This is a genomic window from Phenylobacterium sp., assembly GCF_013822795.1.
Lineage (GTDB): Bacteria > Pseudomonadota > Alphaproteobacteria > Caulobacterales > Caulobacteraceae > Phenylobacterium.
On the sequence record NZ_PNLB01000012.1, the window covers coordinates 1 to 107779 of the forward strand.

Consider the following 107779-nt stretch of genomic DNA (forward strand, 5'->3'; position numbering starts at 1 on the left):
CGAAAGGGTGTGGGAAGGCAAGGGTTTGAGTCTCGCTGCGGCGACTCGGCGCCGGCCGGGATATAGTTGCTCGACCGGTTCGCAACGAGGCTCCGATGGCGTCCACGCCCGCACCGCCCGCCGCCGCCCCGCGCCGCCGCCGCCGCGTGCTCGGCGCCTTCGTCGCCCGCCCACGACTGCTGGCCGGCGTCGGAGCCGGCCTGCTGGTCTGGGGCGCCTGCCTGCTGATTCCCAACAACCTCAGTCTGGTCACCGCCGCGATCCTGGCCTGGGACGCCACCTGCCTGACCTTCATCACGCTGGCGATCTCGATGATGTGGGGCGCCGATCCGGCCCGCATGCGCGCCGTCGCCGCGACCCAGGACCAGGGCCAGGGCGTGATCCTGGCGCTCGCCGTGGCCGCCGCCGCGACCAGCATCTGGGTCATCGCCAAGGAGCTGTCCGCCGCCCAGGTCGACACCGGCCTCATCAAGGCGCTGCGGATCGGGCTGGTCTTCGCCACTGTCGCCGCTTCCTGGTTCATGGTGCAGATGGTCTTCGCCCTGCACTACGCGCACGAGTACTACGCCCCCGACGACGACACGCCGCGCGACGCCGGCGGCCTGCAGTTCCCTGGCGGCGAGCTGCCCGACTACTGGGACTTCCTGCACTTCTCGGTGGTCATCGGCGTCGCCTGCCAGACCGCGGACGTCTCCTTCACGTCCAAGGCCCTGCGCCGCATCGGCACCGTCCACGGCGTCGTCGCCTTCGTGTTCAACACCGTGGTGCTGGCCCTGACGATCAACCTGCTGGCGGGGCTGTTCTAGCTCAGGGCGCGGGCGCGCCGTCCTCGGCGATCTGCCCGGCGGCGGCCGGATCGGTCAGGATCACCCCGACCGAGGCGGCGATGATCAGGCCGATCGCCAGCCACTGCGAGGCCGCCAGCTGCTCGCTGAGAATCAGCAGGCCGGCCAGCGCGCCGGCCGCCGGCTCCAGGCTGAGCATCACCCCGAAGCTGCGCTTGGGGATGCCGCGCAGCGCGACCATCTCCAGCGAGTAGGGGATCGCGCTCGAGACGATCGCCACCACCAGCCCCAGGCCGAGCAGGGCAGGGTCGAACAGCGCCGCGCCGGCCTCGACCAGGCCGATCGGCACGATGATCAGCGCCGCGGTGCTCATGCCCAGCGCCACCGACTGTCCGGCCGGCAGGTGGCCGGTGCGCTTGCCGAGCACGATGTACAGCGCCCAGAACACCGCGGCGGCCGCGGCGTAGCCGACCCCGACCGGGTCCAGCGCGTGGGCCGCATCGCGTAGCGGCAGGAGCAGCAGCAGGCCCAGCGCCGCCAGCCCGATCCAGAGGAAGTGGATCGGCCGCCGCGAGTGGATCAACGCCAGGCTCAGCGGCCCGATGAACTCGATAGCGATGGCCAGCCCCAGCGGGATGGTGCGGATCGCCATGTAGAAGCAGAGGTTCATCAGCCCCAGCACCGTCCCGTAGAGGACGAGCCGGCCCACATCGTCGCGCGTCAGCGGCTGGCGCCAGGGCCGCCAGATCAGGCACAGCAGCAGCGCCGAGAATCCGACCCGATACGCGCTCGCCCCCTGCGCTCCGACCAGCGGGAACAGCTGCTTGGCGAACGAGGTGCCCACGCACAGCGAGATGATCGCGCCGATCAGCGCCGCATAGGGGATCAAGGCGCGCGACGCGCCGGCGTGGCCGGGGGACTGGGACATGGCGCGCAACCTAGCGGAAGGCGCCCCTCTTCGTCACGGCCGCGGCGTCCGCTTCAGGATCTGCAGCGCCATGACCACCGCCGGCACGATCAGGATCGCCGTCACCACGAAGGCCGCGCCGGGGTCGACGCGCGAGAACAGCTGGCCGGCCACGATCGGGCCGCCGATCCGCGCCAGCGCCATGTTCGACATGTTGAGGCCCAGGGTCTCGCCCTGCCGCTCGGGCGGCGTGGCCTGCGAGATCAGCGCCGTCAGACACGGAAAGCAGATCGACTGCCCGAAGCAGACGAACGCGAACCCGACCATGGCCACCGGCCAGTTGGGCGAGAAGAACTGGAAGATCATCCCGATCCACATGGCGCCGAGGCCGGCGGTGAGGACCAGCGCCTCGCCATGGCGGCGGACCAGCGTCCCGGTCACCACCGCCTGGCAGAACGCCCCCAGCACGCCGATGCCCATGAACGCGAAGCCGATCTCGCGCGGGCCCCAGTTGAAGCGGTGCTCGGTCCACAGGCCGTAGGTCGCCTCGATCCCGGCGAACCCCGAGATCACCACGAAGCTGATCAGCATCACCCGCAGGATGATCGGGTGCGCCAGCGAGACGCGCAGCACCGCCATGCGGTTGGGCTGCGGGCCCTTGCGCGGCTCAGGCTTGCTCTCGCGCACGAAGGCGAACACCGCCAGCGCCGACAGCAGGCCAAAGCCCGCGGCCGCGAACAGCGGGATCTGGAAGCCGAGGGTTCCCAGTTCCGGATGCGCCAGCAGGCCGCCCAGGGCGGGACCGACCATGAAGCCCAGCGAGAAGGCCGAGCCCATCAGTCCCATCTTGGCCGCGCGCTCCTCAGGTCGGGTGATGTCGGCCAGCGCGCCTTGCAGCGTCGAGATGTTGCCCGACAGGAAGCCGCCTACGAACCGCGCCAGGAAGGCCAGCCAGATGTTGGGGGCGAAGGCCAGCGCCACATAGGCCAGCGCCCCGGTGGCGATGGTGACCATCAGCACCGGCCGGCGACCGAGGCGGTCGGACATCCGGCCCCAGAACGGCTCGCCCAGGAACTGCCCGAACGAGTACGCCGAGAACAGGAGGGTGATCTGCCAGGCCGGGGCGTTCAGCGCCTTGCCGAAGAACGGCAGCAGCGGGATCACCAATCCAAAGCCGGCGATGTTCAGGAAGATCACCGACAGCAGGACGATCAGCGCCCGCCGGTCGCCCGCGGGCGCTGGCGGGGCCTGGGTCACGACTGTTCCGCCGGTTGGGGCTCCGCCGCCTCGGCTTGCTGCGCCGCCAGATGGGCCTTGGCCCGCCGGCCGGCCGACAGGGCCAGGAAGATCGCCGGCGCCACCACCAGCGCGCCGATGATGAAGGGCCCGTTCAGGACGTGCTCGAAGACGAAGCCGGCGGTGATCGGCCCGACCACGCGCGCGGCCGCGCCGCAGGCGTTGTTCAGCCCCAGGATCTGGCCCTGCTTATGCGGGTCGGCGGTGCGCGAGATAAGCGCTCCGACGTTCGGGAACGCCACCGATTGTCCCACGGCGGTGAAGCACATCAGGGCGATGGTCATCGGGCCGCCCGTGGAGATGGTCTGCAGCGAGGCGCCGATGACGGTCATGCCCATGCCGACCGCCAGCATCGGCCCCTCTCCGAACCGCTCGGACATCTGGCCGGTGACCAGCGTTTGGGTCAGGAACGCGGCGACGCCGACGAAGGCGAAGCAGACGCCGATGTCTCGCGGCTCCCAGCCGAACCGGGCGTTGGCCCACGGGCCGAACATCGACTCGATGCCGGTGAAGGCGAAGCCGACCAGGAAGGTCAGCAGCATCAGCCGGCCGATCACCGGATGGCTGACCGCCTCGCCGATCGCCGACCAGCGGCTGGGGCGATCGGTGATGCTGGTGTCGCGGATGCGGCTCTCGCGAATGAACAGCATGATCGCGATGACGCAGAGCAGCGCCAGGCCCGAGGCGATGAACAGCGGAATGCGGAAGCCGACGGGCCCGGCCCCGGTATGCACGAAGAGGCCGCCGACCGACGGGCCGACGATCAGGCCGACGTTCCAGGCTGCGCTCTGGTACGACATCTGCCGCGCGCGCTTTTCGGGCGGGGTGACGTCGGCCAGGTAGCCTTGCACGACCGCGCCGTTGCCGGCCGCCAGGCCGCCGACCAGGCGGATTGCGAACGCCGCCCAGATGTTGGGGGCGAAGGCCAGGGCCAGGTAGCAGAGGCAGTTGCCGGTGATCGTCGAGATCAGCAGCGGCTTGCGGCCGTACTTGTCTGACAGCCGGCCCCAGAACGGCTCGCCGAAGAAGGCGCCGACTGAATAGGCCGCGAAGATCATGCCGATCTGCCAGCCCGGCGCGTCGAACGACTTGGCGTAGAACGGCAGCAACGGAACGATGATCCCGAAGCCGAGCATATTGATGAAAATGACGGCGATCAGGGACGGCGCCGCCCAGCGGGACGGGGCCTTCCCGCGCGGCGCGGTGTCGGACATGTGAGCGCTGTTAAGACGACCTGCGTTACGCCGCAAGCCCGAGTTCGGGGCTTGGTTGTTCGGTCGCGGGGGTGCGGCTTCGAGGCCTCAGTATGGCGGCCCCCGCCCTCCATTCCTCAGCGCGCACGAACGCCTCAAGCCCAGCTGCCGCTACGGCATGATCGCACCCCGTGGGGCGCTGAAGTCGAGCGGTTCGTGCCGCTGGTCCGGCCTCGGCTCGGCGTTCGGGGCTGACCGATGGACGGTCGGGGCTTGTGGGAAGCGCCGGCATTTCTTATTGCTGGTCTTGCATCAAGAGTTGGGCGTCGCCCAACGCCAACCTGCTTTCCCGAGCAAGGTGGCGCTCCCCCGGGGAGGATGCGGCCGAGGCGGCAACCAAACGGGTGATCCCAGCTCCGTCCCGGCCGAATTGAAGTTTTTGAGGGCCGAGCCTTGCCGATCAAGATTCCCGACGCCTTGCCTGCACGCGCCACCCTGGAAGCCGAGGGCGTCATCGTCATGGCCGAGACGCAGGCGGCGCGACAGGACATCCGGCCGCTGCGCATCGGCCTGCTCAACCTGATGCCGGACAAGCCGAAGACCGAGATCCAGTTTGCGCGCCTGCTGGGCGCCACCCCGCTGCAGGTCGAGCTCTCGCTGGTCCAGCTGGCCAGCTACACGCCGCGCAACACGCCGCCGGAACACCTGGCCGCCTTCTATCGGACCTGGGACGAGGTCAAGCACGAGCGTTTCGACGGCTTCGTCGTAACCGGCGCCCCGGTCGAGACGCTGCCGTTCGAACAGGTCGACTACTGGGACGAGCTGCGGCGGATCTTCGATTGGTCGGAGAGCCACGTGCACAGCGGCCTCAACATCTGCTGGGCCGCCCAGGCCGCGCTGCGCCACTTCCACGGCGTCGGCAAGCACGTGCTGCCGGCCAAGCGCTCTGGCGTCTTCACTCACCGCCTGGTCGCGCCGGCCTCGCCCTACCTGCGGGGCATGTCCGACGAGGTCGACGTGCCGGTTTCGCGATGGACCGAGGTGCGGCGCGAGGAACTGCCGCAACACGTCGGGCTCAAGGTGCTGCTGGAATCCGACGAAGCCGGTCTCTGCCTTGTCGAGGATCCGGCCCGGCGCGGGCTGCACATGTTCAATCACCTGGAATATGACGCCGCCACGCTCGCCGACGAATTCGTCCGCGACCGGGCCAAGGACCCGGCCACCCCGCAGCCGCTGCACTATTTCCCTGGCGGCGACCCGGACCGCGCGCCAGGCAATCGCTGGCGCAGCCACGCCCACCTGCTGTTCGCCAACTGGATCAACGAGATCTACCGCACGACGCCCTACAACCTCGCCGACATCGGCGCCGAGGCGTACGTCTGACCGCTCACGCCAAGGCGCGCCTCACGGCGTGGGCTTCAGCGCGGCGAACGGGCCTTCGGCATGCACCGGCTCGCCGTCGACCAGGGTCAGCAGGCTGCGGGTAGCGGGCAGGGCGTCCAGCGAGACGCTGAGGATGTCCTGCGACAGCACCGCCAGGTCCGCCGCCATGCCGACCGCCAGCGCGCCCTTGGCCTCCTCTTCGCCCTCGGCATAGGCGCCGCCGGCGCTGTAGGCGACCAGCGCCTGCTCGCGCGACAGGGCCTCGCCCGGGGCGGTCGGGGCGATGGCGGCCAGCATCATGTTCAGGAACGGATTGGCCGCCGGTCCGCCGGCGTCCGAGCCCAGGGCCAGCGGCAGACCCGAGTCCACCAGCGAGCGCAGCGGCATGTTCGTCGGCGCACGCTCGCCCAGCCGCGCAACGAGCATCGGGGTTCCGCTGGCGTCGGGCATCGGGTCCAGGTGCAGCGGGTTTTGCACCATCACCAGGCCCAGCCGCCGGGCCTGCTCGAACCTGCCGGCGGGCAGGCCGTCGCCGTGCTCGATGCGAACCCGCCGCGCCGCCCAGGTCGCCGGCGGGGCCAGCGCCTCCATGGCGTCCATCAGCCGGACCAGCTCGGCGTCGCCGACCACGTGCAGCGCCGCCTGTTGGTCCGGATGCGCCAGCACCCCGGCCAGCAGTTCGCGCAGTTGGGCGTCGGTATAGTTCGAGCGTCCCGACCAGTCCGGACGGTCGGCATAGGGCGCGGACAGCCGCGCGTCGCGATCGATCGGCGTGGAATCGAGCACCCATTTGACGCCGGTCACCCGCACTCCGCCCGGCGCGGCCGGGGCGCTGGCGAACTGGTCCCAGGCGTCGCCGATCCGTCGCTCGGGCATGGCCCAGGCATAGAGCCGCCACTTGGTCGTCGGCCGGGCGATCGTCAGCGCCGCCAGCGCTCGGGGCAGGGCCTGGTTGTTCAGCATGACGTGGGTGGTGGTGACCCCCCAGCCGGCATAGAGCGCATCGGCCGCGCGGTATTTCTCCGCCAGGGCGCCCGGGGGGACTCCGGCGTCCCTGGCGCGCATCAGTCCCCACTCGGCGTTCTCGCGCAGGCGGCCGTCGGGCGCGCCGTCCGCCCGCCGTCCCAGCCATCCGCCGATCGGGTCGGCCGCAGTGTCGGCGACGCCGAGCGCCTTGAGGGCGGCGGAGTTCACCAGCGTGCCGTGGCCCCACCAGGCGCGCAGGGCGACCGGGTTGTTCGGTGCGACAGCGTCCAGCGCCGCGCGCCAGTCTCGGGTGTCGTTGGCCGTCAGCGGGCCGATGGTCACGTCGACCCAACCTGGACCCTGGGCGGCTCCGGCGGCCGCCGCCGCCAACGCCTCGTCCGGGGTCGGCCCGGGCCAGGGCAGGTTGGGCGTCGGCGCCTGCCGCGCGGAGGTGGCGGCCGGGATGTGGGCGTGAGCTTCGATCAGGCCCGGGGTGACCAGGCGACCGCCCAGGTCGACCGCGACCCTGCCGCCGGCCATGGCGCGGATCGTCGCGTCGTCTCCGACCGCGGCGATTTTCCCGTCGCGGATCGCCAGCGCCTGGGCGGGGGCTATTCCTGCGCCGGTGAACACCTTGCCGTTGACGAGGTAGAGGTCGCCGGCCTCGGCCGCGACAGGCGACAGCAGCACCGCCAGTACGCTCAGGCACGTGCGCATGACCGAATCCTCCTGGCGGCGCTTGCGATCGTGAGGCTCGGGCCGCCCCGAGCGCGCGTCAAGCTGTTGAGATCAAACGCAAACGACCGCCGCTCCAGGCCTTCGTTGGTTCGCCGCGGGGCCTCGCCTTGGCTAGGCCAGCCGGCCGATGGCGTAGAAGCGGTCCCGGCGCTGGCGGCGGAGGTCCTCGGCGCTGAGGCCGTCCAGCCCTCGAAGTTCGGCCTCGACGGCGTCGCCCACGGACCTGATCGTCGTTTCGGGGTCGGCGTGGCCGCCGCCCGATGGTTCGGCCACGATCCGATCGACGACGTTCAGCTTCAGCAGGTCCTGCGCGGTGATCTTCATGGCGCTGGCCGCCTCGCCGGGCGTGCGCGCGCCGCGCCACAGAATGGAGTTGGCGCCTTCCGGACTGATGACCGAGTACACCGAGTGCTCAAGCATCAGGACCTTGTTCGCGGCCGCCAGCGCCAGCGCGCCGCCGGAACCTCCTTCGCCCGTGATCACCGCGACGTTGGCGACCCCCAGCGAAAGTCCGCGTTCGATGCTGCGGGCGATGGCCTCAGCGACGCCCCGCTCTTCTGAGGCCGCGCCGGGATAGGCGCCGGCGGTGTCGGCGAAGCTGATCACCGGCAGGTTGAACCGTTCGGCCAGGTCCATCAGCCGTACCGCCTTGCGGTATCCCTCCGGGCGCGCCGCGCCGAAGTTGTGCTTCAGCCGCGTCGCGGTGTCGTGCCCCTTCTCGATGCCGACCGCCACGATCGGCCGTCCGCGGAAACGGCCCAGCCCGCCAATGACAGTCTGGTCGTCGCCGAAGCTGCGGTCGCCGCGAAGCTCGACGAACTCGTCGATGAGACCGGCCAGATAGTCGACGCAGTGCGGCCGCCCCGGATGCCGCGCCACCTGGGTCTTCTGCCAGGCGTTCAGGGACTTGAAGGTGTTCCGGCGCAGTTCGTCGGCCCGGGCCCGCATCGCCTCCAACTCGGCCTCCAGGCTCGCCGTGCCCAGCGTCTCGGCCAGCCTGGCGAGATCAGCGATCTTGGCCTCCAGCTCTGTGATCGGTCGTTCGAACTCTAGATGATTCAATTGCCGCCCCGCGATTTGCCGAGGCGAAGGCTAGGGGTGACGTGCGGCCTCTGTTACTCGACTTTCAGTGCTGGCGAAGGCCCCGGGAGGCGTCGATGAGCGTCGTTGAAAACACTCGCAAAATCCCGCGCCAGCGGCGGGCGCGCCTCTCCGTCGACATCGTCCTAGAGGCGGCGGCTCAAGTCTTGGAGGCGACCGGCGAGGCGGGTTTCAACACCAACGCCGTCGCGGAGCGGGCCGGCGTCAGCATCGGCACGCTCTATCGCTACTTCCCCGACAAGCGCTCGATCCTGCAGGCGCTCGCGCTCCGCGAAACCGAGGCGCACCGCCAGGCCGTGATGGATGTGCTGGAGGGCGGCAGCCCTGGCGTGGCGCGCGATCGCGCGATCATTCGCGCCTTCGTCCAGGCCTTCGCCGGGCGCAGCCGGGCGCGGCGGATCGCCGTGTCGGCCATGCTGGCCCACGCCGATCACAGCGAACTGGCGGCGAAGTTCGCGGCGGTGGAAGTCGGCATGACCGATGCCGAGGGCCGCCCGCTGAGTCCGGTCCAGGCCTTCGTGCTGGGCCGGGCGGTGCAGGGCGCGATGCGGGCCGCCGTGCTCGAAGGGGTCGACTTCCTGCAGAGCCAGGAATTCGAGGACGAGCTCGTGCGGCTGGGCCGCGCCTATCTGGGCTATACGGTCGCCAAGCGGGAGGAGAGCGCCTAGCCCCCGATCCGGCCACACGCAAACGGCCGCCCCGAAGGGCGGCCGTTCGTCGATCTGTCGGTGGTGATCGACCCTAGCGCGGGGCCAGGATCATGATCATCTGACGGCCTTCCATGCGCGGCTCGTACTCGACCTTGGCGACTTCGTCGAAGTCGGCCTTGACCTTCTGCAGCAGCTTCATGCCCAGCTCCGGGTGAGCCAGTTCGCGACCGCGGAAGCGCAGGGTGACCTTCACCTTGTCGCCTTCGTCGAAGAACCGGTGCATCGCCTTGGTCTTCACTTCGTAGTCGTGAATGTCGATGTTCGGACGGAGTTTGATCTCCTTGATCTCGACGACCTTCTGGCGCTTGCGAGCCTCGTTCTTCTTCTTCTGTTCCTGGAACTTGAACTTGCCGTAGTCCAGGATCTTGCAGACCGGCGGATCCGCATTGGGCACGATTTCGACCAGGTCGAGGCCAGCTTCCTCAGCGGCCTCCATGGCGCTCGACGTCGGCATCACGCCCTGCTTCTCGCCGTGCTGGTCGATAAGCAGAACCTTGGGGACGCGGATCTCATCATTGATGCGCGGTCCGTCTTTGACGGGCGGCGCCTGCATGGGGCGGCGAATAGGCTTTCGCTCCTAGAGCTGTTGAAACACGTGCGGCCGGCAGCGCGGGGGCTCCGGTCGGAGAGCCATATATGACGAAGGGGATGCCCCCAATCAAGCGGTGCTACTGCTGAGGCAGCAAAGCGTTCGCCGCCTGTAGGACCTCGGCCACAGAAAGATCGCTCAGGCTGCCCGACCGCAGCACCGTCACATGGCCGCGGGGAGCGGCCAGTTGCGGGTCCGAGGCGCTGGAGAACAGCACCACGGTCGGCGCGCCGGTCGCCGCCGCCAGATGCAGCGGGCCGGTGTCGTTGCCGACCACCAGCGCGGCCTTGGCGCCCAGCATGGCGACCTTGGCGAAATCGGTCCGGCCGGTCAGGTCGCGGACGTGACCGACCTCGCGCTGGATCTGGCGGGCCAGGGCGCTTTCCTGCGGGCCGCCGATGATCACGATGTCGTAGCCGCGCTCGGCCAGGATCTTGCCTAGCTGGCCGTAGCGCTCGGCCGACCAGCGCTTGTCCAGCCGGTGGGCCGAACCGCCCGGCACGAACAGCGCATAGGGCTTGGGCTTGACCCCGCCCGGCACCGGCCGCGTCTGGCTCGGCTTGGGCAGCACCCACGACAGGTCCGGTCCCGGGGCGCTGCCGGGTTCGGTCGGGGCGTCGGGCCAGATGCCGGCGTACTTCAGCTGGTCGGCGTGGCGCTCCAGCGTGTGCATGCGGTTGCGGTTGGGGTTCTTGTGCGGCAGCGAGCAGCCGGCGGCGATGCCCGACCACTCCGGCGGGAACGGCGTCAGCAGATGAAAGATCCGCGCCGATTGCGCCGAGGTCTGCAGGTCATAGACGCGGTCGTACTTGGCCGCCTTCAGCCGCTTGCGCAGGGCCAGCCATTCGCCCAGGCCCTCGGGCCGCCCGTCGGTCTCGACCGCGTTGAAGTACGGGCAGGCCTTGGCCAGGCTCTCGAACGGCGGCGTGGTCAGCAGGGTGATGTGCGCCCGCTTGTGGACCTGGCGGATCTTCTTCATCGCCGCCAGCGCCAGGACGAAGTCGCCCAGGGCCGAGAGCTTGATGACCAGGATTTTCTTGATCTCGCGCGACATCAGCCGTGGAATCCCGAACTGCGGGCCGCCAGTACGCGGGCGTAGGCGTCCAGCGTCGCCTCGCACATCGCGTCGACCGAATAGAGCCGGCGCGCGCGGTTCGCCGCCGCTTGGCCCATGGCCGCCAGCCGCGGGCCGCCCATCTCGATCGCCTTGCCCATCGCCGCGGCCCAGGCGTCGGGGTCGTCGACCTTGACCAGCCAGCCGGTCTCGCCCGACAGCACCGTCTCGGTGGTGCCGCCGTGGTCGGAGGCCAGCACCGGCTTGCCCATCACCTGCGGCTCGACCGCCGTGCGGCCGAACGATTCCGGCTTGGTGGTCGGCAGCATGGCGATGTCGCAGATCTGGTAGGCGGCCGGCATGTCGTCGCAATGGCCGACCAGCCGCACGTGTTCCGACAGGCCCGCCGCGACGATCGCCGCCTCGACTTCCTCGCGATAGCCGGTGCGGCCCTGATCGTCGCCGGCGAACAGGATCAGGAAGTTCTCGACGCCGCCCGCGCGCATGCGCTTGGCCGCCTCGATGATCAGCAGGTGGCCCTTGATCCGGGTCAGCCGGCCGGCCAGCAGCAGCTTCACGCGGCGGTCGCGGCTGTCGACGCCCCAGGCCTCGCGCAGCGTCTGCACGCGCTCGGGCGTCACCCAGCTGGGGTTGAAGCGCTCCAGGTCGATCCCGCGCGGGATCGAGACGATCTTGTCCGGGTCGAGCTTGTGCTCGGCCAGCACGTGGTCGCGGGTGTAGTCGGAATTGGCGATCACCAGGTCGCCGCGGGTCATCACCGCGTTGTACCAGCGCTTGACGCTGTTCTTGGCCCCGTAGACGCCGTGATAGGTCGCCACGAACGGCGTGCGCGTCGCCTGCGCCGCCCACAGCGCCGAGAACGCCGGCGCGCGGCTGCGGGCGTGCACGATCGACACCTTCTCCTTGCGGATCAGGTCGACCAGCCGCGCGGCGTTGCCCAGCATCACCAGCGGGTTCTTGGTCTGCACCGGCATCTGGGCCAGCCGTCCGCCGTCGGCTTCCAGCCGTGCGGCCATGCGCCCGCCACGGGTCGCGACCAGGGCCTTGCCCCCGGCGCGCACGACCGCGTCGGCCACGTCGATGGTGGTCTGTTCGGCCCCGCCGGTTTCGAGTTCCGGCACGACCTGCAGGAGAGTGAAGTCTGGGGGAAGCGTCACGGGGTTCTGCATAGCGCAAGCCTCGGTTTGGTAAACCCTCTGCGCGCGCTTAACGATGTCACATCCGCGCGTTATGACCGACCCATGGCTGAGACGAGCGGATTTCTGGAACGGCCCGACGGGGCGAAACTGGCCTGGCGGGCGGTCGCCGGCGCGGGCCCGACGGTGGTCTGGCTGGGCGGCTTCCGCTCCGACATGGCCGGGACCAAGGCGCAGGTGCTGGCCGACTGGGCGCTGGCCCGCGGCCGCGCCTATGTCCGGTTCGACTATTTCGGCCACGGCGATTCGCAGGGCGACTTCGCCAAGGGCACGATCACCCGCTGGCGCGACGACGCGCTGGCGGTGCTGGAAGCCCTGGTTGACGGTCCGGCCGTGCTGGTCGGCTCGTCGATGGGCGGCTGGATCTCCTGCCTGGTGGCCGGCGCGGTCCCCGAGCGGGTGGCGGCCATGGTGCTGATCGCCCCGGCCCCGGACTTCACCGAAAAGCTGATGGCCCCGGAGATGACTCCCGCCGCCCGCGAGCAGATGGCCGCGACCGGCGTCTGGCTGCGGCCGTCCGAGTACGGCGAGCCCTATCCCATCGCCCGCGAGCTGCTGGAGGACGGGGCCCGCTGGTCGATCCTGCCCGGCCCGGTGAACATCGACGTCCCCGTCCGCATCCTGCAGGGCGGGGCCGACCCGGACGTGCCCTGGCGCCATGCGTTGGAGCTCGCGCAGGCGATCCGCGGCGACGACGTGGTGTTCAGCCTGATCAAGGACGGCGACCACCGGCTGTCGCGACCGCAGGACCTGGCGCGCCTCACCGCCGCCCTCGACGAACTGATCGCCTAGCGCATGGCGCCGATCCCCAGCTTCTGGGAGGCGGCCAGGGTCTGGGCGCGCATCGGCTGCTTGAGCTTCGGCGGGCCGGCCGGCCAGATCGCCCTGATGCACAAGGTGCTGGTCGAGGAGCGCGGCTGGATCAGCGAGCGGCGGTTCCTGCACGCGCTCAACTACTGCATGCTGCTGCCGGGCCCCGAGGCCCAGCAGCTCGCCACCTATGTCGGCTGGCTGATGCACCGCACGGCCGGCGGGCTGCTGGCCGGGCTGCTGTTCGTGATCCCCGGCGCCCTGGTCATGCTCGGCCTCAGCATCGCCTACGCGCTGCTCGGCGCCTCGCCGCTGGCCGCGGCGCTGTTCCTGGGCGTGAAGTCGGCGGTGCTGGCGATCGTGATTGAGGCGGTGCTGCGGGTCGGCCGCCGGGCGCTGAAGACCCGCGCCGCCGTGCTGGTCGCCGTGGCCGCCTTCCTGGCGCTTTACGTCCTGCGCGTCCCGTTCCCGCTGGTCATCCTCGCCGCCGGACTGCTGGGTTGGTTCGCGCCGGCGCTGTTGGCGCCGCCAGCCCAGGGCCAGGACGCCCCTGAGACGCCCGACCTCGTCGACGCGGTGATCGCCGCGGGGCAGGGCGGGCACCTGACGCCCTCGCGCGGCCGCGCCTTGCGGGTGCTGGCGGTCTGGCTGCCGGTCTGGCTGGCCCCCGTCGTCGCGCTCTACCTGCTGACCGGCGAGGCCAGCGTCTGGACGCGGCTGGCCGGGTTCTTCTCGACAATGGGCGTGGTCACCTTCGGCGGCGCCTACGCCGTGCTGGCCTATGTCGCCCAGGCCGCCGTCGACGGCTTCGGCTGGCTCCAGCCCGGCGAGATGGCCGACGGCCTGGGCCTGGCCGAGACCACGCCCGGCCCGCTGATCCTGGTGCTGCAGTTCGTCGGCTTCCTGGCCGCCTACCGCCAGGCCGGCGGCCTCGATCCGCTGGCGGCCGGAACCCTCGGCGCCCTGCTGACCACCTGGGTCACCTTCGCGCCCTGCTTCCTTTGGATCTTCCTCGGCGCGCCCTATGTCGAGGCGCTGCGCGGTCACCGCGCCGCCGCCGCTGCGCTCGCCGCGATCACCGCCGCGGTGGTCGGCGTCATCGCCAACCTCGCCCTCTGGTTCGGCCTGCACCTGCTGTTTGGCCAGGTGACCAGCGGCCTTGGCCCCGACCTGCCGGTCCTGGCCAGCTTCGACTGGCGACCGGCCCTGCTCGCCGGGGCCGCCGCCCTCGCCATGCTGCGCTTCAAGGTCGGCCTGACCCCGACCCTGATCGCCTGCGCGCTCGGCGGGTTGGTTCTGGGATCGCTGTCGTAATTCTCCCCTGCTGGGGGAGGTGGATCGATGCGAAGCATCGAGACGGAGGGGGACTGCTGACTCCCCAGGCCCCTTCAGTCAGCCTTTCGGCTGACAGCTCCCCCAGAGGGGGAGCAACTAAGACGGACCCATCCCCGCCAAAATCGCCGCCAGGCCCTGGCGATAGGTCGGATAGGCCGGCCGCCAGCCCAGCTCGGCCTTGGCCCGCGCGTTCGAGACCCGCCGGTTCTCGCGATAGAACCGCTGCGCCTTGACCGGCAGGGCGTCGATGTCGAGCGCCAGCAGCGGCGGTTCGGGCAGGCCGAGCAGCGCCGCCGCATGGGCGATCACCGTGCTGTTGGCCGCCGGTTCGTCGTCGCAGAGATTGTAGATCCCGCCGGCCCGCGGCCGCGCGATCGAGGCCGCCAATCCCGCCGCCACGTCGTCGACATGCACCCGGCCGACCACATGCCCCGGCGCGTCGTAGCGCTTGGCCCGTCCGTCGCGCAGGCGCTCGAACGCCGAGCGCCCGGGGCCATAGACCCCCGGCAGCCGGTGGATGGTGATGGTCAGGCCCATGCCGCGCCCGACCTCCAGCCAGTCGCGCTCGGCCGCCACCCGCCGCGCGCCTTCCGGCGACTGCGCCGCCAGCCGGCCGCCTTCGAACGCCCAGCCGCCGCGCCGGTCGCCATAGACGCCGGTGGTCGAGAGATAGCCGATCCAGTCGGGAAAGGCGCCGGCCTTGGCCAGGGCCGGGACCAGCATCTGCAGCGCCGGACATCCCTCAGGTCCCGGAGGCGGCGTGACCAGCAGCGCCTGCACGTTCGCCAGGCGCTCGGCGATGGCGTCCTTGTCAGTGGCGGGAACCGCGTCGATCCCCTCAGCGCGCATCGGCTCGGCGTCGGCCACGTCGCGATAGGTGGCGCTGACCTCCCAGCCCTGCCCCTTCATCCGCCGGGCCAGCGCCCGGCCGACGAAGCCGTAGCCATAGATGAACAGGCGCACCGCGCGCGCCTACAGCAGCTCCCCGATCGCCTTGCGCGCGGCGTCGGCGAAGTCGGGGCGCTGCAGCGCAAAGGCGACATTGGCCCGCAGCAGGCCGATCTTGTCGCCGCAGTCAAAGGTGGTTCCGTCGTACTCCAGGGCGTGGAAGTCCTGGCCCTTCATCAGCTCGAGCATCGAGTCGGTCAGCTGGATCTCGCCGCCCGCGCCCTTGCCCTGGCGTTCCAGCAACGGGAAGATTTCAGGCTGCAGGATGTAGCGCCCGGAGATGATCAGGTTCGACGGCGCGGTCCCCTGCTTGGGTTTCTCGACCATGTCGGTCATCCGGTTCAGCCGGCCCTCGCGCCCGTTCAGGGCGACGATGCCGTACTTGTGGGTCTCGCTGTCGGGAACCGGTTCGACCACTACGATGTTGCCGCCGACCTGTTCATAGGCGGCGACCGCCTGGGCCAGGGCCGGGGTCTGGGCGGCCATCAGCATGTCGGGCAGGATCACCGCGAACGGCTCGTCGCCGATGATGTCGCGGGCGCACCAGACCGCGTGGCCCAGGCCCAGCGGCGCCATCTGGCGGATGAAGCTCATCGATCCTGGCGGCAGGATGTCCCGGCGCACCTCGGCCAGGACGTCGGTCTTGCCCTTGGCCTCCAGCGCCCCCTCGATCTCCGGGTTGCCGTCGAAATAGTCCTCGATCGCGCCCTGGCCGCGGCTGGTGATGAACACGAAGTGCTCGATCCCGGCGGCGCGCGCCTCCTCGACGACATAGGACAGGATCGGTCGGTCGAAGACGTTCAGCAGGTTCTTCGGCGTGGCCCGCGCCACGGGCAGCACCCGGGTTCCCAGTCCAGCCACCGGCAACACGGCCTTGCGCACACGTTTGGTCATCCAAGCTCTCCCGCATTCCCCCGTACGGGATGCTCGATAGGCGAGGCCGCAACATGCCAGCCGAAAGTGGACATCAGGTTTCGGCTAAGCTCTGGCCATCGCAGGATGGAAGAGCTTTTCAACCGATAGAGTTGCTTGAAAGCTAAGGTTTGTGAGTCGGCGTCTCAACCCAAGCTGAGCGGTGGGGCGCTATTTCAAAGGTGTTTCGTGATCGCGCGGCCGGAACTCACGAGGCCGTGAACGGTTCACGAGGCGCACTAGCAGTTCGAATGAAGGGCTTTCCATGAAACTTCGCACCTACACCGCGCTCGCTGCGGCTTCGGCGCTCGCCTTGACCCTGGCCGCTTGCGGCAAGAAGGCCGAGGAGGCGACTCCCGCCGCCGACACCGCCGTGAACGTCCCGGCCGACACCATGACCGCGGCCCCGCCGACCGACAGTATGGCTGCGACGCCGCCGGCGACCGGCTCGATGGCGACCACGCCCCCGGCCGACGCCATGACGGCGACCCCGCCGGCCACGGGCTCGATGGCCGCGACGCCGCCGCCGGCGACGGAAGTTCCGCCGGCCACGCCGCCGGCCAAGTAGGCCGCTACTCGACGGTCACCGACTTGGCCAGGTTGCGCGGCTGGTCGACATCCGCGCCCTTCTGGACGGCCACGTAATAGGCCAACAGCTGGATGGGCGCGGAGAAGACCAGCGGCGCGATCAGCGGGTCGCACTTGGGCGCGGTCACCACCACGCGCGCGCCCGCCGGGGCGCTGCGTTCGCCCTCCGGGTCGGTGATGAACACGACCTGTCCGCCTCGGGCCATGACCTCGCTCATGTTCGAGGCGGATTTCTCGAAATAGCTGTCGAAGGGCGCCAGGATCACGATCGGCGTCGCTTCGTCGACCAGCGCGATCGGTCCATGCTTCAGCTCGCCGGCGGCATAGCCCTCGGCGTGGATATAGCTGATTTCTTTCAGCTTCAGCGCGCCTTCCAGGGCCAGCGGGTACATCGGCCCGCGGCCCAGATAGAGCACGTCGCGGGCCTTCGAGACCTCGACCGCAATGGCCTTTACGGCGTCTTCCAGATTGATGGATTCGGCGATCAGCCGCGGCGCTTCCAGCAGCACCTTCACCAGCCGGTTCTCCTCGGCCTCGTCGATCTTGCCGCGCGCCCGGGCGGCGGCGACGGCCAGCGCGGTCAGCATGCTGACCTGGGCGGTGAAGGCCTTGGTCGAGGCGACCCCGATTTCCGGTCCGCAGTGGATCGGCCAGATCACGTCGGCCTCGCGGGCGATGGTCGACTCCACCGTGTTGACCAGGGCCGCGCTGGCCATGCCCTTGGCCTGGCAGTAGCGGAAGGCGGCCAGGGTGTCGGCGGTTTCGCCCGACTGCGAGATGGCGATGGCCAGCGATCCCGGCCGCAGGGCTGGCTCGCGATAGCGGAACTCCGAGGCGACCTCGACGTCGACCGGCAGGTCGGCCATCCGCTCGATCAGGTACTTGCCCAGCATGCCGGCGATATAGGCCGTGCCGCAGGCGACGATCTGGATGCGCTCCAGCTTGGAAAAATCGATATTCCCGGGGATCGCGGTGCGGGCGGTCAGGGTGTCCACATAGGCCGCGATGGTGCGTTGGACGCCTTCGGGCTGGTCGTGGATCTCCTTTTCCATGAAGTGGCGATAGTTGCCCTTCTCCATGACCGCCGCCGAGGCGGCGAGCGTCTTGATCGGCCGGTCGGCCGGCGCGCCGCTGGCGTCGAAGATCTTCGCGCCGGCGTGGTCGATGATCACGTAGTCGCCGTCGTCCAGATAGGCGACGCGGTTGGTGAACGGGCCCAGCGCCAAGCCGTCCGATCCGACGAACATCTCGCCGTCGCCATAGCCGACGGCCAGCGGCGGGCCGTTGCGGGCGCCCATGATCACGTCGCCATCGCCGGTCACCAGCACGGCCAGGGCGTAGGCGCCGCTCAGCCGGTCCAGGGTCGCCTTGAAGGCGGTGAGCGGCTCCAGGCCGCTGTTCAGGTACTCGTCGACCAGGTGAGCGACCACCTCGGTGTCGGTGTCGCTGGAGAACACGCGGCCCTTGGCCTGCAGTTCGGCTTTCAGCTCGGCGAAGTTCTCGATGATGCCGTTGTGCACCACGGCCACGCGGCCGGCGATGTGCGGGTGGGCGTTGCGCTCGGTCGGCGCGCCGTGGGTGGCCCAGCGGGTGTGGCCAATGCCGGCCTCGGCGATCAGCGGATCGCGTTCCAGCACCGCTTCCAGCTCGCGCAGCTTGCCGGGCGCGCGGCGGCGCTCCAGCACGCCGTTCACCTGCGCGGCGAGGCCGGCGCTGTCATAGCCGCGATACTCCAATCGCTTAAGGCTTTCGACCAGGCGCCCAGCCACCGGGGACTTGCCGACGATTCCGATGATGCCGCACATGCCGCCCTATTTCCTTTCGCCGCTCGAAAGCGTGATAATCCTGCGTCGCCTTTAGCATTCGCAAACGGCGCGTCGACTAAATCTGAGTTTCGCATCGTTTCGGGAATACGAATGTCCAAACGCGCCTATTTCGGCACCGACGGTATCCGCGGCCAGGCCAACAGCCATCCGATGACCGCCGAAGTGGCCCTGCGCGTCGGCCTCGCCGCCGCCAAGCTGTTCAAGTCCCAGGACGAGCGCCGGCATCTGGTGGTGATCGGCAAGGACACCCGGCTTTCCGGCTACATGGTCGAACCGGCCCTTGTCGCCGGCTTCGCCAGCGTCGGCATGGACGTGCGCCTGCTCGGCCCGATGCCGACCCCGGGCGTGGCGATGATGACCAGGTCCCTGCGCGCCGACCTCGGCGTGATGATCTCGGCCTCGCACAACCACTACACCGACAATGGCATCAAGCTGTTCGGCCCCGACGGCTACAAGCTCTCCGACGACCGCGAGCTGGAGATCGAGGCCCTGATGGGCCAGGACCTGCATGCCGGCCTGGCTCCGGCGACCGAGCTCGGCCGGGTCTCGCGCGTCGACGACAGCCAGGCCCGCTATGTCGAGATCGCCAAGGCGACCTTCCCGCGCCGCCTGTCGCTCGCCGGCCTGCGCATCGTCATCGATTGCGCCAACGGCGCGGCCTACAAGGTCGCCCCGGTGGTGCTCTACGAACTGGGCGCCGAGGTCATCAAGATCGGGGTCAGCCCCGACGGCACCAACATCAACGAGGACTGCGGCTCGACTCATCCCGAGGCGGTGGCCCGCGCGGTCAAGGAATTCCGCGCCGACATCGGCATCGCGCTCGACGGCGACGCCGACCGGTTGATCATCTGCGATGAAAAGGGCCACGTGGTCGATGGCGACCAGATCATGGCCCTGATCGCCGACTACTGGGCCAAGCGCGATCGCCTCAACGGCGGCGGCGTGGTCGCCACGGTGATGTCGAACCTCGGCCTCGAACGCTTCCTGGCCGCCCGCAACCTCACGCTCGAACGCACCAAGGTCGGCGACCGCTACGTCATGGCCCGCATGCGCGAGGGCGGCTTCAACCTCGGCGGCGAACAGTCGGGGCACATGATCATGTCCGACTTCTCGACCACGGGCGACGGCCTGCTGGCCGCGCTGCAGGTGCTGGCGGTGCTCAAGGACTCCGGCAAGCCGATGAGCGAACTGGCCCGCCAGTTTGAGCCGGTGCCGCAGATCCTCGAAAACGTCCGCTTCGCCGGCGGTAAGCCGCTGGAAAACGATCAAGTCAAAGGCGTCATCGCCGACGCCGAGGCGCGGCTCAACGGCACGGGCCGCCTCGTGGTCCGGGCCTCTGGCACCGAACCGCTGATCCGGGTCATGGCCGAGGGCGACGACGAGAAGCTGGTCAATGCGGTCGTCAAGGACATCGTCGGCGCGGTGAAGAAGGCGGCGGCTTGATGGGCGACCTGGCCGCCTTCATCCGCGGCCTGCCCAAGGCCGAGCTCCACCTGCATATCGAGGGCAGCCTCGAGCCCGAGCAGATGTTCGAACTCGCCCAGCGCAATGGCGTGAAGCTGCCCTTCGCCAACGTCGACGAGGTGCGCGCCGCCTACGCCTTCTCCAACCTGCAGGACTTCCTGGACATCTACTACCAGGGCGCCCAGGTGCTGCTGACCAAGGCCGACTTTCACGACCTGGCCATGGCCTATTTCCGCCGGGTCGCCGCCGACGGCGCGCGTCACGCCGAGATCTTCTTCGACCCGCAGACCCACACCGACCGCGGCGTTCCGTTCGGCGTGGTGATCGAGGGCCTGCTGGCGGGCATGGACGAGGCCGAGCAGACCCTTGGCGTCACCTCCAAGCTGATCCTCTGCTTCCTGCGCCATCTCAGTGAAGAGGCCGCCTTCGAGACCCTGGAGCACGCCAAGCCCCATCTCGACCGTATCGCCGGGGTCGGGCTCGACTCCTCCGAGGTCGGCCATCCGCCGGCCAAGTTCGCTCAGGTCTTCGCCGCCGCCCGCAAGCTCGGCCTCAAGGTCGTGGCTCATGCCGGCGAGGAGGGGCCCCCCGACTATGTCTACGAGGCGCTCGACCTGCTGGAGGTCGACCGCATCGACCACGGCAACCGCGCCCTGGAAGACGACGCCCTGACCGAGCGGCTGGCGCGCGAGGGCATGACCCTGACGGTCTGCCCGCTCTCCAATCTCAAGCTCTGCGTGGTCGGCGACCTGACCGCCCATCCGCTCAAGCGGATGCTGGACCTTGGCCTGCGCGCGACGATCAACTCCGACGACCCGGCCTATTTCGGCGGCTATCTCGGCCAGAACTGGCTCGAAACCGCAGAGGCCCTAGAACTGTCTCGCGAGGAACTGATCACGCTGGCGAAGAACAGCTTCACCGGCTCCTTCCTTGCCCCCGACGAAATCGCCCGCCACCTGGCCGAAATCGACGCCTACGTGGCCAAGGCCTGATCATCAGTGTCATCCCGGTTTCGGCGCAGCCGAAGACCGGGACCCATGAACACCCGATCGTCCAAGATGCGGCTCGGCCTGGCCAACTCGACTGGCGCGGCGCGAATGGATCCCGGACAGCCGCTTCGCAGCTTCCGGGATGACACCGTGGTTCAAGCCTCCAGCGCCAGCAGCGCGAAGGTCGCCAGCCAGTGCTCGCCCATATAGTCCCCGGCCACGTGCTCCAGCCCGGCGGCCAGGTGCTCATCGGCCGCCGCCAGCGCCACGCGCCGCGCCGGGTCGGTGAGGGCCAGCGACTTGGCGATCGAGCGCCAGCACCAGGCGCGGCTGAGGTTTAATCCGTCCAGGTGGGCGATCTTGCCGTCGCTGCGGTCGCTCACCGTGGCGGGGGTGAACAGGCTCGCCGGCCGCCGCTCGGCCGCTTCCGGCAGGAACCTGGAGAACCAGGCCCGGAAATCTGCCGATGGCAGCACGCGGCGCAGGCATTCGGCTTCCATCAATGTCGGCGACAGAAAGTCGTCGCCGCTCGGCTCCCAGGCGTTCGCGCCGGCGTCGCCCAGGTACCAGCCGCGGGCCGTGGTCTCGACCAGCCGGACCAGCTCATGGTCGCCGACCTCGTTCGCGTATTCGTGCGCCAGGGTGAGCGCAAACGCTGTGCTGTAATGGGTTCCGGTGCGGATCGGGTAGGTCGCCTTGGGCAGGAAGGCCTTGAACCGATCGGCGAACGCCTGGGCCAGCGGGCGCAGGTTGGCGGCCCACGGCTGGCCCTCGATGCGCTCCAATTCGGCGCTCAACATCAGCAGCCAGGCCCAGCCATAGGGCCGTTCGAACCCGGCGCTGGTCGGCCGCTGCAGGTAGGCGAGCTCGCCGGCGACCTTGTCGGGGGTCAGCATCTCGTTGAACAGATTGGCGATTTCGAGACCGGCAGGTTCTATCGGCAGGCGCCGGTAGAGCCTGGCCAGCAGCCAGTAGCCGTGTACGCACGAGTGCCAGTCGAAGCTGCCGTGGAAGATCGGATGCAGCTCGCGCGGCGGCTTTACGTCCTCGTCGCCGGCCAGCACCTGGTCGAGCTTGAACGGGTAGGGGCGGCGCACATGGCCCAGCGCCAGCCGCGCGAACTTGAGGCCAAGGTCTTGATTCAGCTCAGAAACGGAAGACGAGGGCATACATCAGCGCCGTGTTGGCCAGCAGGAGAATGAGGGCGGTCGGGAGTTGGGCGCGGATCACGCCGTTGCGGTCCTTCAGCTCCAGCAGCGCCGCCGGGACGATGTTGAAGTTGGCGGCCATCGGCGTCATCAGCGTCCCGCAGAAGCCAGAGAGCATCCCGATCGCGCCCATGATCGCCGGATCGCCGCCAAACCTTTGAACGATAAGCGGAAGTCCGATGCCCGCCGTCATCACCGGGAACGCCGCAAAGGCGTTGCCCATGACCATCGTGAAGATCGCCATCCCGAAAGTATAGGCCGCCACCGCCGCCAGCCGGCTTCCGTCCGGCAGCCATTGGCCGGCCAACTGGCCGATCACCGCCCCGACGCCGGCGGCGGCGAACACCGCGCCCAGCGCCGCCAGCATCTGCGGCAACACCGCGGCCCAGCCGACCGTGTCGAGCAGCCGGCGGCCTTCCTGTAAAGGCGTTGCGGGCCGGGCGCGCAGCATCGGCATGGCGATCGCCAGGGCGACGAACACGCCAAGGATCAACGAGACCAAGGTCGCCTGCTTGGGATCGACCAGCCCCGCCAGCTCCGGGCGCTTGAAAAGGAAGGTCCCGGCCAGCGCCGTGGCCGGGATCGCCAGGGCGGGCAGGAACAGGCGGTTTCCCAGCCGCGCGGCGCTCTCGGCCCGCTCGGCCGGGCTGCTGGTCGCCGGCTCCCCGCGGCCCAGGCCGCCGAAGCCGGCCACGGCGACCATGGCGATGACGATCAAGCCGTTGGCGAAGTCCGGGATGTGCGATCCGAACAGGAAGCTCGCCGCGAACAGGCCCCAGAAGGCGGTGTTCTTCCAGCGCTTGGGATTGCTGGCGTCGCGGGCGCTGAGCACGGCGATCGCGGCGAAGAACGCGCCGCCGATGACGTAGAGGACCTCCAGCCCGATCATGGCCGCGCCTCGGCCAGGGTGCGCGCCAGCCGGCGGTCCAGCAGCATCAGCCGCGTCCCGTGGACCAACAGCGCCACGATCGCCGTGGGAATGGCGCAGACCGAGAGTTGCAAGGGCTCGACGATGATTCCGTTCTGCTCGAGGAAGCCCTTGATCAGCAGGATGGAGGCGATGGCGATGAAGATGTCCTCGCCGAAGAACAGCGCGACGTTGTCGGCCGCCGCGGCGTGGGCGCGAATGGTTTGGCGCATGCCGTCGGGCAGGGGGCCGTGGTGGGTCTCGGCCGCGGCCTCGGCCATCGGGGCGATCAGCGGGCGCACCATCTGCGCATGGCCGCCCAGCGAGGTCAGCCCCAGCGCCGCCGTCGCTTGGCGCAGGATGAAATACAGCAGCAGCAGGCGCCCGACCGTGGCCGCCTTCACCTGACCGATCAGGCTCTTGGCGCGTTCCTGCAGGCCGGCTCGCTCCAGCAGGCCGATGACCGGCAGCACGACCCAGACCACTGAGACGTAACGGTTTTCCTTGAACGCCTTGCCGAAGGTCTCGATCACCTCGACCGGCCCCATGCCGCCGGCGAGCCCGGTCACCAACGCCGCGACCGTCACGACGAGCAGCGGATTGAGTCGGGCCATGAACCCGATCACGACGACGGCGATGCCGATCAGCGGAAGCAATGCCTGCGGGCTCCCCGGGGCGGCGCGAACAGCGCGGCGATCGCCAACTCTAGCGATCTCGGCGCGTCGCGTAATCGCAGGAACAGCCTAGGTCGGCTGAGTTATCCACAGTGAAGATCGGCGCGGCCGCGAGCTCTGTTCTTGCGCCTATTTGTCGCGTTGATCCGCGGGTCTTTGCAGATCGGTTAATTCGTGTCAGCCTCTTCCGGTCCCCACCGCTCGACCGGCGGGGAACAAAAGAAAAGTCTGGGAGCGAAACATGCCACGACCCGTCGCCTTTGGAGGCGCATCGCGGGGAGCTGCTCGGGGCCTGACCTCGATCGCCTGCCTCGCCTTTGTCGGAATGCTTGCCATCGCCTTCTGGGCCGGCGCCCTCTGGATCGGCAATACCCTGATCCACCTGCTGGCCGGCTGATACGAAAAAGGCGGCGCCCGTAAGAGCGCCGCCTTTCGCTTGCTGAGGGCGCAGATCCTCTAGGCGCGACCGATCGAGGCGTACTTGATGCCGCGTCCGCGCACGTCGTCCGGGCGATAGATGTTGCGCAGATCGATCAGCGCCGGGGTCTTCATGACCTCCTTCACGCGGTCGAGATCCAGCGCCCGGAACTGATCCCACTCGGTGATGATCACCAGCGCGTCGGCGCCGGCCGCCGCCTCATAGGAATCCGATTTGAACTCGACGCCGGGCAGCATGTGCTTGGCCTCGTGCGCGCCTTCCGGATCGTAGGCCTGAACCTTGGCGCCCAGGGCCTGCAGGGCCGGGATGATGTCGAGGCTCGGCGCGTCGCGCATGTCGTCGGTGTTCGGCTTGAAGGTCAGGCCCAGGACCCCGACGGTCTTGCCCGTCAGATCGCCGGCCATGGTCTCGGCGACCTTCGCCGCCATGGCCTTCTTGCGTGCGTCGTTGACCGCGACGGTGGTCTCGATCAGCCGGGTCGGCGCGCCGGCGGCGGCAGCCGTGCGCACGAGGGCCAGGGTGTCTTTCGGGAAGCAGGAGCCGCCGTAGCCGGGGCCGGCGTGGAGGAACTTGCTGCCGATCCGCTTGTCGAGGCCGATGCCGCGGGCGACCTGCTGGACGTCGGCGCCTACCGCCTCGCAGAGGTCGGCCATCTCGTTGATGAAGGTGATCTTCATGGCGAGGAAGGCGTTGGCCGCGTACTTGATCAACTCGCTGGTCCGCCGGCCGGTGAACAGGATCGGCGTCTCGTTGAGGAACAGCGGGCGGTAGAGTTCGGTCATCACCGGGCGGGCGCGCTCGTCCTCCATGCCCACGACCACGCGGTCGGGGCGCTTGAAGTCCTCGATGGCCGCGCCCTCGCGCAGGAACTCCGGGTTCGAGACCACGGCGAACTGGGCGTCGGGGCGCTTGGCCTTCACGATGCGCTCGATCTCGTCGCCGGTGCCGACCGGCACGGTCGACTTGGTGACGATGACGGTGAAGCCGTCCAGCAGGCCGGCGATCTCCTCGGCGGCGGCGTGGACGTAGGACATGTCGGCGTGGCCGTCGCCGTGGCGCGAGGGCGTGCCGACGGCGATGAACACCGCGTCGGCCTTCTTCACCGCCTCGGCGGCGTCGGTGTCGAAGAACAGGCGGCCGGCCTGTACGTTCTTGGCGACTAGGACGTCGAGGCCCGGCTCATAGATCGGGATGCCGCCGGCGCGCAGGCGCTCGATCTTGCTGGCGTCCTTGTCGATGCAGGTCACGGTGTGACCGAAGTCGGCGAAACAGGCCCCGCTCACCAGGCCCACATAGCCGGTGCCGATCATCGTGACGTGCATGGGTTATCCTTGAGATCCGTTCCCGCCCCATTTTTCACCACGCCGCGAGCGCCCCCGCAATCGCACGTCGATCCAGAATGAGACAATGGCTTTTGAGTAAGCAAGCTGCGCGCCAGGGGCGCTAGACTTCCTGATTATAGGCGCCGACCTGAGGACGTCTGGCCAGGCGCGGCTTTACTTCCTGCCGGAAGAGCGCGCGCATGTCGTCCTCCGATTGGGTGCTTTCCACCACGACAACGATTTCCGGCTTGTTGGACGAGGCCCGGACCAGCACCCAGGAACCGTCCTCCAGCGCCACGCGCACGCCGTTGACGGTGATCACCTCGACGATCTTGCGACCGAGGATCGTGCCGCCGGCCGCGGCCAGGGCTTCGTATTCGGCGACCACGTCGTCGACGACGCCGTACTTCTCCTCGTCGGCGCAGTGCGGCGACATGGTCAGGGAGGTCCAGGCGACGGGGAGGGCGGTCTTCAGCTCCGAGAGCTTCTTGCCCGGATTGCGGTCCAGCATCGCCAGGATCGCGGCCGCCGCGGTCAGGCCGCAGTCGTAGCCGTTGCCGAGCGGGGCGTTGAAGAAGAAGTGGCCGCTTTTCTCGAAGCCGGCCAGGGCGCCGATTTCGGCGGTCTTGCGCTTGATGTAGCTGTGGCCGGTCTTCCAGTAGACGGTGGTCGCGCCGTTGGCCTTCAGCACCGGGTCGGTGGCGAACAGGCCGGTCGACTTCACATCGACCACGAAAGTCGCGTCCTTGTGCAGGCCCGACAGGTCGCGCGCCAGCATCAGGCCGATCTTGTCGGCGAAGATCTCCTCGCCGGTGTCGTCGACCACGCCGCAGCGGTCGCCGTCGCCGTCGAAGCCCAGCGCCAGGTCCGCGCCATGCTCTTTGACGGCCTTGGCCATCTCCTTGAGCATCTCGTGGTCTTCGGGGTTGGGGTTGTAGCGCGGGAAGTTCCAGTCGAGGTCGCAGTCCATCTCGATGACCTCGACGCCCATGTTGCGCAGGGCCTGCGGGGCGAAGGCGCCGGCCGTGCCGTTGCCGCAGGCGCAGACCACCTTCAGCGGGCGCTTGATCTGCGCGCGCTTCGAGACGTCGTCGATGAAGGTTTGGGCGAAGCCTTGGACGTGGGTCAGCGAGCCGCCGGGGCGGGTCTTGCCCTCGCCGCCCAGGACGATCTCCTTCAGGCGGCCCATCTCGACCGGGCCGAAGGTCAACGGCCGTTGGGCGCCCATCTTCACGCCGGTCCAGCCGTTCTCATTGTGGCTGGCCGTGACCATGGCCACGCAAGGCGCGTCGAGCGCGAACTGCGCGAAATAGGCGGTCGGCGACAGCGCCAGCCCGATGTCCACGACTTCGCAGCCGGCGGCGACCAGGCCCACCGTCAGGGCTTGCTTGATCGACAGCGAGTAGGACCGGTAGTCGTGCCCGACCACGATCTTGGTCTGGCCGAGTTCGTGGATGTAGGTCCCAAGACCCAGCCCCAGCGCCTCGATCCCCAGCAGGTTGATCTCCGGTCCGAACAGCCAGCGCGCGTCGTATTCGCGGAAGCCCGTCGCCTTCACCAGCGGGGTGACTTCGTATTCGAACGTATTGGGCGTGAGATCGGCGCGCGGGACGGGCAGCATCGTAACTCCGTTATCTCTGTTTCGTGGTTCTTAAAGGCCCGCAGACCTTAAGACCATGCGAACGCGAACCTTCGACGGCCGTTTCGTGACGATCCGTCAGACCCCGGCGCGAACCAGGTCGTGGACCCGCAGGATACCGACCGGCCGGCCCTCCTCGACCACGAACAGAACGGTGACCATCGGCAGCGGGTCGCTCATCAGGGCCAGGGCCTCGGCGGCCAGCATCTGCGGCGGCGCGGTCTTCTTCGGACCGGCGGTCATCACCTCGCCGGCGGTGTGGGTCAGCAGGCCGTCGAGATGCCGGCGCAGGTCGCCGTCGGTGATCACGCCCTTCAGCGCCCCGGTCTCGTCGGTCACCCCGATGATCCCAAAGGCCTTCTCGGTCATGACCAGCAGCGCCTCGGACATCGGCGTCGCCTCGCCGACCAGCGGCAGCTCGTCCTTGCCGTGCATCAGGTCACCGACCGTGCGCAGCATCGCGCCCAGCTTGCCGCCTGGGTGAAAGATCTTGAAGTCCTTTGCGCTGAACCCGCGGCGCTCCAGCAGCGACACGGCCAGGGCGTCGCCGATGGCGATCTGCAGGGTTGTCGAGGTGGTCGGCGCCTTGACCTCGGAGGTGACCTCGGTGGTGTCGGCCAGCAGCAGCGCCACGTCCGCCGCCTGGCCCAGCGGGCTGTCGGCGAACGCGGTCAGCGCGATCAGCGGGATGTGGAAGCGCCGAGAGTAGGCGATGACGTCGGCCAGCTCCTGGTTCTGGCCGGACTTCGACAGCGCCAGGATCACATCGCCCTCGGCGATCATGCCCAGGTCGCCGTGGCTCGCCTCGTTGGCGTGCACGAAGAAGGCCGGAGCGCCGGTCGAGGCGAAGGTCGCGGCGATCTTCTTGGCCACGTGACCCGACTTGCCGATGCCGGTGCAGATCACCCGGCCCTTGGCGGCGTAGAGCAGGTCGACGGCCTTCTCGAAGGCCTCGCCCAGGGTGTCGGCCTGCAGGCGCAGGGCGTCAGCCTCGGCCGTAAGCACCCGCCGCCCCACGGCGACGGCGTCAAATTTGGTCATTTGGGCGGCGTCCGTCATTTCGTGGGGCTGAGCTTCTGGGTCTGGATGTCGGCGACCGCCTCGCGCGCGGCCTTGATCCGCTGCTCGGAGGCTTCGGTTTCACGCGCCATCGCCGCCTTGGCCTTGGCGGTCTGCTGCACAGGCGTGTGGCCGAAGGGGCCAGGCGAGCGGGCGCCCAGGCCCTGCGGCCAGACGGCGCCCAGCGCCACAAGGGCGAGCGCCAGGATCGCGGCGAGGGGGTAGAACAGGCGATCGGACATGGGTGCTCATATAGACAGCGCCGCCCCCGACGGCCAGCGGACCTTGACGCTGGGGGCGCCGGGCCTTAGCCCGCTGGCAACCCGCAGATGGAGCGCCGCGCCTTGCCCACCTTGATCCTTCTTCGCCACGGTCAGAGCCAATGGAACCTTGAGGACCGCTTCACCGGCTGGGTGGACGTGGACCTGACCGCCGAGGGTGAAGCCCAGGCCAAGAAGGGCGGCGAACTGATCAAGGCCGCCGGGCTGCAGATCGACCGGGCCTATACCTCGGTCCTGACCCGCGCCATCCGCACCCTGTGGCTGGCGCTGACCGCCGCCGGCCAGGTATTCGTGCCCGAGACCAAGGACTGGCGCCTGAACGAGCGCCACTACGGCGGCCTGACCGGCCTCAACAAGACGCAGACGGCTGCCAAGCATGGCGAGGACCAGGTCAAGGTGTGGCGCCGTTCGTACGATGTGCCGCCGCCGCCGCTGGCCCCGGGCGGCGAGTTCGATTTCTCCGCGGACCGCCGCTACGCCGGCGCGACCCTGCCCGATACCGAGAGCCTGAAGACCACGCTCGATCGGGTGCAGCCCTACTGGGACGCCGAGATCGCTCCGCACCTGAAGGCCGGGGAGACCCTGCTGGTTGCGGCGCATGGCAACTCTCTACGCGCGATTGTGAAGTTGCTGTTCGGCCTGTCGGACGAAGGCATCATTGCTGTGGAAATTCCCACCGGAAATCCGCTGCTGATCGAGCTCGACGCTAACCTTAAGCCGACCTCCGCGCGCTATCTCGACGAGGCCCGCGCCACGGCCCTGCCGCCGGTCGCATGACCACGGACGCCGACCTTGCCCATATGCGCCGCGCCATCGCTTTGGCGCGGACGCACGTCGGTCTGACCGGGGAAAATCCCAGCGTCGGCTGCGTGCTGGTCAAGGACGGCGTCGTCGTCGGCGAAGGGGTCACCGCCCAGGGCGGCCGGCCCCATGCCGAGGAGCAGGCTATTGAAAAGGCAGGTGAAAGCGCGCGCGGCGCGATCGCCTATGTGACCTTGGAGCCGTGCGGCGCGCGCTCCTCGGGCGCGGCGTCCTGTTCGCAGCGACTGGTCGCCGCGGGCGTCGCCGAGGTGGTGGTCGCCTGTGAAGACGCCTCGCCCTTCGCCTCCGGACAAGGGGCGGCGCGGCTGGCGGCGGCGGGCGTGCCGGTGCGCCTGGGTCTGCTCGCCGACGAGGCCGCGGGCCTCTACGAAACCTACCAACCGCCGGGCAATTAACCACCGCGAGCTAACCAGCGGAAAGAGCGTGTTAATTACGCGCGCCTAGGATCGAACCCGAAAGTTAGTGGGGTTTCAGATGTCCGCCCAGAGCGCTCCAGCTCAGGAGTTGCGCAGGCTCGATCAGCACGAGCTCGACGCCGTCTGCGCCAAGCATGACCGCCTTTGGACCTCGAAGCCGGGCGGCGCGCGGGCTGTGTTCGCGTGGAAGGATCTCTCGGGCCTCGACCTGCGCGGCAAGAACCTTTGCGACGCCGACCTGACCGGCGCGGTGCTCGCCAATTGCCAGATGCAGGGCGTTCGTCTCGACCACGCCAACCTGTTCGGCGCCGACCTCCAGAACGCCAACATGACCGACGCTTCGCTGCGCCGGGCCGACCTGCGCGGCGCATGCCTGCGCGGCGCCAACCTGACCGGGGCCGACATGTTCGAGGCGGACCTGCGCGAGGGCTCGATCGCGGTCGGGGATCGCGACAAGGGCCTGCGGGTGCTGGAACACATCAACCGGGTCGGCGAGGCGTCCGGCGCCATTCTGGCCGGGGCCAATCTTGAGCGCTCGCGCCTGTCGGGCGTGATGGCGATCAAGGCCGACTTCAGCGACGCGATCCTCAAGGACGCCAAGTTGGTGCGCGCCAACCTCAAGCAGGCCAACATGTCCGGCGCCAACATGGCCGGCTGCGACCTCTCCGGCGCGGATCTGGCCGGCGCGGACATGCGCGACGTCATCCTGGTCGGCGCCAAGACCTTCGCCTGGAACGTTTCCCAGGCCGACATGCGCGGCGTGCTGACCGACGATCCGGTCGGCAAGTCGGTGCAGGACCTGCCGTACAAGACCATGATCCGCGACCACGCCAAGTGGTGCGAGACCGGCGGCGCCGAGGGCACGCCCAGTGTCTTCGACAACGCGGACCTGCGGGCGCTGGAAACCATTCGCGGCTTCAACCTGACCGCCCTGTCGGCCAAGGGCGCGGTGTTCTACGGCCTCGATATGGAAGGCGTGCAGCTGCAGGGCGCCCAACTCGACGGCGCCGACCTGCGCAACTGCAACCTCCGCCGCGCGGACCTGCGCGGGGCCCGCCTGATCGGGGCCAAGCTGTCGGGCGCGGACCTGCGCGACGCCCAGATGGGGCCGCTGCTGCTGGGCGCCGATCGCACCTTGCCGAGCAACTTGACCGGGGCGACGTTGAAGAACGCCGATCTGGCGCGCGCCGATTGCCGTCACGCCATCTTCGTCGACGCCGACCTCAGCCGCGCCAACTTCACCAGCGCCATGGTGCGCAACGCCAACCTGACCAACGCCCAGAAGTGGGGCGCGCGCGGCCTCGAAGACGTGATCTGAGGCCCTTGGGCTGACGCCCGGGCAAGGGACTATCGTCGGCGTCCGCCAAGGAGGCCGCCATGCACACTGTCAGCGTCGAAGTCCGCGGCCGCACCGCGGTCGTCACCATTGAGCGGCCGGAGCGCCGCAACGCCGTCGACGGGGCCACCGCCCAAGCCCTTTATGACGCCTTCAAAGCCTTCGACGCCGACGAGGCGCTGGACGTCGCGGTGCTGCAGGGTCGCGGCGGGGCGTTCTGCGCCGGCGCCGACCTCAAGGGCGTCAGCGAAGGGCGCGGCAATCCCGTGCACCGTGAGGGCGATCTGGGGCCGATGGGCTGCACGCGTCTGGCGCTCTCCAAGCCGGTGATCGCCGCCATCGAGGGTCACGCCGTCGCCGGCGGATTGGAGGTCGCGGCCTGGTGTGATCTGCGAGTCGCGGCCGAGGATGCGGTGTTCGGGGTGTTCTGCCGCCGCTTCGGCGTGCCGCTGATCGACCTGGGCACCGTGCGGCTGCCGCGGCTGATCGGCCATTCACGGGCCATGGACCTGATCCTGACCGGCCGGCCGGTCAGCGCACGGGAAGCTTTGGAGATCGGGCTGGCCAACCGTCTGGCCCCGAGCGGCGGCGCGCTCGACGCGGCGCTGGAACTGGCTGCGCAGATCGGCGCCTTCCCACAGACCTGCCTGCGCAACGACCGCGCCTCGGCCATCGCGCAATGGTCGATGGATTGGGACGCCGCGACCCGCTTTGAAATCGAGCTGGGCCGCGCCACCCTGGCCAGCGGCGAGGCTCGCGAGGGGGCCGCCCGCTTCACCTCCGGCCAGGGACGACACGGAAAGTTCTAAGACCAAAAGAAAGGGCGGCGCCTTGCGGAGCCGCCCTGCACAGTCTGGGAGGGGAGTGGGGCGGCGCAGGTCGCTGCGCCGCCCCGGAGGGCTGGAAGCCGCCTCGGGGGGGAGGTTAGGCGGCCTTCTCGCCTTCGATCAGATTGGCCTCGGGCGACGTCGAAATCGCGATCGTGCGGGGCTTCAGAGCCTCGGGAAGTTCACGCTTCAGCGAGATGGACAGCAGGCCGTCGGCAAGCTTGGCCTCGGTGACCACCACGTAGTCGGCAAGCTGGAATCGGCGCTCGAAGTTGCGCTCGGCCAGGCCGCGATGGAGGAACCGGCGCTGGTCGTCGTTGGCGGCCTTGCGGCCCTGGACGGTCAGGAGGTTTTCCTTGACCTCGATGTTCAGTTCTTCCGGACGGAAGCCGGCGACCGCGATCTCGACGCGGTAGGCGTTCTCGTCGGTGCGCTCGATGTTGTAGGGCGGATAGCCGGCGGCGGCGTCGGCGCTGGCGGTTTCCAGCAGCGAGGCCAGGCGGTCAAACCCGACGACAGAGCGATAGAGGGGGGAGAAGTCGATCGTACGCATGTGAAAGTACCTTCTTGACTTAAGCAAGGTTGCGTGGACCGGACTGCGTGCGAGCCAAGATCGGCCTCGCCCTGTGTCCGGGAGGCCCGGATGCCCAGCGCCTTCGATTGTCTAGGTGGGAGGCGATTTCCCCCGTTCAAGACCTGCCCGGCGCAACAATTATGCGAAGGTTCGCCAGGTAGTGCTGAAGCCGGCTTGCCAGCGCTGCGAGCGTCTCTAGGCTTCGCCGCGTCCAGGAAACAACCAGAAGGCTCGATGCAGATGTCCCCCCGAATGTTCGCGCTCGCCACCGCCGCGGCGATCGCCGTCTTCGCCCAGCCGGCCGCCGCCTCAGCTGAAGACGCAGCGTTGAAGGCCGCCATCGCCGGGCCGCAGCGCGGCGCCGACCATGTGGCCCGCGATCCGGCGCGCCATCCCTACGAGAGCCTCGAATTCTGGGGCGTGAAGCCCAAGGCGACGGTCATCGAGATCTCGCCCGGCTCGGGCTACTGGACCGAGATCCTGGCGCCCTACGCGAAGGCCACCGGGGGCGCCTATGTCGCCGGCGTCGCCGACCTGGCGAACCCCAAGCTGTCGGACGGCGCGCGCAAGGGCCGGGCCGACTTCGAGGCCAAGTACGCCGACCAGGCCAAGTTCGGCCCGATCACCTATGTCGGCTTTGGACCGGTCTCTGGCCCCCTCGGCGCGCCCGGCTCGGCGGACGTCGTCATCACCGCCCGCAACGTCCACAACTGGATGGGTCAGCCGGGCATGCTGGACAAGGTGTTCAAGGACTTCCACGACGTGCTGAAGCCCGGCGGAGTGCTGGCGGTCGAGGAGCATCGCTCCGACCCGACCCGCGCTCAGGTCCCCGGCGCCAGCGACGGCTATGTCGCTACCGATTTCGTGATCGCGACGGCCGAGAAGGCCGGCTTCAAGCTGGACGCTAAGTCCGAGATCAACGCCAACGCCAAGGACACCAAGGACCATCCGTTCGGGGTCTGGACCCTGCCGCCGGTCCGCCGCTCCCCGGCCGCCGACAAACCCGATCCCAGCTTCGATCGCGCCAAGTACGACGCCATCGGCGAAAGCGATCGGATGACCCTGCGGTTCGTGAAACGCTAGGGCCACGCTTTGACCATCGTCCCGGGTCAGGTAAGCCGCTCGGGACGATGGTGAATTCGGGAATTCCATGCGGCGTGTCCTTGCAAGTTCGGCGGTTTCCTTCTCGCGGCGGGGCGCGCTGATCGGCGCCCTGGCCCTGGCCGCTTGCGGCAAGAAGGGCGACGCCGAGCCCGCCCCGACCAAGGCCGCGCGCAACATGACGCTGCAGGAGGCGGTCGCCGGCGACTGGCGCCCGGCCGTCGACAAGGCCCGCGACGCCTGGCGCCATCCGGTTGAGACGCTGGAGTTCTGGGGCCTGAAGCCCGGCCAGACCGTGGTCGAGTTCTGGCCCGGGGCCGGCTGGTACACCGACATCCTCGCGCCGTACTTGGCGGCGAACAAAGGCAAGCTGATCGCCGCGGACCTCGAGCCGACCGACCCGGCCGCGACCGAGATCATCGAGGCCTATCGCGCGCGCCTGAAGGCCAAGCCGAAGATCTACGGCGACGTCGAGATCACCGCCTTCGGCCCGACCAGCGGGCCAGTGGCTCCGGCCGGCAGCGCCGATCTGGTGCTGTTCTTGCGCAACCTGCACAACTGGATGGCCGCCGGCATCGCCGAGAAGGCGTTCCGCGACGCCTTTGCGGCCCTGAAGCCGGGCGGGGTGTTGGGCGTCGAGGAGCACCGCGCTGCGCCGGGCGGGGTGCAGGACGTGCTGGCCGCCAACGGCTATGTCCAGGAGGCCTACGCCGTGCGCCTGGCCCAGGAGGCCGGCTTCGTCCTCGACAAGACCAGCGAGATCAACGCCAACCCGGCCGACACCCGCGATCACCCCTTCGGGGTCTGGACCCTGCCGCCGGTCCGACTGACTGCGCCGCGCGGCGAGGCGGCCGACCCGAAGTTCGACCGCGCGCCCTATGACGCCATCGGCGAGAGCGACCGCATGACCCTGCGGCTGGTGAAGCCCGCCCGCTAGAGTTGTTCCTTGTAGCTGGCGATGATCTGTTCGTTCGGCACCGGCACCTTGCCCAGGTTCAGCTGCTCGAAGATCATCTCCGAGCCGGAGGGCAGGGTGGTGCGTTCGACCTGCGCGTCGGCCTCCCACAGTTTGGCCCGCATGATCGCCTTCGGGCAGTGCAGGAACGCCTCCTCGACGGCGACCATCAGCACCAGCCGCGGCGTCTTGCCGAACTCGATGAACTTGGCGAGCAGTTCGGGATCGGCCGTAGCGCTGGCCCGGCCGTTGACCCGCAGCACGTCGTCAAAGCCCGGGATCATGAACATCAGGCCAATGCGACCGGCCCCCGACAGCAGGTTGCGGATGGTGTCGAGCCGGTTGTTGCCCGGCCGGTCGGGCAGATAAAGCGTCCTCCCGTCCTCGCTCACGTGGACGAAGCCCGGTTCGCCGCCGCGCGGCGAGACGTCGATCGCGCCGTCGGGGCCGGCCGAACTGACCACGCAGAACGGCGAGAGGCCGATGAAGGCGCGCCCGTGCTTCTCGACATGGTCCAGCACCTTGTCGAGCACCAGCTTGCCAGGTTGGCGATAGAGCTCGTCGATGCCGGCGAGATCGAGGGTCTTCATGTGCGTTCTCCCGGTTGTTATTGAGAGTTGTTCGCAAATATGCGCTTGAACCGACGCGCTGTCATCCCAAGATGAACGGGCCTGCGCCCGGTTCTGTCAGCATGCAGTCACCTGCATGCTGCTAGCTTGACGCGAACTCGATGCGCTAAAGGCCAGACATGATCCGAAACGCCCTGCTCGCCCTGATCCCCGCCAGCTTGCTGCTGGCCGCTCCCGCCGCCGCGCAGGAGCAGACCATCCTGCCGGGATATTGGGACGTGACGAACAAGGTCTCGGCGATCATCAGCCAGACCAAGACCGAGAAGCGCTGCATCACGCCGGCCGAGGTCTCGAAGTTCGTGATGGGGCCGTCGAACCGGCACTACAAGTGCGACTACCCGACCCGGGTGTTCAAGGACGGCAAGATCCGGCTGAAAGGGAACTGCGCCACCAAGAACGGCAGCCAGGCGGCGCTGGAGGCGACGGGCACCTACTCGCCGACCACCTTCACCATGAACGCCAAGATCAGCACCACCTACGCCGGGGTGCCGCTCAGCGGGCTCGCCACCACGACCGCCAAGCGCATCAGCGACACCTGCCCGGCGGCGCCGCCCGCCTCTTAACCAAGCCTGCGACGAAATCGCGGTTCAAACCCTGGCTGAGCCGTTTACTTGACTCGCGCTTGAGGCGAAGCTGCCGCTCACGACGATGTGAGGCGGTGCGTATGACCACGACTCTTGAGGAATTGACCCAGCGCGTTGCTGCGGCCGTGGGCCAGGATTCCGGCCTGGGCAGGACGTTCAAGGTCGACCTGCGTGGCGAGGGCTTCATCCATATCGACGGCTCGGCGGTGACCAACGAGGACAAGCCGGCCGACCTGACCGTCTCGATCAGCCGCAAGGACTTGAAGGCGCTGGGCGCCGGCGAGCTCAATCCGATGACCGCGGTGATCACCGGCCGGCTCAAGGTCTCAGACATGGGGCTCGCCATGTCGCTGCAGCCGCAGATGCAGGCGTTGTTCGCGAAACTGGGATGAGCATGACGCCGGCGCCCCTGATCTCCATTCCCAGTGCGCCGGTTCCAGCCGGCGCCGAGGCGGCCTGGTTCGAGGGCGCGGGCAAGGCCCGGCTTCGGGCGGCGCTGTTCCCCGCCCGTGGCGCGGTCCGCGGCTCGATCGTGCTGAGCGGCGGCCGCACTGAGCCGATCGAGAAGTACTTCGAGTTCATCGAGGATCTCACCGGGCGCGGCTATGTCGTGCTGGCCCACGATTGGCGCGGCCAGGGGCTGTCGCATCGCGAGCTTCCTGACCGCTTGGCCGGACACGCCCGCGGCTACGAGGCCTTCCTGGCGGACTATCGCGCTCTGCTGGCCGCCTACGAGGCGCGGCTACCCAAGCCGTGGTTCGCGATCGGTCATTCGATGGGCGGATGCCTGACGCTGCTGGCGCTGGCCAAGGGCGAGGCGACCCACTTCCAGGGCGCGATCCTTTGCGCGCCGATGCTGGGACTGCAACTGGGCAAGACCTCGCCGGCCGCGGCGCGGCTGATGGCCGGGCTCAATGTTCTGCTCGGTCGGGGCGGGGCCTTCGCGCGGCAGGCCGGACCGGCCGAGACCTTCGAGACCAATGTCCTCACCCACGACCGCGCGCGTTACGAACGGGCCAAGGCCCAGGTGCGCGCCGAACCCAAGCTCGACCTCGGCGGGCCGACCTGGGGGTGGATCGACTTCGCGCTCAAGGCCACCGCCTACCTGTCTCGCCCCGAGAACTTGAAAAGCATCACGATTCCGGTCGTCATCGTGTCGGCTGAACAGGACCGACTCGTCGACAACACCGCCCAGCGCGCGGCCGCGAGGAACCTGCCTGCCGGCGAGTTCGTAAGCGTCCCTGGCGCGTTCCACGAAATTCTGATGGAGACGGACACAATGCGGAACATCTTCCAGCGTGCGTTGGACGCCTTGCTGGGCCGCTCGGCCCCCGCGCCGGCGGCGCCCAAGCCGGTGGAGCCTGCGCCCGCGCCGGTGGCCGCCGCTGCGCCGGCTCCCGCGCCGGCTCCCGTCGCCGAGGCCAAGCCAGAGCCCGCGCCTGCGCCTGCGCCCAAGGCTCCGGAGCCTGCGCCGGTCGCCGCGGTCGCCGAGGTGAAGCGGGCCGCGCCGAAGGCCGCCGCCAAGCCCAAAGCCGCGCCGAAGCCTAAGGCCGAAGCCAAACCTGCGGCCAAGCCGGCTGCAAAGCCCAAGGCTGCGCCGGCGGCCAAGCCTGCTGAGAAGGCGGCTGCGCCGAAGACCGCCGCGGCTCCGAAGGCTGCGGTCAAGCCCAAGGCCGCCGCGCCCAAGGCTGCACCGGCTCCGAAGGCTGCCGCCAAGCCTGCTGTTAAGCCGGCGCCGAAAGCTGCCGCCGCCAAGGCCGCGCCGAAAGCCGCCGCCAAGCCCGCTGTCGTAAAGGCGCCGGCCGCGAAGGCCGCGGCCCCCAAGGCTGCGGCGAAGCCGAAGGCGGCCGCCAAACCGGCCGCAGCCAAGAAGGCTCCGGCGAAGAAGTAGCTACTTCGCCGATCGTTTCAGTGCGACCAGGGCCTCGTCGAGACAGGCCCGGTCGCCGGCGATGGCGATCTGCCCGCCGTTCTGGCCCACCGGCTGGCCGCGCCAGTTGGTGACCAGGCCGCCGGCGCCCTCGATCAGGGGGATGGCGGACTCGATGTCCCAGGACTTCAGTCCCGCCTCGATGACCATATCCATCTTGCCCATCGCCACCATGGCGTAGGCGTAGGCGTCGCAGCCCAGCCGCGCCAGGCGGGCGGCCGCGCGCACCTGGGTCCAGGCGCCCAGCTCTGCGCCGTCGAAACAGGCCTCAGGGTCGGTGGTCGCGATGATCGCGTCGGTCAGCTTGGGACAGGGACGGACCTTCAGCGGCGTGGTTCGGCCATCGGCGACCAGTCGCGATCCGCCGGCGTGCCCGATGAAGACTTCGTCCAGATAGGGTTGCCCGATAGAGCCGAGGACCGGTTGTCCCTGGTGGCGCAGGCCGATCAGGGTGGTCCAGAGCGGCAGGCCGGCGATGAAGGCGCGGGTGCCGTCGACGGGATCCAGCACCCAGACGAACTCGGCGTCGGGGCGATCCTCGCCGTATTCCTCGCCGATCACGCCATGCTCGGGATAGCGCGCGGCGATCAACTCGCGGATCGCCGCCTCCGCGCCCTTGTCGGCGGCGGTGACGGGGTCGAAGCCGCGCGCGCCGCCCTTGTCCTCCAGCCCATGGTCGGACCGGAAGTAGGGCAGGGTCACGCGCGCCGCGGCGGCGTTGAGTTCGAGAAGAAAGGCGTCGAGTTCGGCCAGACGGCCGGCGGCAAGGGCGGGCATGGCATCCGCTTTACCCTGCCGCCGGCCTCCGCGATATCCCCGTTGGGGATCGCTCGGTCGGGCGCAAGCAGTCGGGCGTCAGGCCGCTTCGTGTTCGCCGTTCAGCGACTTGGCGAGGTCGAGCAGCCGGCGGCGCGGACGTTCGCCAAGCTGATAGTAGGCGCGGATAAGATCCAGGGTTTCCTTGCTGGCCAGCATTTCGCCGCCGGCCTCGCCCGGGCCCTCGCCCAGCGCATGCTCGCGCTGCGCGGAATCGGACAGGCCATCGTAGAAGTAGCCGACCGGCACCTCGAGCGCCTCGGACAGCTGCCACAGGCGGGCCGCCGAAATGCGATTGGCGCCGCACTCGTATTTCTGAATCTGCTGGAACCGCACGCCGCAGGCGCCGGCCAGCTGTTGTTGGGTCAGCCCGAGCAGGCGGCGCCGACGGCGCAGCCTCTTGCCGAGATGAACGTCGATGTTGCTGCCCATGGACTCCATCGCCCCACTCCCTCTGCTTGCCGCCCGTCCCAAAGCGAGACGGCCTGCGGGGATTTTCGCAAGTCGCGCGCCAAGCGAGCGCTGTTCGCGTTGCGCGACAGGGAATGACGCGACTACTAGAGAGGCATGACGCAGGCTAAGCCCCCGGTGGCGCAGGATCTTTTGTGGCGGTTGGAGGCCTTGGCCTTCGACGTGGTGATCGCGTTTGCGCGAATGTTGCCGGTCGACCTGGTGTCCGATTTCGGCGCCTGGTTCTTCAAGACCGTTGGCCCGCTGACCAGCGCTCAGAATGTCGCCGAGACCAATCTGCGCATCGCTTTTCCGCAGGCCTCGGACGCAGAGATCGCCGACCTGCTGAAGGCCCAGTGGGACAATACCGGCCGCACCTTCCTTGAGCTGCTGATCATGGACCGGATCATCGGCGCGCCAGGCCGGGTCGAGATCGTGGGCGGCCAGCGTTTCGACGAGATCGCGGCCAACCAGGAGCCGGTGGTGTTCGTTTCGGGTCACTTCGCCAATTTCGAGGTGATGCCGGCGGCGATCGTCAATTCGCCGGTGAAGTGCCAGATCACCTATCGGGCGATGAACAACCCGCATGTCGAAAAGCGCGTGCGCGACTACCGCTTCCGCTACGGGGTCCGCTACTTCGCGCCCAAGGGCGGCGACGGCGCACGCGAGCTGCTGGCGGCGCTGGGGCGCGGCGAGTCGGTGGCGCTGATGAACGACCAGAAGTTCAACGGCGGGATCGCCGCGCCGTTCTTCGGGGTGACCTGCCACACTGCGCCCGGCCCTTCGCGGCTGGCGCTGCGCTTCAACACCGTGCTGCAGCCGATGTCGGTGCAACGGAGGCGCAAGGCCCGGTTCCGGGTGGTCGTGCACGACCCGATCCATCTGGAGCACACCGGCAACACCAGCGCCGACATCGAGGCGGGCGTGCGCAAGATCAACGCCATGATCGAAGGCTGGGTGCGCGAACGGCCGGCTGAGTGGTTCTGGACCCACAAGCGCTGGCCGAACGAAACCTATCGGCGCAATCGCTAGGCCGCAGCCGGGCCCGGCACGCCGACCATCAGCATCGGGTTCATGTGCCGCCCGCGCCACTTCAGACGCCAGCACAGGTGCGGCCCGGTCGCCCGGCCCGTGGAGCCGACCGCGCCGATGCGCTGGCCGCGGGCCAGGCTCTGGCCGCTGGAGACGTCGACGCTGCTGAGATGCAGGTACGCTGAAACCAATCCTTGGCCGTGGTCGACCATGACGAGGCCGCCCTCGAACAGCATGCCGGGATCGGCCAACACCACTAGACCGCCAGCGGGGGTCGACACGGGCGTACCCGTTGGAGCGGCCAGATCGATGCCGTAGTGCGGCGGGCGCGGCCGGCCGTCGACGATCCGCTGGCCGCCGAACCGTGCTGTGACGCGGAAGTCGCGCAGCGGCGCGGAGAAGCCGCCCTTGAAGTCGTCACGATCGGTGACGCTGGCGAAGGCCGCGGCCTTTCGCTTCGTCTCCTCGGCGATGCGCGCTTCGAGTTCGGGGCTGGCTTGGCCCTGATAGACCCGGCGCAGGCCTTTGATCCGCTGGATGTCGTACTCGGCGCGGTCGATCTGCAGGGTGCGTACGAGATCGGCCCCGCGGGCGTCGACACGCACCTGGGCGCTGGGACCGGCGTCGCGGTCGAAGCCGAGGTAGAAAAACCCGTCGTCGGAGGCGCGGGTGACCGTCTGGCCGTCGAGGATCACCTTCGCGCGCGGCGTGGTGCGGCCGATGGCGAAGCCGCTCTGCTGCATACGTCCGCTCAGCGCCAGGTCGGCTGCCCTGGCGGGAGCGGCGAGTGCGGCGGAGGCCAGCCCGAGAACCGCTGTCCGGCGGTTCAGGGGAACGTCAGGGATGCAGCTCTTTCCACCGCGCCAGCGCTTCGACCGGCGTGGCGTAGGCTTCCTGGAGGGCTGGGTTCCAGTAGCGCAGGGCCTCCACCGGGATCTTCACCTTGGAGACGGCGCAGATCACGTAGCGTCCCGGCTTGAGCACGACGAACTCGCCGTCGCCATAGTGGAGCGAGGCGATGTCGGAGCCGGTGAGGTCGCGGTCGTGGGCGTTCATGGGAGTCTATGTAGCGCGCCAAAGCCGGTCAGAACAGGGCGCCGTCAGAACAGATCGCCTTGGTTCGAAGACGGCGGCGGGGGTTTGGGCGCCCGCGCAGGCTTGGCCGGTTGGGGCGGGGCGGGGGGCGCGGCGGTGGGCGTTCCGTCGATCGTCGCCTCGCGGCTCTGGTCGGCGAACACGAGTTTCACGCCCTCGCCGCTGACCAGCGAGGCTCCTTCCCGCACCAGCGAGCCGTCGGCCCGATGCACGCGCGCGAAGCCGCGCTTCAGCGGGGCGCTAGGGTCGACCGAGGCGTAGAGCTTCGAAAGGCTGGAGAGCCGCTCGGCGGTGCGGTCCAAGCCCCGCGCCATCGCCGGCTTCAGCCGCAGCACCAGCCTGGCGAGCCGGTCGGCATGCACCTGCTGGGGACGCTGCAGCAGGCCAGGCGACAGGCGCGAGGAGACCCGCACCAGGTCGGTGTGGTGCGCCGCGACGTTGCGCGAGAGTCCCGCGCCCAGTCGGCTGGAGGCCAGGTTGAAGCGCTGAGCGGCCATCTCGACGAGGTCGGGCACCCGGGCCAGCGCGCGGCCGGCATGCTCGACGCGGCCGCGGCGATCCTCGACCGTGCGCCCGCCGCAGCGGTGCAGGCGGGCCGAAAGGTCGCCGATATAGGCCTTCAGCTCGGCCAGGACCGGTGTCGCCATTTCGGCGGCCGCAGTCGGGGTCGGGGCCCGGCGGTCGGAAACGAAGTCGATCAGGGTGGTGTCGGTCTCGTGCCCGACCGCCGAGATCAGCGGAATGGTCCCCGCCGCCACGGCGCGGGCCAGGGCCTCGTCGTTGAAGGCCCAGAGGTCTTCCACCGAACCGCCGCCGCGCGCGACGATCAGGATGTCTGGGCGCGGCACGGGGCCGTCTGGAGCCATGGCGTTGAAGCGGGCGATGGCGTTGGCGACCTGGCCGGCGGCGGCGTCGCCCTGGACTACGACGGGCCAGACGATCACGCGGCAGGGCCAGCGGTCGCGGATGCGGTGCAGGATGTCGCGGATCACCGCGCCGGTCGGGCTGGTGATGACGCCGACCACGGCCGGCATGGTCGGCAGCGGCCGCTTGCGGGCCTGCTCGAACAGGCCCTCGCCGTGCAGCTTGGCCTTCAGGCGTTCGAGTTGGGCCAGCAGCGCGCCGACGCCCGCGGCCTCCATGGTCTCGATGACCATCTGATAGCGCGAGCCGGCCGGATAGGTGGTGATCTTGCCGGTGACCACGACCTCCATGCCCTGTTGCGGGCGGATGGAGAGGTTCTTGACCGAACCCTTCCAGACGACGCCGTCGATGGCGGCGCGCTCGTCCTTGATGGTCAGGTAGACGTGGCCGTTGGAGTGGTGGGTGACCTTCGACAGCTCGCCGCGCAGCCGCACGAACCCGTAGGCGTCCTCAAGCGTGCGCTTCAGTGCGAACGCGAGCTCGGAGACCGAATAGGCCTTGGCGTTGCTGTCGGTGTCGGTGGCGACGTCGGTCATAGGGCAGAGATAGCGGCCGGCGCCGCCAAAAAGAAGTTCGGGCGCGCCTGACAGCGAAGTCGCCGCTCAGCGCGCCCGGAACCCATCCCCCCGGATACTAGATGTAGCGGCGCAGCGAGCGGGCCAGTTCGTTGGCTCCGCCGCGCTTCTTGGTCTGCACCGGCTGATAGGCGACGCGGGCGTGCTCCATGCAGTAGGGGCCCTCGTCCTGGCGGCGGCCGCAGAAGGTGAAGCTGTCGCTCGACGGGTCGCCGATCGGCCACTTGCACATGTGCGCGCCCAGGGTCAGCACCGTGGCGGTGCCCGGAGCTTCCTCGATGTAACGCACCGGCGACGGCGTGGGGGTCGGCGCGGCCGCGGCGACGGCGGTCGGCTCGGCGATGCGGCGCGGCGCGGCCGGAGCGGCGGCGGCCGGACGGGCCGGACGCGGCGCCTTGAAGGCCGGTCGCGCCGGTTTCGACGGTGCTGCGCGTCCCGACAGGCCCAGGCGATGGACCTTGCCGATGACGGCGTTGCGGGTCACCCCGCCCAATTGTTTCGCGATCTGGCTGGCCGAGAGGCCGTCCTGCCAGAGCTTCTTCAGACTCTCGACGCGTTCGTCAGTCCAACCCATGTCTGGCTCCACCCGCTTGCACGTCCCCAGCGCCGCCCCCGCGGGTGGCTGGGATCAACATCTTGTGGCAGTCGGAAAACCTGACCGCCATCAACTACTAGATATCGTAACCCATCCATTAAGAGCCACAATAGGCGCCCTCACCTTCGTCCACAGAAACCAGATATTGATTCTGTCCACAGGGTTCGCGCGTGAAGCGGCGCCGTGACGGGCGCTTGCGATCTTGGGAAAGCGGGCGCACATCCTGGGCCATGAAGGACATGCCCGCAGCCGAAGCCGTCATTCCCCCGCAGCCCCGCGACTATCACGGGTTCAACTGGGCGGGGTTCGGAACCCTCTACACCCGCGAGGTCCGCCGCTTCTGGAAGGTGGGGATGCAGACCCTGGCCGCCCCGGTGGTCACCGCGTTGCTCTACATGATGGTCTTCGTCGTGGCGGTGCAGGGCGCAGCTCCGCCGATCCACGGCACGCCGTTCGCGGTGTTCGTGGCGCCGGGTCTGATCATGATGCAGATCCTCAACAACGCCTTCGCCAACTCGTCGTCGTCGCTGCTGCAGGCCAAGTTCAACGGCCTGGTCGGCGACTTCATGACCCCGCCGCTGACGCCGCTGGAGCAGGTGCTGGCCTTCGCGCTGGGCGCGGCGACCCGCGGCGTGGTGGTCGGGGCGGTTACCTTCGCGGCGATCCTGCCGTTCGCCGCCCTGCCGATCGCCCACCTCTGGGCGGTGCTCTACTTCGGGATCGGCGCGGCCCTGATCCTCGGCATGCTGGGCATCATGGCCGGGCTGTGGGCCGAGAAGTTCGACCACATGGCGGTGGTGACCAATTTCATCATCATGCCGATGACGTTCCTGTCGGGGACCTTCTATCTGGTCGACCGGCTGCCCGAGCCGTTCCGCACGGCCAGCCACTACAACCCGTTCTTCTATCTGATCGACGGCTTCCGCTATGGCTTCATCGGCCACGCGGAGGGCTCGCTGATCGCCGGGGTCGGCGTGACCGCCGGCCTGGTCATCGCCTTCGCCTGCCTGTGTCTCTGGATGTTCGAGACCGGCTACAAGCTGAAGACCTGAGGCGGCCCGCCGCGCTGCGCTCCATCAAAGCCCTCCCGCTCGGGAGGGCTTTTTCGTGTTGCGTTGTCCATATTGATGTAATATCGACTTACATCATGTCTGACGTCCGTACATATAATTCGAGGCTGCGTCAGGAGCAGGCTGAGGCGACGCGGGAGCGCATCCTGGCGGCCATGGCCGATCTGCTGCTGACCGAAGGCCGTGTGGAGCAGGTGACCAATCGTGCGGTCGCCGCCGCCGCGGGCGTCACTGAGGTCACCGTCTATCGACATTTCCCGAGCCGCGACGTGCTGCTGCGCGGGCTGTGGGAGTGGCTCAACCGCCGCAACGGCGTGACCGTCGGCATGCCCGAGGGCGCAGACGACATCATCGCCAAGCTGCCGGCGCTCTATGCGACCTTCGACGCCGCGCCGGCTCACATCGTCGCCTCGATCACCAGCCAGCAGGGCCGGGAGATGCGCGAGAGCCTGAATGAACCGCGCCGCGCCGCCTTTTCGTCGGCGGTGGCTGAGGCCGCGCCTGACCTGCCCCCGAGCGAGCAGGAGAAGGCGGCGGCCGTGCTGCAGCTGATTTATTCGGCCTATGGGTGGGTTTCGTTGCGCGAGCAGTGGGACCTCACCGGTGAACGGGCCGCCGACGCCGCGACTTGGGCCGTCGAGACCCTGTTGGAAGACCTTCGCCGCCGTGGCGCGGCGCCTCTCAAGCCCGCCAAGGGCGGGACAACCCGGAGCAAGCCATGATTGCGCATTTCTCCATTCCGGCCCGCGACACCCGTGCGACGGCCGAACTGTTCGGAAAGATCATCGACGGCGAAGTGATGCCGTTCCCGGTGGTGCCCGGTTCATGGGTGGCCATCGCCCGCGACGGCTCCGGCGTCGGCGTCGAAGTGGTTCCAGCCGCCACCGCCCATCACCTGGGTGACGGCGACCGCGATCCGAGCCGCCCGCCGAACGGTCCCGAGCCCATGCCCTGGGAGACCCAGATCCGCCAGGACGGCGACGACCATGCGGCCAGCGGCCTGCACGTCGCCCTGACGACGGCGCTGTCGGCCGACGAGGTGCTGGCGCTCGGCCGGGCCGCGGGTTGGCGGGCGGTCCATTGCGATCGGGGCGGGGTCTTCGACCTGGTCGAGCTCTGGGTCGACAACCGGGTGCTCGTCGAGGTGCTGCCGCCTGAAGGCACGGCGCGCTACCTCGCCTTCTACAATCCGAAGGCGGCGAGCGAGATGTTCCTCGGCCCGCCGCCGTCGCATTAGTTCTGCGGCACGCCCACGGCGATCATCTCGACGTGGTGCGGGGCGCCGCGGGTGATCACCGGGGTGTGGGTGTCGGTGATGAAGCGCAGCTTGCCGTCGATTTCAATGCGCGCCGACACCGTGTAGGTGTGGTTGGCGATGATCTTGGCCGGGTCGTAGTTCAGCGTGAACTTGTAGGGCGGCGATCCGCCGGTCAGCACCTGGGTGTCGATCACCTTGGCCGGCGCGTCCATCAGCGAGGTGTCGGCCAGGGTCACGGTGACCGTCGCGGTCGGCGGCAGCATGATCCGTTCGCGGTAGAGCACGGAGCCGGTGACCTGGCCCTTGGCGGCTGGGGCGGGGGCGGTGCTGGCGCAGCCGGCAATGGCCAGGGCGGCGAGCGGAGCGAGGGCGTAGAGAGCTTTCATCCGGGCCTCCTCGGCGAAAAACGTGGCCAAACATGGACCCCTGCAGCCAAGTGGTCCACGAACCTTCACAGAAGCGGTCATTGACAGACCGCCGTTCCCAGCGGAAAACGCCAAGCCTTCCAGTCCCCGCTGCCGTCGCCGCGGGGACGCTTACGTTTTCGGAGGGCATCCCCCGTGACTGAAAAGACCGCGCAACAAGCCGCGACCGTTCCCAGCGACCACATCATGGGCGTCTACAACCGCGCTCCGCTGGCGTTCGAACGAGGCGAGGGCGCGCGCCTGTTCACCACGGAAGGCGAAGCCTACCTCGACTGCATGGCCGGCATCGCGGTGAACGCGCTGGGCCACTCGAACCCCAAGCTGGTTCAGGCGGTCAAGGATCAGGCCGAGAAGCTCTGGCACGTCTCCAACGTCTTCAAGATCCCGGGTCAGGAAAAGCTGGCCAAGGTGCTGACCGACGCCACCGGCCTGGACGAGGTGTTCTTCACCAATTCCGGCGCCGAGGCGATCGAGTGCGCGATCAAGACCGCGCGCAAGTATCACTGGGCCAAGGGCCAGCCCGAGCGCATCGACATCATCGGCTTCGAGGGCTCGTTCCACGGCCGCACGCTCGCGGCCGTCAACGCCTCGGGCAACGCCGCCTATCTCGAGGGCTTCGGCCCGCGCATGCCCGGCTTCGTCCAGCTGCCGTTCGGCGACATGGAGGCTCTGAAGGCCGCCGTGGGCCCGACCACTGCGGCGATCATCGTCGAGCCGGTGCAGGGCGAGGGCGGGGCGCGCGCCCTGACCGAGCAGCAGCTCCAGCAGATGCGCCAGCTCTGCGACGAGACCGGCACGCTGCTGATCCTCGACGAGATCCAGTGCGGTCTGGGCCGCACCGGCAAGCTGTTCGCCTGGGAATGGGCGGCCGACGTGAAGCCGGACATCGTGGCCCTGGCCAAGGCGCTGGGCGGCGGCTTCCCGGTCGGCGCCTGCGTGACCTCGGCGGCGGCCGGCGCCGGCATGACCGTCGGCTCGCACGGCTCGACCTATGGCGGCAACCCGCTGGCCATGGCCGTGGCCCTGGCCTCGATGGAAGAGCTCTCCAAGCCCGAGCTGATGGATCACGTCCGCGAGCTCGCCGGCTACTTCACCCAACAGTTCAACGGCCTCAAGGACCGCTACCCGGACGTCGTGCTCGACATCCGCGGCAAGGGCCTGCTGATCGGGCTGAAGCTCGCCACCAACAATCGCGAGTTCATGCAGCTCGCACGCGACCAGCATCTGCTGATCGCCGGCGGCGGCGACAACTGCGTGCGCCTGCTGCCGCCGCTGACGCTCACCCTCGAGGAAGCCCGCGAGGCGGTGGAAAAGCTCGACCGCGCCTGCGAAGCCGCCCGCGCCAAGGCCAAGACCGCCGCATAATCAACCGCTCATCCCGGCCAAGGCCGGGACCCAGGTGAACCACCCCGCTCGCGCCAGATGAACCTGGATCCCAGCCTTGGCTGGGATGAGCGGGGTTAGTTGGACCCCGCCATGACCCAACCCGTCAGACACTTTGTCGACCTCTGGAAGATCGAAGCTTCCGACCTGCGCGTCATCCTCGACGACGCCAAGGCCCGCAAGGCCGCCCGCCGCGGTTGGCCGCAGGGCCGTGTGGACGGCGACGCCCCGTGCCGCGAGCGCACGCTGGCGATGATCTTCCAGAAGAACTCCACCCGCACCCGCTTCTCGTTCGACGCGGCGATGCGCCAGCTGGGCGGCGACGTGATCATCTCGACCGCCAACGACATGCAGCTCGGCCGCGGCGAGACCATCGAGGACACCGCCAAGGTGCTCTCGCGCATGGTCGATGCGATCATGCTGCGCGCCAACAGCCATGAGGACGTCGAGCGGCTGGCCTACGCGTCCACCGTTCCGGTCATCAACGGCCTGTCGGACAAGGGCCACCCCTGCCAGATCATCGCCGACCTGATGACCTTCGAGGAGCATCGCGGTCCGGTGACCGGCAAGACCCTGGCCTGGGTCGGCGACGGCAACAACGTCTGCTCCAGCTTCATCCATGCCGCGCCCAAGCTGGGCTTCAAGCTGAACATCGCCAGTCCGGCGCTCTACCACCCCGACTTGATGGACCTGGCCCGCGCCGCCGATCTGCAAGGCCAGGTGTTCACCACCGACGATCCGCGTGAAGCCGTGCGCGGCGCCGACTGCGTGATCACCGACACCTGGGTCTCGATGGGCGACGTCGACCACGACGAACGGATGGAAGCGCTGGAGCCCTATCAGGTCGACGGCGACCTGATGTCTCTGGCGGCCAAGGACGGCGTCTTCCTGCACTGCCTGCCCGCGCACCGCGGCGAGGAAGTGACCGACGACGTCATCGACGGCCCGCAGTCGCTGATCTGGGATGAGGCGGAGAACCGCATCCACGCCCAGAAGTCGATCCTCGCCTGGTGCTTCGGCGCGATCTGAACCGCGACAAGGGGAGGCGGGCGCTGAAGCTCGCAACTTCGGCCGCGCCTCCCTATATGCCGCCACCATGTCCGACACCGTCATGAACGCCATCCCCGACGACATCGTCGCCCCCTTCCAGATCGAAGGCGAAGCCGTGCGCGGCCGCCTGGTTCGCCTGGGCCCGGCGGTGCACAAGATCCTGTCCGGCCACGCCTATCCCGAGCCGGTCGCCAACCTGCTGGGCGAAGCTTGCGCGCTCGCTGCGCTGGTCGGCTCCAGCCTGAAGTTCGACGGTCGCCTGATCGTCCAGGCCCAGGGCGACGGCCCCGTGCGCTATGTCGTGGTCGACTACGACACCAGCGGCTCCCTGCGCGGCTATTGCCGCTACGATGAGGAGGCGGTGGCCCAGCTCAGCACCGGCTTCGCGCGTCCGGGCGCCAAGAGCCTGCTCGGCGGCGGCGTTTTCATCATGACCGTCGACCAGGGTCCGGACATGGACCGCTACCAGGGCGTCACCGCCATCGAGGGCGAGACGCTGGCCCTTTGCGCCGAGCAATACTTCGCTCAGTCGGAGCAGACCCCGACCCGCGTGCGGCTGGCCGTCGGCCAGGCCGACGTCGGCCAAGGCCTGCACTGGCGCGCCGGCGGCATGCTGATCCAGAACATCGCCGAGGACGACGCGCGCGGCTCGACCACCGAGGCCTGGGTCCGCACCCAGGCGTTCTTCGAGACCATCGGCGAGGACGAACTGCTCGATCCGACGATCTCGGCCGAGACCCTGCTCTTCCGCCTGTTCCACGAGGACGGGGTGCGGGTTTTCGAGCCCAAGGCGCTGCAGGCCTTCTGCCGTTGCTCGCAGGATCGCATCGAGACTGTGCTCAAGTCGTTCGGCGAGGACGAGCGGGCCGACATGGTCGAGGACGACGGCCAGATCCGGGTCACCTGCGAGTACTGCTCCATGGTCTACGCCATCGATCCGACGAGCCTCGCCGACGAGGGCTAGCCTCGGGCGGTCGCCGACGCGACTATGGCGACATGGACGACGCCGACCGCGAGTTTGACGAACTGGCCGCCTTGACCGGCGCGCTGCTGGGCGCGCTGGAGGCGCTCGCCTTCATTGGACGGCGGCTGAATCCGCCGGACCTGCCTGCGCTGCTGGTCGCAGTCGGGACCCCGGAGGAGGCTCTGCGCGAGCCGCTGCAGCGGATGTCCGCCTGGCGGGGTCAGGTCGCGGCGCTTCGCGAGCCGCTGACAGAAGCTGGCCTTGCCGTGATGTCGGGATTTGAAGAGCTGCGCGCGGGCGTGGCGGCGGGCGACGTGATCCAGGCCTTCCGAGGGCTGCGCCATGGCCCGAAGGCGCAGGAGGCCCTCTATCCGCTGGCAGGCCTGCTGCCGCCCGTGAACCGCTTCTTTCTCGAGCCCGGCGTCCGCGGCGACACGGCGTTGCAGGCGCGCTTCCATGCGCCCGCGCCTCATACCGGCGTCATGCACGCCGGTGGCGAGCCGGGCGCGCGAGGCGCGTTCTCCCTTTACGTTCCGGAGTACTACACCGCCGACCGCGCCTGGCCGCTGGTGGTGGCGTTGCACGGCGGCTCGGGGAACGGCCGCGCCTTTCTGTGGAGCTGGATGCGGGCGGCGCGCAGCCGCGGCGCGATCGTGGTCGCGCCCACCGCCGCCGGCGAGACCTGGGCGCTCACCGGCCCGGACTTCGACACCCCCAACCTGGCGCACATCGTCGCCGAGATCGGCGCGCGCTGGAACCTCGACCGCAGCCGCATGCTGCTGACCGGCCTGAGCGACGGCGGCACTTTCAGCTATGTCAGCGGGCTGGAGCCGAACTCGCCGTTCACGCACCTGGCGCCCGTGGCGGCCGCCTTCCATCCGATGTTGGCCCAGGCGGCCGACAGCGATCGACTGCGTGGCCTGCCGATCCAGGTCGTGCATGGCGCGCTCGACTGGATGTTCCCGGTCGAGATGGCGCGTGCGGCCGTCGAGGCCCTGGAGGACGCCGGCGCTGATGTCGCCTATCGGGAGATCGATGATCTCGCTCACACCTATCCGACTGAGATGAGCGCCGAGATCCTGGCCTGGCTGGACGCGAAGCCGAGACCAGCCGGCTAAACGCCCTTCCAGGGCCGCAGCCGTGGCCGCCAGCGCGGCACGTTCGCGAAGTAGGCGGCGTACTGATCTGGAAAACTGCGCCTCAGCGTCGGCTCTTCGTAGCTGACGACGAAGGCGTGGAAGAGCGCCCAAAGGCCAAGGCCGTAAGCCAGCGTCCAGGGGCGCGCGGTCAGCAGACCCTGGCCGGCGACCATGGCCAGGACCGCCACGTACATCGGGTTGCGCACATGCCGGTAGAAGCCTCCCACGACCAGCCGCTCGGGCGGCGCGATGGGGGCGGGCGTCCCGCGGCCCTGCAGGGCGAAGCGCAGGAAGGACGCCAGCAGCGCCGCCAGCCCGAACAGGGCGAGCGCCGCGCCCAGCACGGCCAGCAACGGCCAGCCGGGCAGGGCGACGCGCGGGGTCGCCAACTTGATGAAATGGGGAACCAGCAGCCCGACCGTTCCGGGCGCGAGCACCAGGAACAGGGCCGAGCCGATCAGCGAACGCGTGCGGGTCATCGTGGGCCTCCAGATGGAGAGGCCCACGATCAAGCGCCTTGGCTTAGGCCGCGTCCAGCGCCCGGCTGACGTCGCGGGTCAGGTCGCCGGGACCTTCGAGGCCGACGCTCATCCGCACCCAGCCTTCCGTCAGGCCGATCTCCAGCCGCTCGGCTTCCGGCATCGAGCGGTGGGTGGTGGTGCAGGGGTGCGTGGCCATCGACTTGGCGTCGCCGAGATTGTTGGAGATGTCGACGATCTCCAGGGTGTCCAGGAACCGCCAAGCCGCCTCGCGGCTGCCGAGGTCGAAGGCCACGACATTGCCGCCGCCGGTCATCTGGTTGGCGATGATCGCCGCCTGCGGGTGGTCCGGGCGGGTGGGATAGAGCACGGTCTTGGCCTTGGAGTGCGCGGCGATCACGTCGGCGATCTTCGCGGCGTTCTGCGCCTGGCGGGTGACGCGCAGCTCCAGAGTCTCCAGACCCTTCAGCAGCACCCAGGCGTTGAACGGCGACAGCGCCGGGCCGGTGTGGCGCAGGATATCCTTGTAGGCCTCGGTCATCAGCTGCTCGGCGCCGAGGATCGCGCCGCCCAGCACCCGGCCCTGGCCATCGATGTGCTTGGTGGCCGAATAGACGACGATGTCCGCGCCCAGGGCCAGCGGCTTCTGGAAGACCGGCGTGGCGAAGACGTTGTCGACCACCAGCTTGGCGCCGGCCGCATGGGCGATCTCGGCGACCGCGCCGATGGCGGTCACTTCCAGCAGCGGGTTGGCCGGACTTTCGACCAGGAAGGCCTTGGTGTTGGGGCGCACCGCGTTTTTCCAGGCGTCCAGGTCGGTGGCGTCGACATAGGTCACCTCGACGCCGAAGCGCGGCATCCACTCCGACAGGATCCAGCGGCAGGAGCCGAACAGCGCCCGGCCGGCCACGATATGGTCGCCGGCCCGAACCAGGCCCTGCAGCGCGACGTGTACGGCGGCCATGCCCGAGGCGGTGGCGCGGCAGGACTCGGCGCCTTCCAGCAGCGCCAGACGGTCCTCGAACATCTGCGTCGTCGGGTTGCCGAAGCGTTGATAGATGAAGCCAGGCTCCTCGCCGGAGAAGCGCTTGTCGGCGGCGCCGGCGCTCTCGTAGGAAAAGCTCTGGGTCAGGAACAGGGCCTCGGAGATCTCTCCGTAGGGCGTACGGGCCAGGCCGCCGCGCACCAGCTTGGTCTCGAGCTCCCAGTCGCGCGTGTCTTCGGCCATGGTGGTTCCTTTCAGCTTAGGCAGCGCGTTCTAAACCCCGGCCCAGGCCTTCGCCACCAGTGAAAATCTGCCGCAGCTTGCAGCCAGGCCGGTAGGAAGCCTTGCCAGACTCGTAGCGGGCGGCGAGTGTCGCGGCGATGAGCCACGCCCCCGGTATCCTGCCTTCCCAGTCCATTGACGACCTGATCGCCGCGGGCGCCATCACGTCTTCCCGCCCGTTCGACGCCGACCAGGTGCAGCCGGCCAGCCTCGACCTGCGCCTGGGCGCGCGGGCCTGGCGCGTGCGCGCCTCGTTCCTGCCCGGGCTCGGGCGGACGGTGCCCCAGCGCATCGAGGACGTGGCGATGCACGAGCTCGACCTGACCAAGGGTGCAGTGCTCGAGAAGGGCTGCGTCTACATCGCCGAACTGCAGGAAGCCTTGGCGCTGCCGAAGGGCATCTCGGCCCGCGCCAACCCGAAGAGCTCGACCGGCCGGGTCGACGTGTTCGTGCGGCTGCTGACCAACAACTCCGTGGCCTTCGACGATGTGGCCGAAGGCTATGCCGGGCCGACCTTCATCGAGATCGCCCCGCAGACCTTTTCGATCCTGGTGCGCACCTCGACGCGACTCAATCAGCTGCGCCTGAAGCGTGGCGAGCCGCCGAAGCTCCAGGTCCGCAGCGTCGGGGTCGACCTTTCCGACGGCGTCGCCGGCTTTCGCGCCCGCCGCCACGCCGGGGTCGTCGACATGGATCATGTCGATGGCCACGATCCCAAGGACTTCTGGGAGCCGCTGATCCCGCGCCGCGGCGAACTGCTGCTCGATCCAGGCGAATTCTACATCCTGGCCTCCAAGGAAGCCGTGGAGATCCCGGTCATGGAAGCGGCCGAGATGACCCCGATCGATCCGTCGGTCGGCGAGTTCCGCGTCCACTACGCCGGCTTCTTCGATCCTGGCTTCGGGACGGCCGAGGCGGGCGGCGTCGGTTCGCGCGGGGTGCTGGAAGTGCGCAGCCACGAGACCCCGTTCCTGCTCGAGGACGGCCAGACCGTCGCTCGGTTGGTTTATGAGCCGCTGACCGCTAAACCTGCCCGTCTTTACGGCGAAGGCGGCTCCCACTATCAGCGCCAGGGGCTGAAGCTCTCCAAGCATTTCCGGGTTTGGGGCTAGGCGCATGTGCTATGCTGACCGCCTCCCCTCGGAGGACGGTCGGCATGCTCAAGCTGGACCATGTGGTGTTTCCGGTGCGCGACGCCGGCGCCAGCCTCGCCTTCTATCGCGACGTCGTCGGGCTGGAGCTCGTCGAGGCCCATGAGGGCGACGACTGGGGCGACTACGCCTGGCTGATGATGATCTTCGCCCTGCCGGGCGGCGGCGAGATCGTGCTGGTCGAGCTGAAGGACGCTCCGGCGCCGCTCTATCGTGATCTTCCGAAAGACGCCCGCCACTACGCCATGGCTGCGGACACCGTGGCCGAGCTGGCCAGTTGGCGGCTGCGGCTGCGAGAGGCCGACGTGCGCTACTGGGAGGAGGATCACGGCGCGCAGCAGTCGATCTACTTCGAGGACCCCGACGGGGTGGTGCTCGAGGTCACCGCGCCACCCAGCCAACCGGCGATCAAGGCGTCGGAACGCGCCCGCGCGACGGTTCGGCGCTGGGTCGAGGCGGGCTCCGGCGCGGCCCATCCTTGACCGCCGCGCCTGCGCGCGCCAAACGCTCGGCGCATGAACATCCTCCTCGTCGGCTCGGGCGGGCGCGAACATGCGCTGGCCTGGAAGATCGCGGCCTCGCCGCTGGTGAAGCGCTTGGTCATGGCCCCGGGCAATCCGGGCATGGCCTCGCTGGGCGAACTGGCGCCGCTCAAGGTCACTGACGTGCCGGCCCTGGTCGCGCTGGCCAAGGAGATCGCCGCCGACCTGGTGGTCATCGGCCCCGAGACCTCGGTCGAGGCCGGGCTGGCCGACGCCCTGAACGCCGCGCAGATCCCCTGCTTCGGCCCGGTCGCGGCGGCCGGCCAGTTGGAGTCTTCCAAGGCCTTCACCAAGGCGTTCACCGACCGCCACGGCCTTCCGACGGGCGGCTACAAGGTCTGTGACACCGCAGAGGCCGGCAAGGCCGCGCTCGATGCCTTCCAGCCGCCCTACGTGATCAAGGCTGACGGCCTGGCCGCCGGCAAGGGCGTGGTGATCGCCCAGGACCGGGCCGAAGCCGAAGCGGCGATCGATGACGCCCTCGGCGGCCGCTTCGGCGCGGCCGGCGCCCGCGTCGTGATCGAGGAGTTCCTCGACGGTGAGATCGGCTCGCTGTTCGCCCTCTGCGACGGCAAGGATTCCATCGTCTTCGGCGGCGTCCAGGACCACAAGCGCGCCTATGACGGCGAGCTCGGCCCCAACACCGGCGGCATGGGAACTTACTCGCCGGCCCCAGTCTTCACGCCCGAACTGATTGAGCAGGTCCGCACCCGGCTGGCCGAGCCCGCCTTCGCCGGCATCGCCTCGGAAGGCGCGCCGTACAAGGGCGTGCTGTTCGTCGAGCTGATGGCCACCGAGGACGGCCCCAAGCTCGTCGAGTTCAACGTCCGCTTCGGCGACCCGGAATGCCAGGTGCTGATGCTGCGCCTGGAAAGCGATCTGGTTCCATATCTCGTCGCCTGCGCCAACGGCACGCTGGGCCAGATGCCGCCGCCGGTCTGGCGCGACGAGTCGGCGATCTGCGTGGTGCTGGCCGCTGACGGCTATCCGGACAGCCCGGTCACCGGCTCGATCATCAGAGGCGCCGAACAGGACTTCGGGCCGGAGGTGACGGTCTTCCACGCCGGCACCTCGCGCGACGCCGACGGAACCCTGCGAGCCTCGGGTGGGCGGGTGCTGAACGTCTGCGCCCGCGGCGCGACCCTGCAGGAGGCCCGTGACAAGGCCTATGCCGCGATCGCCCGGATCGACTGGCCCGGCGGCTTCCATCGCACCGACATCGGTTGGCGGGCGCTGACCGCCCGCTGACGGTTCCCGCGGCGGAACGGCTTGCTCGCCATGCCATGGCCTCGGTATGGTGGTTCAAACAACTGTACGAACCGCCGAGGGAACCGCCATGTCCGACACCGCCGAGCAGCAGCGCGAACAGCTCAACAGCGGGACCAAGGAGGTCGCCGAGTCCCATCGCTTTGACGAGGCCGCCCTGGCCGCCTGGATGCAGGCCAATGTCGAAGGCTATGCCGGCCCGCTGGAAGTTCGTCAGTTCAAGGGCGGTCAGTCGAACCCGACCTACCAGCTGATCACCCCGACCAAGAAGTACGTCATGCGGCGCAAGCCGCCGGGCAAGCTGCTGCCCTCGGCGCACGCGGTCGACCGCGAATACAAGGTGATCACTGCGCTCTATCCGACCGGCTTCCCGGTCGCGCGCTCCTACGGCCTGTGCACCGACGAGGCCGTCATCGGCACCATGTTCTACGTCATGGACATGGTCGAAGGCCGGATCCTCTGGGACCAGCAGCTGCCGCAGTACGAGCCGGCCGAGCGCCACGCGATCTTCATGGCCAAGATCAACACCCTGGCCGACCTGCACAACACCGACTACCAGGCCATCGGCCTCGGCGACTACGGCAAGCCCGGCAACTACATGGGCCGGCAAGTCGACCGCTGGACCAAGCAATATAAGGCCTCGGAGACCGCCCACATCGAGGAGATGGAGCGGCTGATCGATTGGCTGCCCAAGACCCTGCCCGAGCAGGAGCGCACCTCGATCGTCCATGGCGACTACCGCCTCGACAACATGGTCATCCATCCGACCGAAGCGCGGGTCATCGCCGTGCTCGACTGGGAGCTGGGGACGCTCGGCGAGCCGCTCGCCGACTTCACCTATCTGCTGATGAACTGGGTGAACGGCACGATCTCGCAGCTGCCGGACCTGAAGGCGCACGGCATCCCGACGATCGAGGAAGCGGTCGAGGCCTATTGCGCCCGCACCGGCCGTTCCGGCCTGCATCACCTCGACTGGTTCCTGTCCTACAACATGTTCCGCCTGGCCGGGATCTGCCAGGGCATCGTCGGTCGGGTCCGCGACGGCACGGCCAATAGCCCGCAGGCTGCTGCGATGGCCGAACGGGTGCCGCTGCTGGCCAAGTCGGCGTGGGACTACGCCCAGCGGGCGGGGGCCTAGCAACCGCCTCCACGGCGTGCGAAGAGGGCGATCGGCCGATCGCCCAACGTCCGAGTACGGAGCCCCATGACCGAGCTTACCGGCGCACCCGAAGTCGTGCGCGAACGGCCGCCGATCTGGCGTCGCCGCCCCTGGCAGATCGCTGCCGGCGCGGTGCTCGCCATGGTCGCCGTGATCGTCTTCATGGTCTGGTCGCTGCCGCTGGGACGGGCGCTGGAGCCGCTGCCCGATCCGACGCTCGTGTTGGTCACCGCCGATGGCAAGCCGTTCGCCCGGCGTGGCTCGTACAAGGAGCAGCCGGTCGATGTGACCAAGCTGCCCAAGCATGTTCCCGGCGCGTTCATCGCCATCGAGGATCGGCGCTTCTACAGCCATTTCGGCATTGATTTGAAGGCCTTGACCCGCGCCCTGCAGCGCAACGTCTCGGCCGGCGAGGTCCAGCAGGGCGGCTCGACCATCACCCAGCAGCTGGCGAAGAACGCCTTCCTCAGCAACAAGCGCAGCCTGCGCCGCAAGGCCCAGGAGGCGATGATCGCGCTCTATCTCGAGGCGCGGCTGTCCAAGGACGAGATCATCTCGCGCTACCTCTCGACCGTCTATTTCGGCGACGGGGTGTTCGGCCTGCGGGCCGCCGCGCGCCACTACTTCGACAAGACCCCCGAAACGCTCTCGATCGGCGAGGCGGCGATGCTGGCCGGCATGGTCAAGGCGCCCTCGCGCCTCGCCCCGACCGAGGACCTCGAGGCGGCCCGCGCCCGGGCCCGGATCGTCGTCGCGGCGATGGCCGAGCAGGGCGTCATAACGCCGCAGCAGGCCAGCGGCGTGCGCCCGGCGAGTGTCCGTTCAGGCCGCGAGAAGCTGCCCGTCGGCTCCTACTTCGCCGACTGGGTTTCGTCCCAGGCGCGCGAGGCGTTCGAGGCCGCCTATGGCGAAGTGATGGTCCCGACCACGCTGGATTCGATCCTGCAGGACCGCGCCGAGGAGATCGTCAGCACCGCCCTGAAGCGCCACGGCGGCTATCTGCACGCCACCCAGGCGGCGCTGGTCGCCATGCGTCCGGACGGCCGCGTGATCGTCATGGTCGGCGGCGATGACTACAAGACCAGCCAGTTCAACCGAGCGGCCGACGCCCAGCGCCAGCCGGGCTCGGCCTTCAAGCTATTCGTCTACCAGGCCGCGCTGCGCCAGGGCATGACGCCCGACAGCTTGATCCTCGACGCCCCGGTCACCATCGCCGACTGGTCGCCGAAGAACCACGAAGGCCACTACGCCAACCGCGAGATTCACCTGCGCAACGCCTTTGCCGGCTCGTCCAACGTGGCCGCCGCGCGCCTGGCCCAGCAGGTCGGCCGTGGGGCGATCATCAAGGCCGCCGAGGACATGGGGCTGCGCTCGCAGTTCCCGCCCGATCTGACCCTGGCGCTCGGCACCGCGCCGACGACGCTGCTCGATCTGACGGCGGCCTATGCCGGCGTGGCGGGCGGCCGCTATCCGGTGACCCCGTACGGCGTGATCCAGGCCCGCAAGCCGGCCGCGCATGAACTGCCGGCCAAGGAGCGTGACGGCCTGCGCGACATGCTGCGCGCGGCGGTCACCTTCGGCACCGCCAACGGCGGCAACGTCTCGCCGTATGCCTACGGCAAGACCGGGACGACCCAGGACTATCGCGACGCGCTCTACCTCGGCTACGTCGGCGATCTGGTGATCGGCGTCTGGGTCGGCAACGACGACAACAGCCCGATGAACGGCGTGGCCGGGGCCGGCTTGCCGGCCGAGATCTGGCGCGACTTCGCGCGGTTCGCGATGAGCAAGGGCGTCGTGCGCGCCAATGGCCGCCAGATCGGCCTGGCCCCGGTCGCGCCGCCGCCGGTCGCCGCGCCTGAGCTGACGATCGATGACCTCATGCCGGTGGAGCCGATCGACCCCGCCGCGCCGCCGGTCGAGGCTGCGCCTGCGCCAGCGCCGGTTGCGCCGCCGCAGCCAGCCCAGCAGCCCGCTCAGCCGATCTTCTAGCGGTAGGGCGCGATCAGGCGTTCGAGGGCTGCTTCGTCCTCGAACACCGCTCGCACGGGCCAGGCCTTGGCACGTGCGCGCCAAGCCGGGGGCAGTCGCACCCAGTCCTTTTCCGTCGTGACGAGGCCGGCGTTGAAGACTTCGGCGCGGCCCTCGATCAGCTTCAGAGCGGCGGCGTCATAGGCGAAGTGATCGGGGAACGGCACGAAATCGACCAGTTCGCAACCAGCCGCCTTCAGCGCCCGCTCCACCTTCCAGGGCATGCCGATGCCGGCGAACCCGACCTGCGGGCCCGGCGGCGGCGGCTCCGCCGGCTCCAGGCGCGCGATCAGCACCGGCTTGGCTCCGAGCGCGGTGAGCAGTTCCGGGTCCGGCTGCCCTAGGTCGGCCGGCAGCATCACGATCACCGCGTCCGCTCGCGCCAGGCCGACCGCCAGCGGTTCGCGCAGCGGTCCGGCCGGGAACACCGAGCCGTCGCCCAGCGGCCAGACGTCGTTGCGGGTCTCACCATCGACGACGACCAGCGACAGGGTCTTCTTCAGGCTCGGATTCTGATGGCCGTCGTCCATGACGATCGCCGAGGCGCCGGCCGCGACGGCGGCCTGGGCCCCAGCGGCGCGATCGCGGGCCACCCAGATTGGCGCGTCGGCGGCCAGCATCAGCGGCTCGTCGCCGACCTGCGCGGCAGTGTGGCGGGCGGGGTCGACCCGCAGTGGACCATGCTCGGACCCGCCATAGCCGCGCGACAGGCCGTGCGCGCCGGGCAGGCGGCGCAGCAGCTCGCGCACCACCGGCGTCTTGCCGGAGCCGCCGACGGTGAGGTTGCCGACGCAGATCACCGGAGCGCCCGGATCGATCGGCTGGGCGCGGGCCAGGCGCCGCGCGGTCGCCGCCGACCAGATCCAGGACACCGGCTTGAGCAGCGCGCGGGTGATCGGGGCCGGCGCGCCCTCGCGGACGTACCACCAGCGCGGGGTGGAGAGCTTCATGCCGGCAGCAGGGGCTTGAGCAGGGTCAGAGCCTCGTCCAGGGCCGCCCCCTGGCGCTCGGCGTAGGCCAGAGCGGCGCGGCCGATGCGCGGCGCGATCAGCGGCTCGGTCAGCAGCCCGCGCAGATCTCGGGCCAGGGCGGCCTCGTCGGCGCAGCGGATCGCCGCCACCCGCTCGAACATCTCCTCATAGGTGGCTGCCGCGTTGAACACGTCGGGGCCGGTCAGGATCGGAGCGCCCAGTCGCGCTGGCTCTAGCGGATTGTGGCCGCCGACGCCGGGTACGAAGCTGCCGCCCATCACCGCGACATCGCAGGCGCGGAAGAACAAGCCCATTTCGCCCAGGGTGTCGGCCACATAGGCCGTGGTCGCCGCGGTCAGCGGTTCGCCAGCCGCCCGTCGGGCCACCTGATAGCCCTGTTGGGTCAGCAGCGCGGCGACCGCTGCGCCGCGGTCGGGGTGGCGTGGGGCGAGGATCAGCAAGGCGCCTGTTCCGGCGGCGGCGCGGGCGATGATCTCGTCCTCGCCTGGATGGGTGCTGGCGGCCAACACTACCTTCCGCCCGCCGATGGCCGTCTTCAGCCGTTCGAGCTCGGCGGGATCGGCAGGGAGCGGCGCGCCAATGTTCTTGAGGTTGAGATGCGGACCCGTCGCTGCGCCAAGGGCGCGCAGCCGCGCCTCGGTGTCGGCGTCCTGCGGCAGGATCAGGTCGAAGGCGCCTAGCACCGCCCGGGCCGCCGCAGGCGCGCGGGCCCAGCCGTCGGCGCTGGCCTGGGTCATGCGGGCCGAGATCAGCGCCAGCGTCGCGCCGCGCGCCTTTGCGCCGAGGATCAGGTTGGGCCAGAGCTCGCTCTCGACCTGGATGGCGGTGTCGGGACGCCAGTGATCGAGAAAGCGTCGCACGGCCCCTGGCGCGTCGACCGGGGCGTACTGGTGGATGGCGCCGGGCGGCAGCCGTTTGCCCAGCAGTTCGGCGGAGGTGCGGGTTCCTGAGGTGACCAACAGGGTCAGGCCCGGCCTGGCCAGCGCCTGCGCCAGCGGCAGCAGCGAAAGGCTCTCGCCGACGCTGACTCCGTGCAGCCAGACCAGCGGCCCGGGCGGGCGGGCGACGCCGGCGCGGCCTAGCCGCTCGCCAATGCGGGCGGGGTCTTCCTTGCCGCGGGCCGCGCGCCGGCGCAGCAGACCGGGCGCGAGGGGTTCGGCCAGCCCCGTGGCGGCTGCGTAGAGCGCTAAGGAGAGCGGACGCAAGGCGGGGCTCAGACCGCGTGGGCGTTGGCGAGCCGGCAGGCCGCGGCGTGCCCGGTCTCGACCTGCAGGGTGGCGTGGCCGATGCCGAACTTGCCGGCCAGGCCCTCGCAGGCGGCATGCAGGAATTCGTCGCTGTCGCTGTTGTCGGGACGCGTGACGTGGGCGGTCATCGCGGTCTCGGTGGTGCTCATCGCCCAGACGTGCAGGTCGTGCACCTCGCTCACGCCGGGCCGCGCCAGCAGCCAGGCGCGCACCGCCTCGACGTCCAGCCCGCGCGGGGCGGCGTCGAGGGCCAGGTCGACGGATTCGCGCAGCAGCGCCCAGGTGCCGATGACGATGACGGCGGCGATCAGCAGGCTCAGCGCCGGATCGATCCACAGCAGGCCGGTCAGCGCGATCGCGCCCGCGCCGATCACGACCGCCAACGACACGGCTGCGTCGGCGGCCATGTGCAGGAACGCCCCGCGGATGTTCAGGTCCTCGTGGCCCTTCATGAACATCAGCGCCGTGGCGGTGTTAATGACGACGCCGATCGCCGCGACGATCATGACGGGCCAGGTGGCGATTGGGGCGGGCTCGGCAAAGCGGTGGATCGCCTCGGAGACGATCACCCCGACCGCGACCAGCAGCAGCACGGCGTTGGCCAGAGAGGCGAGGATGGTGGCCTTGCGCAGGCCATAGGTGCGGCGCGAGGTCGGCGCGGCCTTGGCGAGGATCGTCGCGCCCCAGGCCAGCAGCAGGCTGAGCACGTCCGATAGATTGTGTCCGGCGTCGGCCAGCAGCGCCAGCGAACCCGACCAGAGCCCGACGCCGGCCTCGGCCAGCACGAAGGCGAAGTTCAGTCCGACCCCGATGGCGAAGGCGCGGCCAAAGTCCTTGGGCGCGTGGCTATGGCCGCCGGGACCGTGGGAATGGCCATGCCCATGGCTGTGCGCATGGCCAGGGGCGCCATGATCGTGGTCATGGTCGTGGTCGTCGTGACGATGGCTCGAATGGTCGTGCGCCATGACTCTATGTGTCACCCCGGCGCGGAAGGATCAACGTCGGGCGACCAGGGCTTCGGCTCGCCGGGTGGTGGCGGTCAGCTTCGCCGACAGGTCTTCGATCAGGGCGGCGATCTCGGCCTCGCCGGCGTCGGCGGGCACGTAGTAGGGCCCGTCCCAGGCGGTCGCCCCACGGCCGAACGGCCAGGCGAAGGTGACCTTGTCCCAGGTGTCGAGCACGATGGCCGGCGAAACCGCTAGACCCATCAGGTAGATCGGCGCCCCGGTCTTCTTGGCGATCTGCAGCGAGCCCTGGGCGATGACCTCGGCGGGGCCGCGCGGGCCGTCCGGGGTGACGATCAGCACGCCGCCGTCATTGACCCAGTTGATCGCCTCGCGGATCGCGGCGACCGCCTGCCGCGCCTTCGTGGTGTCGCCCTTCTTGGCCGAGGAGGTGCGAATGGCGGGAAAGCCGGCGCGAGACAGCGCCTGGGCGATGAACTCGCCGTCGGCTGAGGGCGAAACCATGCAGCGGACCTTGTCGCGCCGCCACCAGACGGGCGCCAGGCCCAGGCACAGCGGGATGCTGCCGTGCCAGAACAGCGCCACGGCCGGCTTTCCGTCGGTCAGCACGGGCTCGACGCTGGCGAGGTTGTCGTGCACCCAGCGGCGGCTCTTCAGCGTGACGATAAGGTGGAGATAGAGCAGCCAGCTCAGGAAGGTCTGGACGCCGGGGTTACGCAGCAGGTTCTTCAAAGCGCAGGTTCCATGTCGAGATCCTGGCTCTTGGCCAACCGAGCATAGAGGCCGCGTTTCTTGATCAGGCTCGCATGGTCGCCGGTTTCGACCACCTTGCCCTTCTCAATCACATAGATGCGGTCCGCGCCGCGCACGGTCGACAGCCGGTGAGCGATCAGGATGGTGGCGCGCCCGGCCATAAGTCGCGACAGCGCCGCCTGGACCTGAGCCTCGCTTTCGGTGTCGAGGGCGCTGGTCGCCTCGTCGAGCAGCAGGATCGGGGCGTCCTTCAGGAAGGCGCGGGCGATGGCGATGCGTTGGCGCTGTCCGCCGGACAGCCGTGCGCCGGCTTCGCCGACCAGGGTCTCGTAGCCTTCGGGCAGGGCGCAGATGAACTCGTGCGCGGCGGCGGCCTTGGCGGCCTCGATCACCTGTTCCTGGCTGGCGCCCGGCCGCCCGTAGGCGATGTTGGCGCGAATGCTTTCGTCGAACAGGAACGGCTCCTGGGTGACCAGGGCGACATGGTCGCGCAGCGAGGCCAGGGTGACGTCGCGAACATCGACCCCGTCGATCGTCACCTTGCCGCTGCTGGCGTCGTAGAAGCGCGGGATCAGGTTGAGGATCGTGGTCTTGCCGCCGCCGGACGGGCCGACCAGGGCGACGGTCTCGCCGCGCCGGACTTCGAAGCTGACGCCTTGCAGGGCCGGCCGGTCTTCGGCGCCATAGGCGAAGCCGACGTTGTCGAACGCCACGGTGCCGTCTGTGATGACCAGCGGCTTGGCGCCGGGCTGTTCACGCACCTCCGGCTCGACGTCGAGCGAGGCGAACAGGCGGCGGGCCGCGGACAGCCCCTCGGCCATCACCGTCTGCAGGTTGGCCAGCTGGCGCAGCGATTGCGAGGCCAGGCCCAGCGCACCGATGAAGGCGACGAAGGCCCCGACGTTCATGCCGCCCGATTGCGAGCGCCAGCCGGCGTAGGCGATGACCCCGGCGGTGATCAGGGTCATCAGCGTTTCGGTCGCCGGCGCGGCGCGGGCGCGGGCGTTGGCGCCCTTGACCAGGAACTTCTGGCGGCGCTTTACGACTTCGGCGACGCGGTTTTCCTCATAGGCCTCGCGGTTCTCGATCTTCACGACACGGACGCCGTCGAGGCTTTCCATAATGGCGGTGGAGAGCGCGGAGGTCTCGGCCATGGCGCCCTTGGTGGCCTTGACCGTGCGCTTGGAGAACCGCCGCATCACCCAGGTCGACAGCGGCGCGGCGACGACCAGCGTCAGCGACAGCATCGGGTCATTGCTGACCATCACCACAATCGCCCCGATCACGGTCAGCAGATGCTGGGTGTAGTTGATCACGCCGGCGGTCGCCGCCTCGCGGATCAAGCCGGCGTCATAGAGCACCGAGGAGACGAACGAACCGGTGTGGCCGGCTCTCAGCCGGGCGAGATCGGCGCGCACCAGTTTGCCGAACAGCTGCACCTGGACCTGGCCGACGACCTCGTTGCCGATGCGGTTGACCTGGGTCGCCTGGATCACCTGCGACAGACCGCGGGCGAGGGCCAGGCCGGCGATGGTCAACGGCACCGCCAAGAGGGTTCCTGGCTTGTGGTTGACCAGCAGGTCGTTGATCGCCGGTTCCAGGATCTGGATCAGGCTGGCGCTCAGATAGGCCACGGCGATCGCGGCGATCATGGCCACGGTCCAGCCCTTCCAGCGCGGCGCCATGTAGACGCGTGCGATCCGGGCGACGACGGCGCGGGTGGAAAGTTCGGCGGCGGGCTCGGTCATCAGTCCTGGGGTCGGCTCTCGGCGCTGCGAAGTCAAGAAGGCGTCTTGGCCCGGCGCAAAGGCGGCATATGGTGTCGGTCGGGGTGAAACCGAGGGGCGCCGCCGATCCTGACCCGAGCCGACGGGCGCGGCGGCGATCCAGACCCCATATGGAGACCGTCATGCGCATCGTCGCATTCGCCTTGGCTCTGGCGCTCGCACCGGCGCTCGCGGTTGCGCAGACGCCGCCGACCGCGCCTGCCGCCAAGGCGGTTCCGCCGCCCGCCAAGGCCGCGCCGTCGCCGGCGCCGCCAGCCAAGGCTGCACCCCTAACGACGCTGGTCCCGGTCCCGCCGGCCGCGCCGCCGACCATACTGGGCCGGGAGCCTGAACTTTCGCGGGCTCAGAACACCGCGATCGCCAAGTCCATCGCGGCGCTTAAGACGCCTGAGGAGCGGCGCCTGGCGAACGGCTGGAGCAACGCCAAGAAGGTGGCCGAGGTGATCTGCCGCCCAGCAGCCCTGCCAGCCCTGAAGAAGCAGGTGCCCAACGCCGATCGGGTGTTTCTGGGGGCCGAGGATCCCAAGACGCTGACGCTGGTCAGCACCCGCAGCCTGACCGGCATGGGCCAGGTGCGCTCGGGATCGGCATGGCGCGACTTCACCTTCACCTGCGCCCTGATGCCGAGCAGCGGCAAGGTCGCTGGGTTCACCGCCGTGCTGAAGCCAGCAACCTAGGACCAGACGTCGCGCTTGGCTTCCGCTGGCGTCTCGAACCGCCTATCTAGGCCCGCGCAATGCAGGAAGCTCGCTTGGCCGATTTCGACCTCACCACGCCCAAGGGGCGCGTCGCGACCTATCTGGACTACCTCTGGAAGGATCACGCTTATCTGCGCCTGGGCTTTTCCAACGCCCACTGGATCAGCGACGAGCTGGTGCGCACCAACCAGCCCTGGCCGCACCAGCTGGCCGAGTGGAAGAAGCGCGGCATCAAGACGGTGATCAACCTGCGCGGCGGGTTCGACGCCAGTTTCCACGCGCTGGAAAAGGACGCCTGCCAACGCTTGGGTCTGAAGATGGTCGACTTCACCATCACCTCGCGGGAGGTGCCCAGCCGCGCCCGCGTCCACGGCGCCAAGGAATTGTTCGAGACGATCGAATACCCAGCCCTGATGCACTGCAAGTCCGGCGCGGACCGGGCGGGCATCATGAGCGTGTTCTACATGCACTTCCGCAAGGGGTTGCCGATCCGCGAGGCGCTGGACCAGCTGCACATCCGGTACCTGCATGTGAAGCAGGGCAAGACCGGGGTGCTGGACTATACGTTCGAGCGCTATCTGGCCGAGGGCGAGCCCAAGGGGCAGAGCTTCTTGGAATGGGTCGACAGCGACGCCTACGACGAGGCCGGGATCAAGGCCGACTTCCGCGCCCAGATGTGGGGCCGGCTGCTTACCGAAGGCATCCTGAAGCGGGAGTAAGCCTCCCGTCGAGGGAGGCTCGCCGCCAGCCTTAGTCTTCCTGCGGGTCCTTGTCCGGATCCAGCAGCTTGTGAGCGTGAATCACGAAGTAGCGCATGTGCGCGTTGTCGACGGTCTCTTGCGCCTTGCGGCGCCAGGCGGCGACCGCTTCGCCATGGCTGGCGAAGGCGCCGACGAGGTCGATCTTCGACAGGTCGCGGAACGTGTTGTGCTCAAGATCTTCGAGTTCGCCGCCGATGACGAGGTGCAGGAGCTGCTTATCGGGCATGATGTTCCCCAAAATGGTCAGTTGGGTAGGTCGATATGCCGTACGCGCTCCAGGATCAATGGGGCCAATCGCGGAGCGGCGCAAACCAAGCTCGGTTGCGCAGGTTTTACGCCATTGTACACGAACGGCCGTCCCCGGTGGTCGCCCACGAAGGCGCCCGCCTCCCGGGCGATGAGGTCGGCGGCCGCCAGGTCCCAATCGAACTTCGCAACTAGGGCCAGGGTTGCATCGAATGCGCCGGCGGCGATGGCGCACAGCCGGTAGGCCGTCGAGTTGCGGGCCTCGATCCGCATCTCAGGCCAGGGCGTGGGCCAGGCGGGGTGGGCGAACATGCGCGCGTCGCCGACCATGCCGCAGCCTTCCACGACGTCGCGGTCCGAGGCGTGAATAGCCTGGCCGTTGAGGGTCGCGCCGGCGCCGGCGATGGCCTGGTAGGTCTCGTCGACGTCGGGGGCGAAGACCACGCCGGCGATCGGCTTGTCATCCTCGACGACGGCGACGGACACCGCCCACCAGGGCCGGTTCCTGATGAAGGCGCGGGTGCCGTCGATCGGGTCGACCACGAACAGCCTGCGACAGGCGCGGCGGGCTGGATCGTCGGCCGTCTCCTCGGACAGCCAGCCGTAGTCGGGGCGGGCGCTGGTCAGGATCTGCTTGATCAACGCATCCGTGGCCAGGTCGGCGTTGGTGACCGGCGAGTCGCCTTCCTTGAAGGTCGTCTCCAGGCCCTCGCGGCGTAGCTTGAGGGCCAGGGCTCCGGCGTCGAACGCCGCTTGGCTGATCAGTTCGAGGTCCTGGGCCGGGTCCGTCATCAGCGCCCGGCGATCGCCAGGCCGTCGACCAGCAGCGACGGCGCATTGGCCGAGCCGCGGATCTCGAGGTCAGAGCCCGGGACCAGCCGGCCGTAGATGTCGATCAAGTTCCCGGCGACGGTGATCTCGGCGACCGGATAGGCGAGTTCGCCGTCTTCGAACCAGAATCCCGAGCATCCGACCGACCAGTCGCCGGTGTTGCCGTTCAGCGAGGGGCCGAACATCGAGGTGATCAGCAGGCCCTTGCCGGCCTGGGCGATCAGTTCCGCCTGGCTGTGGGCGCCGGGCTCGAGAGTCAGGTTGGTGGTCGAGACGCCGGGGGCGCCGGCCAGGCCGCGCGAGGCGTGGCCAGTGGTCTCCAGGCCCAGCTGGCGCGCCGACGAGGTGTTCATCAGCCAGGTGGTCAGGACGCCGTCCTCGATCAGCGCCCAACGGCGATTTGCCACGCCCTCGTCGTCGAACGGCGAGGAGCCGAGGCCGCGGACCTTGTGCGGATCGTCGACGATGTTGACGCCTTTGGCGAAGAGCTGGGCGTTCAGCTTGTCCTTCAGGAACGAAGTCCCGCGCGCGATCGAGGGGCCGGCGATGGCCCCGATCAGCGGACTGATCAGCGACATGGCCACGCGGTTCTCGAAGATCACCGGGGCGGTGGTGGAGTCGATCTTCCGCGCGCCCAGGCGCTGTGCGGCGCGGCGGCCGGCCTCTTCGCCGATCGACTTGGCGCTGGGCAGATCGCCGCGCCAGCGGGCTGAGCGGCCGTCATACCCGCTTTCCATGGTCTCGCCGTCGCCGGCGATCGCCGAGGCGGTGATCGAGAAGGCCGAGGCCTGGTAGACTCCGGAGAAGCCGTCCGAGGTCACCAGCCGCCAGTGCGACGACGAGGCCGAGGCCGAGCCGCCGTCCGAGTTGGTGACCTTCGGATTGGCGCGGGCGGCGTCTTCGGCGGCGCGGGCGACTTCTTCCAGGGATTCCGGTGTGGGCTCCTGCGGATCGTAAAGGTCGAGGTCCGCGAACGGACCCTGGGCCAGACGCTCCTTGGGGGCCAGTCCCGCGTAGGGATCCTCAGGCGCCAGCTTGGCCATCGCCACGGCGCGCTCGATCAGCTTGGCGCGGGCCTCGGCGGAGATGTCGGACCCGGAGACCGTCGCCTGCCGCTGGCCGACGAAGACGCGCAGGCCAAGATCGCGGCTCTCCTCGCGCTCGACCTCCTCCAACTCGCCCATGCGGACGTTGATGCCCAGGGCGGCGCGTTGCGCCCCGACGGCTTCGGCGGAGTCCGCCCCGGCTTTCAGCGCGGCGGCGACGACATCGGCGAGCAGGTTTTCATCCATCAAGGCCATATGGCGGGATGCGCGCCTCGCGGCAAGCCGCGGCTCACGCGATGGCGTAGAACAGCAGGGCGACGCTGGCGAAGACATAGGCCAGCCAGGTCAAAGTCACGCCGATCGAGCGGGCGAAGGAGGCGCCGCCGCTGCGCGACAGACCGAAGGCGTGCAGGCATCGGCCGACGAACAGCATGAGACCGGTCAGGTGAACGGCGAGGGGCGGTGCGTCGACCATGGCCAGCACCGCGATGCCGATCAGGGCGGCCGGGACGTACTCCGTGGCGTTGCCGAAGGCCCGGATCGCCTGGGCCAATTCCGGAACCCCGCCGTCGCCCAGCGCCACCTTGTGCCGGCGCCGTTGGCGCACGACCAGCAGCGACAGCACCAGCAACAGGATCAGGTGCAGCCCGACCCATAGGGCCGCAGCGTGGCCGGATGTCACGGCGTCCATACTTGATTGTCCCTCTATCGCCCCCGCGAAGACGCGCAGTTGGACTTGGATTTGCGCAAAGGGCAAGGCTTGCCCCGGTCACGTCCTAGTCAGACCTCGGCCCCGCCGCCGGGCAGGCCCAGCCGCGCCCACTTCTCTGTGACGGCCTTCACAGTCGCTTCGTCCATGCCCAGCTTCTCGCCCCATTCGCGATGGGTCTCGGGCGGCCACTTGTTGGTGGCGTCCAGGCCGATCTTCGAGCCCAGCCCGCTCTCGGGCGAGGCGAAGTCGAGATAGTCGATGGGGGTGCCCTCGACGAGGGTGATGTCGCGGGCCGGGTCCATGCGGGTCGACAGCGCCCACATGACGTCCTTCCAGTCGCGGGCGTTGATGTCGTCGTCCACGACGATCACCCACTTGGTGTACATGAACTGCCGCAGGAAGCTCCAGACGCCCATCATCACGCGCTTGGCGTGGCCGGGGTAGGCCTTCTTCATCGAGACCACGGCGATGCGGTAGGAGCAGCCCTCCGGCGGCAGCCAGAAGTCGATGATCTCCGGGAACTGCTGGCGCAGCAGCGGGATGAACACCTCGTTCAGCGCCTCGCCCAGCACGCTCGGCTCGTCCGGCGGCCGGCCGGTGAAGGTGGTCAGGTAGATCGGGTCCTTGCGCATGGTGATGGCGCTGACCTTGAAGACCGGGAACTGTTCGACCGAGTTGTAATAGCCGGTGTGGTCGCCGTAGGGTCCCTCGTCGGCGTATTCGTCCAGCATGACGTGGCCTTCGATGACGATCTCGGCCTGGGCCGGGACCAGCAGCGGCACGGTCTTGGCCGGGACCAGGTCGACCTTGGCGCCGCGCATCAGGCCGGCGAACTGATACTCCGACAGCGTTTCTGGCACCGGGGTCACCGCCGCGAGGATGGTGCCGGGATCTGCGCCGATCACCACGGCGGCGGGCAGGGCGTCGGGCTTGCCGGCCGCCTTCCAGCGGCGGTGATGCTGGGCGCCCCCGCGGTGCGCCAGCCAGCGCATGATGGTCTTGTCCTTGCCCAGCACCTGCATGCGGTAGATGCCGAGGTTGTAGTCATCCTCACGCTCGTCGGACGGCCCCTTGGTCACCACCAGCGGCCAGGTGATCAGCGGCGCCGGTTCGCCCGGCCAGCAGGTCTGAATCGGAAGCTTGGTCAGGTCGATCTGGTCGCCGGTCCAGACGACCTCCTGCACCGGAGCCTTCTTCACCGTGGCCGGGCGCATCGACATCACCGTCTTGGCCAGCGGCAGCATCTCGAAGGCGTCCTTCAGGCCGCGCGGCGGCTCGGGACTGCGCAGGAAGGCCAGCAGTTCGCCGACTTCGCGCAACTCGCCCGCGGTCGTGCGCTCCTGGCCTTCGAGGGTCACGCCCATGGCCACGCGCTTCACGGTGCCGAACAGGTTGACCAGGCACGGCATGGTCGAGCGTTCGCCGTCGGCGCGAATGACGTTCTCGAACAGAACCGCCGGGCCGCCGGTGGCCAGCAGCCGGCGCTGGATCTCGGTCATCTCCAGTACGCTGGAGACCGGCTCGCTGACCCGCACCAGTTCGCCCGCCGATTCCAGTTTGGCGATGAAATCCCTCAGCGACCGATAGGCCATGCGCTCTCCATTCGTGCTGTCGTCCGGTCTAGAGCGGGTTGAGGAAAAGTGCGAAGCGGTTTTCCGCCAGCATCCCGCTCCAACGCAGCAAAGACGGGGCGGCTCTGGTGTCACCTGCCGGGCGCCGGTAAAATCGGCGGGTCATGAAGCGCATCGATCTCGACGACCTCCCGCCCAAGCTCGCCCAGCTGCTCGCCGCCGTCGAGGAGGGCGAGGAACTGCTGCTGGTGCAGAACGGCGCTGTGGCCGGCCGACTTGTCGGCGCGCTCGCGCCTAAGCCGGAGCCCGAACCGGAGCCGTCCAGCGACGAGCGCGCCGCCGAGATTTTCGAGCAGTTCCGATCGGCCATGGAAGACGAGTTCTAGCCGCCCGTTTTCGGTGGCGCGACGTCGGCAAACCCAATATCTGTCAAGTGTTGTGGCGCGACGAGGCCGCAGAGCCCCGCCGCTGCGACTAATTTCGGCAGTAGGGAAACGCCATGCTCAAAATCTTCGCAGTTTCGACTGCGCTCGCGCTGGCCGCGGGCGCTGCGGTCGCCGCTCCCGTCGGATACGGCTCCGCCGTCGTGCGGGTCGGTGACCTTGACGCGGGCCGTCCGGCCGACGTCGCGCGTCTTCAGAAGCGCCTGGAGGCCGCCGCGCTCGAGGCGTGCGGCGCGCAAGCCGACAGCGTGCGGATGGTCAAGCAGGCCATTGCGCGTTCGGATTGCTATCGCGAGACCCTGGCCCAGGCCTCGACCCAGGTGCGGACCGGCCTGGCGATCCGCTAGACCTCAGTCGTCGTCATCATCGAATTCGTCGTCGCCGCCCAGGACATCGTTCAGGGCGTCGATGATGGCGTCCATCTGATCGGGGGTGACCGCGAGCGAAACCGGATCCCCTCCGGCGCCGGCCACGGTCAGCAGGTAGCCCTCGTCAGTTTCCTCGAACTCGAAGCGCTCGAGTGGTTTCGGCTGGGCCATGGGGATCTCCTGTCCGTTGGCGTCGCGGCGTGCGCGCACCGTCGCCCTCTGAGCGGCTGCGCGCCATCTCCGTTCCACGAAATTTTCCGCCTGGCGCTCAGGCGCCTGCGTCGCGGGCCTTGACCAGCTTCTTTGGCGCGATCTTGCGCCAGCGGCGGTCCAGGAAGTTCTGCAACGATCCGGGGTGCAGGCTGTCGATGCGGGCCAGCACGCTTGGGTAGTCCCTGTAGTGCGGGGTGATGTGGAAGGTCGCCGGTTCGGCCTCCATCAGCATCTCGCGCTCGTCATGGCTGACGTCGAGCAGCACCAGGCTTTGGTCCTCGCCGCGCAGCCGGGTGAAGAACTTACCGTTCACCTTGAACGACGGCTGGCCGTAGGACGTGCCTTCCTCGGCGCCTGGAAACGCCAGCACCAGCTCGCGGACTTCGTCGGCTGTCATGGTGCTTCCCTCTTGGTCGCCGAGACCAGCTTCACCCCGTCCCGGCAGGCGTCAATCAGGATCAACATCCGCTTTGCGCGGGTTTCGGCCCCCTTGGCGCTGACGACCCGATGCACGGCGACCTTGCGGTAGGACGGCGGGAAGGCCTGGAAGTTCGCCCAGGCCGGCGCGTTCGCCTGGAACTGCGCGGTCTCAGCGTCGGAAAAGAGCTGAACGCCGCGCTCGTGGGAGTATTCGTTCGTGCGCCCCTTGCCCGCTTCGAACGCGGCCAGGCCGGCCGGATGGACCAGGCCCAGCGCTTGCAGCTCCGCCATCCGACGGATGTTGACCTGGCTCCAGATGCCGTTCGGCCGGCGAGGGGTGAAGCGGATCCGGTAGCTCTCGGCGTCGATGGAGTGGCGAACACCGTCGATCCATCCGAAGCACAGGGCTTGGTCGACCGCTTCGGGCCAGGTGATCGACGCCAGGCCCGTGCCCGTCTTGCGGAAGCCGACCGAGAGCTCCGCGGCCGTCTGGTGGTTGGCCTCCAGCCAGGCGCGGAACGCTTGCGGCGTTTCGAAGAAGGTCGGCGCCATCAGTAGGCCAGCGCCACGCCGTCCTTGCGCATCTCGGTCGCCGCGGCATAGCGGCCGGGCCAGCGCTCGATGGCCTGATAGCCGCCATAACCGCCGGGGTCGGGGGCGAGCTTCCAGCCGATGGCCGCCAGCGCGGCCTTGGTCGCCTCCGGCACGCCGCTCTCGAGATTGAGCACCCCGATCCCCTTTTGAGCTTCGCCGGTCGGTTCGCTTGACCCGCCGTGATGCCAGCGCGGGCTGTCGCCGGCCTCCTGAACACCGAGGCCGAAGTCGACCATGTTGGAGATGATCTGCGCCTGGCCTTGGGGCTGCATGTCGCCGCCCATGACCCCGAACGACAGCCAGGGATCGCCGCCCTTGGTCGCAAAGCCCGGGATGATGGTCTGGAAGGGGCGCTTGCCCGGCGCGTAGATGTTGGCGTGCCCGTCTTCCAGCGCGAACAGCTCGCCGCGGTTCTGGAACATGAAGCCCAGGCCGTCGGGCGACAGGCCCGAGCCCATGCCGCGATAGTTCGACTGGATGATCGAAACCATCATCCCGTTCTTGTCGGCGGTGGTGAAGTAGGTGGTGTCGCCGCGGCTCGGCGCCTGGCCCGGGAACACGGGCGTCAGGATCTTGCTGGGCGAGATCAGCTTGGCGCGCTCGCGGGCGTATTCCTTCGACAGCAGCCACTCGGTCGGGACCTTGAAGAAATCGGGGTCGGCGTAGAACTTGGCCCGGTCTTCGAAGGCTAGGCGCTTGGCTTCGACGGCGTGATGGATCGCCGCCGCAGACTGGAAGCCCATCGCCTTGATGTCGAAGGTCTCCATGATGTTCAGCATCTGCAGCGTCGCCAGGCCTTGGCTGTTGGGCGACAGGCCCCAGACGTCGACGCCGCGATAGTTGACCTTGTGCGGCGGATCCCAGCGCGCGTGGTGCGTGGCCAGGTCGGCCTTGGTCATCCAGCCGCCGATGCGCTTGAAATAGGCGTCGATGGTCTGGGCGACCTCGCCGCCATAGAAGCCGTCGCGCCCATTGGCGGCGATCTGGCGATAGGTGCGGCCCAGCGCCGGGTTCTTGAAGATCTCGCCTTCCTTCGGCGTGCGGCCGTCCGGGGCCCAGATCTTCTTGAAGTTCTCCACCTCCTCGATCCCAGCGTTCGGACGCGTGAAGTTCTTCAGTGACCGATCGAGGTAGTAGGCGACGTTCTGGGACACCGCGTGTCCCTCCTCGGCATAGATGATCGCCGGGGCGAACAGGTCTTTCCACGGCAGCTTGCCGTAGCGCAGGTGCAGGGTCCACCAGGCGTCGACCGCGCCGGGCACGCTGACCGAGACCGCGCCGTACGAGGGGATCAGGCCGTTCTTGGCGCGGCCGCGGACCGTCTCCAGCGACAGGTCCTTGGGGCTGCGGCCCGAACCGTTCAGCCCCTCGACCCGCCGGGTCTTCGGGTCCCAGACCATGACGAAGCAGTCGCCGCCGATACCGCAGGCTATGGGTTCGACCAGACCCAGCACCGCATTGGCGGCGATCGCCGCATCCACCGCCGAGCCGCCCAGTCGCAGGACGTCGAGGGCGGCCATGCTGGCCAGCGGGTGGGCGGTCGCCGCCGCGCCGTTCGCGCCCCAGGCGGCGCTGCGCGAGGCGAAGGTCGCCCCGTCGATCCGGTCGCCGCCGTGAACGTCGGCACGGTCGCGATTGGGATTGTCGGCGCGGCTCTGCGCCAGCGCGCCGCTGGCCAGGGCGGAGGCGGGCAGGGCGGCGAGGAAGGTGCGGCGGCGCATGGGAACTCCGGAAGGCGAATGCTCGGCGGCGGCACTATAAGGTGAAGTTTGCCCCGCGCGCGCGGGTTCCGCAGGTGCAGACAGTCGCCGTCTGATTGCTCTGCGGAGACGGTCTCGCTATATGGCGCGTGGGGATAGACACATGCGAACAATCGACGCCTTGGCGGCGTCGGCGGCGTTGCTTGCCGTCCTGGCGTTCAGCCAGATGGCGGGCCAGCAGGCGTCGCCCGACGAGATCGCCGCCGAAACTTGGATTCTGGAGCAGGACATGGTCCGGCTGCTGGGCGCGATGAGCGGCCCGGCCGAGGCCTGCTATGCGATGACCCTGCCGTCGGCGAAAGCTGGCGAGGGGCTGTTGCCGCTTGCCAAGGATCGCGCGGGCGTGGCGCTGGCCTCGACCTGCGACCCGACGATGATCTCGCAGCTGACCTAGCTGGTCGCCACGTCGCTCAGGATCATCGCGTAGGGCGTCATCATGCCGTCGCGCTCGGCGTAGCCGCTGACCAGTTTGTGCTCGGGGTCGACCAGGCCCAGATCGACGTCCTCGTGCGGAAAGACGACGATGCGGCGGTCGCCGATGCAGACCACCAGCTCGCGGCCCTCCTTCGCCAGCTCGGACATCGCTTTCAGCCGGCGGTAGTAGGGTTCGCGCTTCCGGGCCGTCGGCTGGCTCGGGTCGACAATGACGTTCAGCCGCCGGCCGTTCTTCTCGGTGTACATCAGGAACTTGGCGCGGTCGGGCCGCCAAGCCTCGTCCAGCTTCTCAGAGTCCAGCCACAGGCAGATGAAACCGCGGCACGCCGGCGGCCGATCCTCATAGACGCCGCATCCCGCGGCGCGCTTGAAGTGCCCGCACCAGGCCCCCGCCGGCTTGTCCAGCGCCTGGATCGCCAGCAGCTTGCAGCACATGCCGCATTCGCCGCAGCTCTTGCCCATCGCGCCTGTCCCTCAGCATCGTCCGAAGCCGGACGATAGCGACGATGCGTGACGGTTCGACGACGTCCTAGCTTTCCGACCAGACCGCCAGCTCGTTGCCCGACGGATCGCGGAAGTGGAACCGCCGCCCGCCTGGGAAGCTGAAGATTGGTTTGACGATGGCGCCGCCGGCCGCCTGCACCTTGGCGGCCATGGCCTCCAGGTCGTGGGCGTAGAGGACCACCAGCGGGCGCTCGGTCTGCGCGGCGGCGTCGGCGTCGAAACCACCGTCCAGCCCCTCGGCGAACGCCGCGTAGCTGGGGCCGTAGTCGGTGAAGGCCCAGCCGAAGGCCGCCTGATAGAACCGCTTCGTGGAGACCAGGTCGCCGCCCGGAAGCTCCACATAGTCGATCTTGCCGTCTTCGCGCATGCTGGCCTCCGCCGATATGTTCTCAATTTGTTCTAGAGTGCGCGATCAGGCCGGCAGAGTCCAGACCGCGGTCTTCTTCACCTCGCGGTCTTCAAGTTCGCGCGTGGTGGCCACTTCGTACTCGGCGAGCTTCTCGAGGCCGACGCGGGGGAAGTAGCTGCGGCCCGGATCGCCGATCAGCACGCGGGCGCCGCGGACGTGCGCGGCCGCCAACCAGTTCATGACCTGATCGGCCAGCGGCTTCTCGTAGCAGATGTCGCCGGCCAGGATGACGTCGACGTCCGGCGGCGGGGCGTCCAGCAGGTTCTGGTCGGTGAAGTCGATCCGCACGCCGTTGAGGTCGGCGTTGACCGCCAGAGCCGCGCCACAGAACGGGTCGATGTCGGTGGCCAGGACATGGCCGGCCCCAGCCTGCATCGCGGCGATGCCGACGATGCCGGAGCCCGACGCGAAATCGAGCACGCGTTTGCCGGCGACCTCATCGGGATGGTCGAGGACATAGCGCGCCAGGGCCTGGCCGCCGGCCCAGGCGAAGGCCCAGAACGGCGGCGGCAGGCCGATTTCGGCCAGCGCCTCTTCGGTCAGGCGCCAGAGCGGCGTCACCTCGTCGGCCAGATACAGGTTCAGTTCCGGCGTGTGCGGCGGCGGCTGAATGCGGGTGTTTTCGAGGATGAAGGCGCGGCGGCTTTCGAGGGTCTGGATAATCACCTGCGCCCCGTAGCATGGGCCTTCGGCCCGCGCTCGCGCGATCGGCGGGAACCTAACGCCCAGTTTTCGCCTTTTTCCCTCCAAACGGGAGACGGCCATGACGATTGATCAAGGATTGCGTTCCCCCAACCCGGTGCTCACCTCCATGTTCGAGGGCGTCTCGTGGCAGGCGATCGCCCTGCGCGGCGTCGTCGGGTTGGCGTTCGGCCTGCTGGCGGTGTTCGCGCCCGTCACCACGGCGCTGTCGCTGGTTCTGGTGTTCTCGATTTACCTGATGGCCGACGGGTTTCTGGCCATCGCCAGCGCATTCAAGGCGATGCGCGATCGCCACTCCTGGGGGCTGCTGGCGGTGGAGGGCGTGGCCAACATCGTCGCCAGCCTGATCCTGTTCTTCATGCCGCGGCTGGGCATGGTCGCCTTTGTGGCCATTGTCGCCGTCTGGGCGCTTTTCGCCGGCGGGGTGAAGCTGGTGACCGCGATGCGCCGCGGCCCCGTCCCGGCGCGCGGCTGGCTAGCGTTCTCGGCGGTGGTGTCGCTGCTATTCGGGATCGTGCTGATCCTCGCGCCGATGGTGGGGGCGGTGGTGCTGACCTGGTGGCTTGGCGTCTACGGCCTGGTGTTCGGCATAGTGCTGCTGTTCCTCGCCTTCCAGCTCCGCTCGGCGCGCAAGAAGGCAGGCCGCTAGCGGCCCTTCGACGAGGCGAGCTGCAGGACCTTCAGATAGCCCGCGGGCTCGATCAGCATGCCTTCGCTGACGCCCTTGGCGCGCAGCGCCCGGTGGACACGCGGCAGGTTGTAGCAGGGCACATGCATGAACATGTGATGTTCGCAGTGATAGTTCACATAGTAGGGCGCGATCAGCAGCCGCGCGGCGAAGCCGGCCTTTGTGGTGCGCGCCTGGCGCATCGGATCGGGTTCATTGACGTCGATGCAGGCGTGTTCGGCGATGTTGCGCAGCCGGGTGACCAGCGGCAACCAGGTGGCCTGTGGCAGCACCCACAGGACCGGCCAGACCCACCACAGTCCAAACGGCGCGCCGGCCGCTGTCACGGCCGCTCCGAAGCCCAGCCAGCGGCGCTTATCCTTGATCTCCTGCACGATGATCGGAAGCACGGGCTGTCCGGCCTTACGCATCTTCAGCTTGGCGACGAACGCGCCGAACCGCTGCTTGAAGAAGGTTTGGCCGGTCAGGTCGCGGATGATCTTGCGCCGCAGGGACAGCGCGGTGATCGGGAACGGCGCCGACAGCACCAGGTCCGGGTCCTCGCCTTGCTGAGCGAAGCGGTGGTGGGTCAGATGGTAGGGCCGGTAGCGGTGCAGACCGCCGGGCGTCAGCCACTCGCCGATGAAGTCGTTGACCTTCAGGTTCTTGTGCAGGGCGCCGTGGGCGGCGTCGTGCATCAGGATCGCCAAGCCCAGCTGCCGGGCGCCAATGATCATCACCGCCAGCGGCAGGGTCAGCGGCCAGATCACGACCATCGCCCCGGCGGCGAGGATCAGCGCCCAGGCGTGGGCGATCATGGCCGGGCCGCGCCAGGACGAGCGCGCCGAGATCGGGGCCCATTCCTGCGGCGTGAAAAAATCCTTTGGGTCCAAGCGGACGGCGGCGGCCATCAGGTGTTCCCCTCGTACTGCAGCAGCAAGAGCATCTCCTCGACCTCCTCGGCGGTGGTCGCGCCCGTCGCGCCTTCCCGAAGAGCGAGGCCCAGGGCCAGGGTCCAGAACCGGCGGGCGGTGGTGGCGGTGTTGGACTTGGCGGTCCAGCCGCGTGCGGCGCGGATCTCGCCATAGGCGCGGTCGCCCTGCGAATGCAGCCGCTCGAAGGTGCGCTCGATCAGCGGCGTCAGGTCCTGGCGGCGGCGAGTCAGCGACAGAGCCTCGACGAAGAGCGCCAGCCCGGGCGCGCCGACCACGGCCTCGACGAGGCGGCGATTGTAGTCGGCGCCGCTTGTCGCGTGGGCCGCCGCTTCCTCGGCCCGACGGGCGACGTAGAGCACCTCGCGGCAGGCCGCCTCGACGAACAGCGCCTCCTTGGTGCGGAAATAGTAGGTGATCTGGCTGGGGAAGGCGCCGGCCGCCGCGGCGATATCGGCCACCGACACCCCGGCCGGGCCCTTGTCCTTGAACAGCTCCACCGCCGCGTCGAGCAGACGCGAACGCATCCGCCGACCCGGTTCCCGCGCTGGGCGCGCGTCAGCCAAGGAACGCACGTTGGTCATGCGTTATTTGTATGGCGTACAAATATGCTCGTCAACGCATCAGGCGTTGCGCGCCATCAGGCCTCCGTCCACCGGGATGGTCACGCCGGTGACGTAGGAGGCCGCGGGCAAGCAGAGGCTGAGCGTGATGTGGGCGACCTCGTCGGGCAGGCCGTAGCGGCCGAGCGCCGTGCGTCGCTTGGCGAACACCGCCTTCTGGTCGTCGGGAATGGCAGCCGTCATGCCGGTGGCGATCGGTCCGGGGCAGATGCAGTTGACGGTGATCCCCTCGCGGCCGAGCTCGACCGCCAGCGCCCGCGTCAGGCCCGTCACCCCGGCCTTGGCCGCCGCATAGGGGCTGTCCATCGCCGTCGCCCCCAGCGCCTCGGTCGAGGCGATGTTGACGATCCGCGGGGCCGAGGAGGCGCGCAGGAACGGCAGGGCCGCGCGGATCACCCGTTGGTGGGCGCTGAGCAGGATCGCCAGCGAGCGGTCCCACACCGCCTCGTAGCCGTCGCTGTCGATCGGCGAGAAGGCCGATATGCCGGCGTTGTTGATCACCGCATCCAGCCCGCCAAGCTCCGCAGCGATCAGCGGGACGACCGACGCGATCTCGGCGGCGTCGGACACGTCCAGCCGCCAGGCGCGGGCGCTGAGGCCGCGGGCCGCCAGGTCCTCGGCGACCGCCGCCGCCGGCGCCAGGGCGTGGTCAGTGACCGCCACGTGTGCGCCTTCCTCGGCGAAGACCTCCGCCGTCGCTCGGCCCATGCCCGAGCCAGCGCCGGTGACCAGAACCCGCGCGCCCTTCATCGATCGGCTGAGGCGGCTCATAGGCTCAGTCCCCCGTCCACGACCAGGGTCTGGCCGACGACGTATGACGCCAGCGGCGAGGCCAGGAACAGCGCCGCCCCGGCCATGTCGGCCGGCTCGCCCATGCGTCCGGCCGGGATGCGGTTCAGCGCCCCGCGCAGGCGGTCGGGATGCTCTGTGGTGACCTTGGTCAGCTTGGTGTCGACCAGGCCCGGCGCCAGGCCGTTCACCCGGATGCCGTCGCCGGCCCAGGCCTGTCCGAGGGTCTTGGTCAGGCTGACCGCGCCGGCCTTCGAGGCCGCATAGGCGGGGTTGCCGCGATTGGCCTGGAAGCCGGACACCGAGCTGACGATGATGATCGAGCCCTTGGCGGCGGCCAGCATGTCGTGGAACTTGGCGGCGCAGGCCATCAGGCTGTCGAGGTTGACCGCCATGACCTGATCCCAGCCGGCGCGCTCGAACTCGCCGCGCCGGTAGACCACCGTGCCTTGGCACAGCACCAGCACGTCGAGGCTGTCGAAGTCGGGGCCGTTGGCGGCGATCGCGTCACGATCGGCGACGTCGACTTGGGCGTAGGCCAGGCCCATGAGGTCGGAGCCTTCCGTGGCCGCATAGTCGGCGGCGCTCGGCCGGGTGCCCCAGACGTGAACCTCCGCGCCGCGTGCCCGGAACCCCTGCGCGATCCCGTTGCCGATCCCGCTCGATCCGCCCACGACCAGTACGGTCCGGCCGGTGAAGTCCAGTTCACCCATCGTCTCGTCCTCCCTGTTTTCAACATCCTCACGCCGTAGGGAGGGCTGCGGCAATGCTCACCCCACGTCAGCATTGACGTGAACGTAAGGTCGGTGAACTGTTCGTGGTGACGGGCGCGGAACAAGCCCCGCGCGTGAGAGACAAAAACGGGAGGTAACGATGCTCCAGAAGCTTCGCCGTCCGGCGACCACGTTTACGATCACCCAGCTTTGCCGCGAGTTCGGAACGACTCCGCGGGCGCTCCGCTACTACGAGGAGCAGGGCCTGCTTTCGCCGAGCCGCGAAGGCCAGGCGCGCATCTACACCTATCGGGATCGTGCGCGGCTGACCCTGATCCTGCGTGGCAAGCACGTCGGGCTGTCGCTGGCGGAAATCCGCGACATCCTCGATCTCTACGAGCGCGACGACGACCTGATCGCCCAGAACACCCAGGCCCTGGGCAAGTTCAAGGAGCGCATCAAGGCCTTTGAAGCCCAGCGTCACGAGATCGACCAGGCGATCGAGGTGTTGCACGACGCCAGCGCCCGGCTGGAAGCTGCGCTCGCCGAGCGCGCTGGCCGCGCCGCCTTCGGCTAAGGCTGATCCCGTGGCGGTCTAGAACCCCGCCACGGGTCCTTTCCAGGCCCCGGCCGCCAGCGCCAGGAACAGCAGCAGTCCAGTCAGGTGGTTGGACTTGAACAGCGCCAGCGCCAGCGGTCCGTCGTTGACGTCGACGCGGGACGCCTGACGCGACAGGTGCATGCCGAACAGCGCCGCCAGCGGCAGAAATAGTGGGCCCAGGCCCCCGGCCCAGGCCGCCGCCAGCGCCAGGGCGAAACTCAGCACATAGAAAGCCAGCACGCCCTTCTGGACGTTCGCGCCCAGGCGGCGGGTCGAAGACTTGATCCCGGCCAGGGCGTCATCCTCCAGGTCCTGGATCGCGTAGATCGTGTCGTAGCCTAGCGTCCAGAAGATCCCGGAGGCGTAGAGCAGCACGGCCGCCAGCGTCAGCCGCCCGATCTCCAGCTGCTCGACTGGCGCCAGCGCCACGCCGCCGACCTGGGCCGCCAGCCAACCATAGGCGCTGACCGATCCCGTGGCCGCCGCGAAGCCGAGCAGCGCGCCCCAGTTGAAGGTGAGGCCCAGCCACGCCTGCGGCCACCAGGTGATGCGCTTCATGAACGGATAGCCGGCGACCAGGGCCAGCGAGGCGACGCCCAGGCCCACCGCCAGCGGCGTCATGCTGAGCAGCAATCCCAGGGAGATCAAGCTGCAGGCGACGATGAAGCCCCAGGCCTGCCGTACGCTGATCTGGCCGGAGGCGACCGGGCGCATCGCGGTGCGCGCCACCTTGGCGTCGAAGTCGCGGTCGACGATGTCGTTGAACGCGCAGCCGGCAGCGCGCATCAGCGCCGCGCCGACGAAGATCTTGGCCAGCAGCAGCAGGTCGGGCAGCTTGCCGTCCATCGCTGCGGCCAGCGCCGCGCCTTGCCAACCCGGCAACATCAGCAGCCAGATGCCGGCAGGACGGTCGAAGCGGCCGAGCTTCAGCCACGGCTGCAGAGCGGCGGGCGCGTGGCGGTCGACCCAGTTACGGGGCGCGGCGTCGGGAAGCTGGGCGGTCATGGGCAGGCTTTACTCCGCCTGTGGCGTTGCAGCCACTCCTAGCCTGCAACTTAGCGGTGCGGGTGAAATAACACCGGTCATAGTGATTGACAGGGCAAATCCATGCGCGCAGGTTGCGGCTCGTCGTCGTCCGGCCCCGCAACCATCTGATAGGGAGGTGATCATCGTGAAAGCTGTAAATCATCGCCTGCAGATGCCGCTTGTCGCCGTGATCGCCTATGCAGGACGGTTCCGCGACTAGGTCGCGCCCGGCCCCGCCAGCGGGCTGATCTGCACCTCCATCGTCAGCATGCCCGCGCGATCCGTCGCGCAGCCCTGGCGTTCCCCGATTCCACGGATTCCCTCTTCGCAACGCGCGGAATCCGTCCGTCTCGAAAGACGACGACATGCCTATCGCCGAACCCATTTCGGTCCCGACGAACGCCCCGCACCCCAATCGCTATGGGGCGATGTGCACCGAGGTCTACGATCTCGACAAACCGCCCGGCTCGTTGCCCGACGTTCCATTCTATCTGGAGCGCCTGGCTGGAACCGACGGCCCGATCCTGGAGGCCGGGGTCGGGACGGGGCGGCTGCTCATCCCGCTGCTGGAAGCCGGGCTGGAGGTGGAAGGCTTCGACCGCTCCGCCGACATGCTCGCCTCCTGCGCTCGCCACTGCGCCGCGCATGGCCTTTCGCCCGCGCTCCGCCAGGCCAGGTTCCAGGACTTCGGCTACGACCACGACTTCGCGGCGATCCTCGTGCCAGCCGGGACCTTCACCCTGCTCGACAACTTCGCCGAGGCGCTGGCCGTGCTGAAGCGGTTCTTCGATCACCTCCGTCCCGGCGGGCGGCTGCTGATCGACCTGATGCCGCTTGGCTACCTGACCAACGAGCGGCCGGACATCCGCACCTGGACGACGCCATCCGGCGACGTGCTGCGGATCGAGGGCCGGGCTGTGGAGATCGATCTCGTCGGCCAGCGCCGGGTCACCCACGACCGCTACGAGCGCTGGCGTGACGGCCGGCTGGTCGAGACCGAGCTGGAGGTGATGGCCTTCCGGCTCTGGGGCCTGAAGGAGTTCGAACTGGCGCTCGCCGCGGCGGGCTTCACGGACATCTCCGTCGGCGCCGATCACCAGTCCGGACGGCCGCCCGGCCGATCGAGTCGAATACTCAATTTCGAGGCCCGGCGACCCGTCTAGGGGCGCGGCAGAGGCGCCGGGGTCCGTGCTCCCCCACGGGCTCCGGCACCCACCCTCGAAGTCTCAATTTACCCCCGGCGCCTGCCGGGCCGATTTGTGAAATCCGTTATGACCGACATTCTCGACGACGACCTCGACCGTCCCCGAACCCTGACCAACCGCCAGGTGCTCGGCTTCATGGCCGGGCACTGGATGCGCGAACCGAAGAAGTTCGCAGTGATCATCGGCTTTGGCCTGGTGGCGACGATCTGCGACCTCTCGATCCCATGGGCCACCCGCGGCCTGATCAATGCTGTCTCGAGTCCGGAGAAGGTGCCCGAGGCGGCCTGGATCGCCTGGGCGTCGCTGTCTGGCCTCTACCTGGTCTTCTACATGTCCCGGACCAGCATGTTCCGGGTTATGAACGGCTTCTACGCCCGGATCATGTCGCGGATGGTCAAGGAAGGCTTCGCCCGCGTGCAGGCCTTCTCGTCCGACTGGCACGCGTCGAATTTCGCCGGCGCCACGGTGCGGCGGGTCAGCCGCGCCATGTGGGGCTATGACAGCGCCGCCGACGCGCTGATCGCCATGCTGTTGCCGACCGTCCTGGTGCTGGGCGGCCTGGCGATTTCGCTCGGTTTGCGCTGGCCGCTGGCCGGCCTGTTCGTCGCCGTCGTGATCGCGGTGTTCGCCACCTACAACATCCTGATGTCGGTGCATTTCGTGCGGCCGGCCAACCTGCGCTCCACCGCCCTCGATTCCGAGATCGGCGCGGCCCTGGCCGACGCCATCGGCGCCAACCCGACGGTCAAGAGCTTCGGGGCCGAAGAGCGCGAGGAGGCCCGTTTCGCACAGACCGCCGACGCCTGGCGCAGGGCGGTCAACAAGACCTGGGACCGCTTCAACGTCATCGGCCTCGGTCAGAATCTGCTGCTGATCATCCTGCAGGCGGGCCTGACCGGCTTCCTGGTCCATGCCTGGGCCCAGGGGCAGGCGACGCCGGGCGACGTGGCGTTCGCGATCACCTCGTTCATCGTCATGGCCGGCTACATGCGGAACTTCAGCGAGATCACCCAGATGCTCCAGAAGGGCCTGGACGACATGCTGGACGTGGCGACCTACATGCGCACCGAGCCGCAGCTGAACGACCATGCGCAGGCGCGGCCGTTCCGCGGCGACCTGGGCGAGGTGATCTTCGACCGCGTCACCTTCGGCTACGCCAAGCAGCCGCGGCCGCTCTACGAGGGCTTCACCCTGATTGTGGCCCCGGGCGAGCGCATCGCCCTGGTCGGGCCGACCGGCGCAGGCAAGTCCACCTTCGTGAAGCTGATCCAGCGCCTGTACGACGTGCAGGGCGGTCGCATCCTGATCGACGGCCAGGACATCTCCAAGGTCAGCCAGACCAGCCTGCGCCGCGCCATCGCGGTGGTGCCGCAGGACCCGGCGCTGTTCCACCGGAGCATCGCCGAGAACATCGCCTATGCCCGGCCTGACGCGACGCCGGACGAAGTGATGCTGGCGGCCAAGCGGGCCCGCGCTCACGACTTCATCGCCCGTCTGCCGAACGGCTACGACACCCCGGTGGGCGAGCGCGGCGTGAAGCTGTCCGGCGGCGAGCGCCAGCGGGTGGCGATCGCCCGCGCTTTCCTGGTCGATGCGCCGATCCTGGTGCTCGACGAGGCGACTTCGTCGCTGGACGTCGAGACCGAGCGTCAGGTCCAGGCGGCCATGGAAGAGCTGATGGTGGGCCGCACCACCATCGTCATCGCCCACCGGCTGTCGACCATCCGCGGCGCCGACCGGATCCTGGTCTTCGACCAAGGCCGGATCGTCGAAGAAGGCCGCCACGCCGAACTGATCGACAAGGGCGGCGCCTATGCGCGGCTGCACGCCGTGACCGAAGGAATTGACCAGTGACCGACCACTACGAGGACTCCGAGGACCAGAAGCAGCGGACCCTGCCTAACCGCAGGGTCATCGGCTTCGTCATGCGCTACTGGCTGCGCCGACCGGGCCTGCTGAGCGGCATGGTGCTGTTCAGCCTGCTCTCCATCGCCGCGGACATGGCCATCCCGCTGGCCGCCGGAAAGCTGGTCGACGCCGTCGCCGAAGGACCGCAGGCGGCCAATGTCGCCTGGGGCGCCTGGGCGGTGTTCGTCGGGCTTTATCTGGTGCTCTCGGTGGTGCGGAACATCGCCAACAAGTTCTGGAACCCGCTGGCGGCGCTGAACATGCGCGATCTGACCAACGAGGGCTTTGCGCGCATCCAGTCCTTCTCGGCCGATTGGCACGCGGACGCCTTTGCGGGCGCCACCGTGCGCCGGTTGTCGCGGGCCATGTGGGGGTATGATCAGGTCTCCGACGCCATCGTCATGTGGATCGGTCCGGCCCTGCTGGTGCTCATCGGCCTGTCGGGCATGATGATCGTTCGCTGGCCGATGGTGGGGTTCTTTTCGCTGACGGTCGTCGCGCTCTACATCGCGTCCAACGTGATCCTGACCGCCAAGTACGCCCGGCCGCTGAACCAGCGGTCGGTGGCCCTGGATTCGCGGATCGGCGGCGCGCTGGCCGACTCCGTCACCGGCAACGCCACCGTCCGCAGCTTCGGCGCCGAGGCCCGCGAGAGCGCCCGCATCGGCGAGATCACCGAGACCTGGCGCGGGGCCGTGGTTCGTACCTGGAACCGCTTCACCGACCTCTGGCTGATCCAGAACATCCTGCTGGCGGTGCTGCAGGGCGGGCTTACCGGCCTGCTGCTGCTGCTCTGGACGCAGGGCAAGGCGACCCCCGGGGACGTGGCCTTCGGCATCACGGCCTTCCTGGTGATGAGCGGCTACCTGCGCAACATCGGCGAGAACGTCCGCATGTTGCAGAAGGGGCTGGACGACGTCGAGGACGTGGCCCGCTTCTCAGAGATCGAGCCCCAGGTCGCCGACCGTCCGGGCGCCGAGCCGCTGGCCGGACACCTAGGCGAGGTGGTCTTCGAGAACGCCACCTTCCGCTACAAGTCCGTGAACGAGCCGCTGTTCAGGAACTTCTCTCTGACCATTCGTCCGGGCGAGCGCGTCGCTCTCGTCGGGCCGACGGGCTCAGGCAAGTCCAGCTTCGTCAAGCTCGTCCAGCGGCTCTACGACCTGGATAAGGGCAAGATCCTGATCGACGGCCAGGACATCGCCGAGGTGCAGCAGGGCTCGCTTCGCCGCGCCATCGCGGTGGTGCCCCAGGATCCGGCGCTGTTCCATCGGACCATCGCTGAGAACATCGCCTATGCGCGCCCCGACGCCACGGCCGAGGAGGTCGCGCTCGCCGCCCGCCGCGCCCGTGCGCATGAGTTCATCATGAAGCTGCCGCTGGGCTACCAGACCTTGGTGGGCGAGCGCGGAGTGAAGCTCTCGGGCGGCGAGCGTCAGCGGGTGGCCATCGCCCGGGCGTTCCTGGCCGATGCGCCGATCCTGGTCTTCGACGAGGCCACCTCGTCGCTGGACGTCGAGACCGAGCGCGATGTTCAGGCGGCGATGGAGGAGCTGATGGCCGGACGCACCACGATCGTCATCGCCCACCGCCTCTCCACCGTGCGCAACGCCGACCGGATCCTGGTCTTCGAGCAGGGCCACATCGTCGAGGAGGGCCGTCACGCCGAGCTGGTGAAAAAGGGCGGCGCCTATGCCCGCCTGCACGCCGTCGCCGAGGGGACGGTCTGACGCTGACACGGGCATGGCCGCCCGTGTTAGATGACCCCCAGGGCCGCGTTGGCCCTGGGGGAATCGGATGACCTACGTCGAACAGGTGGTGCAGTGGTTGCGTGACCGCCTGGCGCGCGAGCCGTCGCTGGCCGATCCGCGTGAGCTGAACGTGGCGCTGCGGGTGCTGGCGGTCTGGCGCTCGCGGGCGATCGCCAGCGGTTACATCCGCCAGTACGGCGCCAAGATCATGCAGGGGCCCTTTGCGGGCATGGACTATGTGACCACCGCCACCGAGGGGGCGCTGACCCCGCGGCTGATCGGCACCTACGAATCCGAACTGCATCCCTATCTGCGCGACTTCGCGGCCAAGGATCTGGACTGCGTCATCGATGTCGGCTGCGCTGAGGGCTACTACGCCGTCGGCCTGGCCCGCCTGATGCCGGCGGTCACGGTCCACGCCTTCGACATCCAGGAACATGCGCGGCTGGCCTGCGCCGAACTTGCGGCCAAGAACAATGTCACTGACCGCGTGATCATCGGCGAGCGGTTCGAGCCCGACGGGTTCGAGGCCTTCAAGGATCGCCGCTGCCTGGTGCTGGTCGACATCGAAGGGGCCGAGGACGACCTGCTGCGGCCGGACCTGTCGCCCGCCCTGGCCGGCATGGACCTGATCGTCGAGACGCACGACGTCTATCGTCCGGGCGTGCTGGAGCGGCTGGTCGAGCGGTTCACGCCGACCCACGACATCGTCCGCCTCGATCCCCAGCCTAAGACCCTGCCGCTGCCGGACTTCCTGAAGGGCGCGAGTCATCTGGACCAGCTGCTGGCGGTCTGGGAATTCCGGCTGCAGGCGACGCCTTGGCTGGTGATGACGCCGAAGGCTAGCTGAGCGCGGCCGCCAGCGCTTCGGCCAGATCGCCCCTCGGCGCGACCTCGACGCGGTCCAGGCCCAGCCAGCCGGCCATCAGTTTCAGCTCGGCGGCCAGCAATCCCGGCGTCGCGGCGTTTGCGCTGGGTTCGGCGTGGGCGGCCTGCACCATCAGCACGCCTTTCTTGCGCTCGGCCTTCAGGTCGACACGGGCGGTGATCGCCTCGCCCTGCAGGAACGGCAGCACGTAGTAGCCGTGCACGCGCTTGTGCGCCGGGGTGTAGATCTCCAGCCGCACCTTGGTCCCGAACAGTCGCTCGGTCCGCTCGCGGAACCAGATCAGGTTGTCGAACGGCGAGAGCAGGGCGTTGGCGGTGATCTTCCGCGGCCGACGCGCGTCGGCGTGCAGATAGGCGCCGTTGTCCCAGCCCTTGACCTTCACCGGGACCAGATCGCCGGCCTCGACCAGCTCCGCGATCCGCGCCTTGGTCTCGGCCACCCCCATCCGGAAGTAGTCGCGCAGGTCGCGTTCGGTGGCCACGCCCTGGGCCTGGGCGGCGATCCGCAGCAGCTCGCGCTGCGCCTCCTCGCGTGGCGGCGGCTCGGCCAGGATATCCCGGGCAAGCACCTTCTCGGGCAGGCCATAGACCCGCTCGAAGGTCCCACGCCGCGTGGCGGTGGTGAGGTCACCGACCCAGAACAGGCATTCCAGCGCCCGCTTGCCCTCGCTCCAGCCCCACCAGCTGCCCGCGCCCTTGGCGCCGAGGCTGAGTTCGGACGCCGGCATCGGCCCGCGGGTTTCGATCTCGGCCAGGCACTTGTCGATGAAGTCGCCGTGGCTGCGCAGGAACCGGGCGACGCCCTTCCAGACGCCGACTCCGGCGCGGGCGTCGTCCATCCGCCAGCGCAGCAGCCGGTGCGTGGCCGCCGGCAACAGCGAAGCCTCATGCGCCCAGTACTCGACCAGGGCCGGGCGCTTGCCCCAGGCGATCTCCTCCAGCAGCGGCCGCGGATAGGCCCCCAGGCGCGAGAACATCGGCAAGTAGTGGGTGCGCGAGACGACGTTGACCGAGTCGATCTGCACGACGCCCAGCCGCTCGATCACCTTCAGCAGGTGGCGTTTGCCGGGCGCGGCCGGCCGGCGCTCGGCGAAGCCCTGTGCAGCCAGCGCTATGCGTCTGGCCTCGCGGGCCGAGATCTCCTCCACCCCCGTCACGCGCGGCTACTTGTTCAGCCGGCCCTCGGCGATGGCGCCGATCTCAAATTCGAACAGGACCTTCGAGTCGGGCTTTTCGACTGCCTTGGCGAGTTCCTTCGGGGCGATGGTCCGCACCACATGGCGCATCACATTGAGCCGGGCGGTCTTCTTGTCGTCGGTGACGACGCAAACCCACGGGGTCTCAGATTGATGGGTGCGGGTAAGCATGGCGTCGCGAGCCTGGCTGTACTCTTCCCACTTCTCCTGGGCCACGTCGTCCAGCGGGCTCACCTTGAGAGCCTTCAGAGGGTCTTCCCGACGCTCCTTCAGCCGTTCGGCCTGTTCTTCACGGCTGATGTCGAGCCAGATCTTGATCAGCCGAGTTCCGCTTTGGACCAGCATTTCCTCGAAGTGCGGCACGTCGCGGAGGAAGATCTCCTGTTCCTCGTGGGTCGCGAAATCCATTACGCGCTCGACGCCGGCTCGATTGTACCAGGAGCGGTTGAAGATCACGATCTGGCCGGCCGCCGGCAGGTGCGCCACGTATCGTTGGAAATACCACTGCGTGCGCTCGACGTCGGAGGGCTTGGGTAGCGCCATCACCCGCGTCGCGCGAATCGACAGGTATTCCGTCATCCGTTTTATCGTCCCATCCTTTCCGGCCGCGTCGCGGCCCTCCAGAATGATCAACACCTTGTCGCCGCCGGTCATGGCCGCTTGCTGGTACTTCACCAGAGCGAGTTGCAGCTCAATGAGCTCGGCGTCGTACGCGTCGTCGTCAATGTCTGACTTTGCCATCCCGAGAGCCTAGTCCTGATCACGCCGCCAGGGCTAGAACCTCGTGCATGATCCGTCTTCACGTCGCCCCCGACATCGCCCAGGACGTCGCCCTCGGGCTCGACCACGGCCAGAGCCACTACCTGACCTCGGTGATGCGCCGGGCGGTCGGCGACGAGGTGCTGGTCTTCAATGGCCGCGACGGCGAATGGCGCGCGGCGATCGAGGTGGCCGGCAAGCGCGGCGTCATCCTGCGGCCGACCGCCCAGGAGCGCGTCCAGGCGTTCGGGCCGGACCTCGACCTGGTCATCGCCCTGGTCAAGCGCTCGCGCGTCGAGACCATCGTCGAGAAGGCCTCCGAGCTGGGCGCGCGCCGCGTGCGGCTGGTGATCACCGAGCGCACCAACGCTGAGCGCACCCGCGTTGACCGGCTGAGCGCCATCGCCGCCGAGGCCGCAGAGCAGACCGGCCGTCTCGACGTGCCGGAGATCTTCGAACCTGTGAAGCTCGCCAAGCTGATCGAGGGCTGGGACGCCTCGCGCCGGCTGCTGTTCTGCGACGAGGCCGGCGACGCCAAGCCGGTGCTGGCGGCCGTCAACGGGGCTCCGCCGGCGCCCTGGGCGATCCTGATCGGACCGGAAGGCGGCTTCTCACCGGCTGAGCGCGACGCCTTGCGGAACCTTCCCTATGCGACGCCCGCTACCTTAGGACCGCGGATTCTGCGGGCCGACACCGCCGCCATCAGCGCCCTTACCCTCTGGCAGGCTGCTCAAGGCGATTGGCGTAGCCTTGAGGATTCCTGAGGCGCCTTGAGGTTTCCTGAATTGCGCCCACCTGTCTGAGCGGCGTAAAGATCGCGCCGCTTTTGGCTGGATTGGGCTGGGGAGAACGAGATGGCCGACGTCGTGACCGACGAGCGACCCCTCACGCTAGAGGACCTGGTCCGCTGGTTTGAAGCGGGCGAGAAGCCTGCCAGCGCTTGGCGCGTGGGCGCTGAGCACGAGAAGTTCGTGTTCCGACTGGGGACCACCGAGCCGATTCCGTACGAAGGTCCGGCCGGCATCCAGGCGCTGCTGAACGGGCTGACGCGATTCGGCTGGAAGGGCGTCTACGAGGGCGACAACATCATCGCCCTGGAACGCGGCATGGCGAATGTCAGCCTCGAGCCTGGCGGCCAGTTTGAACTTTCCGGCGCGCCGCTGGAGACCATGCACGAGATCTGCGAGGAAACCGGCCAGCACCTGACCGAGGTGAAGGCTGTCGCCGACGAGCTCGGTCTTGGCTTCCTCGGCCTCGGCTTCACGCCGATCTGGCGTCGCGACGAGATCCCGGTGATGCCCAAGGGCCGCTACAAGATCATGCGCGAGTACATGCCCAAGGTCGGCAAGCTCGGCCTCGACATGATGTTCCGGACCTGCACGGTCCAGGCCAACCTCGATTTCGGCTCCGAAGCCGACATGGTGGCCAAGTTCCGCACCAGCCTCGCGCTGCAGCCGATCGCCACCGCGCTGTTCGCCAATTCGCCGTTCATCGAGGGCAAGCCGTCCGGCTTCCTGTCGGCCCGCGCCAACGTCTGGACCGACACCGATCCGGACCGCACCGGCATGCTGGACTTCGTGTTCGCCGACGGCTTCGGCTACGAGACCTACGCCAACTACGCCCTCGACGTGCCGATGTACTTCGCCAAGCGCGACGGCAAGTACGTTGATCTGGCCGGTAAGTCGTTCCGCAAGTTCATGGCCGGCGAGCTGGCCGAGCTGCCCGGCGACCGCCCCAGCCTCAAGGACTGGGCCGACCACACCACCACCGCCTTCCCCGAAGTGCGCCTCAAGCAGTACCTGGAGATGCGCGGCGCCGATTCCGGGCCCTGGAGCCGTCTGTGCGCCCTGCCGGCGCTGTGGGCGGGGATCTTCTACGATCAGGCTGCGTTGGCCGCCGCCTGGGACCTCTGCAAGGACTGGAAGGTCGACGACCATGAGCGCTTGCGCGCCGACGTCGCGCGCCTGGGCCTCAAGGCGCAGGTCAACGGCCGCAGCGTCCAGGACGTGGCCAAGGACATGGTCGCCATCGCCAAGCAGGGCCTGAAGAACCGCAATCGGCTCAGCGCCGGCATGGTCGACGAGAGCGGCTACCTGGCCGAACTCGAAGAGATCGCCGACAGCGGGATCACCCCGGCCGAGCGCCTGCTCGAGCTCTACAACGGTCCGTGGAAGGGCGACGTGCGCCGGGTGTTCGAAGACTTCGCCTACTGACCATGCTGGCCGGCTCGTGCCACTGCGGGGCCGTGCGCTTCCAGGTCGAGGCGGAGATCACCGAACTCACCACCTGCGACTGCTCGCTGTGCGTGAAGAAAAACGCCGTGATGGCCAAGGCGCCCGCGAGCGCCCTGACCATCACGGCCGGCGAGGAGCACTTGTCGCTCTATCGCTGGAACACCGGGATCGCGCGGCACTATTTCTGCAGCCGCTGCGGGATCTACACCTTCCACCGCAAGCGCGCGGCGCCCGACCACTTCGGGATCAACGTCTTCTGCCTGGACGGTTTCGACCCGAGCACGATCCCGGTGCGCGCCACCGAGGGCGTCGGGATGTCTCTGGAGGATACAGACGCGCGGCCGGAATGGCCCGGACCGCGCACCGGCTGAGTCGCCTAGCCCTCAGGGGACGGCGAGGTGACGTTCGGCGGCCAATGGTCGCGCTGGCTGGAGCCCGAACCGCTGTCGGTGTGCTGGACGATCTGGTCCACCGCAGCGTGGGGGTGCTTGCGGTCGACCAGCACGTCCTCGACCGCATAGACCTCGACCTTGTCCGGATAGAAGGCCAGCCGGCCGCGGATCGCGTCCATCGCCGGATACGGCTCCTCGTAGGTCCAGACCGCGTTCTCGGCGAACCGGCCGTCCATCAGGATCGTGTAGTAGGCGCAGTCGCCCTTGTACGGACAATGGGTTTGGCGGTCGGATCGCGAGAAGTACTCCATCGAGACATCGGCTCGCGGAAAGTACGCGACCGGCGCATAGCTGGCTTCGGTTAGGATCAGGACATCGCCGCTGTCGGCGATCACATGCTCGCCGTACATGACCCGCCAACGGGTCTTGGCCGGGGTGATCTCGATGGGGTGGTCGGGGCCGGGGGTCAGCATGGGGACGCTCCTCCTTCGTGCAGATGCAACGCTCAAGGTGGGGTCTGAGCTCCGCCATTGCCAAGCTTCAGGCGCCCGATTGCTTGTGCTCGGCCCGGCCGCGTGATCTTCTCCCGCCAAATTAGCCCGGCGGGGGCGAAAACGACCCCCTGAAGAGCCGGCAGCCCAAGGAATCGGAATACCGCCCTCATGAACATCGTAATCCTTTTGGGGATCGTCATTACGTTGGCGACCGGGATCCCCGTCCTCATGCAGTTGCTCAAACAGCATCCGCGAGGACTGATCATCCTGTTCTTCGCCGAGATGTGGGAGCGGTTCTCCTACTACGGGATGCGCGGCATCCTGATCTTCTTCCTGACCCAGCATCTGCTGTTCGACGACGCCACCGCCGGGGCGCAATACGGCTCCTACACCAGCCTCGTCTACTTGCTGCCGCTGATCGGCGGCCTGCTGGCCGATCGCTATCTCGGCACCCGCAAGGCGGTGGCCTTCGGCGCCCTGCTGCTGGTCGCCGGCCACCTGACCATGGCGGTCGAGGGCAAGCCCGCGACCCAGCAGCTCGTCTATGGCGGCCAGAAGTACGAAGTCGTCGCCGAAGGCCGCATGGAATCGCGGACCGTCAAGCTGATGGTCGGCGACAAGGCTTATGATTTCGGTCCCGCCGAGGGCGGCGGCCTGGAGATCAAGGGCCTGCAGGCCGGCGGCCCGCTGCCCACTGTCCTGGCCAAGGACAGCTACACGATGGAGAAGCAGGTCGATCCGCTCGGCAAGAACGCGTTCTACCTGGCCGTTTCGCTGATCATCATGGGCGTCGGCTTCCTCAAGCCGAACATCTCCACCATCGTCGGCCAGCTCTATCCGCAGGGCGACCCGCGCCGGGATTCCGGCTTCACCCTCTACTACTACGGCATCAACCTCGGCGCCTTCTGGGCCTCGGTGCTCTGCGGCCTGCTCGGCCAGACGGTCGGCTGGTGGGCGGGCTTCGGCCTCGCCGGCGTCGGCATGGCCCTGGGCTGGATCGTCTTCGTGCTCGGCAAGCCGCTGCTGCAGGGTAAGGGCGAACCGCCGAACCTCGAACTTCTGAAGGCGCCGATCGCCGGCCCGATCAACCGCGAATGGCTAATCTACATCCTCGCCATCCTCGGCGTCGCCCCGATCTGGCTGCTGGTGCAGAGCAACCAGCTGGTCGGCTGGGCGCTGGGCGTTTCGACCATCCTGGCGCTGGCGTTCATCGCCTACTTCCTGGTGGTGAAGTGCGGCAAGATCGAGCGCGAGCGGATGATGCTGGCCCTGGTGCTGATCTTCGGCTCGGTGGTGTTCTTCACCCTCTTCGAACAGGCCGGCACCTCGCTGAACCTGTTCGCCGCCCGCAACGTCGACCTGATGGGCATCTCCGCGGCCCAGACCCAGTCGTTCAATGCCGGCTTCATCCTGATCTTCGCCCCGATCTTCGCGGCGTTGTGGGCCTGGCTCGGCGCCCGCGGCCGCGATCCGAACCCGACCCTGAAGTTCGGCTTCGGCCTGCTGCAGGTCGGTCTCGGCTTCCTGGTCGTGGTCTGGGCCCAGGGCCTGGCCGACGACAACTACCGCCTGCCGCTGATCATGCTGGCGCTGCTCTACATGCTGCACACTACGGGCGAGCTCTTCCTTTCGCCGGTCGGCCTGTCGGAGATCACCAAGCTGTCGGTGGCCTCGGTGGTCTCGTTCATGATGGCGGTGTGGTTCCTGTCCTCTTCGATCGCCCAGTACGTCGGCGGCATCATCGCCGGCGCCATGGGGACCGAGACGGTCGGTGGCCAGGTGCTCGACCCAGCCGCGGCGCTGGCCACCTCGATGGACGGCTTCAACAAGCTCGGCTGGGCCGGCGTCGGCGTCGGCGTCGTGTTCGTGGTGCTGAGCTTCTTCATCAAGCACTGGGCCCACGGCGCCAACAATCCGGCCCACGCCCAGCCCGAGCCGATCGCGCCGGTGCTGGACGGTGAGCGCCAGGCCGTCAACCCGGCCGCCATCCGGGCCGACCGCGAGTCCTAGGACGTCCGGCGCGAAGCGCTGACAAGAAGGGCCGGAGGCGTCGCCGCCTCCGGCCCTTTTCTTTTCGCTAAGCGCCGAACGTCTTGCGCACCCGCATCCAGTAGATCGAGCCGATCTGGATGTCGCGATCATCCACGAACAGCACGTCGGCGGTGTTGCGCGGGCCGTCATAGACCGTGCGCGTGTGGCGGAAGCCGCGCGAGGTGGCGTTCTGAATTTCGGCCCGGATCACGATGTCGGAGCGCGGCTTCCACTCGGCGAACAGCACCATGAACGGCTTCAGCTTGTCGGTCGAAATCTCGTCGAAGCGGTAGTGGGTCTCGCGCCAGCCGCCATAGAGGTCGACGCCCCAGTTCGTGCGCTGGACCGGCAGGTCGTGAGTGAAGTGGATCTCCCAATCGACGGGGTGCAGGCCGGAGATCTCCCGCGCCTCGCCGGTGGTCGGGTCATTGACCTCCGACCGTCGCCAGGTCGACTCGCCGCGGATCGTCGCGCCTTTGAAGCCGAACGGGGCCAACGGCAGGCTGAGCGTCAGGGCCAGCTCGTCCTTCGTCCCATCGCCGATATTGCTAGGCGCGTCGAAGACGCCTGCCGGGGTGAAGACCGGCGCGCGGTCGACGACGTCGGAGATGGCGTAGTGCCGGGCGGTCAGTACGAGCACGGCCCCGCCCTTGAAGCGCTGCTCGACGGCCCCCTCGGTGACCCAGGCCTGCTCGGGAACGAGGTCCGGGTTGCCGGCGGTGACCACTCCGGTGTTCAGCGAGGAGTCGGCCACGAAGTCGTCGAAGTCGAGCTGGTCGACCATGCGCTCGAACCGGAAGCGCACCTGCGTCGACGTGTTCGGCGCCCACGTCGCCGCCAGCCGTGGCTTGGGATAGTAGAGCGTCTTCTCCAGGCTGACGTCGCCGCTGGATTCGATGGCCGAGGCCTCGTAGCGAAGTCCGCCCTCAAGCGTCCAGATCGCGCTGGGGCGCCAGACGGCCTTCACGAACGCCTCGCCGCGATCTTCCTGCACGCGCACGTTCGCCGCCGGCAGCGGGATCGCCACGCCGTTCTCGGCGAACGCGGTCTCGCTCTCCAGCACGTTGATCGCGACCTCGGCGCCGCCTTCCAGCGAGAGCTTGTCGTTGGGACGGTGCTTCAGCACTGCACGGCCGATGGTCTCGCTGGTCGTGCGGTCCAGGGTGAAGTTGGCGTTCCGAACGCCGGCCGAGAAGTCCGAGACGATGTCGACCTGCGCGTCCTGGCGCAGGCCGATGACCTCCAGGGTGGTCTTGCTCCCGAAATCACGCAGGAAGCTGGCGCCCAGCTCGGTTTCCAGTTCGTCGTAATGGTCGACCGTCTTCTCGACCCGGTCGGTCGGGAAGACGATGTGGTTCACCTCGTCGAATTTGAAGCTGTCGTCGAAGGCGCGGCCGTTGAGCTTGAAGGTTCCGCCGGCCAGCGGCGTCGAGAAGGCCGCGGTGGCCGTCGTCTGGATGGTGTCGCCCTCCTGGTCGATATCCGAACGCTGGATCACCGCGCCGCTCGGCCCGGTGCGCACGCCCGGCCCCTCTCCGGAGCCGTCGTCGATGCCCTTGCCCATGTTGAACGAGGTTTCCCAGGTTCGCGCCGCGCTGCCGCCCGACAACTCGACGCGCGCGCTGACGGTGTTGCGGCCGTCATAGACGGAGCGGCCCGACAGAGCGACCAGCCCGCGGAAGCCGCCGCCCTCCTTGCGGATGACGCTGGCCAGCACTGACTTGCCCTGCATGTCGACGCCCGGGGCGCCGCCGCGGATGAGGTCGATGCGGGCCACCTGGGAGGCCGGGATCCGGCGGAGGATTTCCTCGAGGTTGTCGGTCTTGGTGGCCGGACGCCGGCCATCGATCAGGACGTTGCCGGCGGCGCCTTCGAAGCCGCGAACCGAATCGCCGGTGTCGATGTTGAAGCCCGGAAGCCGCAGGAGCATGTCGAGCGCGGTGGTCGGCTGGGCGGCGGCGAAAAACTCGGGCGGATAGCGAATGACGCCTTGGCTCTGCGACGGGGATTGTTCGACCGCGGCGGACGGCGGCGCGACAGTCTGCGCTTCCTGCGCCCCATCGGGCGCGGCGAGCGCAAGTGCTGAGGCCAAGGCCGAAACGAGCATGTAACAATTCCCCCAGAGATCACCTGCAAGTGACCTGTGGGGGCCGGGTGAGGCCAATTAATTCCCGGAAAGGTGGATTAAATCGGCGACATGTTTCGCCGCCCGCCGGACGAGCCGGCGGCGCTAGATGTTGGTGCCGCCGACCGTCAGGCCCGTGAGTTTCAGCGACGGCTGGCCGACGCCGACGGGCACGCTCTGGCCGGACTTGCCGCAGACGCCGACCCCGGAGTCGAAGTCGAAGTCGTCGCCGATCATCGTCACGCGCGTCAGGGCCGAGGGACCATCGCCGATCAGGGTCGCGCCCTTGACCGGCGTGGTGATCTTGCCGTCCTCGATCAGGTAGGCCTCGGTGCACTGGAAGACGAACTTGCCGTTGGTGATGTCGACCTGGCCGCCGCCGAAGTTGGCGCAGTAGAGCCCGCGCTTGGTCGAGGCGATCATCTCCTCACGCTTGTGCTGGCCGCCCATCATGGCGGTGTTGGTCATCCGCGGCATCGGCATGTGGGCGTAGGACTGACGCCGTCCGTTGCCGGTGGCGGTCAGGCCCATCAGCCGGGCGCTCATCCGGTCGTGCATGTAACCGACGAGGATGCCGTCCTCGATCAGGATGGTCCGCTCGGTCGGCGTGCCTTCGTCATCGACGGTCAGCGAGCCGCGGCGGCCAGGCAGGGTGCCGTCGTCGAAGACGGTGACGCCTGGCGCGGCGACGCGCTGGCCGATCTTGCCCGAGAACGCCGAGGTGCCCTTGCGGTTGAAGTCGCCCTCCAGCCCGTGGCCTACGGCCTCGTGCAGCAGCACGCCGTTCCAGCCGGGGCCGAGCACCACGTCCATCTCCCCGGCGGGGCAGGGGACGGCGTCGAGGTTGACCAACGCCTGGCGGATGGCCTCGTCGGCCTGCGACTGCCACTTGTCGGGCGCGATCCAGGCGTCGAAGCCGGCGCGGCCGCCGGCGCCCGAATAGCCGCTCTCGCGCTTACCGTCCTTTTCCATGGTGACCTGCACGTTGACGCGGCACAGCGGCCGCACGTCGCGGATCAGCCGCCCGTCGGCGCGCAGGATCTCCACGATCCGCCGCTCGCCGGCGATGCTGGCCATCACCTGGACAACGCGCGGATCGCGCGCCCGAACCCAGGCGTCGATCTCCTGCAGCAGGGCGACCTTGTCGGAGAAGGCGGGCGAGGCAGTGGGGTCGTCCTCGCCATAGAGCTTGGTGTTGGTGGCGCGCGGCCCCTCAGCCGAAACGCCGGAATATCCGCGCTTGGCCAGCGACGACGACGAGGCGGCGCGCTTGATCGCCGCTTCGGAGACTTCGCTCGAGTGCGAGTAGCCCGCGGTCTCGCCGGCGACCACCCGCAGGCCGAAGCCTTCCGACGAATCATACGAGGCCGACTTCAGCCGGCCGTCGTCGAACAGGAAGGCTTCGCTCTCGGAGCGCTCGACGAACAGCTCGCCGTCGTCGGCGCCGGCCAGCGCCTCGCCGAGGATTTCGCGGGCGCGTTCAGGGGCGACGCCGACAGAGTCGAGAATCGAGGCGGCGGGGGCGAGGGCGTTCATCGGTGGGTCTGCTTTCGGAAGGCGAGCCCACAGAAATAGGAGCTTGCGCCGCGATCGTCACCCCAATCCGCCCAGGAGCGGGTCCGGGATCACCGGCGACTTGATGGAAACTGCCTCGCTTAACCTTCCGGAGTTACGCGAAAACGGCCGTTTTTAGGCGTGGGCGTATGGTCCGAAGCGGCTCCATGTCGAGACATTGCGCCATAGGGGGTCTTAGCGCCTTGGCAAGCTAAGGGAGAGCGCGTATGCACCCCGGCTTAAGGGCGGGGCCTCGCGGTTTGCGCGGCGCTACGTCTTGATTCAGTCGGCGGGGGCGATCGTCTTTCGCGAGGCGCGGCCGGCCAAGCAGACCGAGGGGACATGAAGTCTAGGGTTCAGGGCATGCGGACGTGGGCGGCGGCAGCCGCGGCGGGCGCAACGTCGGCGTTCTGGGGCGTCCAGGCGTTCGCAGAGGAATTGATGGGTCAACCGACCCCGGGCGGCATCGGGCTGCAGCCGGCGGCTTCGCCGCTGAAGCATGCTGCGCACGATTTCCACAATCTTATCCTGCTGCCGATCATCACGCTGATCTGCGTGTTCGTGCTTGGCCTGCTGATCTGGGTCGTCGTGCGCTACAACAAGCGCTCGAACCCGGTTCCGGCGAAGTGGAGCCACAACACCCTGATCGAGGTGATCTGGACGATCGTTCCCGTCCTTATCCTGATGGGCATCTCGATCTTCTCGTTCCGCCTGCTGTTCGCCTATCACGACATGCCCAAGCCGGATTACACGGTGAAGGCCACCGGCTATCAGTGGTACTGGGGCTACGAGCTTCCGGACCAAAAGGTCGGTGAGTTCGTCTCGAACATGCTGCCCGAGGAGGAAGCCAAGAAGCGTGACGTTCCGTTCCGCCTGGCTTCGACCGAGCCGCTGGTCGTTCCGGTCAACAAGACCGTCCGCGTGCTGGTCACCGGCGCCGACGTGATCCACGCCTTCGCCCTTCCGGCCTTCGGCCTGAAGATCGACGCGATCCCGGGCCGTATCAACGAAACCTGGTTCAAGGCTGAGCGCACCGGCACCTTCTATGGTCAGTGCTCGGAACTGTGCGGCGTCGACCACGCCTTCATGCCGATCGAAATAAAGGTCGTGACCCAGCCGGAATTCGAGGCCTGGGTGGCTTCCAAGGGCGGTTCGATGACCCCTGACGCGCCGGCTCCGGCCGCTGCCCCGGCGGCGCCCGCCGCCGCGGCTGCTCCGGCCGCCGAAGGCGCTGCGACCCCGGCCGCCGCCACGGCGCCCGCCGCGGCTGCTCCGGCCGCCGCCGCGCCGGCCCCGACCTCCACGCCCGCCGCGCCCGCCGCGGCGCCGGCCGCGAAATGAGCCTAGGACATAGTAAGATGGCACAAGCCGCAGCTCACGATCATCACGACGAAGCCGAACATAAGCCCGGCTTCATCGCTCGCTGGTTCTTCTCCACGAACCACAAGGACATCGGCACCCTCTACCTGCTGTTCGCCATCATGGCGGGCCTGGTCGGCGGCGCCCTCTCGGGCCTGATCCGCTGGGAGCTCGCCGAACCGGGCATCCAGATCTTCAAGGAAGGCTCCTCGATCCAACTGTTCGGGCTCGTTGAGCAGTCGAAGCATGGCTACAACGCCGTGGTCACTGCGCACGCCCTGATCATGATCTTCTTCATGGTCATGCCGGCCATGATCGGCGGCTTCGGCAACTGGTTCGTGCCGCTGATGATCGGCGCGCCGGACATGGCCTTCCCGCGGATGAACAATATTTCGTTCTGGCTGCTGGTGGCCGCCTGGATCCTGCTGCTGGTCTCGATGTTCGTCGACGGAGGCCCGGGTAAGGGCTTCGGTGGCGGCTGGACGGCTTATCCGCCGCTCTCGACCACCGGCCACGCCGGTCCGTCGATGGACGCCGCCATCCTGGCGCTCCACCTCGCCGGCGCCTCGTCGATCCTCGGTGCGATCAACTTCATCACCACGATCTTCAACATGCGCGCGCCGGGCATGACCCTGCACCGTATGCCGCTGTTCGTGTGGTCGGTGCTGGTCACCGTCTTCCTGCTGCTGCTCTCGCTGCCGGTTCTGGCTGGCGCGATCACCATGCTGCTGACCGACCGGAACTTTAACACCCACTTCTTCGATGCGGCCGGCGGCGGCGACCCCGTCATGTACCAGCACCTGTTCTGGTTCTTCGGTCACCCGGAAGTGTACATCCTGATCCTGCCGGGCTTCGGCATCATCAGCCACATCGTCTCGACCTTCTCGCGCAAGCCGGTGTTCGGTTATCTGGCCATGGCCTACGCCATGGTGGCCATCGGCTTCATCGGCTTCGTCGTGTGGGCCCACCACATGTACACCGTGGGCATGAGCATCAATCTGCGCGCCTACTTCGTGGCCGCCACGATGGTCATCGCGGTGCCGACCGGCGTGAAGATCTTCTCCTGGATCGCCACGATGTGGGGCGGCTCCATCGACTTCAAAACCCCGATGCTCTGGGCGATGGGCTTCATCTTCCTGTTCACCGTGGGCGGCGTCACCGGCGTGGTCCTGGCGAACGCCGGCATCGACTACACCCTGCACGACACCTATTACGTCGTGGCGCACTTCCACTACGTGCTGTCGCTGGGCGCCGTCTTCGCGATCTTCGCGGGCTTCTACTACTGGTTCGAGAAGATCTTCGGCGTGAAGTACCGCGAGTGGCTGGGCCAGCTGCACTTCTGGGTCATGTTCGTCGGCGTGAACCTGATCTTCTTCCCGCAGCACTTCCTTGGCCTGCAAGGCATGCCGCGCCGCTACATCGACTATCCGGAAGCGTTCACCCTCTGGAACCATGTGTCGTCGATCGGCTACCTGGTGACCCTGGCTGCGGTCGGCATCTTCCTGGTCGTGCTGCTCGACGCGATGCTCTTCCGCCGCAAGGCTGAAGCCAATCCGTGGGGCGAGGGCGCGACGACGCTGGAGTGGACCCTGTCCTCGCCGCCGCCGTTCCACCAGTTCAACGAACTGCCGGTGGTCAAGCCGGACCTCCACTAGGTCCCGGCTCCCTAAAGACCTCTGTGGGGCGCGGGCTGGGACATTCCAGCGCGCGCCCTTCGGTCGTTTTGAGAGTATTGTAATGGCCATGTCGCCAGCCGTTCCACGCTCCAGCGCGCCCCCGCGGTGGCAGGACTACGTCCAGCTGCTGAAGCCGCGGGTCATGTCGTTGGTCATCTTCACCGCCATCACGGGGCTGGTCTGCGCCAACGCGCCGATCAATCCGGTGCTGGCCGGGGTCGCGATCTTCTGCATCGCTGTCGGGGCCGGAGCGTCGGCCGCGTTCAACATGTGGTACGACGCCGACATCGACGCCAAGATGCGCCGCACCCGCGCGCGCCCGGTGCCGGCCGGCAAGGTGCAGGGCGCCGACGCCCTCGCCATGGGCGCGGTGCTGTCGCTGTTCTCGGTGATGCTGCTGGGCATGACCACCAACTGGCTGGCCGCGGGCCTGCTGGCCTTCACCATCTTCTTCTACGCCGTCGTCTATACGATGTGGCTGAAGCGCTCGACGCCGCAGAACATCGTCATCGGCGGCCTCGCGGGCGCGCTGCCGCCGGTGATCGGCTGGGCCGCGGCGACGGGAACCGCGCCGCTGAACGCCTGGCTGCTGTGCGCGATCATCTTCATGTGGACGCCGCCGCACTTCTGGGCGCTGTCGCTCTACACCAGCGAGGACTACCAGAAGGCCGGCGTGCCGATGATGCCGGTCACCGCCGGCGCGGCTTCGACCCGCAAGCAGATCCTGATCTACAGCCTGCTGTTCGTGCCGCTGTGCATCGTCCCGGCGTTCACGGGCCTCGGCGGCATGACCTATCTGGCGGTCGCGGCTCTTGGCGGCCTGGTGTTCCTGATCTTGGCCTGGCGCGTGTTCCGCAGCCGTGCGGGCGAGACCGGCGGCCAGCGCAACGACGATGGCCTCTATGACGTCAAGGCCAGTTCGAAGGACGCGCGCAATCTGTTCGCGTTCTCGATCCTCTACCTGACCCTTCTGTTCGCGACCCTGCTGGCCGAGCACCTGCTCGACCTGCCCGCCGTCGGAGTATTCTAGTGAGCGAGCCCACCCCCGATCCGACCGTCGAAGCCCGCGCCCGTCGCGGCCGCAACATCGCATTGGCGCTGGGCCTGGTCCTGTTCGTCGTCCTGGTCTTCGTCGTGACCGTGGTGCGTCTGGGAGGCAGTGTTGCCCACCGGCCCTTCTAAGCCCGAGCGCACGCCGCTTCAGAAGCGCAACCGCAAGGTCGCCCTGATCGCGGCCGGCGGTTTCGTCGCCATGGTCGGCGCCGCGTTCGCCTCGGTGCCGCTCTACAAGGCCTTCTGCCAGGTCACCGGGTTCGACGGCACCGTGCGCAAGGCTGAGGCCGCGCCGGACAAAGCGCTGGATCGCAAGCTGACGATTCGCTTCGACGCCAACATCCGCGAGCTGCCCTGGACCTTCACCGCCGAGCAGGTGACCCAGGAAGTGAAGATCGGCCAGACGGGGCTCGCCTTCTTCAAGGTGACCAACAACAGCGACCAGCCGCAGACCGGCCGCGCGATCTACAACGTCGTGCCCGAATCGGCCGGCGCCTATTTCCAGAAGCTCGAGTGCTTCTGCTTCTCGGATCAGACGATTCCGCCGAAGACGACCATCGAATTCCCGGTCGTCTACTTCGTCGATCCGAAGTTCGCGGACGACTTCGAGACCAAGGGCAAGGGCGAAGTGACCTTGTCGTACACCTTCTTCCCGTCGGTGGAGGCCCAGCGCGGCGAAAAGCGCGCGGACGCCACGCCGTCAAAGCACTCTTCCGCCCTTGGCGTTCCGGCCAAGGCGGGGCTATAGCACACGCGAATTGTCATTCGCCGGTCCGAGAGAGGGGCTGGCGTCTGTAGGATCTGAGAGGGGTTAGGACCGAAATGGCCCACGGCGAAGTTAAGCACGACTACCACCTGCTGCCGCCCAGCCCGTGGCCGCTGGTCGGGTCGCTGTCCGCGACGATCATGGCGATCGGCGGGGTGATCTGGATGAAGGGCATGTTCGGCCTTCCCCAGCACTTCCCGTGGGTGTTCTTCGCCGGCCTCGCTGGCGTGCTGTACACGATGTACGGCTGGTGGTCGGACGTGATCAAGGAATCGAAGGCGGGCGACCACACCCCCGTCGTCTCGATCGGCCTGCGCTACGGCATGATCATGTTCATCGCTTCCGAAGTGATGTTCTTCGTCGCCTGGTTCTGGATCTTCTTCGAGATGGCCCTGTTCCACGGCCACCGGACCCTGTCCTCGATTGAGGAAGTCCGTCTGGCCTGGGCCACCTGGCCGCCGGCCGGCATCGAAACGGTTCCGGCCTGGAACCTGCCGCTGCTGAACACCCTGATCCTGCTGCTCTCGGGCACCACGGTCACCTGGGCGCACCACGCGCTGCAGCAGGGCGACCGCAAGGGCACCAAGATCGGCCTGATGCTGACCATCGCGCTCGGCGCCGTCTTCACCATGGTGCAGGTCTACGAGTACCACCACATCCTCGAGCACAAGTACTTCTTCGGCGGCGAGGGCGCGGAGAACTCCGGCCTGTACGGTTCGTCGTTCTTCATGGCGACCGGCTTCCACGGCTTCCACGTCCTCATCGGGACGATCTTCCTGGCCGTCTGCCTGATCCGCCTGCTGCGCGGCGGCATGAGCCCGCAGAAGCACTTCGGCTTCGAAGCCGCCGCCTGGTACTGGCACTTCGTCGACGTCGTCTGGCTCTTCCTGTTCGCCTTCATCTACGTGGTGTTCGGCGGGGCGGGCCACTAAGGCCCGCCGATATGGACAGCTCCAATCCGCTGCTGGCGGGCCTCCGCGGCCGCTGCCCGAACTGTGGAGAGGGGCGTCTGTTTCAAGGCTTTCTGACCGTAGCCCCCGCCTGCGAGCGGTGCGGCTACGATCTGGCCAAGGCCGACTCTGGAGACGGTCCCGCGGTCTTCGTGATCCTGATCGCGGGCTTCCTCTGCGCCTTCGCCCTGCTCTTCACAGAGCTGATGTTCTCGCCCCCGATCTGGGTGCACTTCGTCATTTTCCTCCCCCTGACGCTTGTCGTCTGCCTCGGCCTGCTGCGCCCGCTGAAGGGGCTGATGCTGGCGGCCCAGTTCGCCAACAAGGCGTCGGAAGCCCGCCATGACTGATCGCGCCCGGCGCTTCCCGGTCGGCCTGACGATCGCCACCGCGATCTCGCTGGCCATCCTGCTCGGCCTGGGCGGCTGGCAGATGCAGCGGCTGCACTGGAAGGAAGCCCTGCTCGCCCGCGTCGCGGCCCTGCAGGCGGCTCCCGCCACGAGCGGCGAGGCGGCCCTGGAACGCATGTCCGCCGGCGCCGACCTCGACTTCTCCCGCGTCCGGCTCGTGTGCCCGGGCCTCAGCAGCGCGCCGTATCTCGAGCTGTATTCGGTTCGGGAAGGCAATGCCGGCTCCCGGCTGATCTCCGCCTGCCGCGTCGCCAGCGGCCGCTACCAGAGCATCCTCGTCGACCGGGGCTTCGTCCGTGACGACATCTCGGCCCGGCCGCGGGTCAATGTCTCGGATTTGGCCCCCGTCGAGGTGGTCGGCGTGCTGCGCGTTCCCGAGGCCGGCAACCGGTTCAGCCCGCCCAACGACGTGGCCGGCAATCGCTGGTACGTCCGCGACGTCGCCGCCATGGCGCAGGCCCTGAAGGTCGACGCCCCCGCGCCGCTGTTCCTGATGGCCGAGACCTCGTCCAACCCCGACTGGCCGGCGCTTAATCCGGCCCCGCTGCCGGCGGAAATCTCCAACCGTCACCTCGAATACGCCCTGACCTGGTTCGGCCTTGCCGCAGCCCTGGTCGGCGTCTATGCCGCCATGCTCTGGCGGAAACGGAAGTCCTGATGCGGTACGTCTCTACGCGGGGGCAGTCGCCCTCGGTCGGCTTTGTCGATGCGGTCCTGGCGGGCCTGGCCCCGGATGGTGGACTCTACGTCCCGCAGGAGTGGCCGAGCTTCACCCGCGATGAGATCGCCGCCTTCGCCGGCCGCCCCTACGCCGAGGTCGCGACCGCAGTCCTGGCCAAATTCGTCGGCGACGAGATCGACCGCGAGACCCTGGCTGAGATGTGCGCCGAGGCCTATGCCAGCTTCACCCACGCGGCGGTCGTGCCGGTGCGTCAGATCGCGCCGGGCGGCTTCATCGCCGAGCTGTTCCATGGCCCGAGCCTGGCCTTCAAGGACGTGGCCATGCAGCTGCTGGCCCGCCTGTCGGACCACGTGCTGGGCCAGCAGAACCGCACCCAGACTATCCTTTGCGCCACCTCCGGCGACACCGGCGGCGCGGCGGTCGAGGCCTTCCGCGGCCGCGGCAACACCAAGATCGTCGTGATGTTCCCGGACGGCCGGATCTCCGAGGTCCAGCGCCGCTTCATGACCACGGCCGAAGAGGACAATGTCCGCTGTGTGGCCGTGGCCGGCGACTTCGATGACTGCCAGGCGATCCTCAAGACCTCGCTGTCCGACGCCGCGCTCAAGCAGTCGGTCGGGCTGTCGGCGGTCAACTCGATCAACTTCGCCCGCATCGTCGCCCAGAGCGTCTACTACTTCACCGCCGCGGTAGCGCTGGGCGCGCCGCACCGGCCGGTGTCGTTCGCGGTCCCGTCGGGCAACTTCGGCGACGGCTTCGCTGGCTATGTCGCCAAGCGCATGGGGCTGACCATCGACCGCATCATCGTGGCGACCAACTCCAACGACATCCTGGCTCGCGCCTTCGAGGACGGCCGCTATGTGCGTGGCGTCACCGCCCCGACCCAGTCGCCGGCCATGGACATCCAGTCGGCCTCGAACTTCGAGCGCCTCTATTTCGAATGTGTGCGTCGCGACGGCGTCGAGACCGCCCGCGCCTTCGCCGCCTTCGCCGAGACCGGCGGCGTCGACATCCCGCCCCAGGCGCTGGCCGCTATGCGCGAGACCTTTACGGGCGTGACGGTGGGCGAGGGCGACACCACCCGCACCATCGTCGCCACCCTGCGCGAGACCGGCGAACTGATCGACCCGCACACCGCCGTCGGCGTGTCGGGCATGCAGCGGGCCCGCGGCGCGACCAGCGCGCCGATCGTGGTGCTGTCGACAGCGCACCCGGCCAAGTTCCCGGAGACGGTCGAGGCCGCCACCGGCGAGACCCCGGTGATGCCGCGCACCGCCGCGCATCTGGCCGGCAAACAGGAACGTTTCGACCGCCTGCCGGCTGACGCCGAGGCCATCAAGGCCTATGTCAGGGCCTTTGCGGAAGGCTGAGGCTCTGCCCAACATCCATAAGCTGAAGAACGGGGTCCGGGTCGTCTGCGACCCGATCGACGGACTTGAGACCCTGGCGCTGTCGGTCGTCGCCGGCCGCGGCGCACGCTCCGAAGACGAGGCCCGTTCCGGCTGGTCGCACCTGCTCGAACACATGGTGTTCAAGGGGGCCGGCGATCGCTCGGCTCGCGACATCGTCGAGGTGATCGAGGCCGAGGGCGGCCAGATCAACGCCGCCACCGGCTATGAGCGCACCAGCTTCCAGATCCGCGCGCTTAAGGGCGGGCTGGACCTCGGCAGCGCCGTGACCGCCGATCTCGTCCTGCGCCCGACCATGGACGCCGGCGACCTCGCCCGCGAGATCCAGGTCGTCGGCCAGGAGATCGCCGAGGCCGCCGACACCCCCGACGACCACGTCTTCGAGATGGCCCAGGACGCAGCCTTCAACGGCCAACCGCTGGGCCGGCCGATTCTTGGCACCGACGAGTCCATCGGCCGCGCCGCTCCGGCCACCCTGTCCGCCTGGCGCAGTGCGCTCTACGCGCCCGACGCGCTGGTGATCTGCGCATCCGGCGCCGTCGACGAAGACGAACTGCTGGCCCTGGCCGAGCGCGACTTCGGCGACGCGGTCGGGCAGGGGGCGAGCGAGCCGGCCCCGGCGGCTTTCGTCGGCGGCGTACGCAATACGCCCAAGGCGCTGGAGCAGGCCAACCTGGTCTTTCTGTTGCCGGCCGTCGGCGTGCGCGACGAGGCCTACTTCGCGCTGCGGCTCTACGCCGAGATCCTGGGCGGGGGCATGGCCTCGCGGCTGTTCCAGGAGGCGCGCGAGAAGCGCGGCCTGGCCTATGCGGTCGACGCCTATTCCGAGACCTATGCCGACACCGGCGTGCTTGGCGTCTTCGCCGGCTGTGCGGCCAAGGACGCCGCCGAGCTGGCCAAGGTCGCGGCCGAGGAGATCAAGGGCATGGCCGCGGGCGTGCAGGCGGCCGAATTGGCCCGCGCTAAGGCGCAGCTCAAGGCCTCGATGTTCATGGCTCGCGAGCAGCCGCTGTCGCGGGCCGAGCAGGCGGCGGCCCAGGTGCTGCTGTTTGACCGCACCCTGCCGCCAGCCGAGCTGGCCGCCCAGATCGACGCCGTCGAGGCCGCCGACATCGCCCGCCTGGGCGCGCAGATGCTGGCCCCGCGTGCGGCGGCGGCGAGCATCCTGGGGCCCAAGGGCGCGATGAAGGCCGGCGAGGCGTTCCAGCGGGCCTTGTTCGGCTAGTACATCGGCCTCTCTTGACGGATTCCGCGCATCCCGCGACGTTCCGCCCATGGCCTTGTTGGACTGGATCGCGCCGGAGAGCGGCCTTCGTATCGAGGGCGACGGCGTGCGCCTGCGTCCGCCGCGCGCCGCGGACTTCGCCGAGTGGCGAGAACTGCGCGCGCAGTCCAAGGATTTCCTGCAGCCCTGGGAGCCGACCTGGCCGGCCGACGATCTGACCCGTGCGGCCTTCCGCCGCAGGCTGACCGCCTATGCGCGTGATCGCGAGGCCGGAACCGCCTATCCATTCTTCGTCTTCCGCACGCGGGACGACGCCCTGACCGGCGGGATCACGCTTTCCAACGTCCGGCGCGGCGTCGCGCAGATGGGATCAGTCGGCTACTGGTGCGGCCAACCCTTTGCGCGGCAAGGGCAAACGCTTGGCGCCGTGCGCGCCCTGACCGTCTTCGCCTTCCGCACGCTCGCCCTGCACCGGTTGGAAGCGGCCTGCCTGCCCAGCAACGAGCCCTCGCGACGCCTCCTCAACCGTGCCGGGTTTCGCGAGGAAGGTCTCGCCCAGGCTTATCTGAAAATTAACGGCGTCTGGCGAGATCATGTGCTGTTCGGCCTTGTCTCCCCGCTGCGGGCGCACGAGGGCCCGGACGAAGGAGTGTCTGTTTAGCGCTCGGCTGTCGTGGGCCGATCCGCTCTGCGGCGCGTTGGCCGGAAATGTCTTGAGA

At 68.6% G+C, this 107779-nt stretch carries 113 protein-coding genes and 1 riboswitch; of the genes, 57 read left to right on the top strand and 56 right to left on the bottom strand.

Annotation, left to right across the window (positions count from 1 at the left end):
• Positions 1 to 95 precede the first annotated feature (95 nt).
• The gene (locus C0481_RS11790) at positions 96 to 806 is read left to right on the top strand and encodes a DUF1345 domain-containing protein (RefSeq protein WP_293403899.1); all 711 of its coding nucleotides are present in this window, start codon (positions 96 to 98) and stop codon (positions 804 to 806) included.
• 1 nt (position 807) lies between these two features.
• On the opposite strand, the gene C0481_RS11795 is transcribed toward C0481_RS11790, so the two are convergent.
• Genes C0481_RS11795 through C0481_RS11805 form a run of 3 tightly spaced genes read right to left on the bottom strand, consistent with a single transcriptional unit; the run spans position 808 to position 4202 of the window.
• A complete protein-coding gene (locus C0481_RS11795; protein WP_293403901.1) occupies positions 808 to 1713 on the bottom strand; it encodes a DMT family transporter in 906 nt (301 codons plus the stop codon).
• Positions 1714 to 1746: 33 nt separating this feature from the next.
• Positions 1747 to 2949 (bottom strand): MFS transporter, encoded by a 1203-nt coding sequence (locus C0481_RS11800; protein ID WP_293403903.1) that lies wholly within the window; start codon positions 2947 to 2949, stop codon positions 1747 to 1749.
• The gene (locus tag C0481_RS11805) at positions 2946 to 4202 is read right to left on the bottom strand and encodes an MFS transporter (protein WP_293403905.1); all 1257 of its coding nucleotides are present in this window, start codon (positions 4200 to 4202) and stop codon (positions 2946 to 2948) included. Before C0481_RS11805 ends, C0481_RS11800 begins: the two co-directional genes overlap by 4 nt.
• A 283-nt stretch (positions 4203 to 4485) precedes the next feature.
• Positions 4486 to 4591: riboswitch (SAM-I-IV-variant riboswitch) on the top strand.
• Positions 4592 to 4634: 43 nt separating this feature from the next.
• On the opposite strand from C0481_RS11805, the gene metA reads away from it, so the two are divergent.
• Entirely contained in the window at positions 4635 to 5564 is a 930-nt protein-coding gene (gene metA / locus C0481_RS11810; RefSeq protein WP_293403907.1) for a homoserine O-succinyltransferase, read from the top strand.
• Between the two features lie 21 nt (positions 5565 to 5585).
• On the opposite strand, the gene C0481_RS11815 is transcribed toward metA, so the two are convergent.
• Positions 5586 to 7247 carry an amidohydrolase family protein gene (locus C0481_RS11815; RefSeq protein ID WP_293403909.1) on the bottom strand — a complete coding sequence of 554 codons (1662 nt, stop codon included), beginning with the start codon at positions 7245 to 7247 and terminating at the stop codon, positions 5586 to 5588.
• A 132-nt stretch (positions 7248 to 7379) separates the two neighbouring features.
• A complete protein-coding gene (locus C0481_RS11820; RefSeq protein WP_293403911.1) occupies positions 7380 to 8330 on the bottom strand; it encodes an acetyl-CoA carboxylase carboxyltransferase subunit alpha in 951 nt (316 codons plus the stop codon).
• A gap of 95 nt (positions 8331 to 8425) precedes the next feature.
• Between C0481_RS11820 and C0481_RS11825 the strand changes: the two genes are divergently transcribed.
• Positions 8426 to 9037: a TetR/AcrR family transcriptional regulator gene (locus C0481_RS11825; RefSeq protein ID WP_293403913.1), complete on the top strand. Its 612-nt coding sequence runs from the start codon at positions 8426 to 8428 to the stop codon at positions 9035 to 9037.
• 73 nt (positions 9038 to 9110) lie between these two features.
• Here C0481_RS11825 and infC read toward each other — a convergent pair whose 3' ends face one another.
• The 3 genes from infC to C0481_RS11840 all read right to left on the bottom strand — a co-directional run bounded on the left by infC (position 9111) and on the right by C0481_RS11840 (position 11900).
• On the bottom strand, positions 9111 to 9632 hold the full coding sequence (gene infC / locus C0481_RS11830; protein ID WP_056016982.1) for a translation initiation factor IF-3: 522 nt from the start codon (positions 9630 to 9632) through the stop codon (positions 9111 to 9113).
• Between the two features lie 115 nt (positions 9633 to 9747).
• Positions 9748 to 10722 carry a glycosyltransferase family 9 protein gene (locus C0481_RS11835; RefSeq protein WP_293403919.1) on the bottom strand — a complete coding sequence of 325 codons (975 nt, stop codon included), beginning with the start codon at positions 10720 to 10722 and terminating at the stop codon, positions 9748 to 9750.
• Positions 10722 to 11900, bottom strand: coding sequence for a glycosyltransferase family 4 protein (locus tag C0481_RS11840; protein ID WP_293403921.1), 1179 nt, complete (start codon positions 11898 to 11900; stop codon positions 10722 to 10724). The genes C0481_RS11835 and C0481_RS11840 overlap by 1 nt, the downstream gene beginning before the upstream one ends.
• Before the next feature lie 84 nt (positions 11901 to 11984).
• On the opposite strand from C0481_RS11840, the gene C0481_RS11845 reads away from it, so the two are divergent.
• Positions 11985 to 12731, top strand: coding sequence for an alpha/beta hydrolase (locus C0481_RS11845; protein WP_293403923.1), 747 nt, complete (start codon positions 11985 to 11987; stop codon positions 12729 to 12731).
• A 3-nt stretch (positions 12732 to 12734) separates the two neighbouring features.
• Positions 12735 to 14063 (top strand): chromate transporter, encoded by a 1329-nt coding sequence (chrA, locus tag C0481_RS11850; RefSeq protein ID WP_293403925.1) that lies wholly within the window; start codon positions 12735 to 12737, stop codon positions 14061 to 14063.
• A 117-nt stretch (positions 14064 to 14180) separates the two neighbouring features.
• Here the strand turns inward: chrA and C0481_RS11855 are convergent, their stop codons facing one another.
• Both C0481_RS11855 and C0481_RS11860 read right to left on the bottom strand, forming a co-directional pair.
• A complete protein-coding gene (locus C0481_RS11855) occupies positions 14181 to 15047 on the bottom strand; it encodes an NAD-dependent epimerase/dehydratase family protein (protein ID WP_293403927.1) in 867 nt (288 codons plus the stop codon).
• A gap of 9 nt (positions 15048 to 15056) precedes the next feature.
• A complete protein-coding gene (locus C0481_RS11860) occupies positions 15057 to 15926 on the bottom strand; it encodes a UTP--glucose-1-phosphate uridylyltransferase (RefSeq protein WP_293403929.1) in 870 nt (289 codons plus the stop codon).
• A 283-nt stretch (positions 15927 to 16209) separates the two neighbouring features.
• Between C0481_RS11860 and C0481_RS11865 the strand changes: the two genes are divergently transcribed.
• Positions 16210 to 16512 (top strand): hypothetical protein, encoded by a 303-nt coding sequence (locus C0481_RS11865; protein WP_293403931.1) that lies wholly within the window; start codon positions 16210 to 16212, stop codon positions 16510 to 16512.
• A 4-nt stretch (positions 16513 to 16516) separates the two neighbouring features.
• Here C0481_RS11865 and glmS read toward each other — a convergent pair whose 3' ends face one another.
• Complete coding sequence (gene glmS, locus C0481_RS11870; RefSeq protein WP_293403933.1) at positions 16517 to 18337, bottom strand: glutamine--fructose-6-phosphate transaminase (isomerizing); 1821 nt, start codon at positions 18335 to 18337, stop codon at positions 16517 to 16519.
• 111 nt (positions 18338 to 18448) lie between these two features.
• Here glmS and glmM point away from each other — a divergent pair, with 111 nt between their 5' ends.
• Together glmM and C0481_RS11880 are read left to right on the top strand one after the other, a co-directional pair.
• Positions 18449 to 19801: a phosphoglucosamine mutase gene (gene glmM, locus C0481_RS11875; RefSeq protein WP_293403935.1), complete on the top strand. Its 1353-nt coding sequence runs from the start codon at positions 18449 to 18451 to the stop codon at positions 19799 to 19801.
• Positions 19801 to 20814, top strand: a complete 1014-nt coding sequence (locus tag C0481_RS11880; RefSeq protein ID WP_293403937.1) for an adenosine deaminase — start codon at positions 19801 to 19803, stop codon at positions 20812 to 20814. Before glmM ends, C0481_RS11880 begins: the two co-directional genes overlap by 1 nt.
• Positions 20815 to 20966: 152 nt before the next feature.
• Here the strand turns inward: C0481_RS11880 and C0481_RS11885 are convergent, their stop codons facing one another.
• Genes C0481_RS11885 through C0481_RS11895 form a run of 3 tightly spaced genes read right to left on the bottom strand, consistent with a single transcriptional unit; the run spans position 20967 to position 23582 of the window.
• A complete protein-coding gene (locus tag C0481_RS11885) occupies positions 20967 to 21980 on the bottom strand; it encodes a DUF2891 domain-containing protein (protein WP_293403939.1) in 1014 nt (337 codons plus the stop codon).
• Positions 21958 to 22908, bottom strand: a complete 951-nt coding sequence (locus tag C0481_RS11890; protein WP_293403941.1) for a DUF979 domain-containing protein — start codon at positions 22906 to 22908, stop codon at positions 21958 to 21960. The genes C0481_RS11885 and C0481_RS11890 overlap by 23 nt, the downstream gene beginning before the upstream one ends.
• Positions 22905 to 23582: a DUF969 domain-containing protein gene (locus C0481_RS11895; RefSeq protein ID WP_293403943.1), complete on the bottom strand. Its 678-nt coding sequence runs from the start codon at positions 23580 to 23582 to the stop codon at positions 22905 to 22907. The genes C0481_RS11890 and C0481_RS11895 overlap by 4 nt, the downstream gene beginning before the upstream one ends.
• A gap of 259 nt (positions 23583 to 23841) precedes the next feature.
• On the opposite strand from C0481_RS11895, the gene C0481_RS11900 reads away from it, so the two are divergent.
• Complete coding sequence (locus tag C0481_RS11900; protein ID WP_267233435.1) at positions 23842 to 23997, top strand: hypothetical protein; 156 nt, start codon at positions 23842 to 23844, stop codon at positions 23995 to 23997.
• A gap of 59 nt (positions 23998 to 24056) precedes the next feature.
• Here the strand turns inward: C0481_RS11900 and C0481_RS11905 are convergent, their stop codons facing one another.
• The 4 genes from C0481_RS11905 to C0481_RS11920 form a co-directional block, all read right to left on the bottom strand.
• A complete protein-coding gene (locus C0481_RS11905; RefSeq protein WP_293403948.1) occupies positions 24057 to 25361 on the bottom strand; it encodes a UDP-glucose/GDP-mannose dehydrogenase family protein in 1305 nt (434 codons plus the stop codon).
• A 121-nt stretch (positions 25362 to 25482) separates the two neighbouring features.
• Positions 25483 to 26982 (bottom strand): phosphomannomutase/phosphoglucomutase, encoded by a 1500-nt coding sequence (locus C0481_RS11910; RefSeq protein ID WP_293403950.1) that lies wholly within the window; start codon positions 26980 to 26982, stop codon positions 25483 to 25485.
• A 96-nt stretch (positions 26983 to 27078) separates the two neighbouring features.
• A complete protein-coding gene (locus C0481_RS11915) occupies positions 27079 to 28041 on the bottom strand; it encodes a KpsF/GutQ family sugar-phosphate isomerase (protein ID WP_293403952.1) in 963 nt (320 codons plus the stop codon).
• A gap of 14 nt (positions 28042 to 28055) precedes the next feature.
• Entirely contained in the window at positions 28056 to 28301 is a 246-nt protein-coding gene (locus C0481_RS11920; RefSeq protein ID WP_293403954.1) for a hypothetical protein, read from the bottom strand.
• Positions 28302 to 28403: 102 nt separating this feature from the next.
• Between C0481_RS11920 and gpmA the strand changes: the two genes are divergently transcribed.
• The 4 genes from gpmA (at position 28404) to C0481_RS11940 (ending at position 31723) form a co-directional block, all read left to right on the top strand.
• A complete protein-coding gene (gpmA, locus tag C0481_RS11925) occupies positions 28404 to 29117 on the top strand; it encodes a 2,3-diphosphoglycerate-dependent phosphoglycerate mutase (protein WP_293403956.1) in 714 nt (237 codons plus the stop codon).
• Positions 29114 to 29557 carry a bifunctional diaminohydroxyphosphoribosylaminopyrimidine deaminase/5-amino-6-(5-phosphoribosylamino)uracil reductase RibD gene (locus C0481_RS11930; protein WP_293403958.1) on the top strand — a complete coding sequence of 148 codons (444 nt, stop codon included), beginning with the start codon at positions 29114 to 29116 and terminating at the stop codon, positions 29555 to 29557. Before gpmA ends, C0481_RS11930 begins: the two co-directional genes overlap by 4 nt.
• Positions 29558 to 29636: 79 nt before the next feature.
• On the top strand, positions 29637 to 30896 hold the full coding sequence (locus tag C0481_RS11935; protein ID WP_293403960.1) for a pentapeptide repeat-containing protein: 1260 nt from the start codon (positions 29637 to 29639) through the stop codon (positions 30894 to 30896).
• 59 nt (positions 30897 to 30955) lie between these two features.
• Complete coding sequence (locus tag C0481_RS11940) at positions 30956 to 31723, top strand: crotonase/enoyl-CoA hydratase family protein (RefSeq protein WP_293403962.1); 768 nt, start codon at positions 30956 to 30958, stop codon at positions 31721 to 31723.
• Positions 31724 to 31838: 115 nt separating this feature from the next.
• Here the strand turns inward: C0481_RS11940 and C0481_RS11945 are convergent, their stop codons facing one another.
• Positions 31839 to 32294: an Hsp20 family protein gene (locus tag C0481_RS11945; protein WP_293403964.1), complete on the bottom strand. Its 456-nt coding sequence runs from the start codon at positions 32292 to 32294 to the stop codon at positions 31839 to 31841.
• A gap of 261 nt (positions 32295 to 32555) precedes the next feature.
• On the opposite strand from C0481_RS11945, the gene C0481_RS11950 reads away from it, so the two are divergent.
• On the top strand, positions 32556 to 33398 hold the full coding sequence (locus tag C0481_RS11950; protein WP_293404195.1) for a methyltransferase: 843 nt from the start codon (positions 32556 to 32558) through the stop codon (positions 33396 to 33398).
• A gap of 67 nt (positions 33399 to 33465) precedes the next feature.
• Positions 33466 to 34353 carry a methyltransferase gene (locus C0481_RS11955; protein ID WP_293403966.1) on the top strand — a complete coding sequence of 296 codons (888 nt, stop codon included), beginning with the start codon at positions 33466 to 33468 and terminating at the stop codon, positions 34351 to 34353.
• On the opposite strand, the gene C0481_RS11960 is transcribed toward C0481_RS11955, so the two are convergent.
• Positions 34350 to 34961 carry an MSMEG_1061 family FMN-dependent PPOX-type flavoprotein gene (locus C0481_RS11960; protein ID WP_293403968.1) on the bottom strand — a complete coding sequence of 204 codons (612 nt, stop codon included), beginning with the start codon at positions 34959 to 34961 and terminating at the stop codon, positions 34350 to 34352. The two genes, C0481_RS11955 and C0481_RS11960, sit on opposite strands and share 4 nt — an antisense overlap.
• 158 nt (positions 34962 to 35119) lie before the next feature.
• Between C0481_RS11960 and C0481_RS11965 the strand changes: the two genes are divergently transcribed.
• The 3 genes from C0481_RS11965 (at position 35120) to C0481_RS11975 (ending at position 37475) form a co-directional block, all read left to right on the top strand.
• A complete protein-coding gene (locus C0481_RS11965) occupies positions 35120 to 35563 on the top strand; it encodes a DUF3617 family protein (RefSeq protein WP_293403970.1) in 444 nt (147 codons plus the stop codon).
• A gap of 101 nt (positions 35564 to 35664) precedes the next feature.
• Entirely contained in the window at positions 35665 to 35976 is a 312-nt protein-coding gene (locus C0481_RS11970) for an SCP2 sterol-binding domain-containing protein (RefSeq protein WP_293403971.1), read from the top strand.
• Entirely contained in the window at positions 35973 to 37475 is a 1503-nt protein-coding gene (locus C0481_RS11975) for an alpha/beta hydrolase (protein ID WP_293403972.1), read from the top strand. Before C0481_RS11970 ends, C0481_RS11975 begins: the two co-directional genes overlap by 4 nt.
• Here C0481_RS11975 and hisN read toward each other — a convergent pair whose 3' ends face one another.
• Both hisN and C0481_RS11985 read right to left on the bottom strand, forming a co-directional pair.
• Positions 37476 to 38291, bottom strand: coding sequence for a histidinol-phosphatase (hisN, locus tag C0481_RS11980; protein WP_293403973.1), 816 nt, complete (start codon positions 38289 to 38291; stop codon positions 37476 to 37478).
• A 78-nt stretch (positions 38292 to 38369) separates the two neighbouring features.
• On the bottom strand, positions 38370 to 38771 hold the full coding sequence (locus tag C0481_RS11985) for a helix-turn-helix transcriptional regulator (protein WP_293403974.1): 402 nt from the start codon (positions 38769 to 38771) through the stop codon (positions 38370 to 38372).
• 126 nt (positions 38772 to 38897) lie between these two features.
• On the opposite strand from C0481_RS11985, the gene C0481_RS11990 reads away from it, so the two are divergent.
• Entirely contained in the window at positions 38898 to 39812 is a 915-nt protein-coding gene (locus tag C0481_RS11990) for a lysophospholipid acyltransferase family protein (RefSeq protein ID WP_293403976.1), read from the top strand.
• Here C0481_RS11990 and C0481_RS11995 read toward each other — a convergent pair.
• From C0481_RS11995 to C0481_RS12010, 4 genes are all read right to left on the bottom strand, one after another.
• A complete protein-coding gene (locus tag C0481_RS11995) occupies positions 39809 to 40555 on the bottom strand; it encodes a M23 family metallopeptidase (protein ID WP_293403978.1) in 747 nt (248 codons plus the stop codon). The two genes, C0481_RS11990 and C0481_RS11995, sit on opposite strands and share 4 nt — an antisense overlap.
• A 94-nt stretch (positions 40556 to 40649) precedes the next feature.
• Complete coding sequence (locus C0481_RS12000) at positions 40650 to 40868, bottom strand: DUF2093 domain-containing protein (RefSeq protein WP_183771867.1); 219 nt, start codon at positions 40866 to 40868, stop codon at positions 40650 to 40652.
• A 44-nt stretch (positions 40869 to 40912) separates the two neighbouring features.
• Positions 40913 to 42367 carry an exodeoxyribonuclease VII large subunit gene (gene xseA / locus C0481_RS12005; RefSeq protein ID WP_293403981.1) on the bottom strand — a complete coding sequence of 485 codons (1455 nt, stop codon included), beginning with the start codon at positions 42365 to 42367 and terminating at the stop codon, positions 40913 to 40915.
• Between the two features lie 97 nt (positions 42368 to 42464).
• Positions 42465 to 42980: a GcrA family cell cycle regulator gene (locus tag C0481_RS12010; RefSeq protein WP_293403983.1), complete on the bottom strand. Its 516-nt coding sequence runs from the start codon at positions 42978 to 42980 to the stop codon at positions 42465 to 42467.
• Between the two features lie 251 nt (positions 42981 to 43231).
• On the opposite strand from C0481_RS12010, the gene C0481_RS12015 reads away from it, so the two are divergent.
• From C0481_RS12015 to C0481_RS12025, 3 genes are all read left to right on the top strand, one after another.
• Positions 43232 to 44053, top strand: a complete 822-nt coding sequence (locus C0481_RS12015; RefSeq protein WP_293403985.1) for an ABC transporter permease — start codon at positions 43232 to 43234, stop codon at positions 44051 to 44053.
• A 95-nt stretch (positions 44054 to 44148) separates the two neighbouring features.
• On the top strand, positions 44149 to 44793 hold the full coding sequence (locus C0481_RS12020) for a TetR/AcrR family transcriptional regulator (protein ID WP_293403987.1): 645 nt from the start codon (positions 44149 to 44151) through the stop codon (positions 44791 to 44793).
• Positions 44790 to 45308, top strand: coding sequence for a hypothetical protein (locus C0481_RS12025; RefSeq protein WP_293403989.1), 519 nt, complete (start codon positions 44790 to 44792; stop codon positions 45306 to 45308). Before C0481_RS12020 ends, C0481_RS12025 begins: the two co-directional genes overlap by 4 nt.
• Here the strand turns inward: C0481_RS12025 and C0481_RS12030 are convergent.
• A complete protein-coding gene (locus tag C0481_RS12030; protein WP_293403991.1) occupies positions 45305 to 45715 on the bottom strand; it encodes a YbaY family lipoprotein in 411 nt (136 codons plus the stop codon). The two genes, C0481_RS12025 and C0481_RS12030, sit on opposite strands and share 4 nt — an antisense overlap.
• A gap of 225 nt (positions 45716 to 45940) precedes the next feature.
• Here C0481_RS12030 and C0481_RS12035 point away from each other — a divergent pair, with 225 nt between their 5' ends.
• From C0481_RS12035 to C0481_RS12050, 4 genes are all read left to right on the top strand, one after another.
• On the top strand, positions 45941 to 47119 hold the full coding sequence (locus tag C0481_RS12035; protein WP_293404197.1) for an aspartate aminotransferase family protein: 1179 nt from the start codon (positions 45941 to 45943) through the stop codon (positions 47117 to 47119).
• A 111-nt stretch (positions 47120 to 47230) separates the two neighbouring features.
• On the top strand, positions 47231 to 48166 hold the full coding sequence (gene argF, locus C0481_RS12040; RefSeq protein ID WP_293403993.1) for an ornithine carbamoyltransferase: 936 nt from the start codon (positions 47231 to 47233) through the stop codon (positions 48164 to 48166).
• A gap of 67 nt (positions 48167 to 48233) precedes the next feature.
• The gene (locus tag C0481_RS12045) at positions 48234 to 49151 is read left to right on the top strand and encodes an Hsp33 family molecular chaperone (RefSeq protein WP_293403995.1); all 918 of its coding nucleotides are present in this window, start codon (positions 48234 to 48236) and stop codon (positions 49149 to 49151) included.
• Positions 49152 to 49183: 32 nt separating this feature from the next.
• Positions 49184 to 50269, top strand: a complete 1086-nt coding sequence (locus C0481_RS12050) for a hypothetical protein (protein ID WP_293403997.1) — start codon at positions 49184 to 49186, stop codon at positions 50267 to 50269.
• Here C0481_RS12050 and C0481_RS12055 read toward each other — a convergent pair.
• Both C0481_RS12055 and metZ read right to left on the bottom strand, forming a co-directional pair.
• Positions 50266 to 50769, bottom strand: coding sequence for an isoprenylcysteine carboxylmethyltransferase family protein (locus C0481_RS12055; RefSeq protein ID WP_293403999.1), 504 nt, complete (start codon positions 50767 to 50769; stop codon positions 50266 to 50268). The two genes, C0481_RS12050 and C0481_RS12055, sit on opposite strands and share 4 nt — an antisense overlap.
• A gap of 43 nt (positions 50770 to 50812) precedes the next feature.
• Positions 50813 to 51997 carry an O-succinylhomoserine sulfhydrylase gene (gene metZ, locus C0481_RS12060; protein ID WP_293404001.1) on the bottom strand — a complete coding sequence of 395 codons (1185 nt, stop codon included), beginning with the start codon at positions 51995 to 51997 and terminating at the stop codon, positions 50813 to 50815.
• A 137-nt stretch (positions 51998 to 52134) separates the two neighbouring features.
• On the opposite strand from metZ, the gene C0481_RS12065 reads away from it, so the two are divergent.
• The 5 genes from C0481_RS12065 (at position 52135) to C0481_RS12085 (ending at position 58146) form a co-directional block, all read left to right on the top strand.
• Entirely contained in the window at positions 52135 to 53148 is a 1014-nt protein-coding gene (locus tag C0481_RS12065; RefSeq protein WP_293404003.1) for a 2'-deoxycytidine 5'-triphosphate deaminase, read from the top strand.
• A 44-nt stretch (positions 53149 to 53192) separates the two neighbouring features.
• Positions 53193 to 53669, top strand: coding sequence for a VOC family protein (locus tag C0481_RS12070; protein ID WP_293404005.1), 477 nt, complete (start codon positions 53193 to 53195; stop codon positions 53667 to 53669).
• Between the two features lie 33 nt (positions 53670 to 53702).
• Positions 53703 to 54977 (top strand): phosphoribosylamine--glycine ligase, encoded by a 1275-nt coding sequence (gene purD, locus C0481_RS12075; RefSeq protein ID WP_293404007.1) that lies wholly within the window; start codon positions 53703 to 53705, stop codon positions 54975 to 54977.
• Between the two features lie 88 nt (positions 54978 to 55065).
• Complete coding sequence (locus C0481_RS12080; RefSeq protein ID WP_293404009.1) at positions 55066 to 56133, top strand: phosphotransferase family protein; 1068 nt, start codon at positions 55066 to 55068, stop codon at positions 56131 to 56133.
• Positions 56134 to 56199: 66 nt separating this feature from the next.
• Positions 56200 to 58146, top strand: coding sequence for a transglycosylase domain-containing protein (locus tag C0481_RS12085; RefSeq protein WP_293404011.1), 1947 nt, complete (start codon positions 56200 to 56202; stop codon positions 58144 to 58146).
• On the opposite strand, the gene lpxK is transcribed toward C0481_RS12085, so the two are convergent.
• From lpxK to C0481_RS12110, 5 genes are read right to left on the bottom strand one after another with little or no spacing between them, the layout of a single operon-like run.
• Positions 58143 to 59135 (bottom strand): tetraacyldisaccharide 4'-kinase, encoded by a 993-nt coding sequence (lpxK, locus tag C0481_RS12090; RefSeq protein ID WP_293404013.1) that lies wholly within the window; start codon positions 59133 to 59135, stop codon positions 58143 to 58145. The two genes, C0481_RS12085 and lpxK, sit on opposite strands and share 4 nt — an antisense overlap.
• Positions 59132 to 60382, bottom strand: a complete 1251-nt coding sequence (locus C0481_RS12095; protein WP_293404015.1) for a 3-deoxy-D-manno-octulosonic acid transferase — start codon at positions 60380 to 60382, stop codon at positions 59132 to 59134. Before C0481_RS12095 ends, lpxK begins: the two co-directional genes overlap by 4 nt.
• A gap of 8 nt (positions 60383 to 60390) precedes the next feature.
• The gene (locus C0481_RS12100; RefSeq protein WP_293404017.1) at positions 60391 to 61389 is read right to left on the bottom strand and encodes a cation diffusion facilitator family transporter; all 999 of its coding nucleotides are present in this window, start codon (positions 61387 to 61389) and stop codon (positions 60391 to 60393) included.
• A 30-nt stretch (positions 61390 to 61419) separates the two neighbouring features.
• The gene (locus C0481_RS12105; RefSeq protein ID WP_293404019.1) at positions 61420 to 62121 is read right to left on the bottom strand and encodes a lysophospholipid acyltransferase family protein; all 702 of its coding nucleotides are present in this window, start codon (positions 62119 to 62121) and stop codon (positions 61420 to 61422) included.
• Positions 62118 to 63890 carry an ABC transporter ATP-binding protein gene (locus C0481_RS12110; RefSeq protein ID WP_293404021.1) on the bottom strand — a complete coding sequence of 591 codons (1773 nt, stop codon included), beginning with the start codon at positions 63888 to 63890 and terminating at the stop codon, positions 62118 to 62120. Before C0481_RS12110 ends, C0481_RS12105 begins: the two co-directional genes overlap by 4 nt.
• Positions 63891 to 64051: 161 nt before the next feature.
• Between C0481_RS12110 and C0481_RS12115 the strand changes: the two genes are divergently transcribed.
• Both C0481_RS12115 and C0481_RS12120 read left to right on the top strand, forming a co-directional pair.
• Positions 64052 to 64606 (top strand): hypothetical protein, encoded by a 555-nt coding sequence (locus C0481_RS12115; RefSeq protein WP_293404023.1) that lies wholly within the window; start codon positions 64052 to 64054, stop codon positions 64604 to 64606.
• A 74-nt stretch (positions 64607 to 64680) separates the two neighbouring features.
• Positions 64681 to 65346 (top strand): sulfur transferase domain-containing protein, encoded by a 666-nt coding sequence (locus C0481_RS12120; protein ID WP_293404025.1) that lies wholly within the window; start codon positions 64681 to 64683, stop codon positions 65344 to 65346.
• 31 nt (positions 65347 to 65377) lie between these two features.
• On the opposite strand, the gene C0481_RS12125 is transcribed toward C0481_RS12120, so the two are convergent.
• From C0481_RS12125 to C0481_RS12145, 5 genes are all read right to left on the bottom strand, one after another.
• Entirely contained in the window at positions 65378 to 65614 is a 237-nt protein-coding gene (locus C0481_RS12125; RefSeq protein ID WP_293404027.1) for a DUF4170 domain-containing protein, read from the bottom strand.
• A gap of 17 nt (positions 65615 to 65631) precedes the next feature.
• Positions 65632 to 66426, bottom strand: coding sequence for a 3'(2'),5'-bisphosphate nucleotidase CysQ (locus C0481_RS12130; protein WP_293404029.1), 795 nt, complete (start codon positions 66424 to 66426; stop codon positions 65632 to 65634).
• Positions 66426 to 67757, bottom strand: a complete 1332-nt coding sequence (locus C0481_RS12135) for a TldD/PmbA family protein (RefSeq protein ID WP_293404199.1) — start codon at positions 67755 to 67757, stop codon at positions 66426 to 66428. Before C0481_RS12135 ends, C0481_RS12130 begins: the two co-directional genes overlap by 1 nt.
• 43 nt (positions 67758 to 67800) lie before the next feature.
• On the bottom strand, positions 67801 to 68202 hold the full coding sequence (locus tag C0481_RS12140; RefSeq protein ID WP_293404031.1) for an MAPEG family protein: 402 nt from the start codon (positions 68200 to 68202) through the stop codon (positions 67801 to 67803).
• Positions 68203 to 68291: 89 nt separating this feature from the next.
• Positions 68292 to 69815, bottom strand: coding sequence for a UbiD family decarboxylase (locus C0481_RS12145; protein WP_293404033.1), 1524 nt, complete (start codon positions 69813 to 69815; stop codon positions 68292 to 68294).
• 143 nt (positions 69816 to 69958) lie between these two features.
• Between C0481_RS12145 and C0481_RS12150 the strand changes: the two genes are divergently transcribed.
• Together C0481_RS12150 and C0481_RS12155 are read left to right on the top strand one after the other, a co-directional pair.
• Positions 69959 to 70180 carry a hypothetical protein gene (locus tag C0481_RS12150; RefSeq protein WP_293404035.1) on the top strand — a complete coding sequence of 74 codons (222 nt, stop codon included), beginning with the start codon at positions 69959 to 69961 and terminating at the stop codon, positions 70178 to 70180.
• A gap of 113 nt (positions 70181 to 70293) precedes the next feature.
• Positions 70294 to 70584 carry a UrcA family protein gene (locus C0481_RS12155; RefSeq protein WP_293404037.1) on the top strand — a complete coding sequence of 97 codons (291 nt, stop codon included), beginning with the start codon at positions 70294 to 70296 and terminating at the stop codon, positions 70582 to 70584.
• A gap of 3 nt (positions 70585 to 70587) precedes the next feature.
• On the opposite strand, the gene C0481_RS12160 is transcribed toward C0481_RS12155, so the two are convergent.
• The 4 genes from C0481_RS12160 to ggt all read right to left on the bottom strand — a co-directional run bounded on the left by C0481_RS12160 (position 70588) and on the right by ggt (position 73553).
• Positions 70588 to 70776, bottom strand: coding sequence for a hypothetical protein (locus C0481_RS12160; protein WP_293404039.1), 189 nt, complete (start codon positions 70774 to 70776; stop codon positions 70588 to 70590).
• Positions 70777 to 70873: 97 nt separating this feature from the next.
• Positions 70874 to 71215, bottom strand: a complete 342-nt coding sequence (locus C0481_RS12165; RefSeq protein ID WP_293404041.1) for an MmcQ/YjbR family DNA-binding protein — start codon at positions 71213 to 71215, stop codon at positions 70874 to 70876.
• Entirely contained in the window at positions 71212 to 71790 is a 579-nt protein-coding gene (locus C0481_RS12170; RefSeq protein WP_293404043.1) for a YdeI/OmpD-associated family protein, read from the bottom strand. Before C0481_RS12170 ends, C0481_RS12165 begins: the two co-directional genes overlap by 4 nt.
• A complete protein-coding gene (gene ggt / locus C0481_RS12175; RefSeq protein WP_293404045.1) occupies positions 71790 to 73553 on the bottom strand; it encodes a gamma-glutamyltransferase in 1764 nt (587 codons plus the stop codon). Before ggt ends, C0481_RS12170 begins: the two co-directional genes overlap by 1 nt.
• A gap of 142 nt (positions 73554 to 73695) precedes the next feature.
• On the opposite strand from ggt, the gene C0481_RS12180 reads away from it, so the two are divergent.
• Entirely contained in the window at positions 73696 to 73986 is a 291-nt protein-coding gene (locus C0481_RS12180; RefSeq protein WP_293404047.1) for a hypothetical protein, read from the top strand.
• Here the strand turns inward: C0481_RS12180 and C0481_RS12185 are convergent.
• The 3 genes from C0481_RS12185 to C0481_RS12195 all read right to left on the bottom strand — a co-directional run bounded on the left by C0481_RS12185 (position 73983) and on the right by C0481_RS12195 (position 75606).
• On the bottom strand, positions 73983 to 74489 hold the full coding sequence (locus C0481_RS12185) for a YkgJ family cysteine cluster protein (RefSeq protein ID WP_293404049.1): 507 nt from the start codon (positions 74487 to 74489) through the stop codon (positions 73983 to 73985). The genes C0481_RS12180 and C0481_RS12185 overlap by 4 nt on opposite strands.
• 67 nt (positions 74490 to 74556) lie before the next feature.
• The gene (locus tag C0481_RS12190) at positions 74557 to 74898 is read right to left on the bottom strand and encodes a VOC family protein (RefSeq protein WP_293404051.1); all 342 of its coding nucleotides are present in this window, start codon (positions 74896 to 74898) and stop codon (positions 74557 to 74559) included.
• Between the two features lie 45 nt (positions 74899 to 74943).
• Entirely contained in the window at positions 74944 to 75606 is a 663-nt protein-coding gene (locus C0481_RS12195) for a methyltransferase (RefSeq protein ID WP_293404053.1), read from the bottom strand.
• Positions 75607 to 75703: 97 nt separating this feature from the next.
• Between C0481_RS12195 and C0481_RS12200 the strand changes: the two genes are divergently transcribed.
• Entirely contained in the window at positions 75704 to 76291 is a 588-nt protein-coding gene (locus C0481_RS12200) for an HdeD family acid-resistance protein (protein ID WP_293404055.1), read from the top strand.
• On the opposite strand, the gene C0481_RS12205 is transcribed toward C0481_RS12200, so the two are convergent.
• The 4 genes from C0481_RS12205 to C0481_RS12220 form a co-directional block, all read right to left on the bottom strand.
• Complete coding sequence (locus C0481_RS12205) at positions 76288 to 77220, bottom strand: fatty acid desaturase family protein (RefSeq protein ID WP_293404057.1); 933 nt, start codon at positions 77218 to 77220, stop codon at positions 76288 to 76290. The two genes, C0481_RS12200 and C0481_RS12205, sit on opposite strands and share 4 nt — an antisense overlap.
• Positions 77220 to 77768 carry a TetR/AcrR family transcriptional regulator C-terminal domain-containing protein gene (locus C0481_RS12210; protein ID WP_293404059.1) on the bottom strand — a complete coding sequence of 183 codons (549 nt, stop codon included), beginning with the start codon at positions 77766 to 77768 and terminating at the stop codon, positions 77220 to 77222. The genes C0481_RS12205 and C0481_RS12210 overlap by 1 nt, the downstream gene beginning before the upstream one ends.
• A gap of 96 nt (positions 77769 to 77864) precedes the next feature.
• Entirely contained in the window at positions 77865 to 78635 is a 771-nt protein-coding gene (locus tag C0481_RS12215; protein ID WP_293404061.1) for an SDR family NAD(P)-dependent oxidoreductase, read from the bottom strand.
• Positions 78632 to 79366 carry an SDR family oxidoreductase gene (locus C0481_RS12220; protein ID WP_293404063.1) on the bottom strand — a complete coding sequence of 245 codons (735 nt, stop codon included), beginning with the start codon at positions 79364 to 79366 and terminating at the stop codon, positions 78632 to 78634. Before C0481_RS12220 ends, C0481_RS12215 begins: the two co-directional genes overlap by 4 nt.
• Positions 79367 to 79526: 160 nt before the next feature.
• Between C0481_RS12220 and C0481_RS12225 the strand changes: the two genes are divergently transcribed.
• On the top strand, positions 79527 to 79943 hold the full coding sequence (locus tag C0481_RS12225; RefSeq protein ID WP_293404065.1) for a MerR family DNA-binding transcriptional regulator: 417 nt from the start codon (positions 79527 to 79529) through the stop codon (positions 79941 to 79943).
• Between the two features lie 18 nt (positions 79944 to 79961).
• Here C0481_RS12225 and C0481_RS12230 read toward each other — a convergent pair whose 3' ends face one another.
• Entirely contained in the window at positions 79962 to 80972 is a 1011-nt protein-coding gene (locus C0481_RS12230) for a UbiA family prenyltransferase (RefSeq protein ID WP_293404067.1), read from the bottom strand.
• A gap of 386 nt (positions 80973 to 81358) precedes the next feature.
• Between C0481_RS12230 and C0481_RS12235 the strand changes: the two genes are divergently transcribed.
• The 4 genes from C0481_RS12235 (at position 81359) to C0481_RS12250 (ending at position 86707) form a co-directional block, all read left to right on the top strand.
• A complete protein-coding gene (locus C0481_RS12235; RefSeq protein WP_293404069.1) occupies positions 81359 to 82156 on the top strand; it encodes a class I SAM-dependent methyltransferase in 798 nt (265 codons plus the stop codon).
• A gap of 108 nt (positions 82157 to 82264) precedes the next feature.
• Positions 82265 to 84052 carry an ABC transporter ATP-binding protein gene (locus C0481_RS12240; protein WP_293404071.1) on the top strand — a complete coding sequence of 596 codons (1788 nt, stop codon included), beginning with the start codon at positions 82265 to 82267 and terminating at the stop codon, positions 84050 to 84052.
• Positions 84049 to 85836 carry an ABC transporter ATP-binding protein gene (locus tag C0481_RS12245; protein WP_293404073.1) on the top strand — a complete coding sequence of 596 codons (1788 nt, stop codon included), beginning with the start codon at positions 84049 to 84051 and terminating at the stop codon, positions 85834 to 85836. Before C0481_RS12240 ends, C0481_RS12245 begins: the two co-directional genes overlap by 4 nt.
• Before the next feature lie 67 nt (positions 85837 to 85903).
• Positions 85904 to 86707, top strand: coding sequence for a methyltransferase (locus C0481_RS12250; RefSeq protein ID WP_293404075.1), 804 nt, complete (start codon positions 85904 to 85906; stop codon positions 86705 to 86707).
• On the opposite strand, the gene C0481_RS12255 is transcribed toward C0481_RS12250, so the two are convergent.
• Together C0481_RS12255 and ppk2 are read right to left on the bottom strand one after the other, a co-directional pair.
• Positions 86700 to 87902 (bottom strand): winged helix-turn-helix domain-containing protein, encoded by a 1203-nt coding sequence (locus C0481_RS12255; RefSeq protein WP_293404077.1) that lies wholly within the window; start codon positions 87900 to 87902, stop codon positions 86700 to 86702. The genes C0481_RS12250 and C0481_RS12255 overlap by 8 nt on opposite strands.
• Before the next feature lie 6 nt (positions 87903 to 87908).
• Complete coding sequence (gene ppk2, locus C0481_RS12260) at positions 87909 to 88682, bottom strand: polyphosphate kinase 2 (protein WP_293404079.1); 774 nt, start codon at positions 88680 to 88682, stop codon at positions 87909 to 87911.
• Positions 88683 to 88729: 47 nt separating this feature from the next.
• Between ppk2 and C0481_RS12265 the strand changes: the two genes are divergently transcribed.
• The 3 genes from C0481_RS12265 to C0481_RS12275 all read left to right on the top strand — a co-directional run bounded on the left by C0481_RS12265 (position 88730) and on the right by C0481_RS12275 (position 91305).
• Positions 88730 to 89464, top strand: coding sequence for a 16S rRNA (uracil(1498)-N(3))-methyltransferase (locus tag C0481_RS12265; protein WP_293404081.1), 735 nt, complete (start codon positions 88730 to 88732; stop codon positions 89462 to 89464).
• A 90-nt stretch (positions 89465 to 89554) separates the two neighbouring features.
• Positions 89555 to 90913, top strand: coding sequence for a glutamate--cysteine ligase (locus tag C0481_RS12270; protein ID WP_293404083.1), 1359 nt, complete (start codon positions 89555 to 89557; stop codon positions 90911 to 90913).
• Positions 90914 to 90915: 2 nt separating this feature from the next.
• Positions 90916 to 91305, top strand: coding sequence for a GFA family protein (locus C0481_RS12275; protein WP_293404085.1), 390 nt, complete (start codon positions 90916 to 90918; stop codon positions 91303 to 91305).
• 5 nt (positions 91306 to 91310) lie between these two features.
• Here C0481_RS12275 and C0481_RS12280 read toward each other — a convergent pair whose 3' ends face one another.
• Complete coding sequence (locus tag C0481_RS12280) at positions 91311 to 91799, bottom strand: DUF427 domain-containing protein (RefSeq protein WP_293404087.1); 489 nt, start codon at positions 91797 to 91799, stop codon at positions 91311 to 91313.
• 189 nt (positions 91800 to 91988) lie between these two features.
• On the opposite strand from C0481_RS12280, the gene C0481_RS12285 reads away from it, so the two are divergent.
• A complete protein-coding gene (locus C0481_RS12285) occupies positions 91989 to 93830 on the top strand; it encodes an oligopeptide:H+ symporter (RefSeq protein ID WP_293404089.1) in 1842 nt (613 codons plus the stop codon).
• A 67-nt stretch (positions 93831 to 93897) separates the two neighbouring features.
• Here C0481_RS12285 and C0481_RS12290 read toward each other — a convergent pair whose 3' ends face one another.
• Both C0481_RS12290 and tldD read right to left on the bottom strand, forming a co-directional pair.
• Positions 93898 to 95958, bottom strand: a complete 2061-nt coding sequence (locus tag C0481_RS12290) for a TonB-dependent receptor (protein WP_293404091.1) — start codon at positions 95956 to 95958, stop codon at positions 93898 to 93900.
• A 123-nt stretch (positions 95959 to 96081) separates the two neighbouring features.
• Positions 96082 to 97512 carry a metalloprotease TldD gene (gene tldD / locus C0481_RS12295; RefSeq protein WP_293404093.1) on the bottom strand — a complete coding sequence of 477 codons (1431 nt, stop codon included), beginning with the start codon at positions 97510 to 97512 and terminating at the stop codon, positions 96082 to 96084.
• A 360-nt stretch (positions 97513 to 97872) separates the two neighbouring features.
• Here tldD and coxB point away from each other — a divergent pair, with 360 nt between their 5' ends.
• The 11 genes from coxB to C0481_RS12350 all read left to right on the top strand — a co-directional run bounded on the left by coxB (position 97873) and on the right by C0481_RS12350 (position 107721).
• The gene (coxB, locus tag C0481_RS12300) at positions 97873 to 98871 is read left to right on the top strand and encodes a cytochrome c oxidase subunit II (protein WP_293404095.1); all 999 of its coding nucleotides are present in this window, start codon (positions 97873 to 97875) and stop codon (positions 98869 to 98871) included.
• A 17-nt stretch (positions 98872 to 98888) separates the two neighbouring features.
• Positions 98889 to 100544: a cytochrome c oxidase subunit I gene (gene ctaD, locus C0481_RS12305; RefSeq protein WP_293404097.1), complete on the top strand. Its 1656-nt coding sequence runs from the start codon at positions 98889 to 98891 to the stop codon at positions 100542 to 100544.
• A gap of 82 nt (positions 100545 to 100626) precedes the next feature.
• The gene (gene cyoE / locus C0481_RS12310) at positions 100627 to 101595 is read left to right on the top strand and encodes a heme o synthase (protein ID WP_293404099.1); all 969 of its coding nucleotides are present in this window, start codon (positions 100627 to 100629) and stop codon (positions 101593 to 101595) included.
• Positions 101595 to 101747 (top strand): hypothetical protein, encoded by a 153-nt coding sequence (locus tag C0481_RS12315; protein ID WP_267233248.1) that lies wholly within the window; start codon positions 101595 to 101597, stop codon positions 101745 to 101747. Before cyoE ends, C0481_RS12315 begins: the two co-directional genes overlap by 1 nt.
• Positions 101728 to 102366 carry a cytochrome c oxidase assembly protein gene (locus C0481_RS12320; protein ID WP_293404101.1) on the top strand — a complete coding sequence of 213 codons (639 nt, stop codon included), beginning with the start codon at positions 101728 to 101730 and terminating at the stop codon, positions 102364 to 102366. Before C0481_RS12315 ends, C0481_RS12320 begins: the two co-directional genes overlap by 20 nt.
• A 74-nt stretch (positions 102367 to 102440) precedes the next feature.
• Positions 102441 to 103316, top strand: a complete 876-nt coding sequence (locus C0481_RS12325; protein ID WP_293404103.1) for a cytochrome c oxidase subunit 3 — start codon at positions 102441 to 102443, stop codon at positions 103314 to 103316.
• A gap of 11 nt (positions 103317 to 103327) precedes the next feature.
• Positions 103328 to 103684, top strand: a complete 357-nt coding sequence (locus C0481_RS12330) for a DUF983 domain-containing protein (protein ID WP_293404105.1) — start codon at positions 103328 to 103330, stop codon at positions 103682 to 103684.
• Positions 103677 to 104402, top strand: a complete 726-nt coding sequence (locus C0481_RS12335; RefSeq protein ID WP_293404107.1) for an SURF1 family cytochrome oxidase biogenesis protein — start codon at positions 103677 to 103679, stop codon at positions 104400 to 104402. The genes C0481_RS12330 and C0481_RS12335 overlap by 8 nt, the downstream gene beginning before the upstream one ends.
• Positions 104402 to 105796: a threonine synthase gene (thrC, locus tag C0481_RS12340; protein ID WP_293404109.1), complete on the top strand. Its 1395-nt coding sequence runs from the start codon at positions 104402 to 104404 to the stop codon at positions 105794 to 105796. The genes C0481_RS12335 and thrC overlap by 1 nt, the downstream gene beginning before the upstream one ends.
• On the top strand, positions 105783 to 107060 hold the full coding sequence (locus C0481_RS12345; protein ID WP_293404111.1) for a pitrilysin family protein: 1278 nt from the start codon (positions 105783 to 105785) through the stop codon (positions 107058 to 107060). The genes thrC and C0481_RS12345 overlap by 14 nt, the downstream gene beginning before the upstream one ends.
• 49 nt (positions 107061 to 107109) lie before the next feature.
• Complete coding sequence (locus C0481_RS12350; RefSeq protein WP_293404113.1) at positions 107110 to 107721, top strand: GNAT family protein; 612 nt, start codon at positions 107110 to 107112, stop codon at positions 107719 to 107721.
• Positions 107722 to 107779 lie beyond the last annotated feature (58 nt).

What these genes read in the sequence shown, in the direction of transcription:
- metZ (WP_293404001.1), bottom strand. Translation starts at nt 51,997, where the DNA reads ATGGCCGAAGACACGCGCGACTGGGAGCTCGAGACCAAGCTGGTGCGC.
- C0481_RS12000 (WP_183771867.1), bottom strand. Translation starts at nt 40,868, where the DNA reads ATGAACGCCCACGACCGCGACCTCACCGGCTCCGACATCGCCTCGCTC.
- C0481_RS11900 (WP_267233435.1), top strand. Translation starts at nt 23,842, where the DNA reads ATGCCACGACCCGTCGCCTTTGGAGGCGCATCGCGGGGAGCTGCTCGG.
- C0481_RS12010 (WP_293403983.1), bottom strand. Translation starts at nt 42,980, where the DNA reads ATGGGTTGGACTGACGAACGCGTCGAGAGTCTGAAGAAGCTCTGGCAG.
- C0481_RS12045 (WP_293403995.1), top strand. Translation starts at nt 48,234, where the DNA reads ATGTCCGACACCGTCATGAACGCCATCCCCGACGACATCGTCGCCCCC.
- C0481_RS11995 (WP_293403978.1), bottom strand. Translation starts at nt 40,555, where the DNA reads ATGCAGCAGAGCGGCTTCGCCATCGGCCGCACCACGCCGCGCGCGAAG.
- C0481_RS11905 (WP_293403948.1), bottom strand. Translation starts at nt 25,361, where the DNA reads ATGCACGTCACGATGATCGGCACCGGCTATGTGGGCCTGGTGAGCGGG.
- C0481_RS11915 (WP_293403952.1), bottom strand. Translation starts at nt 28,041, where the DNA reads ATGACCAAATTTGACGCCGTCGCCGTGGGGCGGCGGGTGCTTACGGCC.
- ctaD (WP_293404097.1), top strand. Translation starts at nt 98,889, where the DNA reads ATGGCACAAGCCGCAGCTCACGATCATCACGACGAAGCCGAACATAAG.
- C0481_RS12020 (WP_293403987.1), top strand. Translation starts at nt 44,149, where the DNA reads ATGTCTGACGTCCGTACATATAATTCGAGGCTGCGTCAGGAGCAGGCT.
- C0481_RS12250 (WP_293404075.1), top strand. Translation starts at nt 85,904, where the DNA reads ATGACCTACGTCGAACAGGTGGTGCAGTGGTTGCGTGACCGCCTGGCG.
- C0481_RS12185 (WP_293404049.1), bottom strand. Translation starts at nt 74,489, where the DNA reads ATGGGCAAGAGCTGCGGCGAATGCGGCATGTGCTGCAAGCTGCTGGCG.
- C0481_RS12265 (WP_293404081.1), top strand. Translation starts at nt 88,730, where the DNA reads ATGATCCGTCTTCACGTCGCCCCCGACATCGCCCAGGACGTCGCCCTC.
- C0481_RS12240 (WP_293404071.1), top strand. Translation starts at nt 82,265, where the DNA reads ATGACCGACATTCTCGACGACGACCTCGACCGTCCCCGAACCCTGACC.
- C0481_RS11835 (WP_293403919.1), bottom strand. Translation starts at nt 10,722, where the DNA reads ATGTCGCGCGAGATCAAGAAAATCCTGGTCATCAAGCTCTCGGCCCTG.
- C0481_RS12290 (WP_293404091.1), bottom strand. Translation starts at nt 95,958, where the DNA reads ATGCTCGTTTCGGCCTTGGCCTCAGCACTTGCGCTCGCCGCGCCCGAT.
- C0481_RS12280 (WP_293404087.1), bottom strand. Translation starts at nt 91,799, where the DNA reads ATGCTGACCCCCGGCCCCGACCACCCCATCGAGATCACCCCGGCCAAG.
- C0481_RS12070 (WP_293404005.1), top strand. Translation starts at nt 53,193, where the DNA reads ATGCTCAAGCTGGACCATGTGGTGTTTCCGGTGCGCGACGCCGGCGCC.
- C0481_RS11975 (WP_293403972.1), top strand. Translation starts at nt 35,973, where the DNA reads ATGAGCATGACGCCGGCGCCCCTGATCTCCATTCCCAGTGCGCCGGTT.
- C0481_RS12210 (WP_293404059.1), bottom strand. Translation starts at nt 77,768, where the DNA reads ATGCGTTCGCGTCTGCTCGACGCGGCGGTGGAGCTGTTCAAGGACAAG.
- C0481_RS11965 (WP_293403970.1), top strand. Translation starts at nt 35,120, where the DNA reads ATGATCCGAAACGCCCTGCTCGCCCTGATCCCCGCCAGCTTGCTGCTG.
- thrC (WP_293404109.1), top strand. Translation starts at nt 104,402, where the DNA reads ATGCGGTACGTCTCTACGCGGGGGCAGTCGCCCTCGGTCGGCTTTGTC.
- C0481_RS11815 (WP_293403909.1), bottom strand. Translation starts at nt 7,247, where the DNA reads ATGCGCACGTGCCTGAGCGTACTGGCGGTGCTGCTGTCGCCTGTCGCG.
- C0481_RS11985 (WP_293403974.1), bottom strand. Translation starts at nt 38,771, where the DNA reads ATGGAGTCCATGGGCAGCAACATCGACGTTCATCTCGGCAAGAGGCTG.
- C0481_RS11865 (WP_293403931.1), top strand. Translation starts at nt 16,210, where the DNA reads ATGAAACTTCGCACCTACACCGCGCTCGCTGCGGCTTCGGCGCTCGCC.
- C0481_RS11825 (WP_293403913.1), top strand. Translation starts at nt 8,426, where the DNA reads ATGAGCGTCGTTGAAAACACTCGCAAAATCCCGCGCCAGCGGCGGGCG.
- C0481_RS12275 (WP_293404085.1), top strand. Translation starts at nt 90,916, where the DNA reads ATGCTGGCCGGCTCGTGCCACTGCGGGGCCGTGCGCTTCCAGGTCGAG.
- C0481_RS12230 (WP_293404067.1), bottom strand. Translation starts at nt 80,972, where the DNA reads ATGACCGCCCAGCTTCCCGACGCCGCGCCCCGTAACTGGGTCGACCGC.
- C0481_RS11890 (WP_293403941.1), bottom strand. Translation starts at nt 22,908, where the DNA reads ATGATCGGGCTGGAGGTCCTCTACGTCATCGGCGGCGCGTTCTTCGCC.
- C0481_RS12155 (WP_293404037.1), top strand. Translation starts at nt 70,294, where the DNA reads ATGCTCAAAATCTTCGCAGTTTCGACTGCGCTCGCGCTGGCCGCGGGC.
- C0481_RS12025 (WP_293403989.1), top strand. Translation starts at nt 44,790, where the DNA reads ATGATTGCGCATTTCTCCATTCCGGCCCGCGACACCCGTGCGACGGCC.
- C0481_RS12190 (WP_293404051.1), bottom strand. Translation starts at nt 74,898, where the DNA reads ATGCGCGAAGACGGCAAGATCGACTATGTGGAGCTTCCGGGCGGCGAC.
- C0481_RS12235 (WP_293404069.1), top strand. Translation starts at nt 81,359, where the DNA reads ATGCCTATCGCCGAACCCATTTCGGTCCCGACGAACGCCCCGCACCCC.
- lpxK (WP_293404013.1), bottom strand. Translation starts at nt 59,135, where the DNA reads ATGAAGCTCTCCACCCCGCGCTGGTGGTACGTCCGCGAGGGCGCGCCG.
- C0481_RS12200 (WP_293404055.1), top strand. Translation starts at nt 75,704, where the DNA reads ATGACGATTGATCAAGGATTGCGTTCCCCCAACCCGGTGCTCACCTCC.
- C0481_RS11990 (WP_293403976.1), top strand. Translation starts at nt 38,898, where the DNA reads ATGACGCAGGCTAAGCCCCCGGTGGCGCAGGATCTTTTGTGGCGGTTG.
- C0481_RS11945 (WP_293403964.1), bottom strand. Translation starts at nt 32,294, where the DNA reads ATGCGTACGATCGACTTCTCCCCCCTCTATCGCTCTGTCGTCGGGTTT.
- C0481_RS11930 (WP_293403958.1), top strand. Translation starts at nt 29,114, where the DNA reads ATGACCACGGACGCCGACCTTGCCCATATGCGCCGCGCCATCGCTTTG.
- C0481_RS12115 (WP_293404023.1), top strand. Translation starts at nt 64,052, where the DNA reads ATGCGCATCGTCGCATTCGCCTTGGCTCTGGCGCTCGCACCGGCGCTC.
- C0481_RS12135 (WP_293404199.1), bottom strand. Translation starts at nt 67,757, where the DNA reads ATGGATGAAAACCTGCTCGCCGATGTCGTCGCCGCCGCGCTGAAAGCC.
- coxB (WP_293404095.1), top strand. Translation starts at nt 97,873, where the DNA reads ATGAAGTCTAGGGTTCAGGGCATGCGGACGTGGGCGGCGGCAGCCGCG.
- C0481_RS11880 (WP_293403937.1), top strand. Translation starts at nt 19,801, where the DNA reads ATGGGCGACCTGGCCGCCTTCATCCGCGGCCTGCCCAAGGCCGAGCTC.
- C0481_RS11860 (WP_293403929.1), bottom strand. Translation starts at nt 15,926, where the DNA reads ATGACCAAACGTGTGCGCAAGGCCGTGTTGCCGGTGGCTGGACTGGGA.
- C0481_RS11805 (WP_293403905.1), bottom strand. Translation starts at nt 4,202, where the DNA reads ATGTCCGACACCGCGCCGCGCGGGAAGGCCCCGTCCCGCTGGGCGGCG.
- C0481_RS12150 (WP_293404035.1), top strand. Translation starts at nt 69,959, where the DNA reads ATGAAGCGCATCGATCTCGACGACCTCCCGCCCAAGCTCGCCCAGCTG.
- C0481_RS12220 (WP_293404063.1), bottom strand. Translation starts at nt 79,366, where the DNA reads ATGGGTGAACTGGACTTCACCGGCCGGACCGTACTGGTCGTGGGCGGA.
- C0481_RS11885 (WP_293403939.1), bottom strand. Translation starts at nt 21,980, where the DNA reads ATGCCCTCGTCTTCCGTTTCTGAGCTGAATCAAGACCTTGGCCTCAAG.
- cyoE (WP_293404099.1), top strand. Translation starts at nt 100,627, where the DNA reads ATGGCCATGTCGCCAGCCGTTCCACGCTCCAGCGCGCCCCCGCGGTGG.
- C0481_RS12330 (WP_293404105.1), top strand. Translation starts at nt 103,328, where the DNA reads ATGGACAGCTCCAATCCGCTGCTGGCGGGCCTCCGCGGCCGCTGCCCG.
- C0481_RS12030 (WP_293403991.1), bottom strand. Translation starts at nt 45,715, where the DNA reads ATGAAAGCTCTCTACGCCCTCGCTCCGCTCGCCGCCCTGGCCATTGCC.
- argF (WP_293403993.1), top strand. Translation starts at nt 47,231, where the DNA reads ATGACCCAACCCGTCAGACACTTTGTCGACCTCTGGAAGATCGAAGCT.
- hisN (WP_293403973.1), bottom strand. Translation starts at nt 38,291, where the DNA reads ATGCCCGCCCTTGCCGCCGGCCGTCTGGCCGAACTCGACGCCTTTCTT.
- C0481_RS12085 (WP_293404011.1), top strand. Translation starts at nt 56,200, where the DNA reads ATGACCGAGCTTACCGGCGCACCCGAAGTCGTGCGCGAACGGCCGCCG.
- C0481_RS12270 (WP_293404083.1), top strand. Translation starts at nt 89,555, where the DNA reads ATGGCCGACGTCGTGACCGACGAGCGACCCCTCACGCTAGAGGACCTG.
- C0481_RS12180 (WP_293404047.1), top strand. Translation starts at nt 73,696, where the DNA reads ATGCGAACAATCGACGCCTTGGCGGCGTCGGCGGCGTTGCTTGCCGTC.
- glmM (WP_293403935.1), top strand. Translation starts at nt 18,449, where the DNA reads ATGTCCAAACGCGCCTATTTCGGCACCGACGGTATCCGCGGCCAGGCC.
- C0481_RS12080 (WP_293404009.1), top strand. Translation starts at nt 55,066, where the DNA reads ATGTCCGACACCGCCGAGCAGCAGCGCGAACAGCTCAACAGCGGGACC.
- ggt (WP_293404045.1), bottom strand. Translation starts at nt 73,553, where the DNA reads ATGCGCCGCCGCACCTTCCTCGCCGCCCTGCCCGCCTCCGCCCTGGCC.
- C0481_RS11940 (WP_293403962.1), top strand. Translation starts at nt 30,956, where the DNA reads ATGCACACTGTCAGCGTCGAAGTCCGCGGCCGCACCGCGGTCGTCACC.
- xseA (WP_293403981.1), bottom strand. Translation starts at nt 42,367, where the DNA reads ATGACCGACGTCGCCACCGACACCGACAGCAACGCCAAGGCCTATTCG.
- C0481_RS12035 (WP_293404197.1), top strand. Translation starts at nt 45,941, where the DNA reads ATGGGCGTCTACAACCGCGCTCCGCTGGCGTTCGAACGAGGCGAGGGC.
- C0481_RS12055 (WP_293403999.1), bottom strand. Translation starts at nt 50,769, where the DNA reads ATGACCCGCACGCGTTCGCTGATCGGCTCGGCCCTGTTCCTGGTGCTC.
- tldD (WP_293404093.1), bottom strand. Translation starts at nt 97,512, where the DNA reads ATGAACGCCCTCGCCCCCGCCGCCTCGATTCTCGACTCTGTCGGCGTC.
- C0481_RS12100 (WP_293404017.1), bottom strand. Translation starts at nt 61,389, where the DNA reads ATGGCGCACGACCATTCGAGCCATCGTCACGACGACCACGACCATGAC.
- C0481_RS12125 (WP_293404027.1), bottom strand. Translation starts at nt 65,614, where the DNA reads ATGCCCGATAAGCAGCTCCTGCACCTCGTCATCGGCGGCGAACTCGAA.
- C0481_RS11955 (WP_293403966.1), top strand. Translation starts at nt 33,466, where the DNA reads ATGCGGCGTGTCCTTGCAAGTTCGGCGGTTTCCTTCTCGCGGCGGGGC.
- glmS (WP_293403933.1), bottom strand. Translation starts at nt 18,337, where the DNA reads ATGTGCGGCATCATCGGAATCGTCGGCAAGTCCCCGGTGGCTGGGCGC.
- C0481_RS11960 (WP_293403968.1), bottom strand. Translation starts at nt 34,961, where the DNA reads ATGAAGACCCTCGATCTCGCCGGCATCGACGAGCTCTATCGCCAACCT.
- C0481_RS11935 (WP_293403960.1), top strand. Translation starts at nt 29,637, where the DNA reads ATGTCCGCCCAGAGCGCTCCAGCTCAGGAGTTGCGCAGGCTCGATCAG.
- C0481_RS11845 (WP_293403923.1), top strand. Translation starts at nt 11,985, where the DNA reads ATGGCTGAGACGAGCGGATTTCTGGAACGGCCCGACGGGGCGAAACTG.
- C0481_RS12325 (WP_293404103.1), top strand. Translation starts at nt 102,441, where the DNA reads ATGGCCCACGGCGAAGTTAAGCACGACTACCACCTGCTGCCGCCCAGC.
- C0481_RS12350 (WP_293404113.1), top strand. Translation starts at nt 107,110, where the DNA reads ATGGCCTTGTTGGACTGGATCGCGCCGGAGAGCGGCCTTCGTATCGAG.
- chrA (WP_293403925.1), top strand. Translation starts at nt 12,735, where the DNA reads ATGGCGCCGATCCCCAGCTTCTGGGAGGCGGCCAGGGTCTGGGCGCGC.
- C0481_RS12110 (WP_293404021.1), bottom strand. Translation starts at nt 63,890, where the DNA reads ATGACCGAGCCCGCCGCCGAACTTTCCACCCGCGCCGTCGTCGCCCGG.
- C0481_RS11920 (WP_293403954.1), bottom strand. Translation starts at nt 28,301, where the DNA reads ATGTCCGATCGCCTGTTCTACCCCCTCGCCGCGATCCTGGCGCTCGCC.
- C0481_RS12160 (WP_293404039.1), bottom strand. Translation starts at nt 70,776, where the DNA reads ATGGCCCAGCCGAAACCACTCGAGCGCTTCGAGTTCGAGGAAACTGAC.
- C0481_RS12170 (WP_293404043.1), bottom strand. Translation starts at nt 71,790, where the DNA reads ATGGCGCCGACCTTCTTCGAAACGCCGCAAGCGTTCCGCGCCTGGCTG.
- C0481_RS12335 (WP_293404107.1), top strand. Translation starts at nt 103,677, where the DNA reads ATGACTGATCGCGCCCGGCGCTTCCCGGTCGGCCTGACGATCGCCACC.
- C0481_RS12130 (WP_293404029.1), bottom strand. Translation starts at nt 66,426, where the DNA reads ATGACGGACCCGGCCCAGGACCTCGAACTGATCAGCCAAGCGGCGTTC.
- C0481_RS12285 (WP_293404089.1), top strand. Translation starts at nt 91,989, where the DNA reads ATGAACATCGTAATCCTTTTGGGGATCGTCATTACGTTGGCGACCGGG.
- C0481_RS12140 (WP_293404031.1), bottom strand. Translation starts at nt 68,202, where the DNA reads ATGGACGCCGTGACATCCGGCCACGCTGCGGCCCTATGGGTCGGGCTG.
- C0481_RS12205 (WP_293404057.1), bottom strand. Translation starts at nt 77,220, where the DNA reads ATGGCCGCCGCCGTCCGCTTGGACCCAAAGGATTTTTTCACGCCGCAG.
- C0481_RS11795 (WP_293403901.1), bottom strand. Translation starts at nt 1,713, where the DNA reads ATGTCCCAGTCCCCCGGCCACGCCGGCGCGTCGCGCGCCTTGATCCCC.
- C0481_RS12215 (WP_293404061.1), bottom strand. Translation starts at nt 78,635, where the DNA reads ATGAGCCGCCTCAGCCGATCGATGAAGGGCGCGCGGGTTCTGGTCACC.
- C0481_RS12065 (WP_293404003.1), top strand. Translation starts at nt 52,135, where the DNA reads ATGAGCCACGCCCCCGGTATCCTGCCTTCCCAGTCCATTGACGACCTG.
- C0481_RS12225 (WP_293404065.1), top strand. Translation starts at nt 79,527, where the DNA reads ATGCTCCAGAAGCTTCGCCGTCCGGCGACCACGTTTACGATCACCCAG.
- C0481_RS12015 (WP_293403985.1), top strand. Translation starts at nt 43,232, where the DNA reads ATGAAGGACATGCCCGCAGCCGAAGCCGTCATTCCCCCGCAGCCCCGC.
- ppk2 (WP_293404079.1), bottom strand. Translation starts at nt 88,682, where the DNA reads ATGGCAAAGTCAGACATTGACGACGACGCGTACGACGCCGAGCTCATT.
- C0481_RS12165 (WP_293404041.1), bottom strand. Translation starts at nt 71,215, where the DNA reads ATGACAGCCGACGAAGTCCGCGAGCTGGTGCTGGCGTTTCCAGGCGCC.
- C0481_RS11950 (WP_293404195.1), top strand. Translation starts at nt 32,556, where the DNA reads ATGTCCCCCCGAATGTTCGCGCTCGCCACCGCCGCGGCGATCGCCGTC.
- C0481_RS12145 (WP_293404033.1), bottom strand. Translation starts at nt 69,815, where the DNA reads ATGGCCTATCGGTCGCTGAGGGATTTCATCGCCAAACTGGAATCGGCG.
- C0481_RS11790 (WP_293403899.1), top strand. Translation starts at nt 96, where the DNA reads ATGGCGTCCACGCCCGCACCGCCCGCCGCCGCCCCGCGCCGCCGCCGC.
- C0481_RS12050 (WP_293403997.1), top strand. Translation starts at nt 49,184, where the DNA reads ATGGACGACGCCGACCGCGAGTTTGACGAACTGGCCGCCTTGACCGGC.
- purD (WP_293404007.1), top strand. Translation starts at nt 53,703, where the DNA reads ATGAACATCCTCCTCGTCGGCTCGGGCGGGCGCGAACATGCGCTGGCC.
- C0481_RS11910 (WP_293403950.1), bottom strand. Translation starts at nt 26,982, where the DNA reads ATGCTGCCCGTCCCGCGCGCCGATCTCACGCCCAATACGTTCGAATAC.
- infC (WP_056016982.1), bottom strand. Translation starts at nt 9,632, where the DNA reads ATGCAGGCGCCGCCCGTCAAAGACGGACCGCGCATCAATGATGAGATC.
- C0481_RS11970 (WP_293403971.1), top strand. Translation starts at nt 35,665, where the DNA reads ATGACCACGACTCTTGAGGAATTGACCCAGCGCGTTGCTGCGGCCGTG.